The following is a 98,619-nucleotide window of genomic DNA, read 5'->3' as shown; positions in this document are numbered from 1 at the left end:
TCGCCTTGACCGGCGAGCACGATGCCGCACTCTTGCCCCTGATCGACCTCTTGACGAACATCACGGTAGATGCCCCGCCCCCGTGCGCAATTGCGCACTAGGCGGGGCATGACAGCGGTGGGGATAGCTAGACTGGAGTTCCTACGGCCGCAGGCTTCGTCGCCGAGGTCACCCCACCCTCCGCCAGATGCCGTCCCGCGATATACCCGAACGTCAGCGCCGGCCCGAGCGTGATGCCCGGCCCCGGATAATTGCCGTTCATGATCGAGCCCATGTCGTTGCCGCAGGCATAGAGCCCCGCAATCGGCGTGGCGTCATCCCGCAGCACGCGTCCTTGCGCATCCACTTTCATGCCGATCGCGGTGCCGAGGTCGGCGGGATAGATCCGCATCGCAAAGAACGGCGCACGGAGGATCGGCGCGACGCAAGGGTTCGGCTTGTGGCCGGCATCGCCGAGATGGCGCTGGTAGACGGTGCTGCCTCGGCCGAATTCGGGATCGCGGCCTTCCTTCGCAGCTTCGTTGTAGCCGGCAATCGTCGCCGCGAGCACGGAAGGCTTGATGGCAATCTTCGCCGCTAACTGCGCGATGTCAGGCGCCTCGATCAACTCGCCGCTTGCGACATAGCGCCGGACACCGTGCGTGAACGGCTTGATACGGCCGAGACCGTAAGCCCATAGGAACGCGCGGTCGCAGACGAGATAGAACGGCCGGTCCGGCTCGCCATTGCCGTCGCGCAGCATGGCGAGCACGAACTCGTGGTAGGACAGCGCCTCGTTGACGAAGCGCCGGCCGGCCGCGTTGACGGCGATCACTCCGGGCTTGGCACGGTCCGTCACCGTGTGCGGAAACACACCACGGCTGCCGTCGGCGCGCCGGAACAGCGAGGCAGGGACCCAATAGGCCGGGCTGGTCGCGTCAGTATTGAGCGCGGCACCAGCCGTCGCCGCGAGCCGCAGCCCGTCGCCCGTGCCCGACGTGTTCGTGGCCGAGACAAATCCGGCGGCTGGCGGAAAGAACCGCTTGCGCAAACTCGCGTCGTGCGAGAAGCCGCCGGTCGCCAGCACCACGCCGCGGCGCGCCGCGATCAGGCGATCGCGCGCGCCATGGCGGATCACCACGCCCGCGACGCGATCGCCCTGCATCGAGAGATCCTCGACATCCGCGCTGAAGAGGATCTCGACCTGCCGCGCCAGCAGCGAGGCGTAAAGCCGCGCGGCGAGCGCATTGCCAAGATGCAGCGTCGTGCCGCGCGGCGAGTGCAGCCGCTGCAACGCGTAGGCGGAAACCAGCCGCGCTACCCGCAAGGTCGAGCGCAGCGATTTACCGACACGCCGCAGATGCGGAATGTCGAGCCGGTTGACCATCATCCCGCCGAACAGCGTAAATTCCGGCAAGGGCGGCCGCAGCCGCGCGAAAGCCTGGCCGAGCCGCGTGCCGTCGAAAGCCACCGGCTCCAGCACGCGGCCCCCCGATGTTGCGCCCAGCCGCTCCGGATAATAATCCGGATAGACTTTTACGGGCTGGAGCCGCACCTCGGTGTTGGCCTCGAGCCAGGCGACCGCCTCCGGTCCGCGCGCGAGGAAGGCGGCACGCAAACCGGCATTGGCGGGCTCGGGGACCGTGCCCGCCAGATATTGGACGGCATCGGTGATGCTGTCGGACAGTCCCGCCTCTTTCATCTTGGTATTGGCGGGAATCCAGACCATGCCGCCGGACCACGCCGTGGTGCCGCCGACAAAGGCGGTCTTCTCGATCACCAGCACCCGCAGGCCCTCGGCCGCGGCAACGGCCGCCGCCGTCATCCCGCCGGCGCCGGCGCCGATCACGACGACGTCGTAGGTCTCGTGCGCCGGCATCATGCGGCGGGTTTCCGGAAACGGGGCATGACACCGTCATACCCCTTCCCGGGCGCGTAACGCTAGCGCGCCGGCTTGCGCTCGATCGGATCGATGTCGATCGCCCGCAGGCGGCCGAGCCGCAGCACGTTCATGGCCAGCCGCCGGCCGATCCGGTCACGGTCGAGCACCCGGATCAGATCGTCGACGCCATTGATCTCGACGCCGTCGAGCCTGATCACGACGTCGCCGGGCAACAGGCCCGCCTTGGCCGCGGGGCCGTCCGGCTCGATCTGCATCAGCAGCGCGCCCATCTTGTTCTCGACGCCGGCCAGCACCGCGTGCCGCCGCGGGACCGGCGCGGTCTGTCCGGCAACGCCGATATAGGCGCGGCGGACATAGCCGTGGCGGATGATCTCCGACAGCACGAACTGCGCGGTGTTGCTGGCGACCGCAAAGCAGATGCCCTGCGCGCCGTTGATTATGGCCGTGTTGATGCCGATCACCTCGGCATTCGACGACACCAGCGGCCCGCCGGAATTGCCGGGGTTGAGCGCAGCATCGGTCTGGATCACGTCCTCGATGGTGCGGCCGCTGACCGAACGGATCGAGCGGCCGAGCGCCGAGACCACGCCGGCGGTCACGGTCGATTCGAAGCCGAGCGGATTGCCGATCGCGATCACGAGTTGGCCACGCCGCAGGCTCTTGGAATTGCCGAGCGCGGCATAGGGCAAGTCGCGCACGCCATTGGCGCGCAGCAGCGCAAGATCGGTGTCGGGGTCGGCACCGAGCACCTGCGCATCGCCGACATGACCCTCGACGTCGCGCAGCCGGATCTCCTTCGAAGAGCCGACCACGTGGCTGTTGGTGAGGACAAGCCCGTCCGGCGAGATCACGATGCCGGAGCCGAGCCCGCCGCGCTCGCGGCCGTTCGGCACCTTGGGACCGGTCTCGACGCGCACGACGGCAGGGCCGACGCGGTCGGTGACGTCGATCACGGCATTGGAATAGGCGTCCAGCAGCGCCCGGTCGTCGGCCGGCGCAGCCACTGTCGCTCGCGATGACGCGGCGTCATCGGCGATGTCTGAGGTAAAATCCAGCATGGCAAGAGTCCTTGAGGCTCACACAGATGGTGGCCTGTTCCCTCGCACGCAAGTGCCCCGCCCGGGGCGCAAGGCTGGGCTGCCAGTGCTTGACTGACCGGATGGCTAGGTCGCCCGCCGCAGCGTGCCGGCCCTCGCCTTGACCGGATCGAGCAGCGACCAGTCGCCGTCCGGCAGCACATAGCCCTTGGGGAACGGCGCGCGCAGATCCAGCCCGAGCGAGCGCAGCACGCGGTCGTCGCGATAGTAGCATTGCAGCACGACGCGGACGAGCGTTGCTGCGGGCGCGCCGCCGGCGATGCGAAACTGCTGCGCGACATTTTCGCGCGCGGCTGGTTCGAGGTCGGAGAGCGGCATGCCGGCGAGCCGGGCCAGATGATCGAGCGCCGCCGCAACCAGCCTGGCGTCCCGGCCGAGGGTTGCGATGATGTCGGCCTGGATAATGTCGTCGTTGGCACCGGGGACGCGGTATTCCTCGCTCGGCGGAACGATCATCGCGGCGATGGTGCGCAAGTCCTGGCGCTGCCGCGGCGTGAGGGTGATCTGCTCGGACATGTCGGTCCTCTAGTCGAACAAATTGGCGAGGCGCTGCTTCATCTGGTCGGCGATGTACAGCGCGAGGGCCTGGATGGTGGAGGTCGGGTTCACACCGCCCGAGGTGACGAAAATGCTGCCGTCGACGATGAAGAGGTTCTTCACGTCGTGCGAGCGGCCCCATTCGTTGACGACGGAGCGCGAGGGGTCGGTGCCCATCCGCGCGGTGCCGAGCAGGTGCCAGCCGCCCCAGGGGATCGGCGAGTTGACGCAGATGTCGGTTGCCCCGGCCGTCTCGAGAAACTCCCGGCCGCGCGCCAGCGCATGCTCCATCATCTTCCGGCTGTTCTCGCTGATGGTGTAGTCGATCCTCGGCGCGGGAATGCCGTGGCTGTCCTTCAAGACGGGATCGAGCGTGACCTGGTTGTGCTCCTCAGGCAGATCCTCGCAGATCGCCGAGAAGCCGAGCCTATGACCGTTGAGCTTGCGGAAGACGCGGTGGTGATCCTCGCCCCAGGGCAAAATGCCCTTCTGCTCGCTGACGACGGCCTCGAACACCGGCCCCGCCCCGCGCACGAACTGGACGCCATAGCCGCGCACGAAGCCGCGCGACAGGTCGGTGTCGTACCACTCCTTGCTCCACAGGCAGGTCGGCGGCGCGCGGTTCGAGTCGGTCGGCTCCTTCACATAGCCGTAGATCTGGGCGTAGGGATGGAACATCAGGTTCTTGCCGACGAGGCCCGACGAATTCGCAAGGCCGTTGGGGAAACGCCCCGACGCGGAGTTCAGCAGCAGGCGCGGCGTGCCGACGCCGTTGCAGGCGATGATGACGACATGCGCCGGCTGGAACTGCTCGACGCCGTCCTTGTCGCAATAGACCACGCCCGAGGCCATGCCGTTCTCGTCGGTGGTGATCTCGCGCACCCGGCAATGGGTGCGCAGCTCGACGCCGGCACGGACCGCATGCGGCCAATAGGTGATGTCGGTGGAGGATTTCGCGCCTTGCGCGCAGGCCGGCGTGCAGTGGCCGAGATTGATGCAGCGCGCCCGGCCCTCATAGTCCATGGTCGCGACCGTGGTGTCCGACGGCCACCAGTGCCAGCCGCGTTCGTTCATGGCCTTGCCGATGATGGCACCGGACAATCCCATCGGCTGCTGCGGCATCGGGGGATGCGTCAGCGGCGACAGCGGATCACCCGACAGGCCTGACGTTCCCATCATGCGGTCGTTCTCTTCGAAGAACGGCGTCAGCGCGTCGTAGTCGAGCGGCCAGTCGTCGGCGACGCCGTCGAGCGTCTTCACCTTGAAATCGGAGGGATGCAGCCGCGGCCAATGCGCCGTGTACATCACGGTCGAGCCGCCCACGGCATTGTAGTTCACGACCTTGATCGGCGAATTGTCGTCGTTGATCGGATAGTCCTCGGGACGGCCCCGGACATTGGGGCTCGACGACCACTCGCCGTAGAACTTGGCCTCCCAGTCCCGGCCCGTGCTGGGATATTCCGCCGGGTTCATCCAGCCGCCCTGCTCCAGGCAGAGAATGTGCATCTTGGTCTCGGCCAGCGACCACGCCACCGCGGCGCCGGATGCGCCGGCACCGATGATCAGGACGTCCACGGGGTCTTTCATCGCAACCTTTTCCTCCCCTCGCCGCTTCCCGGGCGATTCGGCCTTTCGAGGTCCGAAAGGCTGCACAAACGATAGGATCAGAGCCGCGGCCGAGTAAAGCCGTGGGGCCGGAATGTCGCACTTCGCAGGGCGCAGACCATTGGTATCGCCACATCCGGATGCTAGGAACAGGGCGCACGAGCCATCGATAGCGAGACCTTATGTCCTTCCGAAATTTCTTTGCCGCCGCCCGCGCTTTTGCGCTCGTTTCATTTTTCGCCCTGTCCGGCTTTGCGGTCATTTCGACCCCCGCCTCCGCACTGACCGCCGCCGCGACGGTCCGCGACGGCAACTCGATCCAGCTTGGCGACGTCACCTACCGGCTCGACGGCGTCGACGCACCCGAGCTGGACCAGGTCTGCATCGACGATCACGCGGATACCTGGACCTGCGGCATCGAGGCCCGCGACCAGCTGGCGAAGCTGATCAACAAGCGCTCGGTGCGCTGCGACGACGTCGGCCCGGAAAAGAGCTTCGGCAAGCGCCACCGCGCCATCTGCACGGCCGAGGGCGAGAAGACGAGCTTGAACGAGCAACTGGTCAAGCTCGGCTATGCCATCGCCCGCGAGCCGATCAAGGCGAACGTCAAGCCGGCGGCGAACGACGCCAAGTCGGCGTCGGCCGGGATCTGGAAGGGCTGCTTTGTTGCACCGCAAGATTTCCGCAGCGGCAAGAAGGACGGCGCACTGCTGGGCGCCGCCTGCCGCTCCGACCGCGACAAGGAGATTCGCGCCGTGCTGTTTCCCGAGGAGCTGACGATGCCGCCGAGCTGCAGCATCAAGGCCAAGCTCGCGGTGCGCGCCCGCGTCACCGGCAACATCGGCATCTATCACTTGCGAGGCTGCCCCAGCTATCCCGCGACGACCAAGCCGGACCGCTGGTTCTGCTCGGAGGACGACGCCCAGGCTGCCGGCTTCCGCAAGGCCTACAACTGCCGCCGGCCAAAGTGAACAACCGGTTCACGCAGCCGTGAGTGGTAGTCCGAGACCGTATTGATCCGGAATTGAACTTCGGCGGGAGATGCCCCATCTCTATAGGTACGCTAGCGCCTTGCGCGAGCGTTCCTTGGCAGCAATCCGGTTCGGATTTTGCTCGGGCGTTTCCTCCCTAGACTTGGGCCGCTTGTCATCCACAAGCGGCTCTTCTTTTTTGTACGGACGTGAAGGCCGATTCTGCCGCGGCCGTCATGGCCGGTACAAGCCCAGGCATGACGGCGCAGCGCATCGCGGCGCATCCCCTACTGACGCATCATGATCTGGTCCATCGGCGGCATGTTGGCGTTCAGGTTCGACATGATCCAGACGGTGCCGCCGACCACCAGGAACACCACCAGCAGCCCGAAGGCCAGCGCCAGCACGTTGTTGGTGTTGTCGGGGCCCGTGGTGATGTGCAGGAAGAACACCAGGTGCACGCCCATCTGCGCGATCGCGAGCACGATCAGCGCGACGGGGATCGAAGGCTGCCAGACCAGATCGGTGCCGGCGATGAAGAACGACGTCGCGGTGAGCAGCAGCGCCAGGGCGAGACCGACGACATAACCCAGGATCCGCTCGCCGACACTGTGTTGCTCGTCCTCGCCCGGTGCGAGGTCGCGTTCGCCATGAACATGCGTCTGATCGGTCATGCGGCACTCCCGAGCAGGTAGACGACGGAAAAGACTCCGACCCAGATGATGTCGAGCGCGTGCCAGAACAGCGCAAAGCACATCATCCGGCGCAGGACGTCGGCGCGAAAGCCCTTGGCGAAGACCTGGGCCATCATGGTGAGCAGCCAGAGCACACCGGCCGACACGTGCAGGCCGTGGCAGCCGACCAGCGAGAAGAACGACGACAGGAAGGCACTGCGGGTCGGACCATAGCCGCGCGCGATGAGGTCGGCGAATTCCCTGAACTCGATGGCGAGGAAGATCAGGCCGAGCACGCAGGTCACGGTCATGCCGAGATAGAACCAGAACCGGTTGCGCACGTCGGCCGCGATGCTGGCCATGCCGCAGGTGAAGCTCGACAGCAAGAGGCAGACCGTCTCGATCGCGACGTTGCGCTGCTCGAAGATCTCCGCGCCGCTGGGGCCGCCGGCGGTCTGACCGTGCAGCACCGCATAGGCCGCAAAGAAGCAGGAGAACATCACGATGTCGGATAGCAGAAAAACCCAGAAGCCGTATGCCGTCACGATCCGCTTCGATGCAGGTCCGGGATGTTCGACGACGACGCCGATGTGATGGGGATCGGCATGCGCGCGGCCGGCGGTTGCGGTCATCGACATCAGATTGCCCCCGCCATGCTGACGAGGCTGCGCCGTTCCTCGAGATTGACGCGGTCGATCCGGGCGACCTCCTCAGCCGGAATGACGTATTCATCGTGGTCGCGCCAGGCGAACACGACGAAGGTCGCGAACGCGCCGAGGCCGCCCAGGATCACCATCCACCAGATGTGCCAGATCAGCGCGAAGCCCATGATGGTGGCGAAGAACGCGCAGACGAAGCCGGTCGGCGAGTTCCTGGGCATCTCGATGTCGTGATATTCGGGGTCCTCATGCTCCAGCGATTGCTGCTGCGCGCGGACCTTCATGTCCCAATAGGCGTCCTCGCCGCGGACATCGGGATGGAAGGCGAAGTTGAACACCGGCGGCGGCGACGAGGTCGCCCATTCCAGCGAGCGGCCGTCCCAGGGATCGCCGGTGCGGTCGCGCAATGCCTCGCGGTTGCGGATACTGACCACGAGCTGCATGATCTGGCAGATCACGCCGATCGACAGCACGGCCATGCCGATTACCGCGACGATCATCCAGGGCCGCCAGGCCGCGACGTCGTAGTGCTGCAGGCGCCTGGTCATGCCGAGCATACCGGCGATGTAGAGCGGCATGAAGGTGACCCAGAAGCCCGTGAAGGTGAACCAGAACGCGGCCTTGCCCCAGCGCTCGTCGAGGCGGAAGCCGAATGCCTTCGGGAACCAGTATTCGAAGCCGGCAAAGGCCCCGAACAGCACGCCGCCGATGATGACGTTGTGGAAATGCGCCACCAGGAACATGCTGTTGTGAAGCATGAAGTCGGCCGGCGGCACCGCGACCAGGACGCCGGTCAATCCGCCGATGATGAAGGTGACCATGAAGCCGACCGACCACAGCATCGGCGTCGCGAAGCGGATGCGGCCGCCATACATCGTGAACAGCCAGTTGTAGATCTTCACGCCGGTCGGTATCGCGATGATCATGCTGGCGATGCCGAAGATGGCGTTGACGTTCGGCCCTGCGCCCATCGTGAAGAAATGGTGCAGCCAGACCATGAAGGAGACGACGCAGATCGCCATGGTCGCGAGCACCATCGAGCGGTAGCCGAACAGCGCCTTGCCGGAGAAGGTCGACACCACCTCGGAGAAGATGCCGAACGCCGGCAGCACGAGGATGTAGACCTCGGGGTGTCCCCAGGCCCAGATCAAATTCATGAACATCATGACGTTGCCGCCGGCTTCGTTCGTGAAGAAGTGGAAGCCGAGATAGCGGTCGAGCAGCAGCATCGCGAGCGTCGCGGTGAGGATCGGAAACGCGGCGACGATCAGGAGGTTCGAGGCCAGCGTGGTCCAGCAGAACATCGGCATGCGCAGATAGTTCATGCCCCTGGTGCGCAGCTTCAGCACCGTGGTGACGAGATTGATGCCGGCCACCAGCGTGCCGACGCCGGAGATCTGCAGCGACCAGGCGTAATAGTCGACGCCGACGCCGGGCGAATAGGACAGCCCGGACAAAGGCGGAAAGGCGAGCCAGCCGGTGCGCGCGAACTCGCCGACCACCAGCGAGACATTGACCAGCAGCGCGCCGGTCGCGGTCAGCCAGAAGCCGACCGAATTGAGCGTCGGGAACGCGACGTCGCGGACGCCGAGCTGGAGCGGCACGATGAGGTTCATCAGCCCGATCACGAACGGCATCGCGACGAAGAAGATCATGATGGTGCCGTGCGCCGAAAAGATCTGGTTGTAATGTTCGGGCGGCAGATAGCCCTGCGACTGGAAGGCGACCGCCTGCTGGATCCGCATCATGATGGCATCGCTGCCGCCGCGCAGCAGCATCACCGAGGCCAGCAGGATGTACATGACGCCGATGCGCTTGTGATCGACGCTGGTGATCCATTCGTCCCAGAGATAGGGCAGATGCCCCTTCACCACGACCCAGATCAGCACCGCGAGGATCGCGACCAGCACCACCCCGCCCGCGATGAGCGGAATCGGCTGGTCGAACGGAATGGCCGACCAGTCGAGCTTACCGAGCATCGTGGCCTCCACTGTGCGGCCGGCCGGCATCCGATAGCAGCTCCGGCCCGGGCCCCGGGGGAATGTGCTGGGTCGCGATCAGGTCGAACAGGCGCGAGTCTGCAAGACGAAAGGTCAGCCGGCCGCGCTCGATGCCCTGCTGCATCAGCTTCTTGTAGCTCTCCTCGTCCAGCACGGCATCGGACTTCGCCGTCGTCGCCACCCAGTCCGGAAAGGCGAGCGGCGAGATCACGTTGACGTCGAACATCATGTCGGGAAAGCCGTCGCCCGAGAAATGCGCCGACAGCCCCTGCAGCTTGCCCACGTTGTCGGCGCGCAGGTTCAGCCGCGTCACCATGCCGTTCATGGTGTAGATCATGCTGCCGAGCTGCGGGATAAAGAACGTGTTCATCACGCTCGACGACGTCAGCTGGAAGTTCAGCTCGGCGCCGGCCGGCACCGTCAGCGTGTTGACGGTGGCGATGCGCTGGTCGGGATAGATGAAGAGCCACTTCCAGTCGAGCGAGACGGCCTGGATGCGGACCGGGCTGCCGGTGCCGGGCACGGGCGCTGCGGGATCGAGCTGGTGCGAGCCGATCCAGGCGACGCCGCCGAGCAGGATCACGGTCAGCGCGGGGATCGACCACACCACCATCTCGACCCGGCCGGAATAAACGAAGTCGGGCTGGTAGCGCGCGCGCGTGTTCGAGGCGCGAAACCAGAACGCAAAGGCCAGGATCGCGAAAATGGTCGGGACCACGATCACGAGCATGATGAAGACGGAATCGACCAAAATGGTGCTGTTGGCCGCAGCCACAGGGCCTTGTGGATCGAGCAGATTCATCGGCAAGCCACTGGCGGTTGGGAAGCCCCGGGCGCAAGCGTAAAGCAAGAAACGCCCCGCAACAAACGCAGTTGTATCAGGACGGTTCCGGAAACCGTCTTTCACAACCGCCCGATCCCGCGCGGCGGCATGCAATTCCGCGCGATATCAATGACATCCGCGCTGGGCCATCGGGCTTCTCTCCCCTCCACGGCGTTGCTATCGTCGGAAAAAACAGCGGGATGGAACGAGATGCGGGGGCCCGAGGATGATGCCGGCCTCGCCGGCAAGGTGGCGCTGATCAGTGGCGGCGGTGCTGCGGGCGATGGCATCGGCAACGGCCGCGCTGCAGCAATCCTGCTCGCCCGCGCCGGCGCGAAAGTGCTGGTGGCCGATCGCGACCTCAAGCTCGCCGAACGCACCGTGGACATGATCACCGCCGAGAGCGGGACCGCCGCAGCACATGGCGGCGACGTCACCAGCGAAGCCGATTGCAAGGCGCTCGTCGAGGCCGCGCTCGACCGCTGGGGCCGGCTCGACCTGCTCGACAACAATGTCGGCATCGGCAGCCGTGGCAGCGTGGTGGACGAGACAGCCGAGCAGTACCGCCGCGTCATGCAGGTCAACGTCGAGACCATGTTCCTGCTCTCGAAGCACGCGATCCCCGCCATGATCCGGACGGCTCGGGGCGGCGCGATCGTCAACATCTCCTCGATCTCGGCGCTGCGACCGCGCGGGCTGACGACCTACACGACCTCCAAGGCCGCGATCATCGGATTGACGCGCGCGATGGCGGTCGACCACGGCCGCGACAACATTCGCGTCAACTGCATCTGCCCGGGACCGATGTACACGCCGATGGTCTATGCACGCGGCATGAGCGAGCAAGCCCGCGCCAATCGCGCCAAGGCCTCCCTGCTCAAGACCGAAGGCACCGCCTGGGACGTCGGTCACGCCGTCAAATTCCTGCTCAGCGATTTCGCCCGCTACATCACCGGCCAGGTGCTGGTGGTCGATGGCGGCGTGACGCTGCAGGCGCCGGAACGCGAGTCACAACAACACTGACGAGGGACACACAGAAATGGCACGCCTGCCCTATCTCGAGGCCGACCAGGTCGCGCCCGAATATCGCGACATGCTCAAGCGCAACACCAATTTGCACAAGCTGCTGGTCAACTCGCCGGAGATGGCGCGCGCCTTCAACGGCATCGGCGGCTATATCCGCTTCAAGAGCAAGCTCGACCCGCGCCTGCGCGAGCTTGCGATCCTCCAGGTCGGCTGGCTGGAGAAGTCGGAATACGAGTTCACCCATCATGTGAAGATCGGCAAGGAGTTCGGCGTCACCGACGACGACATCGCCGGCCTGATGGCGGAGACCGAAGGCAAGCCCTCGAAGCTGGAGCCGCTCGCCAAGGCGATCCTGAAAGGCGCCCGCGAGATGGTGCGCGAGCTCGCGATGTCGGATGCGACCTTCGCCGAGATCAGGAAAGACCTCTCCGACGAGCACATGGTGGACCTCGTCCTCACCATCGCCTTCTATTGCGGCGTGGTCCGCGTGCTCGCCACCATGAAGATCGACAACGAACCCTATTATAAAGAGGTACTCCAGCAGTACCCGATCCCGGGAGTGAACTGACATGCGCCTGAAGGACAAGGTTGCAATCGTCGTCGGCGCCGGCCAGAGCCCCGGCGAAGGCATGGGCAATGGCCGCGCCACGGCACTCACCTTCGCGCGCGAGGGTGCCAGGGTGCTGTGCGTCGACCATCATCTGGAGTCGGCGCAAGAGACCGTCGCGATGATCGCCGCGAAGAGCGGCACCGCCGCGGCCTTCAAGGCCGACGTGACGAAGTCTGCCGACATCAAGGCGATGGTGGCGGACGCGCAATCGCGCTGGGGCCGGATCGACGTGCTGCACAACAATGTCGGCGTCAGCCTCTCCGGCGGCGACGCCGAGCTGCTAGAGATCACCGAGGAAGCGTTCGACCGCATCGTCGCCATCAATCTGAAAAGCTGCGTTCTCGCGGCAAAGGAGGTGATCCCGATCATGCGCGCGCAAGGAAGCGGCGCCATCATCAACATCTCGTCCATGGCCGCGATCACGACCTACCCTTACGTCGCCTACAAGGCGACGAAGTCGGCGATGATCGCCTTCACCGAACAACTCGCCTACCAGAACGCCGAATACGGTATCCGCGCCAACGTCATCCTGCCTGGCCTGATGAACACGCCGATGGCAGTCGATACCCGCGCGCGCGAATGGCACAAGACCCGCGCCGAGGTCGAGGCCGAGCGCGACAGCAAGGTGCCGCTGCGCAAGAAGATGGGCACCGGCTGGGACGTCGCGAACGCCGCGTTGTTCCTGGCGTCGGATGAAGCGAATTTTATCACGGGCGTGACGCTGCCGGTGGACGGCGGGGCGAGCGTGAGAAGGGGGTAGGTCCCTTTCTTCCTTCTCCCCTTGCGGGAGAAGATGGCATGGGCGGCCTTAGGCCGCCGTCTCTTAAAGACGCCGAAGCGAAGCTTCGGCTATGGCGCCGGATGAGGGGTTCTCTCCGCGCGCTGTAGTGAGCGTTGGACTCGTGGATAGAACCCCTCACCCGCTTCGCCGCTACGCGGCGAGCCACCCTCTTCCGCAAGGGGAGAGGGTGCAGCGTCACCGCGGCGTGCTTGTCACCCGCCAGATCGTGCCGTTGCCATCCTCCGACACCAGCAACGATCCATCCTTCGCCACTGCGACACCCACCGGCCTGCCCCACACCTCGATGTCGCTCACCACGAAGCCCGTGACGAAATCCTCGTACTCGCCCGTCGCCTTGCCGTCCTTCATCTTGATGCGGATCACCTTGTAGCCGGTGCGCTTCGACCGGTTCCAGGAGCCGTGCTCGGCGGCGAAGGCCTCGCCCTGATACTCGGGCGGAAACTGCGAGCCCTGGTAGAAGGTCATGCCGAGCGAGGCCGAGTGCGGCTGGATCAGCACGTCGGGCACCGTCACCTTGTCCTTGAGATCCGGCCGCGCGCCGGCATGGCGCGGATCTTCGTTGCCGCCGATATAGAACCACGGCCAGCCGTAGAACGCGCCCTCCTTCACGCTGGTGACGTAGTCGGGCACGAGGTCGTCGCCGAGACCGTCACGCTCGTTGGTCGAACACCAGGGCAGCGCGGTCTGCGGCTGGATTGCGAGACCGACGCAATTGCGGATGCCGGTGGCGTAAACCTTCCGCTCCTTGCCATCGGGCGTGAAGGCCAGCACCGCGGCGCGCTCGAGCTCGCTGGCCCAGGTCGCGCCGAGCGGCTGCGCCTTCGACCATGCCTCCAATCCGCCGGGCGGCGTGCCCATGCCCTCGGCGACGTTGCTGAGCGAGCCGACCGAGACCAGCATGCGCTTGCCATCCGGCGTGAAGACGATGTCGCGGGTGGAATGGCCGCCATCATGCGGCAGGCTGGCAACGATCGTCTCCGCCTTGCCGCGCGCCTTGAGATCGCCGGCCTGATAGGGAAAGCGGACGACGCTGTCGGTGTTGGCGACATAAACCCATTGCGGATTGTCGCCGCTCGGGAAGAAGGCGATGCCGAACGGCTGCCGCAAGCCGCTGGCATAGACCTCGCTGGTCGCGACCTTGCCGCCCTCCGCGGCGCGCAGCACGCGGATGCTGCCCGCCCGCGTCTCCGCGACGAAGACATCGCCATTCGGCGCCACGCGGATGATGCGCGGCGCGCGCAGGCCCTCGGCGAACAGCTCGATCCTGAACCCCGCCGGCACCTGCGGCGAGGCATCCGGCGGCCGCGGCACCACGCGCGCGGAGCTCGCAACCGACCGCGTGGCGCCCGGCCGCACCAGATCCTGCGGCCGGATCAATCTGACAGTGCCCGGCTTGTCGGTCTGCCAGTCGCCGTAGGCGTCCTTGCCCTGCAGCACCGGCTCGGCCTGCGCAATAGCCGCACCCGCGACCAGTACGGCGACAGACAACACAGCAGTCGACATCCTGTTTTTCACGTCGTCATCCTTTCGGCCTGCCACGTCCACGGCATCAACGCGGATCGCCCGCAATTGGTCCGCGACAGGCAAGACACCTGCCGCGTCCCACATCAGCTCATGCCCGCATGATGTGCATGAGCCGCAGCCTATCGTACTGGAAAACAGCGCCGATAGGTGCGACACATTGCAAGGGAGCGGCCGCGATTGCGGTCATGAACGTTGCGGCGTCCATGTCGCACCTGATGGGGTGATCATGTGGGGATCCATCATATCGGAATGGGCCAGCCTGCTGCTCCGCTGGTTGCATGTCGTGGCGGCGATCGCCTGGATCGGAAGTTCCTTCTATTTCATCGCCCTCGACCTCAGCCTCAAGCCGAGGCGTGACCTGCCGGACGGCGTGCAGGGCGAGGCCTGGCAGGTCCATGGCGGCGGCTTCTACCGGATCATGAAATATCTGGTCGCCCCCAGCCAGATGCCGGACGAGCTCACCTGGTTCAAATGGGAGGCCTACACCACCTGGCTCTCCGGCTTCGCGCTGATGGTGGTGGTGTATTATCTCGAGGCCGATCTGTTCCTGGTCGACAAGTCGATCCTCGACCTCACGCCGTTCCAGGCCGGGCTGTTCAGCTTCTTCAGCCTCGCGCTGGCGTGGTTGCTCTACGAGGCCGCCTGCCGCAGCGGGCTCGCGCAGCGCGAGCTTCCCTTCGCTATTGGCGGCTATCTGTTCCTGGTCGCGCTGACCTATGCCTTCACCCATGTGCTGAGCGGCCGCGGCGCCTTCAACCAGATCGGCGCGATCATCGGCACCATCATGGTCGCCAACGTCTTCACGCTGATCATCCCGAACCAGAAGAAGATCGTGGCAGCGCTGGTCGCGGGGAAGGCGCCCGATCCCAAGCTCGGCAAGGCCAGCAAGGAACGCTCGGTCCACAACAACTACCTGACGCTGCCCGTGGTCGTGCTGATGATCAGCAACCACTATCCCCTGCTCTACGCGACGCGCTTCAACTGGGTCATCGTCGCGATCATCCTGGCGCTGGGACCGGTGATCCGTCACTTCTTCAACGAGGGTCATGCCGGGCGGAGATCGCCATGGTGGGTGTGGGGCGTCGCTGCGATCGGCGTGATCGCAATCCTCTTCCTCTCCGCCGCCGGCCCGCGCGAGGCGAAGACAAGTGCGCTGCCGGCGCCGGTCACGGTCGCCAATGTCGAGGAGATCGTGATGTCCCGCTGCAGCATGTGCCATGCCGCCGAACCGGTCTGGGCCGGCATCGTCACCGCGCCGAAGGGCATTCTGCTCGACGCGCCCGAGCACATCCATCGCAACATCCGCCTGATCGGCCGCGTCGCCGCCTGGTCCAATGCGATGCCGCCCGGCAACATCACCGAAATGACCAGCGAGGAGCGCGCCATCCTTGCCGCCTATATCGAGCAGGCACGCTGATGCCATTGCGTGTCGGCACGGCTTTTCGCGGAATGAAATTTCCGCAGCTCCCGCCGATTTGAAAATGACTCGATCGATTATCCAGCGTAGATAGGGACATCGGCCACTCGTGCCGCTCAATCCATCTGCCGCGGGGAAATCACAGTGGCCCTCAAGAACGTCATCGGAATCGACCACGCCGTGGTCATGGTGAAGGACCTCGACAAGGCCGCCGAGAACTATCGGCAGCTCGGCTTCACGATCTCGCCGCGCGGCACCCATAGCGCGCATATGGGCACCGGCAACTACACCATCATGTTCGACCCCGATTACATGGAGCTGCTCGGCGTGCTCGTGGCGACCGAGCACAACGCGCCCGCGCGCGCCTTCGTCGACAGGCACGGCGAAGGCATCGAACGCATCGCCTTCACCGCGGTCGATAGCGCAGCCGGCGCCGAGGAGATCCGTGCGCGCGGCCTGACGCCGATCGGCCCCACCGATTTCGAACGTCCCGTCACCCTGCCTGACGGCACGATCTCGGCGGCCAAATTCCGTACCTTCATGTGGCCGACCGCCGAGGCGCCCGGCGGCGTGCGCATCTTCGCCTGCCAGCACAAGACCCGGGAGACCGTCTGGATCCCCGAGCTCATGAAACACGCCAACGCAGCAAGGCGCATCAAGCAGACGCTGATCGCAACGCCCGAGCCCGCGCAGGAAGCCGCGCATCTCGGCCGGCTGATCGACCGCGAGCCGAAGGCGGAGGCCGACGGCGCCGCGACCGTACCTTCCGGCGGCGAGCGCGCCGACTTCGTCTATCTGACGCTGGACCAGCTCGGAAAGCGCTATCCCGGCGTGCCGCTCGCGGGTCTCTCCGAGCGCGGCGGCGCCGCGCTGGTGCTGGTCAGCGGCGATCTCGCCGCGACCGAGAAGGCGCTGGGCTCGACCGCGGTGCGAAGCGGACCTGCGATCTGCGTGCCTCCGGCCAAGGCCAACGGCACCCTGCTCGCCTTCGTTGCCGGCTGATTTTAACTAATTCTTTAACGTGTGTTTACCCGGCGGCTCTAGGATTCCCGGCGATCCAAGCCACCGGGGCCAAACGCATGTTCAAAGAGGGATCGCCGATCGCCTATGACGCGCCGGCCGAGCTGAAGAAATGGCCATCGCTGAAGGGCGAGAGGCAGAAGGACCGCGGTCCGCCCTATATGGTCTACAACGGCACGCTCGCCGACTGCGTTCGCGAACTCATGGGCAAGCCGATCAAGGGCATCTCGCTCTACGACATCATGACCAAACCGCAGGCCGCCTTCGACCAGACCGTGCTGTCGCCGGGCGATGCCGCCGAGATCGCGATGCGCAAGGATTTTCCGAAGGCGTAGGCGCCGCCGGTTTGACCTGCAATATCGCTCATAGCGCCGCGGCCCCGTAGATCCGCGGGCCGACGCAGCTCGTTCTTGCTGCGGGAACACCGTACTAACACCGGCCCTTCCGCGGAATCGCAGCTTCGCCGCAATTACGGTTAATGAAGTCCTCGTCACCGGTCGCGCCGGTCGTTCCCCCACAGTTCGAGGACTTTTACCGAGATGCGATTTCTCGTCGCGGCTTGCGCTGCGTTTCTGATCTTGATGTGCGACGTCGGCTCGACGACGTCCCGGCACGCAGAAGACGTCGACAACTCCCTTCCGAAGGCCGATCGCGGGCCTTCCCTGGTTCCCCTCGTCGAGCTCTTCCTTGCAAGCGTGCAGGCCATTGAACTTGCGAACGCACGCGCGGCCTACGAGGAGACGATTGAGCCGCCGCGCATGGTCGAGACCATCGTGCAGGCTCCGGCTTCGCCGACCGAAAGATTCTGCTACGCGCTGCGCGAAGCCGCCGAGGCCAGCGGCATTCCCGTGCCGTTCTTCGCGCGCCTGCTCTGGCAGGAGAGTCGCTTCCGCTCCAACGAGGTCAGCCCCGCCGGCGCACAAGGCGTCGCGCAATTCATGCCGGAGACAGCCGCCGAAGTCGGCCTCGACGATCCCTTCGATCCCATGAAGGCGTTGCCGGCATCGGCAAGATTCCTGCGCAAGCTCCGCGACGATTTCGGCAATCTCGGTCTCGCCGCAGCCGCCTACAACGCAGGGCCCGGCCGCATCCAGAAATGGCTGGCCAGGGAGAGCGAGCTGCCGCGCGAGACGCGCGACTATGTCCGCATCATCACCGGCACCAAGGCCGAGGACTGGACCGAGCGTTCGGAAGCTCTCGCGATCAGGATCGACCTGCCGCGCGAAGCGCCGTGCGAAGGCATCGGAAGCCTGTCGAAGTCGAAGGACATCGCCTGGGTTCCGGTGAACCTGACGCCCTCGGTCGTCACCATCATGCGAAAGGCGGAGCAGCTTGCGGCACGGCTGTCGGCCAACCGCGCACGCAAGCGGTTCGCGTCCCTGCTGCGCAAGAGCGGTTCGGCACATGACAAGGCGCGCAGCATGATTGCGGCGCGCGCGACAAAGGGCGCGAAGATGCGCGCCATCCGCGTGGCATCGCGCGAACGATCCTCGAGCTGACTCACACCGGCTTGTCGTCGTCCGTCACCGGTGAGGTCACGACCAGGAACACGAGGTCGGTCAGACCGGAGTTCGAGATCGCATGCTCGACTCCGGGCGGCAGGAAGATCACATCGTGCTTGCGTACGACATGGTTCTTGCCCGCGATCTCCATCAGCCCCTCGCCGTCGAGCACGTGATAGACCTGCTCCTGCACCTTGTGATGATGGCGCGCGACATAGGCCATCGGCTGGTACATCGAGATGCGGTAGTCGATGCGGCGCGAGCCCGCCGTCTCCGGCATCACCAGCGGTTTCGACAGCGCACCGCCAAAATGGTTGGGGAATTCGCGCCAGGGCACCTCGGCGATGTTGCGGATGAAGGCGCCATTGCTCTCCTCGGCCATGATCGTGCTCCCTAGTTTACTAGCGCGCCGCCGTCGACATAGACGATCGAGCCCGTGGCAAATCCGTTGCTCATGAAGCTTCCGATCTGCCGGGCGATGTCCTCGGCCATGCCGACGCGGCCGACCGGCAAAGCCGCAGCCGTCTTCGCCAGCATCTCCTTGCGCGCCGCCTCCGGCATCGCGGCCCGGATCGGGGTATCGATCACGCCCGGCGACACCGCGTTGACGCGCACCGGCGCAAGCTCGAGCGCGAGCGCACGGGCGAGCGATTCGAGCGCGCCATTGGCCGCGCTGATGATCGCCGAGTTCGGCCGCGGCCTAACGCTGAGGAAGCCGGTGACCAGCGTGAGCGAGCCGCCCGGCCGGATCTCCGCTTCGCGCGCCACGCGCCAGGCGCCCCAGAACTTGCCTTCCATCGTCGCACGCACGTCCTCCATCGCAACCGTCTTGAACGGTCCGGTGCGAAGCTGCGCGGCGGTCAGCACGACGTGATCGACCGGGCCGGTGCGGCGGAACAGGTCCGCGACGCTCTGGTCGCTGGTGACGTCGGTCGGGATCGCCGTCACCTTGAGCCGCTCGGCAACGGGATCGAGCTTGGCGGCGCTGCGCGAGGCGATGATCACGTCAGCGCCTTCCGTCTTCGCAAGCTCCGCCGTGGCAAGGCCGATGCCTGAGGAGCCGCCGATCACGACGACCTTCTTGCCTGCGAGCGTCATTTCCATCTCCCGATATGTTCTTGATTGATGGGTCCGGGATCAGCCCGGCTGAAAGCGCGTGCCGATGCCGGCCTTGCTCTGGCCGAGGCCGGGCAGCTCCCAGACGCCGGCACCGGCGGGATTGACGTCGGCGGCGATATCGACGTCGATCAGGTAGGGCCTGTTGGCGGCGATGCCCTTGCGGATCGCCTCGCCGAGGTCGCCCGCGCGATCGACCCGAACTCCTTCGACGCCGCAGGAGCGCGCCATCGCCGCGAAATCGGGGTTGTAGCGCTCACCTGTTTCGGGGTGCTTGAAGTCGGTCGCAAGCTCTCGCCCTCCGAGATAGCCGCGCTGCAGCCCGCGGATCGAGGCATAGGCGTAATTGTTCCAGACAACCCACACAACGGGCAGATTATATTCGACCGCCGTACCCAGCACGTTGGCATGCATGAAGAAGGCGCCGTCGCCGCACACCGAGACGCAGGGACGATCGGGCGCGGCGAACTTCGCGCCCATCACGCCGGCGACGCCAAAGCCCATCGGGCCAAATCCCATCGAGCCAATCAGCGAGTCCGGGCGCTTCGGCTTGCAGAAGCCGAGCAGCCAGTTGTGGTGCACGCCGATGTCGGAAACCAGGATCGCATCCTCGGGCAGCGCCTTGTCGATCTCGGCGGCCGCGCGCTGCGGATTGATCGGCGTGGTGTCATCCGAGAAGCCGGGCGCGACGAACTTGTCCCACTCCTTGCGATAGCCGTCGATCTGCGCCAGCCACTTCTTGCGCGCATCGGATTTCTTGAACAGGTTGTCGCGGCGGTCGAGCTCGGCATGGACCTGTCGCAGGAAGGTGCGGACATCGGCCATCAAGCCCAGCGCAACGGGATAGTTGCGGCCGATCTCCTCGGGGTCGATGTCGACATGGATCAGCCTTGTCGGCGGGATCGTAAAGGAATAGCCGGGAATCCAGGAACTCGATGTGCGGTCGTCGAAGCGGACGCCAAGCGCGAGCAACACGTCGGCCTGACGCGTTGCATGATTGGCCTGGTAGTGCCCGGCGCGCGCCACGAGGCCGAGCGCGAGCGGATGATTGACGTCGAGTGCGCCAAGGCCGCTCGCCGATGCGGCCACAGGAATCTGAAGCCGCTCGGCGAGCCTGCGCAGCTCGTCGGCCGCGCCGCCATAGCGCACGCCCTGCCCGACCAGCATCACGGGCCGCTCGGCCGACAGCAGCATGTCGACGGCCTTCTCCACGCCATCAGGGTCGGCGCCGCATCGGCTGGAGATGTTCGCGTTCCACTCGATCGCCTTCGGCGCCTCTTCGGCCGCGGACTCCATGAACACGTCGAAGGGCACGTCGACCACGACCGGCCCCGGCCGTCCCGTCACCATCGTCTTCCAAGCCTGCCGCACCGCAAGCGGCACCATCTCACCGCGCGTCGGCTGAAACACCTTCTTGCAGATCGTGCGCACCGTGGAGGGAAAGTCGGCCTGATGATGCCGGTACATCTCCTGGAAGGCGCCGCGGTTGAACTGGCTGGTCGGCACGTTGCCGGTGATCGCCATGAACGGGACGGAATCGAGGAAGGCGTTCGCCAGCGAGATCGGCAAGTTCGCCGAGCCCGGCCCGCAGGAAGTGAAGGTCGCGGTCGGCCGGCCGGAGACGCGATAATAGACGTCAGCCATGAAGCCGGCGACGCTCTCGTGATGCACGGAGATCGTTTTGATCTCCTGGGAACGTTCGTACAGCGCGTCGATGAACTGGATGTTGCCGTGGCCGCAGAGCCCGAACACCTGCGGCACCTTCTCCTGGATCAGATAATCGACAATGACCTGCGCGCCGTTGAGCATGTTCTTCGACATCAACCCGTCTCCCACTCGGCCCACGACTTCTTGTGGACCGATGCGGAGGAACGCGGCCGGTCATCGCTGGGCCATGGGCACCGTATTTCTCATAATGCTGTACGTCAATTTATATTGTGATAGGCTGCCGGTTTGAGGAAACGCCTGGCTCCGCGCCCACGGCGGCGCCCGTTGCGTGCTAGTCTCGCAGCGACGGAGTTACGACGATTCACCAGAAGGGGGCCTTGTCCTTGAAATCGCGCACCAAGCCGACGACCGGCGAAAAGCCCGCGAGCCCGCGCAAGGCCGCGGTTGCCAAACTGGTCCCTGCTGCGCGCGCCGAGGGCGACGTCGAGGCCGACGACAAGCAGCGCGGCGGCGGCGTGCAGTCGCTTGGCCGTGCCTTCTCGATCCTCGAAGAGGTCGCGCGCCATCGCGACGGGATCGGCCTTGCCGAGCTCAGCAAGCTGGTCGGCCTGCACAACTCCACGACGTTTCATCTGGCAAAGACGCTGGTCTCGCTCGGCTACCTCCGCCAGGAGAGGGACAGCAAGCGCTACCGCATCGGCCGTCCGCTGTTCGCGCTCGCCGCAAGCGCGCTCGACGAGATCGAGATGGTCAATGTCGCAACGCCGGTGCTGGAGGAGCTGTCACGCCAGACCAGCGAAAGCAGCCATTTTGCCGTGCGAATGGGCGATGCCGTGGTCGTCATCGCGCGCACCAGCGGCCCCGGCGCGTTCCAGCTCACCGACCGCGTCGGCGTGGTGCGCCCGGCGCACTGCACCGCGCTCGGCAAGATCATTCTGGCTTCGCTTCGCCCCGAGCAGCTCAAGCGCTTCATCGATCGCGCGGAGCTGAAGCCGTCGACGCCGAAGTCGATCACCGATGCCGGCGTGCTGATGCGCGAGATCGCCGAAGTGCAGCGGACCGGCGTCGCGTTCGACGACGGCGAGTTCAATCCGGAAGTTCGCTGCGTTGCCGTGCCCGTCATCGATTTCACCGGACAGGTGATCGGCGCGCTCGGCATTTCCGGTCCGATCTGGCGGCTCTCCAACCAGGCGCTGCACGCCGGAGCGCAGGTCGTGCAGGCCGCCGCCGACCGCCTGTCGGCCGAGTTCGGCGCCAAGGACCGGGCGCACAAGGCGTTCGCGCAAAAAGTCTGAACCTCCGCACGGGTGGCGATTTTGCCGGTTGACACCGGCAACGGCGTTCGGGATTATCCTCCAGCATTAAAAGAACATCTCTCACATTATCGGATACCCGGTTCTGAAGAGAGGCACGATGCACCCGGGAGGAGACAGACATGATCCGCTACCCGCGACGGACGGTGTTACGGGCAGGCGCCGCCCTTGTCGGCGCGTCCGCATTTGGGTTTCCCGCAATCGTGAGGGCGCAGGCCGAACGGATCCGGATCGGGCACCTGACGCCGCTCACCGGCTTTCTCGGCGTGATCGGCAGCTACGCGCAGCTCGGCGTGAAGCTCGCGGCGGAAGAGATCAACACCTCGGGCGGCATTCTGGGCAAGCAGGTCGACCTGCTCTCGGAAGACTCGATCAACCCCGCGACCGCCGCGACCAAGGCGCAGCGCATGCTGGAGCAGGACGGCGCGGTGGTGCTGCTCGGCGAGATCTCCTCGGCATCCTCGCTCACCATCATGCAGGTCGCCGAGCGCAACAAGAAGGTGTTCTTCTCGACCGGCGCGCGATCGGACGCGCTGCGCGGCAAGAACTGCAACAAATACTCCTTCCACTGCGACATCCCGAACACGGTGATGGTCAACGCGGTCGGCACCGCGCTGTCGCAGAAGGGCATGGTGAAGGGCAAGAAGTTCTTCACGCTCACGGCCGACTACATCTTCGGCCATGACCTGCTGAAGGCCGCGAAGGCGTTCTTCGGCACGCATGATGCGAACCTGATCGGCGACGAGCTGATCGCGACCGACGCGACCGATTTCAGCCCGTATCTGCTCAAGGTTCGCCAGGCCAAGCCCGACGTGGTCTGCTGCAACCTCGCCGGCAACCAGGTGACCAATCTCGTCAAGCAATATGCCGAGTTCGGCCTGCCCTATCCCCTGGTTGGCTTCAATCTCAACACCGGCGATGCCTGGGCCGCGGGCGCGGGCAATCTCAGCGGCACCTGGCCGACGGTCTGGTATCACACGCTGGCCAACCCGGCGTCGCAGGCCTTCGTCGCCGCGTTCACCAAGAAGTACGGCAAGCCGCCGGAGAACCACGCCTGGATCGACTACATCACGCTGAAGCTGCTCGCCGAAGCGATCAACACGACCAAGTCGACCGATAGCAACGAGCTGATCGCCTATTTCGAGAAGCAGTCCCAATTCGACATCATGAAAGCGCGAAAGGCCTATTTCCGCGCCTGGGATCACCAGCTGGTGCAGGAGGCCTATCCGTTCACGGTCAAGCCGAAGGACCAGATGAAGGACCAGTGGGACATGCTGGTGCTGGGCGATGCGGTGCCGGTGGCCAACGATGCGCTCGAGACGATCTATCCGACCAGGGAGCAGAACCCCTGCGAGATGAAGGCCTGACGAACGGGCCCAGCCGATAGACGTCCACGGCGCCGGCCCAGCCGGCGCCGTTCTTCATCAAAGGCGATGGACGCAACATGCAGCTCGAGTTCTTGCTGGAACAGGTGGTGAATGGCCTCGTGCTCGGCGGCTATTACCTGCTCATCGCGCTCGGGCTCTCGCTGATCTTCTCGGTCGGCGGCATCGTCAACCTTGCGCATGGCGCCTTCTATGCGCTCGGCGCCTATGTCTGCGTCGAGCTGACGAAACGCCTTGGCTTCGGCGCCTCCGTGGTGATCTCGCCGTTCGCGGTCGCTCTGCTCGGCATCCTCTTTGAGCGCTTCATCCTGCGGCGCTTCTATACGGCCGATCCGATCCTGAGCCTGCTCGTGACCTTCGGTCTTGCGATGGTCGCCGAACAGGCCATCCGCATGATCTGGGGCGCGGCGCCGGTCTCGACCGAGATCCCGCAAAGCTTTCGCGGCTCGGTCATCGTCGGCGACTTCCTGTTCTCGCGCTATCGCCTGCTGATCCTCGCCGTGGTCGCGGCGATCCTGCTCGGGATCTGGCTGCTGCTGCAAAAGACTTCGTTCGGCCGCGTGGTGCGCGCCGGCATCCAGCGGCCGGACATGGTCGCGGCGCTCGGCATCCGGCTGCAGCCATACATGACCGCGATCGTCATGCTCGGCGTCGGCATGGCCGCACTCGGCGGCGCCTTCTTCGCACCGATCACGACGGTGCATCCGGCCATGGGCGCTGAGATCATGACCGTCGCCTTCGTCGTGGTCGTGATCGGAGGTCTCGGCAGCTTCTGGGGCGTGGTCATCTCGGCGCTGCTCGTCGGCGTGGTCCGCGGCATCGCCATTCACTTCGAGCCGGCGGCCGGCGAAGCCTCGGTCTACATCCTGATGTTCCTGGTGCTGCTGGTGCGCCCGCGCGGCCTGCTCGGCGAGCGCATCGAGAAGTTCGAATGAAGACCGCCTCCTCAGCCGCGAAGCTGCAGCCGCTGCTGATCGCGACGATCGCCGTTATCGCGCTGCCGTTCCTGCTGAAGGCATTCGGCCTGTCCCTGAACACCGGCACCTGGATCGTCGGCCTGGCGATCGCGACCATGGGGCTGAACCTCTGCATCGGCTATACCGGCCTCGTCTCGTTCGGCCACAGCGCCTGGTTCGGCATCGGCGCCTATGCCGCCGGCCTGATCCAGCTTCGCTTCTTTCCCGGGCAGATCTTTATGCCGCTGCTGGGGTCGATGATCGTCGTCGCCATCGCATCCACCGCGATCGGAATGCTGATCCTGCGCCGGCGCGGCGTCTATTTCTCGCTGCTGACGCTGGCGCTTGCGGCGCTGGTCTACACCACCGCCTTCCGCTGGACGAGCCTCACCGGGGGCGAGGACGGGCTCGGCGGATTGAAGCGCGGCGGCATCGGTCCCTTCAGTTTCGACAGCGCTTTGAACTACTACATCGTGGTCGCGGTGATCGGCCTCGCCGTGCTCTACGTGCTGATGCGGCTGGTGCGCTCGCCGTTCGGGCATGTGCTGGTCGCGATCCGCGAGAACCAGTTGCGCGCCGGTTTCCAGGGTTATCCGGTCGAGCGCTACAAGCTCGCGGTGTTCGTGATCTCCGCCGTCGTCACCGGCCTTGCCGGCGCGCTGATCGGCTTCCTGAACTATCTGGTTTCCGCCGAAGCGGTCTCGGTGCCGTTCGCGGGCGAGCTGCTGGCGATGGTCGTCATCGGCGGCATGCGCAGCCTTTTGGGGCCCGCGCTCGGGGCGCTGTTCTTCATCCTGTTCCGGGAGCTGTTCTCGATCTGGACGTCGGACTGGCTGTTCTGGTTCGGCCTCACCTTCGTGGCCTTCGTGATGTACTCGCCCGGCGGCCTCGTCGGCATCGGCGCGCTCGTCATGCGGCGCCTGCGTCCTCCGGCCGAAGAGCAGGCCGCGATGAGCCGGCGCAAGATCTATCACGGCCTGCCGTTGCCGGACTTCCTGCGGCCGGACGCGCTGCAAGGCACCGTGCTCGAGGTCAGCGGTGTCTCGCGCAAGTTCGGCGGCATCCGTGCCGTCGAGAACGCCAGCCTCTCTGTTGCCGCCGGCGAGATCCACGCGCTGATCGGCCCGAACGGCGCCGGCAAGACCACGCTGTTCAATCTCGTCTCCGGCCTCTATGCGCCGGACCAGGGCACGATCCGTCTGCAGGGCCGCGACATCGCGGGCGTGCCGGCGAACCTGATCTGCCATCAGGGCTTGGCGCGATCGTTTCAGATCACCAATCTGTTTCGCGGACTCTCGATCTACGAGAACCTTCGCCTGTCGCTGCAAGCCCGGCGACCGATGCGCTTCAACATCTGGAACGACATCGACGCGTACCAGGACATCCACGCCGAGACCGCGGCGCTGGTCAAATTCCTCGGCCTCGAGGGCATCGAGGAGATCGAGGGCGGCGAACTCTCCTATGGCGGGCAGCGCCTGGTCGATCTCGGCATCGCGCTCGGCTCGAAGCCGCAGGTGCTGCTGCTCGACGAGCCGCTGGCGGGCCTCGCCGCGGCCGAGCGCGAGCGGGTCTCCAACCTCGTCAAGAACATCGCGGCCAACATTCCCGTGCTGATCGTCGAGCACGACATCGATCGCGTGCTCGGCTTCTCGCAAGTGGTGACTGTGATGAACCAGGGCGAGGTGCTGATGTCCGACTGCCCCAGGGTGGTGCGGGCCGATCTGCGGGTGCAGGAGATCTACACCGGCAAGGGCATTCCGCCCGTCGAGCATCGCCGCAGCGTGGAGGACTCCGGCGCGCACGAGACCGTGCTGCGCCTCGAGGGTGTCAATACGTTCTACGGCAAAAGCCACATCCTGAGCGACGCCGCGCTCGACGTGCGCGAGGGCGAGATCGTCGCGCTGCTGGGCCGTAACGGCGCCGGCAAGTCGACGCTGCTCAAGACCATCGCCGGCCTCGTGCCGGCCGCGTCAGGCAGCATCGACTATCGCGGCGCCGACATCGCGCGCATGCCAGCCCCCGACATCGCGCGCCGCGGCGTCGGCTATGTGCCGCAGGGGCGCGGGCTGTTCGCCGGCATGACGGTGCGCGAAAACCTCGCACTCGGCCGCCTCGCCCGCAAGACCGACGGAAGCGACGGCGTCGTCTGGGACGAGGAGCAGATCCTGCACACCTTCCCGCGGCTGAAGGAGCGCATGAATGTCGCGGCCGACTATCTCTCGGGCGGCGAGCAGCAGATGGTGGCGGTCGCCCGCGCGATGTCCGGCAATGTGCGTCTGCTGCTGCTCGACGAGCCCTTCGAGGGCCTCGCGCCTGCGGTGACGCTGGAGCTGTTCGCCGTGTTCGACCAGCTCCGCAAGCACATGTCGATCGTGATCGTCGAGCACAATCTCGACCTCGTGCTCGCGCTCGCCGACCGCGTCTTCGCGCTGGAGCGCGGCGCGGTCTTCCACCAGGGGCCGGCGGCACCGCTGCTGAACGATCTTTCCTATCGCAAGCAGATCCTGTGGCTTTGAGGGACGTGTGAGTTTCACAAGAGGTCGTCATGGCCGGGACAAGCCCGGCCATGACGTCGTGGAGGCTTCGGCGGACGACAAACAGAAGTAGCGCCCGCTACTCCGCCTTGATGTTCGCCGCCGCGACGACCTCGGCTAGATCCTTCGTCTCCTTCGCGATCTTGGCGGCGTAGTCGGCCGGGGTCAGCACGCTGACGACGCCCTGCGAGCCGAGTTTGTCCGCCACGGCGGGATCCTTGGCCGCAGTGACGATCTCCTGGTGCAGCGTCTGAAGGATCGGCGCGGGCGTCGCCTTCGGCATGAAGAAGCCGACCCAGAACGAGATGTCGAAGCCGGGATAGCCGGCTTCCGCGACGGTCGGCACATCAGGCAGCGACGGCAGCCGCTCGGCCGAGGACACCGCGAGCGCGCGCAGCTTGCCGGCCTTCACCAGCGGCACCGCGGACAGCGGATCGAACACCGCCAGCACCTCTTGCGCGAGGATGCCGACCTCGGACGCCGCGCCGCCGCGATAGGGCACGTGGATCAGCTTGATCCCGGCCTTCTGGGCGAGCAGCTCCATGGCGAGATGGGCGAGGTTGCCGTTGCCGCCCGAGCCGTAGGCGAGCTCGCCCGGCTTGGCCTTCGCCGCGGCGACGAGATCGGCGACGGTCTTGATGTCGGCGGTCTTGGGGTTCTCCGGATTGACCACCAGCACCAGCGGCGCCGACACGACCGTGGTGAGCGGCGCGAAGTCGGCTTGCGGATCGTAGCGGATGTCCTTGAACAGCGTCTTGTTCAGCGTGATGGTCGAGGAGTTGCAGGCGAGCATGGTGTAGCCGTCCGCGTCGGCGCGCGCGACACCTTCGGCGGCGATCATGCCGTTGGCGCCGGCGCGGTTCTCGACCACGAAGGGCTGCCCGAGCTTGTTGCCGAGACGATCGCCGACGATGCGCGCGACAACATCGACCGGACCGCCCGCGCTGAAGCCGACCATGATCTTGACCGGACGCGTCGGATATTTCTGCGCGACGGCTTCAGTCGTCGGCGCGCAGGCGCATAACCCGGCGATGAGCGCCAGCAGGCGAGCCGTTCGTTGCATTCGTTCTCTCCCAACCTCGCGCGCCGCTTGTGCATGTTTGTTGGTGCGGTGCGTGCAGGCATGATGAGCGGGCACGCCGGATTTCGCAATCGCGTTTGCGCGCCTCCCGCGCCCCGCATTCCGCCGCGCGGCAGGCGAAGGGCGCTCTCCAAACAAAAAGTTCGAAAACAACCCCATGCACAGTAGCCGGCCCGTGAGAGGACAAGGGCTTGCGAACGCCGCAACGATGTTTGCGTTGTCGGGCAAAACAGGGGCATAATGTCACCGTCGCAACACGCGTCAGCATCCCCGCCGGCACGGCCTGGATGTCACGACCTGGTTGCGCATAACCCCTTCATCGATATTCCGAAATCCGCATCCGCGCGCGACGGGCGAACGCTCGCGCGTGCGCGCTTGCGTCAGCAAAGGACTCTGGCCCATGACGACCGCTCTCGAACGCCACATCACCACGCCGCTTGCGGCAAACCATCGCAGCGGCGACGCCGCGCCCCCGCGGGTCAGGCTCTACAAGCGCCGCATCGCGATCAGCCATCCGGACCCGCAAGCCGGTGAACGCTTGCTGGCCGAGGCGCTCGGCGCGGTCGATCGCGACGCACTGCACGGCCTGCTGAGGCAATTGGTCAAGGCGAGCGCGATCGGCCAGAAGCCCGATGAGACCAATCTCGCCTTCATGATCTCGACGATCAGGAGCATCGCGCCGAAGGATTCCATCGAGGCCCTGCTGGTGTCCCAGATGGTCTCGGTTCACATGGCGGCGATGCGCTGCGCCTGCCGGCTCGCCTGCACCGACGACCTTCCGCAGCAGGAAACGGTCACCCGCGCCTTGACCCGGCTCTCCCGCACCTTCGCCGCCCAGGTCGAGGCGCTCAGCCGCCACCGCAACAGCGACGAGCGCGCGATCACGGTGCAGAACCTGTCCGTGCAGGACGGCGGGCGCGCGATCGTCGGCAACGTCACCCAGCATGCGAACATGCTCGTCGCCGAGACAGGCCCGAGCGGCACAAGGCAAGGGGCAAACCCATGACCGGTACCCACCCCCGCAACACCGCGCCAATGCTGGCGAGTCCTCGCTGCGGCGCGAGGACCCGCGATGGCGGGACGTGCCGCGCACCGGCCATCCAGGGGAAGGAGCGATGCCGCATGCACGGCGGGGCGCGGCGCTCGGGGGCGCCGAGGGGAAACCGGAATGCACAGACGCACGGCCTGTTCACGCGCGCGGCCAAGGCCGAGGCGGGACAGGATCGACTGCTGCTCGACGAGGCGGAAAGGCTGCTCGAGGGGTTGAAGTGATGGCGTGCCGGGCGACGATGCCGCTCGGCTCCCCATCCCCAGACAATTTACGCGTGTTTGTGAATTGCTTCACACGCGCGCCGCCCCCGTTGTCGCAAGCTTGAGCGATCTCGGTGAAATAGCGGGAGGGTATCATGGGGGCATTGAACCTTGCGCAGGTCCTGTGGGAAGAGCGGCGGGCTCTCGCCGGAACTCCCCTGGCATTCCCACCAAAGAAAGAGGACGATCCGGCAGCCAAGGCAGCGCCAGTCCCGGCGACGCCAGCGCCTAAACCCTCGCCGACACCAGCCTACCTTCTAACGGGAGCAGCTCCGCAACCGTCCGCCGACGGCTCGCCAGGAACATTGTCGCCGCCGACGGCTGCCGCCCCCGACCTTCTCACCGTCTACCAAACAATCAACGCGGACGACCGGTGGGCGCTATGCCTGTCCGGCGGTGGAATCCGCAGCGCGGCGTTTGCGCTCGGAATTCTGCAGAGGATTGCCGCGCTGGATGTCACGTCGAAACGCAAGGACGAGGAGCGGGGTTCGGCTCTGCGGCAGTTCGAGTATCTTTCGACCGTGTCGGGAGGCGGATACATCGGCAGTTGGCTGTCGGCGTGGCTGTATCAGCAACGCAAGCTGCTTCCCCGCGGAGCAGCCGCGAAAACGAGCGGGACCGGTCATGGCTCCACGCCGGACTCGGTCGTTTCGGCACTCAACGAGCGAGACAGTCGCGGTCCACTCGGAGATCACGAAGAGGCAGAGCCGATTTCCAACCTTCGGCGCAACTCGCACTTCCTCTCTCCAAGCTTCTCGTCGCTTTCGCCAGACCTGTGGAGCGATGTCGCCAGCGTCCTGCGCAATCTGTTCCTGAACTGGATCCTGCTCGTCCCGCCGATGATCCTTGCGGTGCTCGTCACCAAGGCACTCTACTTCGCGCTCATCGATGCGCACGGCATCACAGCAAGGTCGGTATGGTTCCTTGTCGTGATGATCATACCTACGCTCTGCTTGCTGGTTTCCTTGTCCTTCTCCGTCGCGAACCGCCCCGCGCGCGGCTGGATCAATGTCGCGCAACTCCGCTTTCTGGTGTGCGATCTCGCTCCTTTCCTTGTCGGAGCCGCGCTGCTCGTGCTCGTGCTGCAAAGCCCGTACGGACTGCAAACGCTCACGGAACTGCTTCGCGCCAGCGGCTTCGAATTCATCGAGAGGTTCAACCGCGAGTATCCGGCCGCGGCGGTGCTGATCCGCGGAACGATCCTTGGCATGATCTTTTTTCTGGTGTCCTGGGCGCTGGCGCCGCTCTGGACCATCATCTTCGGGAGATCGTCCCGGCCACCGCCTGAGGCGCGTCCCAAGCATCCCGTGCTCGAGCCCGTTGCCTGGGTGCTCGCCGGCGCGGCTTTCGGTCTGCTGAGCGCGGTCGGACTGATTGCGCTTTGGAAGATCAACCCGTCCGACTCCGCCGCTACGGCGGCAGGCTTTGCCTGCGTACTCGGGCTGCCCTGGATCGTGCTGGCGCGCATCGTCGCGGACGTGGTCTATATTTCATTTGCCGAGTTCCTGTCGGAGGTGGATGTCGGACTGGAATTTCAGGCGCGGTCGAGCGGTCTCTTCACGCTGGCCTATCTCGGCTGGCTCCTGTGGTTCGGGATCGTGGTCGGTGCGCCACCGGCGGCAAGATGGATCGCGAGTCACCTTGGTGATGCAACCGTTCCCACGCTCGCAGCGGGAGGAGGTCTTTCCGGCCTGCTCTCCATCCTCCTCGGAGCGAGTTCGAAGACCAAGGCCGCAGCCGAACAGATTTCAGGCCTGCGCCAGTATCTCAGCCTCAACACGCTCGCAGCCATCGCGGCGGCGATCTTCGCCATTGTCCTGGTCGCTCTGCTGTCCATCGGCTGGGACGCGGCTTTCAAATCGTTTGCCTCCGGCGCGGATGGCCATATGCCCTGGACCATCATGCTGGTGGTGGGCGTCCTGCTTGGAGGGCTGATCTACGCGGCCTCGCATGTCCTCAGCATCAATCGCTATTCACTTCACGGCCTCTACCGGAACCGGCTGGTTCGTGCCTTCCTCGGTGCGTCGCGCAGCGAAAAGGAGCGTGACAAGACGAAGAACGCCTTTACGGATTTCGACGGCCGCGACAGCCCACTCCTGCAGGAGCTTTGGGATCATAATGTCAAACCGACCGGCGCCCATTGGAAGCCGCTCCATGTCATCAGCGGAGCGCTCAACCTCGTGTCGTCCAAGAACCTCGCCTGGCAGGAGCGGATGGCCGCGCCCTTCACGTTCTCGCCGCTCCATTGCGGCAGCGGCAGTGCGGTATTTTCGGACGGTGCATACCGGACGACCTACGCGACAGCCAACGAGCCGCAGCCCTATGGCGGAAACCTCACGCTCGGAACCGCCATGGCGATCTCAGGCGCGGCGGTGAGCCCGAGCATGGGCTACAACTCCTCGCCGGGCGTCGCCTTCCTGATGGCGCTGTTCAATGTGCGTCTCGGCTGGTGGCTCGCCAATCCGCGCGGCGACAATCCCTATTATTCGGCGGTCAAGCCAACCAACGCGCTCCGGCCGTTCTTCATGGAGATGTTCGGCCTGACCAGCGAGACCGAGCGCTGGGTCTACCTGACCGACGGCGGACACTTCGAAAATCTCGGTCTTTACGAGATGGTGCGCCGGCGCTGCCGCGTGATCGTGGTCAGCGACGCCGGCTGCGACCCCGATTACTCCTTCGAGGATCTCGGCAACGCGTTGCGCAAGATCTGGATCGATCTCGGCGTACGCATCGACCTGCATGGGCTTGACCTTCTGAAGAAGCGCTTCAAGGAACGCCCGACCCCGGCGGAGCAAGCGCCTTACTGGGCCATTGGCGACATTCGTTATAGCGAGGCCGATGGCGGCAAGTCGCAGGACGGGTTGCTGCTGTACTTCAAGTCGGGCCTGCACGGCACGGAGCCCATGGGCGTCTTGAGCTATGCGATCGCCCACGCGACCTTCCCGCACGAGACCACGCTGAACCAGTTCTTCTCGGAATCGCAATTCGAGAGCTACCGGGCACTCGGCTATGAGATCGCACAACGCGCCTTCGAATCCGGCGGAGGCCTTTCGGCCGACGCAAAGACTGGAGCCCCGCCGACTTTCCTCTCGATCGTCGAGAAGCTGAAAGGCCAACTGCCCGGACGTACCGACAGCGTTCCGGCGCCTGGCGTGCAAGCATGAACTGGCGGGCTTGCGCGCCCTGTAACAAGCTGTAGCCAGCCGACGCCGGCTACGCAGCGTTGGTCACGCATTCACTCCCACGTGAGAGAAAGGGCAAATCCGGGGGAACCATATTCACCCCCGGAACGGATTCGGCATCTACGCACTTAACAAATGATAAGAACAGCGAGGTGCAACCATGGGCCAGTCAAAGCCGATCCGCCCGACCGCGATCGTCGTCGAGGACGACGACATTCAACGCGAAATGCTCGCGCTGTTGCTCGAAGAGAGCAATTTCGATGTGTTGCAGTGTGAGGACGCAGAAACCGCCGCGCTGGCGCTGAAAGTCAAGCATCCTGCCCTGATCGTCACCGACATCAACCTGGTCGGCAAGATGGATGGCGTGGATCTGGCTCACCTTGCCAGTCAGCAGCACTCCGCCGTGCGGATCATCGTGATATCCGGTCGCCCGCTTCCGCGCCCCCTGCCGGATGGCGCCAAGTTCTTCATCAAGCCGGTCTACCCGACCGCCTTGCTCGCGGAAGCGGGCCGATAGGAATAGTCGAACGAGCCATCGCGTCCAAAGCAGAACGTCGCTGGCAGCTTGCCTGCGACGCATCCTTCGAGACGCCCGCCTTCGGCGAGCCCTCAGGATGAGGTCGGTGGTTGCGGCGAGATGAGGTTGCGGTTTGTGACGCTATGCTCTCAGCGGAAGCGCGCGAGATAATAGGCGAGATCGCCGATCTGGTCCTTGCCGACGGTCTGCATCACGTCGGCCATGGTGGCATCGTAGCCGTGGCGGGTGTTGTCCTTGTATTCGGCGAGCGTCTTGGCGAGATAGTCCTCGCGCTGCCCCGCGACGCGCGGGACGTTCTCCTTTCCGGAATAGTCGGGATTGTGGCAGGTATTGCAGCGGTTCTGGTTCGCCAGCGCCTGCCCGCGCGCCATCCGCGCAGCATCTGCGGCATCCGCCGTCGGCGCGGGCTTCGGCAGCGCCGCGATGAAATCGGAGAAGGTGCGCAGATCGTCATCGGTCAGCGATTTCGCCATCTCGTTCATGGGCTCGAACACGCGCAGCTTCTCGCGGAACATGAAGAGCTGGATCAACGCGTACGGCGCCTGCTGGTCGCCGAGCGAGGGCGTGTTCTCGGTCTCGGAGGTGCCGCGCTCGCCGTGACAGGCAAGGCACGGTGCGGCGCGCTCCTGGATGGTTTCGGCGCCGGCGGAGAAACTGAGGGAGGCCAGCGCCACCGTGATCGCGAGCTTGCGCATCGATGATCCTCGCATGTCAAAATAAAATCGGGGGCAGCGGGCGCTGCCCCCGATCGGCGTCGGCAATGCCTACTTCGCCGCGACCTTCTGCTTGCCGTAGGTGATGCGGTAGACCGCACCGTTCCAGTCGTCGGAGACGAGCAGCGAGCCGTCCTTGAGCTGCATCACGTCGACGGGGCGGCCGACATATTTGTTGTCCTCGAGGAAGCCGGTCAGGAACGGCTCCATCGACTTCACAGTGCCGTCCTTGTTCAGCTTGACGACGACGACGTCACCGCCCTGCTTCTGCGACTTGTTCCAGGAGCCGTGGCGCGCGACGAAGATCGCGTTCTTGTACTGCTTCGGAAACATGCTGCCGGTGTAGAAGCGCATACCGAGCGCGGCGGTGTGCGGGCCCATCAGGCCGACCGGCGCGGTGTAGTTCTTGCAGTCCTTGCCCCAGCCGAGCTCCTGGTCGATGATGTTGCCCTGGTAGCAGAACGGCGCGCCGAAATCCTCGCCCGCCTTGGTGACTCGGTTGAGCTCGTCCTCCGGCACCGTCTCCGACAGCCAGTCGCGGCCGTTGTCGGTGAAGTAGAGCTGCTTGGTCTCGGGATTCCAGTCGAAGCCGACGGTGTTGCGCACGCCGACCGCGTAGACTTCCGCGCCGGAGCCGTCGAGATTCATGCGGCGGATCTGGCCGTGATCGGCATCATGCAGCACGTTGTTGCCGGGCTGGCCGACCGGGACATAGAGCTTGTTGTCGGGGCCGATGGCGATGAACTTCCAGCCGTGCGCCTCGTCCTTCGGCAGCTTGTCGTAGATCATCGTCGGCTTCGGCGGGTTGTCGAGGTTCTCGTCGATCTTCTCGATCTTGGAGACCTTCGACAGTTCGGCGATGTAGAGCGTGCCGTCCTTGAAGGCGACGCCGTTCGGACGATAGAGACCGGAGGCGATCACCTTGACCGCCTTCTTGCCGTCCTTGTCGGCGATCGCATAGACCTTGTCGACGAGGCGGCTGCCGACGAACACCGTGCCCTTGTCGCTCTGCGCGAGCGAGCGCGCATTCGCCATGCCCGATGCATAGACCTCGATGTTGAAGCCCGCGGGCACTTTGAGCTTGGCGAGCGGCAGCTTGTCGGCCTGCGCCGGGATCGGCGGCGGCGCGACGGGAGCGAGCTTCGCGGCGGCCTCGCCGTCCGGACGGCCGATCAGCGGCGACCCCGGCGGAAGCGGCTGCGCGGCAGGTGCGGCGCCCGCGGCGGGCGGGCTCGCGGGCTGCTGCGCCGAAGCGGCAACCGTGAACGCAGTGAAGACCACGCCAGCCAGCAACAGGCTGCGCGAGGCAGATGATAGACCCATCATGATGTTTTCTCCCCAAGGCGGAAGCCGTCTTCCAGACGCTGGCGCGCCCGCGGCGTTTCCAGGCCGCACTCTCTGAATTTGCAGGCGCCAATGCAACCGGAAACCAAGCAGAGCACCTCTGCGTGTGTTCATCGCGATAGATGATCGAGCCGCGGCGATCGATGTTGCTTTGCAACATCGCAGGCGCCGCCCTTCGCCGCATCGCAACGCACGTGGTGCGAGGCCCACCGAATCTTAACGCAGGTTAGTGGAACTCGACGAAAGTGCCCCGGATTCCGGCCAGGTCGGGCATAGCGTCGTATTTTGGTCCAAGATTATTTTGTCTCTGCGGCGGGGCGGGCTTCCTGAACGTGGAGACCTGCGATGCGTTGCCATGTTGCGTTAGGTGTTGCTTTCATTATCGCGATTTCATCCACCGCCGCCGGGGCACGTCCCTTCCGACCCCACCTCGCGGTGCCGCGCGAATGCAACGTCACCATGCCCTGCGACTTCTCCGGCTCGAATGTGCGCGCGACCGTATTGCGCGTTCACGCCGCGCATGAGGTGACGGGACGCGCCACCACGATCCAGATCGCGAGTGCGGCAGACAGGGGCCGCATCGTCGGCGGCCGCCCTGCCGGCTGCCCGCACTCCTTCTGCGGCTGCGCGGCATCGATCCGCGTGTTCGGCCGCATCGTGCCGGGATTGAACCTGGCGTCCAACTGGCTGCGCTTTCCAAGGACGCAGCCCGCACCGGGCATGGTCGCCGCGCGGCACGGACATGTCTTCGTGCTCGAGCAGCATGTCAGCGGCGATGTCTGGATGGCCTATGACGGCAATTCAGGCGGCCGGGCCACCCGCATCCATGCGCGATCATTGCGGGGCTATTCCGTAGTCAATCCCCGAGTCGGCTAACCAGGGCGTTACGCCAGCGCGCGACATGACCCGACTGCGCCCGCGCATCGGTGCCATGTCGCGACGCCCTTGCCTTCGTATTCCCTTGGCATTGCCTTGGCACGGTCGCCCCGATCGTGTAACGCCGACACGAAAATTGCCGGGACGCTACGCTGATGGGGACTACTGCCGACGACGCGGGCGAGGCCACCCGCGCGCTGATCTTCGCTCTGGTTGCGCTTGCCTGCGGCCACATGCTCTCGACATTGCTGCGCACGATACCGGCCGTGAGCCTGGATCTGATGGCGGCGGATTTTCACATCGAGCCGCAGGCGCTGGCGAGCCTCACCGCCGTCTATCATTTCGCCTTCGCGGCGGCGCAGATCCCGGTCGGCGCGGCGATGGACCGGTTCGGCGTGCGCCCGGTGTCGCTGAGCCTGCTGGCGGGAACCGTGCTCGGCGCGGTGGCGTCGGGGTTTGCGACGGGACCGCAGAGCTTTGCAGTCGGACAGCTGATGCTGGGCGTCGCCACGTCGGGCATGTTGATGTGCCCGATGACGCTCGCAGCCAAGCAATTGTCGGCCGCGCGGTTCGGCTTGTGGTCGGGCGCCATCCTCTCCATCGGCAATATCGGCATGCTGCTGTCGTCGAGCCCGCTCGCCTTCGTGATCGACACCTACGGCTGGCGCGCCGGATTCTGGATCTCCGCGATCGGCGGCATCCTGGTCGCGCTCGCGGTGTTCGTGCTGGTGCCGAGCCAGCCGGCCGACCACAAGGACGATTCCTCGGCGCTGTCGCAGATGATCGAGGTGGTGAGGCTCGGCCTGTCGCGGCCCTTGCGCGGCCTGATCGCGCTGGCGCTGGTGTCGCTGGCAAGCTCGCTGGTGCTGCGCGGACTGTGGGGCGGCCCGTGGCTGATGGAGATCAAGGGACTGACGCGGATCGAGGCCGGCAACCAGCTCGGCGCGTTCACGCTGGCGATGATCGCAGGACCGCTGCTGGTCGGCATGATCGACCGCAGGCTCGGCCGCAGGCGCGCGCTGGTCGCAGGCACGCACGGATTCGCCGCGGTGCTGCTCGCGCTGATGGCGCTGGGCGCGCCGCACCTCGCCGTCGCATGGCTGTTCGGCGTGACCGTCATGCCGCCGAGCTATGATCTGGCACTGTTCGTGCTCATCGGCCTCTTCACTTCGGCGCAGCCGTTGCTGTTCGGCATGTCCCGGCAACTCGTCGACGCGCAGGTCGCGGGCAAGGCGCTCGCGGCGGTCAATCTCGCCTTCTTCCTCGGCACGGCGCTGATGCAGTCCGTCACCGGCGCTGTGGCCGCGTTCGCAGGATTGCCCGCGGTGCTGCTGTTCATGGCGGCCGCGCTGGCGCTCGGCGTCGTGATCTTCCTGATCTACACGCGGCCGGTCTGAGCCCCTTGCGCAAAGCGGAGCCGCAGGAGATGCTGCGCCGCCATCTGCATCAGGGGAATTCGAGTCCATGCCCGTCGACACCAAAGCCGCCACCGATCGTCTCATGCGCTTCCTCGCGATCGAGGGCGTCACCGGACAGGAGGCGGCGATCGGGCGCGAGCTCACCGCCGCGCTGAAGGAGGCCGGCGTGCCGGCCAAGGCGATCCGGCTCGACGATGCCAACACGCGTATTCCGGTGCCGACGGAAACCGGCAACCTCATCGTCGACCTGCCCGGCCGCGGCGCGCTGCACAACCAGCCGCGCATCATGTTCATGACCCATATGGACACCGTGCCGCTCTGCGCCGGTGCCAAGCCGAAGAAGTCCGGACGCAAGATCGTCAACGAAGCCAAGACCGCGCTCGGCGGCGACAATCGCTGCGGCTGCGGCGTGCTGGTGACGCTGGCCGCCGAGCTCGAGAAGCAGAAGCTCGACCATCCGCCGATCACGCTGCTGTTCTGCGTGCGCGAGGAGAGCGGCCTCTATGGCGCGCGCCACGTCAAGCTCGACGAGCTCGGCGCGCCCGTGATGGCATTCAACTATGACGGTGGCTCGGCCTCCAACGTCATCATCGGCGCGGTCGGCGCCGACCGCTGGACCGTCGAGATCATGGGCCGCGCCTCGCATGCCGGCGTGGCACCGGAGCGCGGCATCTCGTCGACCATGATTATGGCGCTCGCGCTTGCCGACGTGAAGGCCGGCGGCTGGTTCGGCAAGGTGGTGAAGGGCAAGGGCGCGAGCGCGAAGATGGGCACCAGCAATGTCGGCCCCGTCACCGGCGGCGAGGGCCGCCCCGCGGGCGATGCCACCAACGTCGTCACCGACTACGTACATGTACGCGGCGAGAGCCGCAGCCATGACGGGAAGTTCTTCAAGGAGATCACCAAAGCCTACAAGGCCGCGTTCGAGAAAGCCGCCAAGAAGGTGACGAACGCGCAGGGCAAGTCCGGCAAGGTCAAGTTCAAGGCCGAGACCGACTATTACCCATTCCGCATGAAGGACAGCCAGCCCGTCATCAAGCGCGCGGTCGAGGCGGTGTCGGCGGTCGGAGGCACCCCGAACGTCCGCACCGCCAACGGCGGTCTCGATGCCAACTGGATGGTCCGTCACGGCGTTCCCACGGTGACGTTCGGCGCCGGCCAGAACGAGGCGCACACGATCGACGAGTGGATCAATCTCGACGAATACGACCGCGCCTGCGCGCTGGCGGTGCAGCTCGCGACGATGCGGTGATCTGCGTGGTCCGGTTCGCGCTCGCGGGATTTGCGCTGCTGGCGCTTGCGGGCGCGGCCGGCGCGGAAGAGGATAACAGCGCCTTGCTGGTCGATCTCTTCGCGAAGGTCTGCGCGCCGAAGCCGGCGAGACCAAGCCAGGTCGAGCGCATCGCGGCGGGTCTCGGCTTTGTCAGCGACGGCGGCCCGATCACGGCCGAGATGGAGCGCGGGCCCAAGATCGACCTGCTCTACTCGGCCAAGCTGATCAGGCGGGGCGAGAGGATCGGCAGCATGACGGCCTATTTCGCCGGACCCGACGATGCTCCGAGCGTGACCTGCTCGGTGTCGGCCGTCGGCGTCTCGGCCGAGACGCTGCCCGGGCTGATCGAAACGTCGTTGAAGGCCCGTGAGCGGACCGACAAGCCGTCCAGCGACGACAATCATCGCCTGGCGAGCTGGCGTGTCGGCGCCGGCAGCGGCGATGCGCTCGACATGTCGGCGTGGCGAACCTCGCCGCACCGGGCCTCGATCAGCATCAACTATTTTGCTTACAAGCGGTGAGCGGGATGGCTAGAGCGTAGGATGGGTAGAGCGTTAGCGAAACCCATCGCGACTTGCCAAGTTGATGATGATGGGTTTCGCCGCGCTCTACCCATCCTACGAAACCGCGAACCAAAAAGAAAAATCGGGAGGCCACATGCCGCGCATCGCAAACATCGAATCCGCCCTCTACCGGATCCCCCTGCCCGTCACGCTGTCCGACTCCACGCATGGCGAGATCGCGGCGTTCGAGCTGATCACCTGCCGCATCCGCGATGCCGATGGCGCCGAAGGCGTGGGCTACACTTATACGGTCGGGCGCAATGGCGGGGCGACCGCCGACATTCTCAAGCGCGAGATCCCACCGCTGGTCGAGGGCCGCGAGGCCGAGGACACCGAGGCGATCTGGCACCACGTCTGGTGGGGCCTGCATTATGGCGGGCGCGGCGGACCGGCCGTGCTGGCGCTCTCCGCGCTCGACATCGCGCTGTGGGATCTGAAGGCGCGGCGCGCGAAGCTGCCGCTGTACCAGTTGCTGGGCGGTTTCGATGCGCGCGTGCCCTGCTATGCCGGCGGCATCGACCTCGATCTCTCCGTCGAAGCCCTGCTCGCGCAGACCGACGGCAATCTCGCAAAGGGCTTTCGCGCCATCAAGATGAAGGTCGGCCGGCCCGACCTGAAATCCGACGTGGCGCGCGTCGCGGCGATGCGCAAACATCTCGGCGACGGCTTTCCGCTCATGGCGGATGCCAACATGAAATGGACGGTGGAGGAAGCGATCCGCGCTGCCCGCGCCTTCGTTCCCTACGACCTGACGTGGCTGGAGGAACCGATCATCCCCGACGACGTCGCGGGCCACACTCGAATCATGCAGGCCGGCGGCGTGCCGATCGCGGCGGGTGAGAATCTGCGCTCGCTGTGGGACTTCAAGAATTACATCGTCGCGGGCGCGGTGTCCTATCCCGAGCCCGACGTCACCAATTGCGGCGGCGTGTCCGCCTTCATGAAGATCGCGCGGCTCGCGGAAGCGTTCAACCTGCCCGTCACCAGCCATGGCGCGCACGACATCACCGTGCATCTGCTCGCGGCCTGCCCGAACCGCTCGTATCTCGAGGCACACGGTTTCGGCCTCGACACATATATCGAGCATCCCCTGGTGCTCGAAGATGGCAAGGCGCTGGCGCCGGATCGTCCGGGCCACGGCATCGGCTTCGACTGGAAAGGGCTGGCGAAGCTGGCGGCGTAGGGCGCGCCGTCATGCCCGGGCTTGTCCCGGGCATCCACGGTCTTTTCTGCTGCAAAGTAAGACGTGGATGGCCGGGTCAAGCCCGGCCATGACGATGGAGCCGCACGCGAGGCATTCCAAGGTGCTTGATGCAGTCGCCCGATATTCGGCTATGCTCGCCGTAGCCGGCCCTCCCAACGAAAGTCCCACCTTGACCCCCGAACTGCACCAGAAACTGACCGCGTGGCGCCGGCATCTGCATGCCCATCCCGAACTGTCCCTTCAGGAGAAGGCCACAGCCGCCTTCGTGCAGGAGAAGCTCACCGAGCTCGGCATTCCCTTCGAGGCCGGCATCGGCGGCCACGGCATCGTCGCAACGTTGACGCGCGGGTCGGCACAGGGCCGCGTCGGCCTGCGCGCCGACATGGATGCGCTGCCGATCACCGAGGATACCGGCCTGCCCTATGCCTCCAACAATCCCGGCGTGATGCATGCCTGCGGCCATGACGGGCACACCGCCTCGCTGCTCGGCGCCGCCGCGCTGCTCGCCGCGGACAACAGCTGGAGCGGCACGGTCGATTTCATCTTCCAGCCGGCCGAGGAAGGCTATGGCGGCTCGCGCGCGATGGTCGCGGCCGGGCTGTTCGAGCGCTTTCCGATGGACCAGGTGTTCGGCTTCCACAACTGGCCGGGCCTGCAGGCCGGCACCATTGCGGTCCATGACGGCGTGGTCATGGCCTCCGGCGGGCGCATCACCATCACCATCGAGGGCCATGCGGGCCACGCCGGCATGCCGCATTTGACGCGCGATCCCGTGATGGCGGCCGGCCATCTCATCGTGGCGCTGCAATCGATCGTCTCGCGCAGCGTCGATCCGCTCGACACCGCCGTGGTCTCATTGTGCACGATCGAGGGCGGCACCGCACCGAACCAGATCGCAGGCCGAGTCACGATCCGCGGCACGCTGCGTTTTCATCGCGAGGGCACCAAGGACATCATCCTCGGCGGGATCGAACGGACCTGCGCGGGGATCGCGACGAGCTTCGGCGTCAAGGTCACGCCAGAGATCGTCATGGGCGTCGGCGTGGTGATCAACACCCCGGCGGAAGCCGAGCTTGCACGCATCGCCGCGGAGAAGGTGCGGGCCGACGTGCGCCGCGACCTCGCGCCGAGCATGGCCGGCGAGGATTTTGCCCACTACCTCCAGCAGCGGCCCGGCGCCTTCGTCTGGATCGGCAACGGCGAATTGCGCGACGGCGCCGAGCTGCACGGCCCGCGCTATGATTTCAACGACGCGATCCTTCCCGTCGCCTCGAGCTGGATGGCCGAGGTCGCCAGGACGGCACTAAGCGCGAACTAGCACCGCCCCGTGGCTCCGCCGGACCGGTTGCGCTAGGATGGACGCTGGCTCGAGCCGGCGGGATCCCATGAATCGGCGCGAATTCGTTTCGGGATTGACGGCTGCAGCCGCGTTCGCCGGCTTGGCGTCGGCGGCCGCAGCGGCGGAAGGCCGGCGGGTCGCGCTGGTCATCGGCAACGGCGCCTACAGGAACGTTCCCGTCCTGCTCAATCCGCCGAATGACGCGAACGACATCGCCGCGGCCCTGAAGCGGCTCGGTTTCACCGTCTCGCTCGCCACGAACGCCAGCTTCGACGAGATGCGCCGCGGCCTGATCGCATTGGGGCGCGACGCCGCCGGCGCCGACATGGCGGCCGTGTACTTCGCCGGCCATGGCATGGAGATCAGCGGAGAGAACTGGCTGATCCCTGTCGACGCCGAGCTGAAGCGCGACACGGACGCGGCGAACGAAGCCATCAACCTGCACAGCGTGATGTCGCAGGTGTCCAACACCACGAGCCTCGGCCTCGTCATCCTGGACGCCTGCCGCGACAATCCGTTTGCCGCCAGGATGAAACGCTCGATCGCCACGCGGGCGGCCGCGACGGGCGGGCTGGGCCGCATCGAGCCCGTCGGTAACGTTCTGGTTGCCTATGCCGCGCGCGACGGCACCACGGCGCTCGAGGGCGATGCGCGCAACAGCCCGTTTGCAGCGGCGCTGCTGCGCAACATCGAGGCGCCCGGCGTCGAGGTGACGTTCATGTTCCGCAATGTCCGCGACGACGTGATGGAGGCGACCCGCAACGAGCAGCAGCCGTTCGTTTACGGTTCGCTGTCGCGCAAGGCGATCTACCTCGCCGGCCCGCCGCCTGCCGGTGCCGATAGTGCGGCACCGCTTGCTCCGCTTCCCGCCGTCGTCGCTCCTGCGCCGCCGCGCAGGCCTGTCACGTCGACGATCGATCCCGCGCTGGTCGGCACGTGGGAAATCATGGTGCCGAATGGCCGCGGCCAGTCGCGCTGGATCTGGGAGATCATGGGCGACGGCACCTACAGATTCCACGCCGAGCCGCTGCGCTCGGCCCGTGCGCACGAAGGCACGGTCACGGCCGCGAACGGCCGCTGGACGTTGCGTGCCCTCAAGGGCCTGTCAGGCTACAGCGATGGCGGCGCATACGAAATCCACGATGCGACGGCGGTGATCACCGGCAAGCTCGGCACCGGCGCCTGGAAACGCAGCGCCGAATAGGGCGCGCAGCCCTGCCACCCATCCTCCAGGGAACCCTTTGAACGCGCTGCGGCAATAGCGGCCGCCCGCCGCGCCCTGTCGCGCGACCGGAACGGGTGCGCTTGACGCAGCGCGCCCGCGCGGGTCTAATGAGATTAAAGAACAATTGTTCGCATTCCGAACATTATAGAACTGCGCGAGATGAACGGACAATTCCGCATCCGCGCCACCGGAGGAAACATCACCGATGCAAGCCATCCTCAATGGCGAGAGCACGCTCATCGTCGCGATGATCGTCGCCTACATCGCCTTCACCTCGTGGCTCACGCTCAAGCTGCGCAGCCGGACCAGCGAGCAGTTCATGACCGCCGCCCGCGCCATGCCGGCGGTGGTGGTCGGCGTGCTGATGATGTCCGAGTTCGTCGGCGCCAAGTCGACCGTCGGCACGGCGCAGGAAGCGTTCCAGTCGGGCATGGCCGCGGGATGGGCCGTGCTCGGCGCCTCGATCGGCTTTCTGCTGTTCGGCCTGCTGATGGTGAAGAAGCTCTACAATTCCGGCGAATACACTATCTCCGCCGCGATCGCGCAGAAATACGGCAAGTCGACCATGCTCACCGTGTCCGTGATCATGATCTACGCGCTGCTGCTGGTGAACGTCGGCAATTACGTCAGCGGCGCCGCCGCGATCGCCACCGCGCTGCATGTCAGCATGCCGGTCGCGATGTGCATCATCGCAGTGGTCTCGACCTTCTACTACGTGTTCGGCGGATTGAAGGGCGTCGCCTGGGTGACGATCCTGCACAGCGCCTTCAAGGTGGTCGGCATCGTCATCATCTTCGCGGTCGCGATGTCGCTGACCGGCGGCATTGCGCCGATCAAGGCCAAGCTTCCGGACTATTACTTCACCTGGGACGGCAAGATCGGCTTCACGACCATCTTCGCCTGGACCTTCGGCACGGTCGGCGCGATCTTCTCGACGCAGTTCATCGTGCAGGCGATCTCCTCGACCCCGAGCGCAGACGACGCCCGCAAGGCGACCTTCTATGCGGCGGCGTTCTGCCTGCCGCTGGGCTTCCTGCTCGCGCTGATCGGGGTTGCCGCCAAATATCTCTACCCCGACATGAACAGCCTCTACGCGCTGCCGGTGTTCCTGGAGAAGATGCCGCCGCTCGCCTCTGCCTTCGTGACGACCTCGCTGGTCGCCTCGATCTTCGTCAGCGTCTGCACCGTCGCGCTCGCCATCGCCTCGCTGGTGGTGCGCGACTTCTACGTGCCCTACTGGCAACCGACGCCGGAGCGCGAGCTGAAGATGACCCGCGTGTTCTCGATCGTAATCGCCATCGTGCCGCTGGTGTTCGTGTTCTTCATTCCGGAGATCCTCAAGCTGTCGTTCTTCACGCGGGCGCTGCGGCTGTCGATCACGATCGTAGCGATGATGGGCTTCTATTTGCCGCTGTTTGCCAGCAATCGGGGCGCCACCGCCGGCCTGATCGGCGCGGCGGTCTCGACCACCGCCTGGTACATGCTCGGCAACCCCTTCGGCATCGACAACATGTATGTCGCGGCCGCAACGCCGCTGGTGGTGATGGCGATCGAGCGCATCGCGCTGGGGCGCGCTCCGGCTGGTCCCGCGACGCCGCAGCCGGCCCAACCCAACGCATTCGTGGAAAGGACTTCGACATGATCGCCGAACCCGAGATCGTGAGCCCCGACATCGAGATCGCCGCCGACGGCATCGTCCGCCAGGCGGCCGGCGACCCTGATAGGTTCGACGCCTTCATCCCTTCGCCCTGCGTGCAGAACCACGCCGCCAATCTGATGCCGCTCGCCAATGGCGACCTCGCCTGCGTCTGGTTCGGCGGCACGCAGGAGGGCATGTCGGACATCTCGGTGTATTTTTCGCGCCTGCCGCGCGGCGCGACGCAATGGTCGCCGGCCGAAAAACTGTCCGACGACAAGGGACGTTCGGAGCAGAACCCGGTGCTGTTCCCCGCCCCCGACGGCACACTGTGGCTGATTTGGACGGCGCAGCTCGCCGGCAACCAGGACACCGCCCTGATCCGCCGCCGCCTCTCCCGCGACAACGGCAAGAGCTGGGGCCCGATCGAGACGCTGTTTCCCGAGCACCGCGGCCGCGGCACCTTCATCCGGCAGCCGATCGTCGTGCTCGACAACGGCGACTGGCTGCTGCCCGTGTTCTACTGTCACAGCACACCGGGCCGGAAATGGAACGGCGACGAGGACACCAGCGCGGTGAAGATCTCGTCCGATGCCGGCGCAACCTGGCGCGACGTCGACGTCCCCGGCAGCCGCGGCTGCGTGCACATGAGCATCGCGCGTCTCGACGACGGCTCGCTGGTTGCGATGTATCGCAGCCGCTGGGCCGACAACATCTATCAAAGCCGCTCCACCGATCACGGCCGCAGCTGGTCGGCACCGGTCGCGACCGCACTTCCCAACAACAATTCCTCGATCCAGCTGACGCGGCTCGGCAACGGACATCTGGCGCTCATCTTCAACGATTCCAGCGCCAGGGACGCCACCGGCCGCCGCCTCTCGCTCTATGACGAGATCGAGGACGACCTGCCGCCCGTGCTCGCGGGCGACGGCAGCACGGCCGATGGACGCACCGCGTTCTGGGGCGCGCCGCGGGCGCCGATGACGCTGGCCGTTTCCACCGACGGCGGACGGAGCTGGACCAAGCGTAACGTCGAAACCGGCGACGGCTATTGCATGACCAACAATTCACGCGACCAAACCAATCGCGAGCTGTCCTACCCCTCCGTCAAGCAGACCTCCGACGGCGCACTCCACACCGCGTTCACCTTCCACCGCCGCGCCATCAAATATGTCCGCGTGACCGAACCATGGGTGACGCGCGCGCTGCGGAGCTGAGGTCATGGACAAGCGGCCACACGCGCTGGTGACGGGCGCGAGTTCGGGGATCGGTGCGGCGATCGTCGAGCGCCTGCTGCGCGAGGACTGGCGGGTCACCGGGATCAGCCGCCGCCCCGCGACGTTCGACCATCCGGCCTTCGATCATTTGTCGCTCGACCTCAACGATATCGGGGGCATCGCAGACGCCGTTGCCGGCCTCGCGCCGACCGCGCTCGTTCATGCCGCGGGGCTGCTCAAGGTCGGCACGCTCGGATCGCTCGACCATGACGACAGCGCCACGATGTGGCGGCTGCATGTCGACGTCGCCGAGCGCCTCGCCGATGCGCTGGCACCGCGCCTGCCCAAGGGCGGGCGCATCGTCTTCATCGGCAGCCGCACCGCATCGGGCGCCGCCGGCCGCGGCCAATATGCCGCGACCAAGGCGGCGCTGGTCGCGCTGGCGCGATCCTGGGCGATCGAGCTCGCACCGCGCGGCATCACGGTCAACGTCGTCGCGCCCGCCGCAACCGAGACGCCGATGTTGAGGGATCCCGCGCGCGCCGGTGTCACGCCGAAACTGCCGCCGATCGGCCGCTTCGTCCAACCGGAGGAAGTCGCAGGCGCCGTGGCCTTCCTGCTTTCGACGGAAGCTTCCGCCATTACCGGACAACAGCTCGTCATCTGCGGCGGCAGCTCGCTCTGAACGCACCGCGCGGCGATTGCCGCGATCAACCCGCGGCCGCGATCCTGGCGCGGAAGCTCGCCTGCCCCTGCATGATCTTGTCCAGCAGTGCATCGAGCGCCCAGAACCGCTCACGGATGTCGAAGTCGACGGCGCGGCTACGGATGGACGAGAACGTGCCGAGCCTCTGGTGGTACAGTTTCGCCAGTTTTGGATAGCCCATCGGCTCGGCCATCGCGGCGAGCGCGAGGTAGACCGAGAGCTCATCGGCCAGCGCCGGATGCCGCGAATGGCTCGTCAGCAGCCATTTGTAGAGATCGGGATGGAAGTTCGTGAACACGCCGGTGAAGCCGGACGATCCGGACTTGATGGCGTCGAAGGCGATCGCCGCATTGGCGTTGACGATGGCGAGCGAGGTGTTCTTCGTCAAGGCCACGCGGCGCCTCACGGTCGCAAGGTCGCACGACACGTCCTTGAGGATCGCAAAGCGGCCGCTGTCGGCACAGAATGCCAGCTCGTCGTCGGACATCAGCCGGCGGAACGGCGCGGGACATTCGTAGAGACCGAGCGGAAGGCCTGCGGGCAGCGCAGCGAGCAGGCCGCGCAGATTGTCCATGAAGACGCTGCCGCCCTGCCCCTTCGGGTCGAACCTGTTCGTCACCAGCACCAGTCCGTCGACGCCGGTCCGGGCGATCGAGGTCAGCTCGGCAATCTGATCCTCACGCGATTCACTGACATGGCCGGAGGCGATCACGGGCACCCTGCCGGCTGCTTGCTTTGCGACGAAACGCGCCAGCGCGACGCGCTCATCGAGGCTCAGGAACTGCATCTCGCTCGATTGGGCGACGGCAAACAGCGCATCGGCGCCGTTGGCGATGTACCATTCGATCAGCTTCTCAAGGCCCGCATAGTCGATCGCATTCGCTTCGGTGAACGGCGTCAGCATCACGGGAATGATGCCTTTGATGGTTGCAGTCACAAGTCAGCTCCAAGAACGTTGAATTCGGTGGCGTTGAATTCGGTGATTAGTCTGTCCGGTCAGCGGCACATGCACAAATCCGCCGGCTGCGCTCACGACAGCTGCTCGGCGGTGGGCATGCCGCGCTGCGCGCCGTGGGCGAGGCAGGCCAGCGAGGCGCCGCGGCAGGCGCGCGCGAGCACCTCCTGCCAGCCGCGCCCCTCGTCCAGCCCCGCCGCGAGAATGCCGACAAACGTGTCGCCAGCCCCGGTCGTGTCGATCGGGAGAATTCGTTCGGCCGCAACAGTCTGGCGCGACCCGTCGGGATGGAACGCGCGCGCGCCCAGCGGTCCCGCGGTCACGATGCAGGTCACGCCGCCGTCCGCCGCGAGAACGGCGGCGGCCGCCTCGAAGTCGGTGCCGGTCCAGCCCACGCGCTGCGCCGCGGTGAGAGCCTCGTGCTCGTTCATGACGAGAACACTGGTGGCCTCCAGCAGCGCGCGCAGTTCGGCTTCGCTCAGGCGTTCGGGCACGGGCGCGAGATTCCAGATCACGCGTCCACCCGTTGCGCGGACGCGCTGGGCGGCCAGCAGCGAGGCCGCAAACGGGACCTCCATCTGAAGCACGAGGGTCGTTGTCGCGGACAGCTCGGCGGTTGCGTCGGCTGCAAGGCAGCCATTGGCCCCGCTCGCAACCGTGATGGCATTCTCGCCGTCAGCGCTGACGCTGATGAAGGCGCATCCCGTCGGCTCCGCGCCAACGGTGACGCGATCGACGTTGACGCCGTTGGCCGCGAGGTTGTCGATGCAGCGCTGGCCGAACGCGTCGCGTCCGACCCGGCCCACCATGGCGACCCGCCCCTGCGGCGACACGCGCGCGGCGGCGACCGCCTGGTTCGCGCCCTTGCCGCCGCAGAGCGTCGCGTAACCGCTCGCCAGCACCGTCTCGCCGGGCCTGGCGATCGTGTCGACACCGGCGACGAGGTCGACATTGATCGAACCGAAGATGGTGATCTCAGACATGGAACGACGATCTCCCGGAAGCTTCGCCTGCAAGGTGATCTCGGACCGCTCACGCGCCTTGCGGCGCGTGAGCGTAACGATTGCGGCCGGCGGTCAGTCGCCCGCGACGTCCTTGATGCGCGCGATCATGTCGTCGACGGCCTTGTCGACCGGCACCTTGTTGGTGACGATGGCGTTCACCGCCTTCATCCAGACGTTCTCGTTGTTGAGCGTGGTGAACTTGTAGTTCTTGCTCATCTCGTAGCCGCCGACGCCGGCGAAGAACTGGTCGCGCACGGCGCGGCGATGCACGTCGCCGTCCCAGAACGCGGATTTCTGCGCCGCGGTCTTGACCGGGAACCAGCGGCCGAGCGCGCCCTCGATATAGGGCTGCAGGTTTTCGTCGCGCAGCAGGAACGAGACGAACTCCTTGGCGCGCTCCTTGTTCTTGGCCTGCTCGAAGATCAGGCCGACCACCACGGAGGCGCGGGTGTGGACCGGCGAGCCATCCGGCTTGTTGGGCCAGACCATGGTGCGGATGCGGTCGTAGTAGTTCTTCTTCGCCTCGTCGCGCTGCTCGGCGGTGAGCGTCTCGTTGCTGGAATCGTCCAGCCATTTGCCGGGCAGCGAGACCGTCGAATTGTGCGTCATGATCGTCGTCTTGTTGTGGAAGGCGACGTTGTTGTCGGGGTCCTTCCAGCTCGTCGCCGATTGCGGCGTGCAGCCCTTGGCGGCGATCTCGACATAGTCCGTCATGGCGGCGATGAGGCCCGCTCGCACCTTGGGATCGTCGACCAGCAGCTTGCCGTTGTCGTCAACGAGCACGACGTTGTAGGCATCCATGAACACGAGGAAGGAGATGAAGCTGTCGGTGGCGTCGACGCCCATGGGATGGCCGATGCCGTAGATGCGCTTGCCGGAGGCCTTGCGCACGGCCGGCTGCGCCTTGTCGCACCAGAACGACCAGAAGCCCTTCCAGTCCTTCGGGATGTCGGTGTCCTTGAGACCGCCCTCTTCGAGCATGTCCTTCCAGTAATGCAGATGCAGCGTCGCCTGCTTCAGCGGGAAGGCGTAATAGGCTTTCGCCTTGGTCTTTTCGTTGTAGAGCATGACCGTGTCGAGCGACTGCGGGGAGAACTCGCCCTTGATCGGCGCGAGCACCGAGGTCAGATCGACCAGCTTGCCTTCGGAGGCCCACTTGCCGGCGGCCTGGAAATGGTAGGTGTCCGCATAGGTGACGTCGGGCGGGCTGCCGGCATCGAGCGCCGCCACCAGCTTCGGCATCATGTCCTGCGTCGCGTATTGCGACAGCTCGACCTTGACGCCGGTCTTGGCCTCGAACTTCCTGATGACGTCGAGCAGCGCGTCTTCCTCGGCCTTGTAGTAGCCCTTGTTCCACCAGAGGACGAGCTTCTCCTCGGCGGCTGCGGGGCTCGCCGCTCCCATCACCGGCAAGAGCAGTGAAACCGCCATCGAGCAGTTTCTGGCCCATCGCAAAAGGCTGTCGCGCATTATCGTTTCCTCTCCGTCCCGTCCCGGCGAGGCACCCGCCGGTTGCTCTCATGGCATTTCAAAACGCGGCCATGTAAGCGCTTACATACTGGGAGTCAAGAGCCCCCTTTCGGGGCATTTGCGCGGACTGTCGAGGAGATGATTGTTGCCCCGCGGGCGTGCCTCAGCGGGCTTGCGCCCTGCCCGCACTCTCGCGGACTTTCATGACAGGGACGATCTCCCGGGACTGGGCCCGCGCCTGCTCGCCCACGATCACGGCGAGCAGCTCGTTGGCGGCCAGCACGCCGATCTGTTGATTGTCGACCTTCATGGTCGTGAGCCCGGGCGAGAAGCGCGACGAGATCGCAAGGTCGTCGAAGCCGGTGATCGAAAAATCCCGGGGCGCCTCGAGGCCGCTCTCCCGCGCGGCCATCAGCGCGCCGAGCGCCAGATTGTCGTTGCCGCAGACGATCGCGGTCGCGCGGCTTCCCACCGTGCGCGTCATCAAGGCCGCAAAACTTTCCGCGCCGAACTCCAGCGTCGAAGGACCCATCATCAGGTCCTGCGCGGCGATTTCCAGACCGGCCGCCGCGAGCGCGTCACGGATGCCGCGAAGCCTTTCCTTGACGCGGTCGTTGTTGGTGTCGGGCTGAAAGATCGCGGCAAAGCGGCGGTGACCGAGCGACAGCAAATGATCCGTCATGCGGTGGAAGGCGGCACGGTTGTCGAAGCCGATGCACGGATGCGGCGAGGCCTTGTTGTAGGAGTAGGTCACGACATAGGGAATGCCGCGCGAATTGAGCGCCTCGAACAGCTCGGGCGGATGGCTCTCGCCGACCACGGCAAGCGCCTCGACGCCGCGCGCCAGCATGGCGTCGGCCTGCCTCAGGCCTTCGTCCGGATCGTAGTTCGAGCACCCCAGGAACAGCGTGAAGCCGCGTTCCGAGAACACGCTCTGCATGCCGCTGATCTGGTGGGCGAAGATCTCGTTGTCGAGCGTCGGGATGATGGCGCCGGCGATATGCGTCCGGCGCGAGGCCAGCGCCCGTCCGGCGGCGTTCGGAATCCAGTTCAGCGCGCGCGCGGCGTCCTTGACCCGCTGCCTGACCTCTTCAGACACCTTGTCGGGCTCGTTGAAGGCGCGCGAGACCGTCGCGGTCGAGACATTGGCCTTGCGGGCGACCTCCTCGAGCTTGACGCGGCCGCTTCCCCCGCGCGCTCTCTTTGAACCAGCTGCCATCCCCGCCACGGCCGAATGCGATTTGATCAGTGAGACGCCATGGTATGCGAGCGCAGGCCGTCTGTGTGAAAAAATCTGGCTGGGGCGGGAGGGATCGAACCTCCGAATGGCGGAATCAAAATCCGCTGCCTTACCGCTTGGCTACGCCCCAATGCGCAGGTCGGATGTTCTTGCGACCGAACGCCTCGCGCAGATGAGCCTCAAGGAGAGGATGCCATTAGCGAATCTTCGTGCCCGACACGCAACAATCAAGTGCAGGGAGGAAGAGCAGTGCGTCGCCTGGACTTATGTCAAGCCGGGGATTAGCCGGACAAACGCCGTTTGGTCATTTGAAACCCGCGTTGCCTGAGGGCGTGCTTCGACGATCACGCGACCACAGCGGGTGACGCACTGAAACCGGACTGGACTTCGAGGAGCCACCGCTGGCTGGGGCGGGAGGGATCGAACCTCCGAATGGCGGAATCAAAATCCGCTGCCTTACCGCTTGGCTACGCCCCAACAGCGGGGAACGACGGAAGACCGGGCTACCGCAGATTCCCTCGAGTGCTGCCGGTCTATAGGGTGCGGCGCGGCATTTCAACCGCCTGCAGGGGCAAAATACCACAGCAGCCGAGATCGGCCGCACCACACCTTATTATAATTATGGGCTCCGTTTTATAGGCCCCGGCAAAATCCCGATGCGGTACCGTATCGCGGCCATTGAGACCTTGCCCATTTCATGGGAATACGGCGCCAATATCTGTCCACGGGAGTGAGCCATGACCTACCGCGCGCCGATCTCTGACATGCTGCTGTCTCTCAACCATGGCGCCGGCCTCAAGGCGGCCCTGGACGCCGGCCATTACGGCGATTTCGACGCCGACCTCACCGCCGCCGTGCTGGAGGAAGCCGCCAAGTTCGCAACCGACGTGCTGGCGCCGCTCAACAAGGTCGGCGACGAGCACGGCATCAAGCTTAGCGACGGCAAGGTCACGACCGCGCCGGGCTGGCCCGATGCCTACAAGCGCTGGACCGAGGGCGGCTGGAACGCGGTGTCGGGACCGGAGGATTTCGGCGGCCAGGGCCTGCCGCTCGCCATCAACGCGGCCTGCACCGAGATCTGGAGCGCGGCCAACGTCGCCTTCGGCCTCTGCCCGCTGCTGACGGCCTCGGCAATCGAGGCGCTCGATGCGCATGGCAGCGACGAGCTGAAGACAATCTATCTCGAAAAGCTCGTCTCCGGCGCCTGGACCGGCACGATGCAGCTCACCGAGCCGCAGGCCGGGTCCGACGTCGGCGCGCTGCGCACCCGCGCCGAAAAGCAGGCCGACAGCACCTATCGCATCAAGGGGACGAAGATCTTCATCACCTATGGCGAGCACGACATGACCGACAACATCGTTCATTTCGTGCTGGCGCGCCTGCCGGACGCGCCCGCGGGCACCAAGGGGATCTCGCTGTTCCTCGTGCCGAAATTCATGGTCAACGCCGACGGCTCGCTGGGCGCACGCAACGACATCTTTGCCTCTGGCGTCGAGCACAAGCTCGGCATGCATGCTTCGCCCACCTGCACCATGACCATGGGCGACCATGGCGGCGCGATCGGCTTTCTGATCGGCGAAGAGAACCAGGGCATGCGCTGCATGTTCACGATGATGAACCAGGCCCGCCTCGGCGTCGGCCTCGAAGGCGTCGGCGTCGCCGACCGCGCCTATCAGCAGGCGCTGTCCTATGCGCAGGAGCGCAAGCAGGGCCGCGCCGTCGGCAAGAAGGGCGAGGGCTCGGACGCGATCTTCGTGCATCCCGACGTCAAGCGCATGCTGATGCGGATGCGGGCGCAGACCGCCGCCGCACGCACCATCTGCTACGCCACCGCGGTGGCGATCGACGTCTCCACGCGCGCCAAGGACCCGAAGGTGCGTGCGGACGCTGCCGCACGCGCCGCGCTGCTGACGCCGATGGCAAAGGGCTATTCCACCGACATCGGCAACGAGGTCGCCTATCTCGGCGTGCAGGTGCATGGCGGCATGGGCTTCATCGAGGAGACCGGCGCCGCGCAGCATTATCGCGACGCGCGCATCACCGCGATCTACGAGGGCACCAACGGCATCCAGGCGATCGACCTCGTCACGCGCAAGCTCGCGGCCAATGGGGGCGCTGCGGTGTGGGCGCTGATCGACGAGCTCGCGGCAACCGTCAAGCAGGTGGAGGCCTCGAACGATCCGGCCTTCGGCACCACGGGCGCAAAACTGCGCGAGGCGCTGGAGGCGTTGACGCGCACCAGCAAATGGCTGCTGGAGCGCGTGACCTCCGCGCCGAACGAGGCGCTGGCCGGCGCGACGCCTTACCTGCAGCAGTTCGGATCGACGCTCGGCGGCTGCATGCTGGCCTCCGAAGCGCTCGCCGCCAAGGCCGAAGGCACTGCAGATGCCGCGCGCTACGTCTCGCTGGCGCGTTTCTTTGCCGAGAACATCAGTGTGCAGGCCGGCGCGCTGGAACGCACCGTGACCGAGAGTGCGGAGTCGGTTGCCGCGGCGGATGCGGTGTTGTTGGGATGACTGGCCCGCTGTTGATCCCGTCATCCTGAGGTGCTCGCAGAGCGAGCCTCGAAGGATGCACGGCCGAGATGCAGCAGCCGGGCCGTCGCCCTTCGAGGGCCGCTGAAGAAGTAGCCATCTCAGGGTGACGGTGAGAGATTGCGCGACTGTTCGGCCTTTCTCCCCGGCCGCCACAGCACCACGCCCGCGGCCACCAGATCCAGCGCCACGCACATCGCAAACGCCGTCGTGTAATTGCCGGTGAAGCTGCGCACGAGGCCGACGATGCCGGGGCCGAATGCGCTGACGATGCCGCTGATCGAGGTGCCCAATCCCATCGCGGCGGCGAAGGCGGCGGATCCGATCTCGCGCTGGATGATCAAGGGCGGGAACGTGATCATGTTGCCGATCGAGAAGCCGTAGACGGCGCAGCACACCAGCAGCACCGTCGGGTTGGTGCTTTGCAGCAGCACGAAGAGAGCGGCGGCCTGGCTCGTCATCGACGCCGCGCAGGCGAGCCTGGGATCAAGCCGGTCGACGAACAGGCCGAGCGACAGGCGCCCGACCACCGCCATCGCCGCCATGAGGGTCACGGCCAGACCGGCGCTGGCGCGCCCGATCAGCGGCTCGAGAAACGAGACCTGGTGGATGATGAATCCCATCTGCGCCAGCAGCGCGATCGCGATCGGCAGCACCATGGTCCAGAACGCGGCATTGGCGAGCAGCGCGCGGCGCGAATGCGCAGGACGGGCCATCGCGCCGCCGGACTGACGTTTCCCTGAAGCCAGTGATGTCCCCGCGGGCCAGCCGATGAAGCCGACGACCACCGGCAACACCAGCACCACCATCGCGATGGTGGCCGCCAGCATCGCCGAGCGAAAGCCGATGCTGCCGGTCAGCGACAGCAGCAGCGGAACGAGGACGATGCCGCCGCAGGTCGCCCCGTTGAAAGCGAGGCTGAGCGCGAGGCCGCGGCGCCGGTCGAACCAGGAATTGAGCACGGTCGCGATCACCACGGTGCCCATGCCGGTCCAGCCGACCGACATCAGCGCGTAGGCGAGATAGAGCTGCCAGGGCGTCTGCATCAGGGCCAGCAGCACGGTCGAGGCGCCCAGCGCGGAAAGCCCGCACAGGATCAGCGACCGCAACCCGATGCGGTCGAGCAGATCGTCGGTGAAGATGACGAGGACGGAGGTGAGGAGAAACGAGAAGGTGCTGGCCGCGGAGACCAGCGTGCCGGGCCAGCCATGGGCGCGCTGCAGCTCGGCGAGATAGACGCCCTGGCCGTAGAGGCCGAAGCCGAACATGAAGAAAGCCATCAGAAAGCAGGCCAGCACGACGCGCCAGCCGCGATAGGACAGCGAAGATTCGTCAACGCCAGTTGCGGCGATCATCAATCGAGCCGTCGCCAGATGGAACCGGGCAGGATCGTGCCCTACAACCACTGGTTTTTCAAATGAAACATTGTAGCCATTTGTTGCGACGCGCAACAGCGCGTGACGGGCAATGTGACGCGCCATGGGCGCCGTCACGCAGAGTTCAGGCTGGAAAAGGTCGAGCGGACGCATTGGCACGTCAACAAGATGATGTAGGCTGAGGCGCGCGAGACCCGCAGCGACGCAGGGGGAATTTCATGCCGAACGGCAATATCGTGGTCACCGAAGAGCGGGGAACGCGTGTGATCACCCTGCGCCGCCCCGGCAAGAAGAACGCGATCACCCAGGACATGTACCGGGAGATGAGCCACGCGATCGACACTGCGCAGAACAATCCCGATATCCGCTGCATGATCATCACCGGCGGCTCCGGCGTGTTCACGGCGGGCGATGACATCGACGATTTCCTTCACGCCGACACGGCGCGCCCTGAGACGCTGTCGAACGGCGCCAAGTTTCTCTATTCGCTCGCCCTCAACACCAAGCCGATCATTGCCGCCGTGGACGGCGCGTCGATCGGCATGGGCACGGTGATGCTGTTTCATTGCGACTACGTGCTCGCCTCGAACGCGGCGACCTTCTCCGCACCTTACATTCATCTCGGGCTGGTGCCGGTCGGCGCGTCCAGCCTCCTAATGCCGAACACGATGGGCTATCAGCGCGCCTTCGCGATGCTGATCATGGGGCGGACCTTCAGCGCGGCGGAGGCGCACGCTTCCGGCTTCGTCAACACCGTGGTCTCGCCGGGACATACCGAGGTCGAGGCGCGCAAGGTCGCGCGCGAGATCTGCCGGCTGCCCGCCGAGGCCGTCGCGACCTCGCGCAAGCTCTTGCGCACGCCGCCGGAGGAATTGACCCGCCGCATCGACCAGGAGGCCCATCTGTTCGGCGAGCGGTTGAAATCGGACGACGCGGTGGCCGCGTTCAACGCGTTTGCGAACCGGAAGAAGCGGTAGGGATGAGACAGTGAGAGCCGCCTCCGCGAGTCCGGTATCGTAGGGTGGGCAAAGGCGCTCTGGCGCCGTGCCCACGACTTTCTTCGATCACAGTCCGATGGTGGGCACGCTTCCGCCTTCGCTCTTCGAGCTACGGCGGACAAGCCGCTTTGCCCACCCTACGATACTGTGGCCGGGGGGCAGCGTTCACGACAATGCTTCGTGAAATCTTCGCGCGGAACGTCTAGTCTGGTTCCATGCCATACCGATCCATCCTTGCCGCGCTCGCGCTGATCTGCGCCCTGCCCGCCTCCGCCCAGACCGCCGCGCCGGTCGAGCTGCGCATTCTCGCGATCAACGATTTCCACGGCAATCTGCGGCCGCCGCCGGGCGGCATCCGCATCAATGACCCCGAGGATAGAGCCAAGAAGGTGATGGTCGCCGCCGGCGGAGCCGAATACATGGCGACGCTGGTCAAGCAGCTGCGCGAAGGACACAGGAACACGATCTTCGTTGCCGCCGGCGATCTGATCGGAGCAAGCCCGTTCCTGTCGGCGATGTTCCACGAAGAGCCCTCCGTCGAGGCGCTCTCGATGATGGGACTTGCGATCACCTCGGTCGGCAATCACGAGTTCGACGAAGGCAAGACCGAGCTGTTGCGCATGCAGAACGGCGGCTGCCATCCGGTGGACGGCTGCCAGGGACCGCATCCCTTCACCGGCGCCAAATTCCACTATCTCGCGGCCTCCACGATCGAGACCGCGACCGGCAAGAGCGTGCTGCCGCCCTACGAGATCCGCGAGTTCGACGGCATCCCCGTCGCCTTCATCGGGCTGACCTTGAAGGAGACTGCCGGCATCGTCTCGCCATCGGGCATTGCCGGGCTCGAATTCCGCGACGAGGCCGAGACGGTAAACGCGCTCGTGCCGCAGCTGAAGGCGCGCGGCGTCGAGGCAATCGTGGTGCTGATCCACCAGGGCGGCGAGCCCGCGGGCGACTACAACGAATGCCCTGCCATCACCGGGCCCATCGTCGACATCGTCAAGAAGTTCGATCGTGCCGTGGACGTCGTCGTCAGCGGTCACACGCATCGCGCCTACATTTGCCAGATCGACGGGCGGCTCGTCACCAGCGGCGACAAATACGGCACGCTGGTCACCGCGATCGACCTCAAGCTCGATCCGACGAGCCGCGACATCGTCAGCGCAAAGGCCGAGAACGTCATCGTCGCCAACGCATCGCTCGCCAGGGATCCCGAGCAGACCGCGCTGATCGAGGCCTATGACAAGGTCTCTGCGCCGATCGCCAACCGGCCGGCGGGATCGGTGACGCAGACGCTGTCGCGCGTGCCGAACGAGGCCGGCGAGAGCGCGCTCGGCGACATCATCGCGGACGCGCAGCTCGCCGCGACCAGAGACGCCAAGGATGGCAGCGCTGTCATCGCGCTCACCAATCCCGGCGGCATCCGCACCGACATCGTTCCCAAGGAGAACGGCGCGATCACGTTCGGCGATGTGTTCGCCAGTCAGCCGTTTCGCAACCGCCTCGTCACCATGACGCTCACGGGCAGCCAGCTCAAGGATCTCCTGGAGCAGCAATGGCTCGATCCGAAGCGGCCGCGGATCCTCCAGGTGTCGAACGGGTTCAGCTACAGCTGGGATGCGTCGAAGCCGAGCGGCGAACGTGTCAGCCTTGAGAAGATGACGCTGAGCGGCAGGCCGATCGAGGCCGGGACCGGCTATCGCGTCACCCTCAACGACTATCTCGCCGTCGGCGGCGACGGCTTCACGGTCGCAAAGCAAGGGGCGGCGCCGCAATATGGCGGCTACGACGCCGATGCGCTGTTCGCGTTCTTCCGGGCGCACGGGCCGATCGGCCCGCTGCCGCTGAGCCGCATCCTGCGCGTGAATTGATCCGGATCAAACCGGCCGGAACGGGACAACCCTTTGCCAATTGTACCCAAGCGCATAGATTGCGTTTGGCATTGCGTTTTGGCGCCGGATGCGCCAAGCGACGTCAAGAGCCCGCATCCCATGAGGCCGACCTGATGAGCACGCTTCTTCTTTCCCACAAGGCCTGCCTCGACCACGTCACGCCGCCGGGACACCCTGAACGGCCCGATCGGCTGCGCGCGGTGGAGGAAGCGCTGTCGCACGAGCGTTTCCAGTTTCTCGTGCGCGACCAGGCGCCGGAAGGCGATCTCGACCTCGTCACGCTCTGCCACAACGAGCATTACGTCACCGAGCTGCGCCACATCGCACCGACCAGCGGCCAGGTCTATATCGACGGCGACACCTCGATGTCCCCGGGCACGTGGGAAGCGGTGATGCGCGGCGTCGGCGGCGCGGTGGCGGCGACCGAAGCGGTGATGAACGGCGAGCACCGCAACGCCTTCGTCGCGGTGCGCCCGCCCGGCCACCACGCCGAGATCGGCAAGCCGATGGGCTTCTGCTTCTTCGACAATGTCGCGATCGCCGCACGCCATGCGCAGCGCAAATACGGCATCAAGCGCGCGGCCATCGTCGATTTCGACGTGCATCACGGCAACGGCACGCAGGACATCTTCTGGTCCGACCCGACGGTGATGTATTGCTCGACGCATCAGATGCCGCTGTTTCCGGGCACCGGCGCCAAGAGCGAGCGCGGCGACCACGACACCATCGTCAACGCGCCGCTGGCGTCCGAAGACGGCGGACCGGAATTCCGCTCGGCGTTCGAGAATCTGATCCTGCCGCAACTCGAAAAATTCAGCCCGGAGCTGCTCATCATCTCCGCCGGCTTCGATGCGCATTACCGCGACCCGCTGGCCTCGCTGAACCTGCGCGCGGAAGACTACGCCTGGGTGACGCGCAAGCTGATGGACCTCGCCGACAAGTCCGCCGGGGGCCGCGTTGTCTCGGTGCTCGAAGGCGGCTATGACCTGCAAGGATTGAAAGAATCTGTTACGGCGCATGTCGGCGCCCTGATGGGCGCCTGAAGTACTCGCCACATTAAGCCCGCAAAACCCGCCTTCACTCCAGGGAAAGCGAATCGGGCAATCGGAAGCGGATATGGCCGAAAACACTCAAGTCGACGTCTCCAGGCTCACCTTCGAGCGCGCGATCGAGGAACTCGAAACGATCGTGAAGCGGCTCGAGGACGGCAAGGTGCCGCTCGAGGAATCCGTGACGATCTACGAGCGCGGCGAGGCGCTGAAGCGCCGCTGCGAGGAACTGCTGCGCCAAGCCGAGGCGCGGGTCGACAAGATCACCACCGATGCCAGCGGCCAGGCCGCCGGAACGGCGCCGCTCGACGTCCAGTAGGGCCGGTCCAAGCCGCCCGTTCCAAGCATCGGCCGGCTGCATTTTTTCATGATCGCACGCCGCTGATTCCGTTGCCGCGGCCCTGCATTCCCCACGAGGCCCAAGGGAACCCGTCGGGAGGCCTCCGGGCCTGCCGAATCCATCCAAAAAAGCCTCACTCCCGCCCAAAATCCTGCTAGGGAACCGGGCAAGACTGGAACGCCTCCGCCCGCCCCGCAGTTAACCACTCTGGCCCGCGGGTTGCACTGGTATGCCTGTAATCGGTCCAGCGGGTTGGCTTTGGGCCAAGGTTTGGTGTAAAGCTGCGCGCAGTGTGGCTTTTTGTTAGCCTTGACGTGGGGACCGATTACCAACGACAAGCGCTTCAAACTGCTAATGAAATTGGCTGGGACGGACGAAGCCGATCTAAGTGACAGGGATCACAGAGACTGAACCGGAGCGCACTTAGGCTCACCTAAGCTTGAAGACGGGGCCTTGCCCCAGGCAGGTGGCTCCGACGGTTTTAGGACTCGCGCTGCGCCGATATTGTGCAAACCCATCGCGCACCGGAACGATCTTCCGGCGCTGACAAATTGGAAATCGCCGTGAACGCATACAGTAAGACGCCGCTTCTCGACACCATCCGGACGCCGGAAGACCTGCGCAAGCTCAAGGTCGAGCAGGTTCGCCAGGTCGCCGACGAGCTGCGGCAGGAAACCATCGATGCCGTTTCGGTGACCGGTGGCCACTTCGGCGCGGGCCTCGGCGTGGTCGAGCTCACCACCGCGATCCATTACGTCTTCGACACCCCGCGCGACCGGCTGATCTGGGACGTCGGCCACCAGGCCTATCCCCACAAGATCCTCACCGGACGCCGCGACCGCATCCGCACCCTGCGCACCGGCGGCGGCCTGTCCGGCTTCACCAAGCGCAGCGAGAGCGATTACGATCCGTTCGGCGCGGCGCATTCCTCGACCTCGATCTCCGCCGGCCTCGGCATGGCCGTGGCGCGCGACCTCTCCGGCGGCAAGAACAACGTTATCGCCGTGATCGGTGACGGTGCGATGTCGGCGGGCATGGCCTATGAAGCCATGAACAACGCCGGTGCAATGAACTCGCGCCTGATCGTCATCCTCAACGACAACGACATGTCGATCGCGCCGCCGGTCGGCGCCATGAGCGCCTATCTGTCGCGCCTCTACTCGGGCAAGACCTATCGCACGCTCCGCGATGCGGCCAAGCAGATCAACAAGCGGCTGCCCAAGATCATCGCCAACCGCGCCAACCGCGTCGAGGAATATTCGCGCGGCTTCATGATGGACGGCGGCACGCTGTTCGAAGAGCTCGGCTTCTATTACGTCGGTCCGATCGACGGCCATAACCTCGACCACCTCCTGCCCGTGCTGAAGAACGTGCGCGACATGGAGGAAGGCCCGATCCTGGTCCACGTCGTGACCCAGAAGGGCAAGGGCTACGGCCCGGCGGAAGCTTCCGCCGACAAATACCATGCCGTCGTCAAGTTCGACGTCGCGACCGGCACGCAGGCCAAGGCCAAGCCGAACGCGCCGGCCTACCAGAACGTGTTCGGTGCGAGCCTCGTCAAGGAAGCGCAGAAGGACGACAAGATCGTCGCCATCACCGCGGCGATGCCGTCGGGCACCGGCGTCGACATCTTCAACAAGGCGTTCCCGGATCGCACCTTCGACGTCGGCATCGCCGAGCAGCATGCGGTGACGTTTGCCGCCGGTCTCGCCAGCGAGGGCTACAAGCCGTTCTGCGCGATCTACTCGACCTTCCTGCAGCGCGGTTACGACCAGATCGTGCATGACGTCGCGATCCAGAACCTCCCCGTCCGCTTCGCCATCGACCGCGCCGGCCTCGTCGGCGCCGACGGCGCGACGCATGCCGGCTCGTTCGACAACGCCTATCTCGGCTGCCTGCCCAACATGGTGATCATGGCGGCGGCGGACGAAGCCGAGCTGGTGCACATGGTGGCGACGCAGGTCGCGATCGACGATCGTCCGAGCTCGCTGCGCTATCCGCGCGGCGAAGGCCGCGGCATCGAGATGCCCGAAGTCGGCATTCCGCTGGAAGTCGGCAAGGGCCGCATGATCCGCCAGGGCAACAAGATCGCCCTGCTCTCGTTCGGCACGCGCCTCGCCGAGTGCGAGAAGGCGGCCGACGAGCTCGCCGCGCACGGCCTCTCCACCTCGATCGCCGACGCGCGCTTCATGAAGCCGCTCGACACCGAGCTGGTGCTCAAGCTTGCCCGCGACCACGACGTGCTGATCACGGTCGAGGAAGGCTCGATCGGCGGCTTCGGCTCGCATGTCGCGCAGTTCCTGACCGACCAGGGCGTGCTCGACACCGGCATGGTCAAGTTCCGCACGATGGTGCTGCCCGACGTGTTCCAGGACCACGACACGCCGGCCGCGATGTACGCCCGCGCCGGTCTCGACGCCAAGGGCATCGTCGCCAAGGTGTTCGAAGCGCTCGGCAAGGACGTGAAGGCCGAGACGGTCAAGCTCGCCTGATGGTGAGTTACCTCTCCCGCTTGCGGGAGAGGTCGGATCGCGAAGCGATCCGGGTGAGGGCTTTCGCCTCTTGGGGGTTCTCCCTGGTGGAGAGACCCTCTCCCCAGCCCTCCCCCGCAGGCGGGGGGAGGGAGCGCAGCTTTCGCCGCGGCCAATAGCTCGCCAGATTTCTTCAGAGCATTCACATCATGAAAATCTATCTGGCAGGTCCCGATGTGTTCCTGCCGGATGCCGTTGAGATCGGCCGGCGCAAGGTCGAGATCTGCGCCGCCCATGGCCTCACCGGCCTCTATCCCCTCGACAACGTCATCGACCTCGCCGCACCCGACGCCTCCAGGCAGATCTTCTGCGGCAACGAGGCGATGATGGACGCGGCCGACGCCATCATTGCCAACCTCACCCCGTTCCGCGGCGCCGGTGCCGATCCAGGCACCGTCTACGAGCTCGGCTACATGGCCGGCCGCCGCAAGTTTTGTCTCGCCTACTCCAACGACGGCGCCGCCTATGCCGACCGGGTCGGTCGCTTCATGGAGGTCACGTCCGAGGACGGGCGGTTGGTCGATGCGCAGGGCCTGACGGTCGAAGACTTCGGTCTCGTCGACAATCTCATGATGATCCATGCGCTGGAGCTGCACGGCTGCCCGCTGGTGACGCCGGCGCAAATGCCAATCGATGTCTGGCACGATCTTGCCGCGTTCGAGACTTGCGTCCGGATGGCGGCCGCGCGATTGATCGCTAGATAAGCGCTCAGTCGCCTTCCGGAGAAATCGATGTCCCCTGCCCGCAAGCGCGCGGATGTTCTGCTGGTCGAGCGCGGCCTGTTCGAGAGCCGGGCACGGGCGCGCGCGGCCATCGAGGCCGGCCTCGTCACGGCCGACGACAAGCAGGTTGCAAAGCCGTCGGAGACCATCGCCGAGGACGCGGTGATCCGGGCCGAGCCTGCACACCCCTATGTCTCGCGCGGCGGCGTCAAGCTCGCCGGCGCGCTGGAGCGCTACCCGATCGAGATCGAGGATCATGTCTGCCTCGACGTCGGCGCCTCCACCGGCGGCTTCACCGAGGTGCTGCTGGCGAACGGGGCCAGTCTCGTCTTCGCCATCGATGTTGGCACCAGCCAGCTGCATCCCTCGCTGCGCGGCCATCCCAAGATCGTGTCGATGGAGGAGACCGACATCCGCAGCTATGAGGGCAAGCGGTTGCCGGCGCGGCCCGACGTCGTCGTCATCGACGTCAGCTTCATCTCGCTGAAGATCGTATTGCCGGTGGCGCTGTCGCTGGCCGCCGCGCCGATGAGCCTGCTGGCGCTGATCAAGCCGCAATTCGAGGCCGACAGGAAGCACAACAAGAAAGGCATCATCCGCGACGCCGCCGTGCACCGGGAGATCTGCGACGACATCGCAAGCTTTGCGGCCTCGCTCGGCTGCACCGACATCGAGGTGTTCCCCTCCTCGATCACGGGCGGCGACGGCAATGTCGAATTCTTCCTGGGCGCGCGACGTGGTTGAACGCCTGACCATCGATCACGTCGGCCATCGCGGCGACGGCGTCTCGCTCACCGCGGGCGATGCGGTCTACGTGCCCTACACGCTGGGCGGCGAGACCGTCGAGGTCGATCACGTCGCGGGCCATCATCCCGACCGTCGCAAGCTGCTGGCGGTGGAGATCGCAAGCCCCGAACGCATCGAGCCGTTCTGTCCGCATTTCGGCGTCTGCGGCGGCTGCGCGATCCAGCACTGGGCCGCCGATCCCTATCACGCCTGGAAGCGCGGCATCGTGGTCGAGACACTCGCGCAGGCCGGCATCGAATGCGAGGTCGCGCCGCTGGTCGATGCCCATGGCGCGGGGCGCCGGCGCGTCACGCTGCATGGTCGCTTCGGCACACATGACATCCTCAAGGTCGGCTTCTCGGCGACCAGCTCGCACGACGTCATCCCGATTCATCGCTGCCCGATCCTCGATCCCGCGCTGGAGGGCGCGCTCGATGCCGCCTGGGCCATCGCCGAGCCGCTGACATCGAAGATGCCGGTGACCAAGCCGCTCGACATCCAGGTCACCGCCACCGTCAACGGTCTCGACGTCGACGTGCGCGGCTCCGGCCCGCTGCCGACGCCGCTGGTGACCGCACTGTCCCGCGTTGCCGAGCAGCATCGCCTGGCCCGGTTGACGCGACATGGCGAACTGGTGCTGCAGCGCCTCGCGCCGATCGTGAAGATGGGCCGTGCGGACGTGACGCTGCCGCCGGGCTCGTTCCTGCAGGCCACCGTCGCGGGCGAAGAGACGCTCGCTGCGCTGGTGGCCGAGCGCGTCGGCAAGGCCAAGGAGGTGCTCGACCTCTTCTGCGGCGTCGGACCGTTTGCGCTGCGGCTCGCCGAGAAGGCGCGCGTCACCGCCTACGACAGCGATGCCGGTGCGATCGCCGCGCTGGCGAAAGCCGCGCGCACGCCGGGGCTCAAGCCGATCAAGGCCGAGCCCCGCGACCTGTTCCGCCGCCCCCTGGTGCCGCCGGAGCTGCGCGATTTCGATGCGGTCGTGTTCGATCCGCCGCGCCAGGGCGCGCAGGCTCAGGCGCTGAAGCTCGCCGCGAGCAAGGTGCCCGTCATTGTCGCGGTCTCCTGCAACGTCGCGACCTTCGCCCGCGACGCACGGCTCCTGATCGACGGCGGCTACAAGATCACGAGCGTGGTGCCGGTCGACCAGTTCCGCCACACGCCGCATGTCGAGCTGGTGGCGAAGTTCACGCGGTAATTTTCTTAGCGCCGCAGCCCGCCAAGCGCCGGCGATTCACCGGGCAGCATGTTCGACCTGATATCGCTGTCCATGCGGCCGGAGTCCTGCTGGGTGAAACCGGCGCCGAAGGACAGGCTGAGGTTGGAGGTCGGCTTGAATTCGACGCCGGCGAATGCGCTGTATCCCGGTGCGGCGCCGGAGGTCAGCGGCGCAATCGAGCTGCCGATGCCGTTGCCGAACTTCAGCGTGTCGAAACCGGCAAAGAACGTGACGGGCAAGCCACCCGCCGTCTTGGTGTTGTAGCCGAACTGCGTGCTGTCATAGGAGAGCGCGCTGAAATTGCCCGCAAGGCCAGTCTGGCTGAGGCCGCTCCAATTGAGATCGCCGCGCTGGCTTCCGACGAAGAAGCCGTTCGCAAAGCTGGTGCGCGAGCTTGCGTCGCCGGCATTGAAGCCCGCAAAATTGCCGTAAGTGTCGGCGCTCTGGCCGTCGCTGCCGCCAAGACCGAAAGGCCCGCCCGGGATCCAATATCTCAGAGGCGCGACTTGTGCCTGAGCGGGGGCACCGCAGCAGCAAAGCAGGGCAAAGAGGGTCGCGAGCGCGCGTGAAGAAGCAAAGCCTGGCATTCGTGTAACCGTCAGAACTCCGGAGATCATAGCCGCAGGACCGCAGGATTGCCAGCCACGCGGTCCCCACCCAGTTCCAATCACCTTTTCCTGACGCGTTGAACCTGCCCGGGGGCGGACGGACCCATTTAAGGGGACGTGCAAGCTACGCGCTTGCCTTGCTCCGAACACCTTTGAAAATGCCATCGCATGGAGGCTGTCATGGAGGTCAATGCCGACAGGTTGAATGCCTTTATGGGCAAGATGATCACCGAGGTCGGGGCGGCGATGAACGCATCGCTGGTCCTGCTGGGCGACAAGCTCGGCCTGTACCGCGCCCTCGCCGCCAAGGGGCCGATGAATTCCGCCGAGCTCGCGAGCGCGACCGGAACGACCGAGCGCTATGTCCGCGAATGGCTCTCGAGCCAGGCGGCGTCCGGTTACGTCGAATATGATACCGCTTCAGGAAAATTCTCGATGCTGCCGGAGCAGGCGATGGCGCTGGCCGACCCGGACAGCCCGGTGTTCCTCGGCGCGGTCGGCAATGTCATTGCAGCGGCGTTTCTCGACGAGCCCAAGATCACGGAGGCGTTCAAGTCCGGCAAGGGCGTCGGCTGGAACCGGCGCAGCGAGTGCCTGTTCTGCGGCACCGCGCGGTTCTTCCGTACCGGCTATATGCACCATCTGGTGCAGGAATGGCTGCCCGCGCTCGACGGCGTCGTGGACAAGCTCAAGCGTGGCGCCAAGGTCGCCGATGTCGGTTGCGGCCATGGCGTCTCGACGCGGCTGATGGCGGAAGCGTTTCCGAACTCGCGCTTCTACGGCTTCGACTATCACGAGGGCTCGATCGAGGCCGCGCGCAAGGCAGCCAGCGAGGCGAAGCTCGGCGACCGCGTCTCCTTCGCCGTTCACTCGGCCAAGACCTATCCGGCCGAGGGCTACGATCTCGTCTGCTTCTTCGATTGCCTGCACGACATGGGCGATCCCGTCGGCGCCATCAGCCATGTGCGGCAGACCATGGCCAAGGACGGCACCTGCATGCTGGTCGAGCCGTTCGCGGGCGATCGTCTCGAGGATAATCTCAATCCGGTCGGCCGCGTCTACTATGCAGCCTCGACCATGATCTGCACGCCCGCTTCGCTCGACCAGGAGGTCGGCCTCGCGCTCGGCGCCCAGGCCGGCGAAGCAAGGCTGCGCAAGGTCGCGGCCGAAGGCGGCCTGTCGCGCTTCCGCCGCGCCGCGGAGACGCCCTTCAACCTGATCCTGGAGGCGCGGATCTGACCCGGCACGGACGCCACGGCGGCGACGTCAGGCCGCGGCGTCCGTCCCCATGCCGAAGGTGATCTGATTGCCGTCGGCATCGACGGCGTCGAAATCGCGCATGCCGTAGTCGCGGTCCTCCGGCCGGTTCAGCAGCCTGGCGCCGCGCGCCGACAACTCGGCGTAAAGCCGGTCCACATCCCGAACGAAGACGCAGAGACCGCCCTGCCCGGGCAATCGCTTCGTGCGGCTTGCTGCCAGCAGGTGCAGGTTCACCTCCTCGCGGCAGAGACAGACATAGCCCGGGGGCGAGCCGTCTTCGAAGGCGACCTCGAAGCCGAATACGTCGCGGTAGTAGGCGAGGCTCGCGGCGATGTCGGAGACGACGAAGACGGTGGCGGTGCCGGCCATCATCGGGGGGTCATCGGTCATCAGCCTCTCCATGTCGCGAGCAATCTCCACCGCGCAGCCTCGCATGCGCGCGCAAGGTATTGCACGGGCCGGGCCGCAACGTAAGCTGCCGGCGAACAAGGCGGCGCGAGTCCGCCGTAACGGGAGGATGACGATGCGATATGTTGGCCTGGCGCTGGTCGCGCTGTTCGCCGTGACGATCTCGAACGCCGGCCGCGCCGCCGAGCCGACCCGCTTCACGCCGCTCAAGGCGGAGGAGCTCACGCCGCCGCAGAAGGAATGGGCGGACGCGATCGCGGTGCCGCCGCGCAATGCCAAATTCATCAATCCGCCCTATCGCGCCTATATCCGCAATCCCGAGCTCGCGCCGAAGCTCTCGGCGATGTCGGACTATCTGCGCTGGAATTCGTCGCTGCCGGCGCGTCTCAGCGAATTCGCCATCCTGATCACCGCAAGGCAGTGGACGGCGCAGTATGAATGGTTCGCGCATTATCCGCTCGCGATGAAGGCCGGACTCGATCCGCAAGTCGCCAATGGTGTGCGGCCGCAGACGATGAAGGACGACGAGGCCGCGCTCTACGATCTTGCAATGGCGCTCTATCGCGACAAGAAGGTGTCCGACGAGGTCTACCGCGCCGCGCAGCAGAAGTTCGGCGAGCGCGGCATCATGGATATCATCGGCCTGATCGGCTACTACGACCTGGTCTCGATGACGCTGATCACGATGCAGGCCGAAGCCCCGAACGACAGCGTGCCCCCGCTGCCCCCGCTGGCGGCGAAGTAGAGGCACCACGTCGGGCCGTCGAGCGCAGTTCTATCCCCGTCACCCCCGCGCAACGGCGAAGCCGTTGTCGCTGGAGGTGCTCGCCTCTTCGGCGAGCCTCGAAGGGCGACGGCCCGGCTGCATCGGGGCCGTGCATCCTTCGAGGCTCCCGGCGCGCTGCTATTGCATCGCGCCACTCGCACCTCGGGATGACGGAAAGCAACCGCCACGGCTGAGTGTTGAAATAAGGAGACCCCAGTGACTTCAGACAATCCCGTCACCTACGAGCGCGTCGGCAATATCGCCCGCATCACGCTATCCCGTCCGCCGGTCAACGCGCTGAGCCTCGAGGTCATCCGCGCGGTGGTGGCCGCGCTCCGGCGGGCTGCCGACGACACCGATGCACGCGCGGTCGTGCTGGCGAGCGCGATCGCAAAGCGCTTTTCGGCGGGGCTCGATCTCGACATCCTGCTCGGCAAGCCCGGCGCCCAGATCCGCGAATTCCTCCAGGCGCTCTATATCGATCTTTATGACGCCCAATACGGGCTCGAAAAGCCGTCGATCGCCGCGGTCGGCGGCGCGGCGCGCGGCGGCGGCATGACCATGGCGGTGTCGTGCGACGTGGTGCTGGCTTCCGAGAGCGCGACGTTCGGCTATCCCGAGATCGACGTCGGCGTCATTCCCGCCATCCACTATGCGCATCTGCCGCGCATCGTCGGGCGCCACCGCGCTTTCGAGCTGCTGTTCACCGGCCGCGTGTTCAGCGCCGCGGAGGCGCGCGAGCTCGGCGTGGTGAACCGTGTCGTCGCCGATGCCGAGCTCGAGGCGGAGACCGACAAGCTCGCAGCGCAGTTCGCCGCCAAATCGGCCGCCGTGCTGCGGATGGGCCGCGCCGCCTTCATGCGGCAGATCGATCTCGACTACCGGCGCAGCATTGCCAGCGCCGTGGACGATTTCTGCAACGTCGCGACGTCGGACGAGGCTCAGGAAGGCTTGCGGGCGTTCGTGGAGAAGCGGGCGCCGAATTGGTGAGGAGCGCCGGGCGCGCGACGCCCTCAGGCGGTCTTGTCGACCGAAGAGGATGAATCCGCCGGCGGATATTTCGTCACGGGCACCAGGAAGGACTTGGTGCCGACCTGGTAGATGATCTTGCCGTTCTGTCCGTCGTCGGTCGAGATCTGCGCCTGGCCGAACATGATGACGTTCTTGTAGACGTATCCGGTGCCCTGCCGGGTGACGCCGTCGGTGGTGACGCTGACCTGCGCCTCCTTGCCGTCGACGGAGAGCACCTTGAAGCTCGCGCTCTTGCCGTTGTCGCTGGAATAGCCGCCCCAGCTTCCCATCAGGCGGCTGTCGGACGCCGGCGGGTCCTGCTTCTCGAGGTTCGCGGTCTGCCTGCCGGCACCGCCCACCGAGAACAGCAGCACCATGTTCTTGCCGTCCTTGGTGCCGACCGTGACCCCACCGAACGTGATCAGCGAGCCCTGGACCTCGCCGAAGCCGCGCTCGGTGTGGCCGTTATGGGTGTACTCGACCTGCGCCCGCGCCCCCCGGATGTTCACGACCTTGAAGCTGACATCCTGGTTGTTGCCGACCCAATTGCCCTTCCACTCACCGACCAGCCGGCTCTGGTGGAACACCCGCTCGTTGGCGGGCGATATCTGGCTGGTGCTCGAGGTGACGATGGCCATTGGGTTGCTCGGACACGGGCTGACACGCCCGCCTTCGGCTCGCGGAAACGAGCAGAAACAATCCGATTAGGCCCGCAGGCCGGTTAACGAGCGGTTAAATTCAACCACCGGACGTGACGGGCAAAAGGTCTCACCGGGGCGCGCGCTGCTAGCGTCCCCAACGGTCCGACCAGATCTTCTCGCCGATCATGCAGTTGACGCGCGGCTCCTTGTCCTTGTCGGCTACGCGCACCACGGGGCGCTCGGGCATGCGGCCTGCGACTTCCATCAGCAGCTTGGTGCGGATCGCTTCCTTGAACTTCTCGCGGTCCTTGATCGAGATGACGAAGGAGCCGGGACCACCGATGACGCAGTCCTCGTAATAGTAGTCGAGATTGTCGATATCCATGGTCGAGTAGGAGGGCTCCTTGACCATGATCGGCAGGCCGTTGATGACGATGCCCTTCTCGAGCGCGGCATCGCGCGCCACCGTGACCGGGCTGCCATTGTTGTTGGGGCCGTCGCCCGAGATGTCGATGACGCGGCGCAGGCCCCGATAGGGATCCTCATCGAACAGCGGCATCGCGAACGTGATCGCACCGGAGATCGACGTGCGCGAGGCGCGGCGGATCGGCGTCTTCATGATCTCGGCGGCGACCGCGTCCGCAGTCTCCGGTCCATCGATCAGCCGCCAGGGAATGATGATCTTCTGGTCGGTCGAGGCGGCCCACTCGAAATAGGTCACCGCGATCCGGCCGTTCGGCCCGAGCTTCAGCGCCTGCAGGAACTCCTTCGACTGGATCGCCTGCGCATAGCCTTCGCGCTGGATCGCGAGCTCGTCCATGTCCATGGAGTAGGATACGTCGACGGCCAGGATCAGCTCGACATCGACCGTCTGCGCATCCCTGTCGGCCGCCAGCCGCTGCGGCTGATGTCCCGGCGGTTCAAACTTCGGCCCTGGTGCCGCGATGCCCGCGACGTCCCCCCCGGCAAGCACGCCGGCCACCAGCACAGCCCCGATCGAGAACAGCAATCGCATCGCAGTCTCCCGTCGTATGACGCGATGGTGACATGCAATCGCCTTGCCGCAAAGCGCGAAGATCGCTTGTGCTTCACATTCGAGTTAGGAATTTACGTACCTCGCGCAAAGCTGCCGCCTTGTTGCCGCGCTTGCGTCACCCGGAACATGCGCGCTCACAGGCACCGTCATTCCGAGGCAGCTCGAAGAGCCGAACCCGGATGCTCGAGATTCTCAGGCGCGCAAGGGCGCGCCAGAGTTCTCGCTTCGCGAGCCCGGGCATGACGGCGTTGGTGGGCACGCTCCCCCCGCCCACTTGTCCGGGGCGATTTCCATGCTAGGCTGGCCGTACAGATGGGGATGGAGTCCCCCGACAACCGCCCGGCGGCTTGACCGTAGTGGGCTGATGACTCCTGCTTGAGGTGGGGCAATCACGAGCCTCCGCCTTTGGCGGGAGCATGGACAAACCCGCCGATGGCGGGTTTTTTGTTGCCTGAAGGAAGGAGAAGGCGTGACGACGACATCGGATGCTGCGCGTAGCCGGCTGCCCAGGGGGATCTGGGTGCTCGGCTTCGTCTCGATGCTGATGGACATCTCCTCCGAGATGATCCACGCGCTGCTGCCGGTCTATCTCGTCACCGTGCTCGGCGCGTCCACGCTCACGGTCGGCTTCATCGAGGGCATTGCGGAGGCCACCGCCTCGATCACCAAGATCTTCTCCGGAGCGCTGTCGGACTGGCTCGGCCGCCGCAAGCTGCTCGCCGCGCTCGGCTATGGACTTGCGGCGCTGACCAAGCCGTTGTTCCCGCTCGCGCCGAGCGTCGCCTGGCTGGTGGCGGCGCGCTTCATCGACCGCGTCGGCAAGGGCATCCGCGGCGCGCCGCGCGATGCGCTGATCGCCGACATCGCCCCGGTGGGTTTGCGCGGCGCGAGCTTTGGCCTGCGCCAGTCGCTCGACACCGTCGGCGCCTTCCTCGGCCCGCTGGTCGCGATCGGCCTGATGTGGTGGACGGCGGACAACTTTACGCTGGTGTTCTGGTTCGCCGTGCTGCCGGCCTTCCTCTCGTTCGGCCTGATCGCCTTTGCCGTGCACGAGCCGGCACCGGACCCGAGCCGGCCGCCTGCGAAAAATCCGCTCAACACCGCCGCGATGCGGCGGCTAGGACCGGTGTACTGGCGCGTCGTCGCGGTCGGCGTCGTGTTCACGCTCGCCCGTTTCAGTGAGGCCTTCCTGATCCTGCGCGCGCAGAACATCGGCCTCAATGCGATGTGGGTGCCGGCGGTGCTGGTGCTGATGAACATCGCCTACGCGCTCTCGGCCTATCCGGCCGGCGTGCTGTCGGACCGCATCAACCGCACCGGCCTGCTCGCGCTCGGTCTCGCCTTCCTCGCCGCCGCCGACCTCGCGCTCGCGCTGCTGCCGAGCCTCGGCGGCCTCGCGATCGGCGTCGTGATGTGGGGCCTGCATATGGGACTGACGCAGGGCCTGCTCTCGGCACTTGTCGCCGATGCGGCGCCGCCGAGCCTGCGCGGCACCGCGTTCGGCTATTTCAACCTGTTCACCGGCCTGGCGCTGCTGGCCGCGAGCGTAATCGCCGGCGCGCTGTGGGACGCCTATGGTCCGGCAGGCACGTTCCTGGCCGGGCTAGGCTTCGCGCTGGTGTCGCTGGTGGGACTGCTCGCGATCGGCAACGGGCTGGCAGCGGAGGGCAAATGAGAGCGGGGGATTCTTCATCGTGTTGAGCGGAGTGATCGCAATCGTGGTTGGCAGCGTGCTCGGCGGCTGCGCGCGCTATTTCGTCTCCGGCGCCATCGCGCGGCGGCTGGGCGAGACGTTTCCGTGGGGCACCATGACGATCAACGTCACCGGCGCCTTCCTGATCGGCATTTTCGGCGCGCTGGCGACCCACCCGGGCTCGCTGTTCGCCGCGCCCAATCCCTGGCTGTTCGCGGTGACCGGGTTCCTCGGCTGCTACACCACGGTGTCTTCCTTCAGCCTGCAGACGCTGACGCTCGCCCGCAACGGCGAGCCCCTGCATGCGCTCGGCAATATCGTGTTCTCGGTCGGCCTGTGCCTCACGGCCGTGACCTGCGGCTTCCTGCTTGCCGACAGGATTGGAGGGTAATCGCATATGAACGTCCCCTCCTCCGCCGAACGCTGGCGCAGCGCGGTTCTCTATGCCTGGGTTGCCGCGGGCAGCATCGTCGGCGGGTTGACGCGCTATCTGGTCGGGCTCGCGCTCGATACCGGGCCCGGTTTTCCCACCGCGACGCTGTTCATCAACGCCACCGGCTCGCTGATCATCGGCTTCTACGCGACGCTGACCGGCCCCGACGGCCGCCTGCTGGCGCGGCCCGAGCACCGGCAATTCGTCATGACCGGGTTCTGCGGCGGCTACACCACCTTCTCCACCTTCAGCCTGGAAACCTTCCGCCTGTTCCACGGCGGCATGAAATACACCGCGCTCGCCTATGTCGCGGCCTCCGTCGTCTGCTGGCTGGTGTCCGTATGGGCCGGGCATATGCTGGCGAGCCGCTACAACCGCTTGAAAAGGAGCTGACCATGCAAATTCCCAATCAGGCTGTTTCGCTCCGCATCTTCATCGGCGAGAGCGACCATTTCCAGGGCAAGCCGCTCTATGAAGCGATCGTGATGAGGGCGCGCGAGCTGCACCTCGCCGGCGCGACCGTGCTGCGCGGCCCCATGGGCTTCGGCAAGTCGAGCCGGCTGCACACCTCGAAGATCCTGCGGCTCTCCGAGGATTTGCCGCTGCTGATCGAGATCGTCGACAGCGAGGACAACATCAATGCATTCCTGCCCATCCTTGACGGCATGATGTCGAGCGGGCTGATCACCTTGGAGAAGGTGCAGGTCCTGCAATATGGTGAGAAGGCCGCGGGCTGATCGCCCCGGCCGGAAACCAGAGCCCGCCGTATCCAGGAGGCGGAATGAACGATACCGTCACCAAGCCGAAAACCAGGACGAAGACCAAGGTCGAGCGGCCGCGGCTGCACAAGGTCATCCTGATCAACGACGACTTCACGCCGCGCGAATTCGTCACCATGGTGCTGAAGGCCGAATTCCGCATGACCGAGGATCAGGCCTACAAGGTGATGATCACCGCGCACAAGCTGGGCGCCTGCGTGGTTGCCGTGTTCACCAGGGACGTCGCCGAGACCAAGGCGACGCGCGCCACCGATGCCGGCCGCGCCAAGGGCTATCCGCTGCTGTTCACGACCGAGCCGGAGGAGTGAGGCGCTCGAACGCGGCCGCGACGCGGGCGCACCGGCTTGGGCGTGTCGGCGGCGCCATCGTGATCGCGACGCTGGCGATGAAGGTCGCTTAGTGAGCCATGCTCTCGCGTGCGGCGCGCTGATCGCAAAAATGTTGCGCAGCTCTTGACGTCGTCCGCGCTTTTCCGACTTTGCATTCCTGCCTGATATCGCCGACAATGCCGCAAAAGCGGCGTGCGCCGGACAATAAGCAAGCGGGGAAACGACGGAAGTGGGCCTATCAGGAAGAAGCTTCGTGACGGCAGGCCGTCTGGTTCTGACGCTGGCGGCGATCACTTTCCTCGCTGGCGGCATGGCGCAAGCGGCCGAACGGGTCCGCATCGGGCTGTTGAAGCTCTCCTCCGCCGCCCCGTTGTTCCTCGCCAAGGAGCGCGGCTATTTCGAGCAGGAAGGCATCGAGGCCGATCTGAAATTCTTCGACGCCGCCGTGCCGATCGCGGTGGCCAGCGTTTCCGGCGATATCGACATCGGTTTCACCGGCTTCACCGCCGCATTCTACAACCTCGCCGGCAAGGGCGGACTGAAGGTGATTGCCGGCACGGCGCGCGAGGCACAAGGCTTCCAGAACACCGCCTACGTTGCCTCCAAGCGCGCATATGAATCCGGCCTGAAGACGCTCAAGGATTTGCCCGGCCATTCCGTCGGCATCACGCAGATCGGCTCGACTTTCCATTATTCGCTCGGCCTGATCGCCGACAGGCTGAAATTCGACTTGACCTCTGTCCGGGTCGTTCCGCTGCAATCCCTGCCGAATGTCGCCGCTGCCATCAAGGGCGGCCAGCTCGATGCAGCACTCACCGCCACGACCACGATCAGCCCGGTGGTCGCCTCCGGTGACGCAATCGTTCTCGGCTTCGTCGGCGACGAGACGCCCTGGATGCTCGGCTGCGTCGTGGCTTCGACCGCGACGATCGAGAAGGACCGCAAGCTGGTCGAGAAGGTGCTGGCCGCCTATCGCCGCGGCGCCGACGATTACGCGCGCGTGCTGTTGAAGCGCGATGCAGACGGGAAATTCGTCCGCAGCGAGGAAGGCGACGCGATGCTTGCGATCATCTCCAAATACACGGAGCAGAAGGTCGAGCAGCTACGCATCGGGCTCTCGGTCGTCGATCCCGCGCTCGACAGCGCCGACATCGCTCGTCAGATTGCCTGGTTCAAGCGCCAGAAGATGGTCGAACCCGACGTCGACGCCGAGAAGATCATCGACAAATCCTTCGTCCCGGACCGGCCAACGACGCCGAAATGACCGACGACGACAACAACAAGAACACGGAGCGACCCATGAGCGCGAGCGAAGTCACGGCAGGCACCAGGATCGTCCGGCGTGCCCCGAACCAGAAGCCGTCGCGCGTTGTCGCCGACATCTGCGTGGTCGGGTCGGGCGCGGCCGGCATGTCGGCGGCGATCGAGGGCGCGCGCGCCGGACGCAAGGTGGTGCTGGTCGACAGCTTGCCCGCGCTCGGCGGCCAAGCGGTCAACTCCATCATCGGCACCTTCTGCGGCCTGTTCTCGAACGGCAGCGACGGTTACCAGTTCACCCACGGCATCGCCGACGATCTCCTCGGCGACCTCGGCGCGCAGGAAAACGCGCTGTTCTACCGCCGCGGACCGCACACCACCGTGGTCTATTACGACGAGGTCGCGCTCGGACGCTGGGTCGAGAAGGCGATGCTTGCGGCCGGCGTCACCGTGATCGTCGGCGCCGTCATGCGCAACGTCCGCGTCGCCGGCCGGCGCGTGACCGGGATCGATCTCTCGACCCGCTACGGCGACGTCGAGGTCGAGGCGAACGGCTTCGTCGACGCTTCCGGAGACGCCGCGCTGGTGTGGCAGGCGGGCTTTGCCTGCCGCGAGCCGGACGACGGCCCGATCTACGGCACGCAAATGCTGATCGTGGAGAATATCGACGAGAGCAAGGTGCCGAGCCGCGAGGAGCTGCCGGCGCGGATGCGAGAGAAAGCGGGCGACTACGGCCTGTTGCGGCGCGAGGGCCTGTCCTTCGTCATTCCCGGCCGCGGCGTTGCCGCCATGAACATGACCCATGTCGAGACGCCGCTGGAGCCGCTGGAGGCAAGCCGCAAGGGCATCGAGGGGAAGGACCAGGCCGACCGCGCCTTCGCCTTTCTCAGGAACGAATTCCCCGCCTGCTTCGGCAACGCCCGCATCCGCGCCTATGGCTTTCCGGGGATCCGCCAAACGCGCTGGATCGTCGGCCGCCAGCAATTGTCGGTCGACGATGTCCGCGCCGGCACCAAGTTCGAAGACGCAATCGGCCGCACCGCGTGGCCGATCGAACTGCACGACCACGGCTCCGGCCATCACTGGCATGTCTTCGACAAGGACCACGTCCACTATGTGCCGTTCGGCAGCCTGACGCCGCAGGAGGCCGATAACATCGTCGCTGCCGGCCGCTGCATCGATGCCGACAAGGCCGCGCTCTCCAGCGTTCGAGTGATGGGCCCCTGCATGGCGATGGGCGCAGCGGCTGCGCACGCGCTGGACCTCGCCGGCAGCGGCAGCGTGCATCAGATCGACATCGATGCACTGAAGCGGCGCGTGCGCGACAATCTGGAACGAACGGACTGAACGCCCTCAGGCCATCACCAGCGGCGTCTCCTCGCCGAGCCCGTACACGCGCTGCGCCTTGGAAAATCCCGCGATCGGAAATTCGCCGAGCGCGCGCCAATCGTGACGGCAGGCGTTGGCGAAGACTTCCGAGACCACGACGGTGCGGCCGAGCCTCCCTGCGATCTTCTCCAGCCGCGCGGCGAGATTGACGGCGGGGCCGATGCAAGTGAAGTCGAGCCGGTTGCCGCCGCCGATATTACCGTAGAGGATGTTGCCGACGTGCAGCGCAACGCCGAAGCGGAAGCGCTCGATGATCTCGCCGACCGGAAAGGCGAGCGTCTCGACGCTGGCACGGGATTCGCGCGCGGCCTCCAGCACGCGTCCGCAGACATGGGCGGCATCGCCGACATATTCGTCGATCGGGAACACAGCGAGCAGGCCGTCGCCCATGAATTTCAGCACCTCGCCGCCATGGCCGCGGATCGCGGTGACCTGGCAGTCGAAATACTGGTTGAGGATCTCGACCACGGTCTCGGCCGGCAGTCGGTCCGACAGCGCGGTGAAGCCGCGCAGATCCGAGAGCCAGATCGCGGCCTGCATGGTGTCGTTGTGGCCGCGGCGGATCTGGCCGCCGAGGATGCGCGCGCCGGCGCGATTGCCGACATAGGTGTCGAGCAGCATCTCGGCGGTGCGGCGCAGGCTGATGATCTCGGCCACGCGCGCGAGCGGCGTTACGATGGAGCGGATCGCCGCGATGTCGTCGTCGCTGAAGCCGCCGGGATCGCGCGTGACCCAGCTCGTCGCATGCACTGAACCGTCGAGAAAGGGCATCGGCACGGCGATGTAATCGGTCACGCCTTCGGCACGCATGTCGTCGAGGAACGGAAACCGCCTGCTGGCGGGATCATCCATGCGGCCCCTGACCTCGATCCCCTGCTCGAACACGATCCGTAAGGGACTCCTGGCGAACTCGGGCGTCTCCAGGATCTCGAAATCGACCGTGCCGATCTCGACCTCCTGGCCCCTCCGCCAGATGAAGTTGCGGCCGAAGATTTCAGGATGCAGCGTGCGGATGAAGATGCCGAAGCGCGCCAGCGGCAGGCCGGCCTCGACCAGACGCTCGCAGACGTCGGCGATCATCTCGGTCGGGGTTCCCGACGACCTCGCGCCGTCGATCAGCCAGTTGGTGATGCGCTGGAGCTCGGAGCTTTCCATGCGCGCATTTGCGGACGAAGTTGTGCGGACGTCAAGCCGCGCGGTGGGCTAGTACCGCGGCACGACGCCCTACCCGGCGCTAGCGCCCGACCTGCCCGCGGTCGCGCAGGAAATGGTCGGCCAGCACGCAGGCCATCATGGCTTCGCCGACGGGGACGGCGCGGATGCCGACGCAGGGATCGTGGCGGCCCTTGGTGAAGATCTCGGTGTCGGCGCCCTTGCGGTCGACGGTGAGGCGCGGCTGCAGGATCGAGGAGGTCGGCTTCACAGCGAAACGCACCACGATCGGCTGGCCCGTGGAGATGCCGCCCAGAACGCCGCCGGCATGGTTGGACAGGAAGCGCGTGCCGTCATTGCCGGTGCGCATCTCGTCGGCGTTCTCTTCGCCGGTGAGCTCGGCCGCGCCAAAACCGGCGCCGATCTCGACGCCCTTCACCGCGTTGATGGTCATCATCGCGCCCGCCAGATCGGAATCGAGCTTGGCGTAGATCGGTGCACCGAGGCCGGCCGGCACGCCCTCGGCGACGATCTCGAGCACCGCACCGATCGAGGAACCGCTCTTGCGGATGCCGTCGAGATAGGTCTCGAAAAACGCGGCCTTGTCCCTGTCCGGACAGAAGAACGGATTCTTCGCAATCTCGTCCCAGTCCCATTTCTCGCGGTCGATCTTGTGCGGTCCGATCTGCACCAGCGCGCCGCGCACCTTGACGTCGGGCAAGACCTTTCGCGCGATGGCACCGGCGGCAACGCGCATCGCGGTCTCGCGCGCCGAGGAGCGGCCGCCGCCGCGATAGTCGCGCAGGCCGTACTTCGCCTCATAGGTGAAGTCGGCATGGCCGGGGCGAAACTTGTCCTTGATCTCGGAATAGTCCTTCGAGCGCTGGTCGGTGTTCTCGATCAGCAGCCCGATCGGGGTACCCGTCGTCACCTGCACGCCGGTTTCGGGATGCGCCATCACGCCGGACAGGATTTTCACCTGGTCCGGCTCCTGGCGCTGGGTGGTGAAGCGCGACTGCCCGGGACGGCGCCGGTCGAGGTCCTGCTGGATGTCGGCCTCGGTGAGCGGGATCATCGGCGGGCAGCCGTCAACCACGCAGCCGATCGCCACCCCGTGGCTCTCGCCGAAGGTGGTGACGCGGAACATATGGCCGAAGGTGTTGAAGGACATGCGTCTCTAGCTCGTCAGTCAGTTCTGACTTGTGGTAGCGCCCGGGAACACTGCGTTCAACCCCGTTCCGTCATTCCGGGGCGATGCGCAGCATCGAACCCGGAATCTCGAGATTCTCAGGTGCGCACGGGGCGCACCGGGGTTCGCCCTGCGGGCGCCCCCGGAATGACGGCGTGTGGGGCTTAACTGAACTTCTCCAGCCGGCCGTCGCGGAACACGTAGACGGCGCCCTGCTCGATATAGAGCTCGGCGGCGCTGGCGGGGGTCTCAAGGCCCAGGGACACCATCAGGGCCCGGCAGGTGCCGCCATGGGCCACCGCGACGGTATCGGCCTTGAGCTGGTCGTACCAGGCGCGCACGCGAACCTGCACGTCGGCGTAGGTCTCCCCGCCCGCGGGACCCACCGTCCATTTATCGGCAAGGCGCCTCGCATAGACGTCGGGATCGGCGGCCTCGCTCTCCGCCAGCGTCAGCCCTTCCCATTTGCCGTAGCCGATCTCGCGCAGGCGGTCGTCGAGCGCGTAATCGGCAGGCGGCAGTTCGAGCTTGCCGCGGGCGAGCTCCATGGTCTGGCGCGCACGGCCGAGCGGACTCGACACATAGGGCAGCGCGGCCTTGTCGCGGCCGTCGCGCCTGAACAGATCGGCCAGCACGAGGCCTGCCTGCGCGGCCTGGCCGCGCCCGCGCGCGTTCAGCGGAACGTCCTGGGTGCCCTGAAGCCTGCCGAGCGCATTCCACTCGGTCTCGCCGTGGCGAAGGTAATAGATCGTAGGCACGGGCATTCCGGGTGAGATGTCAGTCCTTGCTGCCGAACGAGATGTCCGGCGCGTCCGGCCGCTTCATGCCGAGCACGTGATAGCCGGAATCGACGTGGTGCACCTCGCCGGTGACGCCGCGCGAGAGATCGGAGAGGAAATACAGCGCGCTACCGCCGACGTCCTCGATCGAGACGTTGCGCCGCATCGGCGCGTTGTTCTCGTTCCACTTCAGGATATAGCGGAAGTCGCCGATGCCGGATGCGGCGAGCGTCTTGATGGGACCTGCCGAGATGGCGTTGACGCGGATATTCTTCTCGCCGAGATCGGCGGCGAGATAGCGCACGCTGGCTTCCAGCGCGGCCTTGGCGACGCCCATCACGTTGTAATGCGGCATCCACTTCTCGGCGCCGTAGTAAGAGAGCGTGATCAGCGAGCCGCCGTCGGTCATCAGCTTCTCGGCGCGCTGCGCCACGGCCGTGAACGAATAGCAGGAGATCAGCATCGACTTGGAGAAGTTCTCCGGCGTGGTGTCGACGTAGCGGCCGTCGAGCTGCTCGCCATAGGCGATCGCGTGCACCAGGAAGTCGATCTTGCCCCACTTCTCCTTCAGCACCGCGAAGGCGGCGTCGATGGTGGCGGCATCGGTGACGTCGCAATGGCCGAGCACGAGGCCGCCGATCTCGGCGGCGAGCGGCTCGACGCGCTTCTTCAGCGCATCGCCCTGATAGGTGAAGGCGAGCTCGGCGCCCGCGGCGTGGCATGCCTTGGCAATGCCCCAGGCGATCGAACGGTTGTTGGCGAGGCCGAGGATCACCCCGCGCTTGCCTTGCATCAGTCCTTGCATCAGACCTGAATTCTGCGCCATTTTTGAACGTCCCGTCGAGCTCTCGTTGAGGTCTGGAGGTACACCAGCCCTCCCCTGCGGTACAGCCCTAATACGCGGCGTTAACGCTGTTTCGAGCGCCGGAATAGCCGTTCCATTCGGGTGTTATGATCGTAGAGGCGCATGCGCCGAACGCGAGGGACGTCAAGACGGCAATGAGTGCGTTTCGCCAGAGTGTGGAAGCCATGATCCCGGCGTTGCGCCGCTACGCCCGCGCTCTGACGCGCGATCCGGATGCGGCCGACGATCTGGTGCAGGACACCTTGGTGCGTGCGCTCCGTTCGGAGCGATTGTTTCTCGGAGGCGACGTCAGGAGCTGGCTGTACACGATCCTGACCAACCTCAACAAGAACCGGCGGCGCTCGCTGGCGCGGCGCCCGCAATTCACGCAACTGACGGAGAACAATCCCGACGCCAGCGGGACCGAGGCCGAGGGGCGCGACATCGAGAAGGCGCTGGCGACGCTGGTCGAGGAGCAACGCTCGGTGCTGCTGCTGGTGATGCTGGAGGGCATGAGCTACCGCGAGGTCGCCGACATCCAGGGCGTGCCGATCGGCACCGTAATGTCCCGACTGGCGCGCGCCCGCGCACACGTTAAAGCGTCCCTGGAGGGTGAGCGCCCGGCGCTCAGACGGGTGAAATGATGGCAGGGTTGATGCATCGCGCAAGCCGCGTCCCCTGCACTGAGAGAGAAGCAGCGCAGTTGAACCGCGTAAGATTTTTTGGGCCGCAGAGCCAGAGACGACCGATATGAACGACCGCAATATTCCCGTGACCGAAGACGAACTGCACGCCTATGTCGACGGCGAATTGCCGGCCGAGCGACGCGCCGACGTCGAGGCCTGGCTTGCCGCCCATCCCGAGGACGCCGAGCGGGTGCAGTCCTGGCGGACCATGGCGGAGATGCTGCACGCCCGCTACGATTCGGTTGTCCAGGAGCCGGTACCGGCGCGGCTCGAGCTCGAACGGCTGGAGCGCCGCCCCCGGCAATGGCTCTATGGGGCGGCCGCGGCCGTGCTCGTGGCCTTCGTCGCCGGCGGCACCGCCGGCTGGGTGGCGCATGGCGCCGCCAACGCGCCCTCGGCCTTCCAGAGCTTCACGGCGGATGCGCTCGACGCCCACCGCCTCTACGTCGTCGAGGTTCGCCATCCCGTCGAGGTCGGCGGCAACGAGCGCGACCATTTGCAGGCCTGGCTGACCAGGCGCTGCGGCTGGACCGTGTTCGCGCCGAATTTGGAGGCGAGCGGGCTGAAGCTGGTCGGCGGCCGGCTGCTGCCGGGACCGAGCGGGCCGGCGTCGTTCCTGATGTATGAGGGCGCCTCTGGCGAGCGATACACGATCTACTCCGCCAAGACCGAGAATGGTGCGACGCAAATGCGTTACGCCAGGACGGACAAGGATGGCGCGTTGTTCTGGGCCGAGCGCGGCGTCGGCTACGTCGTCAGCGGCGGCGGCAGCGATCGCGATCGGCTGACCAAGGTCGCGCAGGCGGTCTACGACCAGGCAGAGAAAAACGGCGGCTAAACAACCGCGCAAACGCCGTGCCCTGATTCCGTCATTGAAAATTTGGAATCAAGACATGCATGCGTCTCATTATCGCACCGGGTGTTCACGCGATTATGAGGTGCGTTCGATCCGCCGATCGACGCGGGCGGCCTCGATTGGGGTTTTTGGTACCGCGCTGGTCCCCCTCTCGAGGCCGCACCTTTTTATCGGCTGCCCCGCCGGACAGCCGACACGTCGAGTCGAAGCGCTACCACGCCTCGCGTGTATGATGAGCATCATCTCCTCGAAGATGCCCTACGCCTTCAGGAAAAACCCCTTCAGTTCTCGCCGCCCTAACCAAGCCCGCTACGTGGATTGTAGGGGTGTTGGTCCCGCCACTTCTCCATCAATGCTTCAAGCTCGGCGTCGTTCCCGTCCGGTAGCATAATCCTGATAGTGACGAAGAGATCCCCGGTTCCGCCGGATTTCGGCAAGCCCTTACCTTTGAGACGGAAGGTCCGGCCGCTGGAGGTGTTTTTGGGGACCGAGAGTTCCACGGCATTGCCGAGGGTGGGGACGCGGACCTTGGCGCCGAGCACGGCCTCGTAGAGCGTGACCGGAAGATCGATCCGCAAGTCCGCGCCCTCGACCTTGAAGTGCGGATGCGGCGCGATGCTGATGGTGATCAGGAGATCGCCGGGCGGATGGCCCTGGGCACTCTCGCCCTGCCCCCGCAGCCGGATCTGCTGGCCCTCGGTGACGCCGGCCGGAATCTTGACGTTGAGCTCCTTGCCGTTCGGCAGCCGGACCCGCTTCTCGCCGCCTTTGACCGACTCTTCCAGCGAGACCGACATGGCGACATTGACGTCGAGATCGAGCCCGATCCCGCCGGTGTCGAATTCAAACTGGGCACCGCCGCCGGCCCCGGGCCGCGCACCGCGCACCCCGCCGCCGAACATGCTGTTGAGGATGTCCTCGAACGCGCCTCCGCCCTGGCCGGGCCCGCCCGTGCCACCGCTCCGGAACGTGTAGTTCTCGAACCCGCCGGGACCCCCGCGACCGCGAGGCCCGCCGCCGCCCGGAAAGCCCTGGAAGCGCGGCTTGCCGTCGGCGTCGATCTCGCCGCGGTCGAACTGCTTGCGCTTGTCCTCGTCGCCGATGATCTCGTTCGCCGAGTTGATCTCGGAGAAGCGCTCGGCAGCCTTCGGGTCGTCCTTGTTGCTGTCGGGATGGTGCTTCTTGGCAAGCTTGCGATAGGCGCTCTTGATCGCGGCAGCGTTGGCGCTCCGCGGCACCCCCAAGACCTCATAGGGGTCGCGCATCCGTCACGTCTCCTTCAGGAATTCGAATTGTTCAAAGGGCTCCCCGCCCCCATCTGCGATCCATGTGGGGTGGGAGTGGCATTTTTGCAACTAGTCAGGCTAGCCGAATCCTAGCTCCGCCACGGCTTTAGCGTATGAATCTCCCAACGGCCACGGCTGCTTTGACAGCCGGCGCCCTGGAGCCAGCTCTCGGTGCTGCCGTTGACGTAGCTCGCCAGGAAATCGCGGCACTTGCGGCCGTCCTCGGCGGCATAGGATTGCGCGATCGGCGTCACCGAGCCGCGGGCGCCGGTCTCCGGATTCTCCCAGTGCTGGCTGGAATCCTTGTCGCCCTTGCTCAGCACGTCGGTGGCGGCGTTGCGGGCGAAGGCGAGATCGGTCTCCGTCGGCGCGGCGTCCTTCGCCGGCCGCGCGATCGAGCCGGTGAGGTCGCTGTCCTCGGCCTTGGCATAGGCGCTCTTGTCGCCACGGGAAAAGCTGCAGCCGCCGGCGCCGAGCCCGATCAAAATGATCGTCGTGACAAGGCTGGACGGCCGGATCGCCGATAGGCCAACGCGTCCCCATGCCCTATATAGGGCGGTAGCGGACAACAACGCGTTTTGGGCCGCGGGACGCAACTCGGACTCCGGACATGACCGACACGACCTCGATGAAACACCAGACACCCTTAACATCCGGTGATTTCACCGCCGCCGACGAGCCTTTTGCGCTGTTCGAGGCCTGGTTGAACGAGGCGATCAAGAGCGAGCCGAACGATCCGAACGCCATGGCGCTCGCAACCGTCGATCCCGATGGGCTTCCCGACGTGCGCATGGTGCTGATGAAGGGCTTCGATACCGAGGGTTTTGTCTTCTACAGCCACATCGCGAGCCAGAAGGGCCGCGAACTCGCCGCAAATCCTAAGGCAGCGTTACTTTTTCACTGGAAGTCGCTGCGCCGTCAGGTCCGCATCCGCGGCAACGTGACGCCGGTGACCGACGCCGAGGCCGACGCCTATTTCGCGACGCGGCCGAAGCAGGCGCAGATCGGCGCCTGGGCGAGCAAGCAGTCGCAGGAGTTGGAGAGCCGCTTCGCCTTCGAGCAGGCGATCGCAAAGGTCGCGGCCAAACACGTCATCGGCGAGGTGCCGCGGCCGCCGGGCTGGAGCGGCTGGCGCATCACGCCCACCCGCATCGAGTTCTGGCACGACCGCCCATTCCGCCTGCACGACCGCATCGAATTTCGTCGTGACGCCGCCGGCCAGAAGTGGTCCAAGACGCGGATGTATCCTTGAGCCCTGTCCCGAACCTGGTCTCGCGCTTCGGATCGACCTGAAAGATGTCCATGCCGCATTCGTCCAACCTGCCGCGTCGTACGCTGCTTCTGACCGGCGCGAGCCGCGGCATTGGCCACGCCACCGTGATCCGCTTCTCCTCCGCGGGCTGGCGCGTCATCACCTGCTCGCGGCATGCCTTCCCCGAGGACTGTCCGTGGGATGCAGGCCCCGAGGACCACATCCAGGTCGACCTCGGCGATCCCGAGGACACCGCGCGCGCCATCTCCGAGATCCGCAACCGGCTCGAAGGCGGCGTGCTGCATGCGCTGGTCAACAACGCCGCGATCTCGCCGAAGGGCCCCGGCGGCTCCCGGCTCGGATCGGTCGACACTGACCTGGAGACCTGGACGCATGTCTTCCACGTCAACTTCTTCGCGCCGATCATGATCGCGCGCGGGCTGATCGAGGAACTGAAGGCGGCCAAGGGTTCGGTCGTGAACGTCACCTCGATCGCGGGCTCGCGCGTGCATCCCTTCGCGGGCGCCGCCTATGCGACCTCGAAGGCCGCGCTTGCCGCGCTGACGCGCGAGATGGCCTCCGACTTCGGACGCGTCGGCGTGCGCGTCAACGCGATCGCGCCGGGCGAGATCGACACCTCGATCCTGTCGCCGGGCACCGAGAAGATCGTCGACCAGCAGATCCCGATGCACCGCCTCGGCACGCCCGACGAGGTCGCCAAGATCATCTACGTGCTGTGCACGGACACCAGCTCCTACGTCAACGGCGCCGAGATCCACATCAACGGCGGCCAGCACGTCTAGGCCAGAACGACGCAAGCATGGGCCGTTTCGCGAGCACGGCGTCACTTTATGAGTATTTGCGGCCGCCCTACCCGGCGGAATTTTTCCGCAGCGTGGCGCATCGGCTCGGTCTCACCAGACAGAGCAGCCTGATTGATCTCGGTACGGGACCCGGGCTGCTGGCGCTGGGCTTCGGCCCTTATGTCGGCCGTGTCGTCGGCGTAGATCCGGAGCCTGCGATGCTCGACTCCGCGCGGCTTGCCGCTTCGCGCGCGGGTCGACATGTCACGCTGATCGATGGCAAGGCCGAGACGCTCGCTGCCGATATCGGCAGCTTCGACATCGTGACGATCGGGCGCGCCCTGCACTGGATGGATCGCGAGCCGACGCTTGCGCGGCTCGACCAGCTGGTCGCGCACGACGGTGCAATTGCGATCTGCGCCTCGTTCTCGGCCGCCGACGGCAGCAACCCCTGGCTCGACGGCTACAACGAGATCCGGCGCCGATGGTCGCCGGCGAAGCTGTGGGAGGAGGCCGGCCGGGGCACGCGGACACACCGCGATCTCCCCACCTTCTTTCGCGGCAGCTCGTTTCAGCCCACCGAACTGGTCACGGTCGAGACCAGCCACCTGGTCGGCCTGCATGATCTGGCGAAACGCACGCTCACCTATTCGTCGTCATCGCCGGAAGCGCTGGGCGAAAATGTCGATGAGATGCTGCGCGATGTCGGGCAGCATCTCGCGCCCTTCAGCCGCGACGGTGGCATCGCCGAGACCATCGTCTCGACGGCGCAGATCGTGAAGCGCTATTGAAATTGCCGAACAAGGGAAGCAAGGCGATCCAGACAACGCCGCCGCAAGACCTGGATCGCCCGCCCTTCCTTCCGTTCCTCAATCGACTCGAATCCGACGCGACCGGTCGCGCAGCCTCGACGTCGCAGCATTTGGAGCTGCGGCATTGAATGCAGTCGAGCAGTCGTCGTCATTCTCGCCATCGAGCAGCGGAGCACCACAGTGCCGGCACATGCGCGCCGACATCGACGACGCCTTGCCGCTCGCCAGGACCTGACGATAGTTCGCCAGATCGATGACGTTGCGGGGCGACGTTATGTGTTTTTCAACCATGGCTGTTCCTCGCGGCTACGCACTGCTTATCGCAGACAAGTTTCGCGCAAACGTTCAGCCCACCGCTCAAATTTTACCGGAGGAATTGGGGCGGCGCGCACACATCACCGCGACGCCGCAATCCCGCTCTATTCTGCGACACGATGCGCCCTGTCTCTGCGACCGGCGTAAGGTCTCGGTCACTATTTTCCGAGAGCGGCCGGGATCACAGCCACTTCTTCCATTTGAAGATCCAGTACGGAACAATGGCGGCGGCCAGCATCATCACGAGCGCCATCGGATAGCCGTGCGCCCATTCGAGCTCGGGCATCGCCTTGAAGTTCATGCCGTAGATCGAGGCGATCAGCGTCGGCGGCATCAGGACAACGGCCATGACCGAAAACAGCTTGATGATGTTGTTCTGCTCGAGATTGACGACGCCGAGCATGGCATCGAGCACGAAAGTGATCTTGTTGGAGAGATAAGAAGCGTGGTCGGTCAGCGACGCCACGTCGCGCTGCATGGTCTTGAGCTGCTCGCGCATGTCCTTCGACCACTTCACGCCCTCCACCACGGCGGAGAGGAAGGTGACGACGCGGCCGATCGAGACCAGGCTCTCGCGAACCTTCGAGGTCAGGTCGCCCTTGCGGCCAATCGAGATCAGGATCTGGGAGTATTGCTTGGCGTGGCCGTGGCGCTCGCTCTCGGGCTCGAAGATGTCGTGGCTGACCTGGTCGATTTCGGCGCCGCAGCGCTCCAGGATGTCGGCGCAGCGGTCGATCACGGCGTCCAGCAGCTCCATCAGCACCATCTCGCCGGTGATGGAGGGCGTGCAGGAACGGGCCAGCTTGGCCTCCACCAGCGCGAAGGGCTTCGGCAGGTCGTAGCGGACCGTCACCAGGCGGTGGTCGCCCAGGATGAAGGTCACCGCCGTGGTCCTGGGCATGTCGGTATCGGAGTGGCACATCAGCGTCGCGGTCATGTAGCGCGCGCCGTTCTCGATATAGAGCCGGCTGGAGATCTCGATCTCCTGCATGTCTTCCCGGGTCGGGATGGCGATGCCCGCCAGCCGCTCCACGGCCTTGTCCTCGACGGCCGAGGGATTGACGAGGTCAATCCAGACCGCGTTCTCCGGCAGCGCCGCAAGATCGTCGATGACCGCCTTTTTGAGGGAGCCCTCGGAGGGAACAAACACCGAAAACATGAACGACTCCAGAGGACCTGCGTCAGAATGACAGCCCTTAGCGCGATTCTGACAGGATCACGATGACAACTGCATTAACGGAGAGTTTGCATTTGTGGCGCCGCGATGGCCCAACTGTGGCACGGAATCGACAGTCCCGGCCATCCCTGCCCTAAAACCCCCACAGCAACGCAAAACTTGCGGCAGAAAAGCCACAGCTTGGGTCTCGCAGCGCGGGATAAGGCCTTCAGTGCTGGAATTGTGGCAGATTTCAACGATAATGGGATTAACGGAGTCGAGGAACTTGGGCGCTAGGCTCGGGCCTTCCGCACGGTATTTGTTTGATTGGAACCAAACCATGTCGTCGCTGAAAGTTAAGTTGGGAATTTTGGCCGCTGGCCTGATGCTGTCGGGCTGCATGCAGGCCACGCATTTCGAGGCGACGGACACCAAGGCATTCAAGCCGAAGGACAAGGAACTCCTTGCCAAGGTTCGGTACGAGAACACCCCGGTCGCCGAGCCGTTCCGCCGCGCCATCGTCGACTACCACCGCAAGGAGTCCCCCGGCTCGATCGTGGTCGATTCCGACAACCATTACCTCTATTACGTGCAGGATGGCGGCAAGGCGATCCGTTACGGCATCACCGTTGGCGAAGAAGCCATGGCCTGGTCGGGCATCGCCAAGGTCGGCAGCAAGACCGAGTGGCCGGCTTGGCACCCCACCCCCGGCGAAATTTCGCGCCTTGGCGTGCCGACCTATGTCGCACCCGGCCCGGACAATCCGATGGGCTCTCGCGCGATTTACCTCTATTCGGGCGGGAAAGACACGCTGTTCCGCATCCACGGCACCAACCAGCCGGAATATATCGGCGCCTCGATCTCGTCGGGCTGCATCCGCCTGACCAACGAGGACGCGATCGATCTCTATGATCGCGTCAAGGTCGGCACGATCGTGGTCGTGCTCGAGCCCAAGCATGGCGACTCGCCGTACAATTCGCGCCTCGCGCTCGGCGGCAGCCAGACCGGCCAGGCCGGCAGCTACTGATCAGTTCCTGATCGCAAAGATCCAAAAGCGCCGGTTTCACCGGCGCTTTTTTGTTGCCGGCTTGTGCGGCTGATCCTTCTTCCCGGACACCGGCTTGTCCTCGGGCGGAGAAGACTTCTCCGCCGCCTCGTCGTCGGCGCCTTCCTTGGCATCGGGCTTTGCCGCGACCTCGCGCGGCGGCGCCTCCTCGGGGCGCTCCGCCGGCAAGAGCGGCGCAACCTGCGGCAGGGGATCCCAGACGTTCCACTGGCAAATCCGGTAGTCGTTGCGCCGCTGGGCGAGATCGAGATGGATGTGGTCCTCGTGGTACCAGTCCGAGCCCGGGCCGAGCACCGTGGAGAAGCGCGCGCAGACCGAATGCAGCACGCGCTCGCGCACCTCGCGCGACAGCGTGCGGTCGGTGAGCCCGATCGACTGCCCGTTGGCGAGCTTGATGGCGCGGACGTCAAGGGCGTTGGCCTTGCCGTGCTCGGACAGCATCGCGCCGGCGATGCGGTTGCGGCCCCGGCACTCGAAACTGTCGAAATTGTCGAGATCGCTGACGGTCGTGCCGAGGCTTGTGGCCAGCGGCACCATGTCCTTGCGTACCCAATCGGCGATCGCGGAGGCCATGGTGCAGCGGAGGATCGCCGCCGGCTTCACCGCCACCTTGCGCTTGTCCGGCAGCACGATGGCCTCGAGCCGCACCAGATCCTCGCCGCCGCAGGCGCCGGGGCCGCGGATGTCGGGAATGGAGGGCGCGACCGCGATCTCCTCGGTCAGCGCGAGGCGGCAGGCCGAGAGCTGCTTCTCGGGCGGCGGCGCGGCCTCGGCGGGCTTGCCGCTCGGCTTGTCGGGAGCAGGCTTGCCTTCGGTCTCGGGCGCGGCCTCGTCGGTTGCTTTGGGGGCTTCCTCCGGACGGGGCTTTGGTAGCGGTATCTTGCTGGAATGAACTGCTGTGCGCGGCCTCGGCGGTGCTCCAAGACCAAAGATATCGAGCGGCGCAGCATATTTCCGCGCCTCTGCCTTCTCGGCGAGCACAAGCGACAGCCCCAGCGCGACGGTAACCATTGCCGCGCGGGCGGACATATAGCCGCGACAAGACCATTTGCGGCGAAAGTCCGGCAGGCTAAAACTCATGACAATTCTTTGGCCCAACGCTGAGAGCGATAACGCGCCCAGCGACTTCTCGGAGGAACGTCGGAATGCTTGGTTTGATGCAAGATTGGCCCCTGCTCTGCCACCGGATCATCGAACACGCCGCCAGGATTCATGGCAAGCAGGAGGTCGTCACCCGATCGGTCGAGGGACCGATCCATCGCACCACCTATGCCGAGATCCACAAGCGCTCGCTCAAGGTCTCCCAGATGCTGGAGCGCGACGGCATCAAGCTCGGCGACCGTGTCGCCACGATCGCCTGGAACACCTGGCGCCATCTCGAGGTGTGGTACGGCATCATGGGCATCGGCGCCATCTGCCATACCGTCAATCCCCGCCTTTTCCCCGAGCAGATCGCCTGGATCATCAACCATGCGCAGGACCGCATCGTGATGACCGACATCACCTTCGTTCCGATCCTGGAGAAGATCGCCGACAAGCTGCCGAGCGTGGAGCGCTTCATCGTGCTCACCGACAAGGCGCATATGCCGCAGACCACGCTGAAGAATGCGATGGCCTACGAGGATTGGATCGCGCAGGCCGACGGCAATTTCAAATGGAAGGACTTTGACGAGAACACGGCAGCCGCGATGTGCTACACCTCCGGCACCACGGGCGATCCGAAGGGTGTGCTGTACTCGCATCGCTCCAACGTGCTGCACGCGCTGATGGCCAACAATGTCGACGCGCTCGGCACCAGCGCCTCCGAGACAATGCTGCCGGTGGTGCCGCTGTTCCACGCCAACAGCTGGGGCATCGCCTTCTCCGCGCCCTCGCAGGGCACCAAGCTGGTCATGCCCGGCGCCAAGCTCGACGGCGCCTCGGTCTACGAGCTGCTCTCGACCGAGAAGGTGACGCATACCGCCGGCGTGCCCACGGTGTGGCTGATGCTGCTGCAGCACATGACCGCCAACAATCTGAAGCTGCCGGACCTGAAGATGGTGATCTGCGGCGGCTCGGCGATGCCGCGCTCGATGATCAAGGCCTTCCTCGACATGGGCGCGAACGTCCGCCACGCCTGGGGCATGACCGAGATGAGCCCGATCGGCAGCGTCGCGGCGCTGAAGCCGCCGTTCCAGAACGCGACCGGCGACGCCAGGCTCGACGTGCTGCAGATGCAGGGCTATGCGCCCTTCGCGGTGGAGATGAAGATCACCGACGATGCCGGCAAGGAACTGCCCTGGGACGGCAAGACCTTCGGCCGCCTCAAGGTTTCGGGGCCCGCCGTCGCCAAGGCCTATTACCGCGTGGATGCCAACATCCTCGACGAAGAAGGCTTCTTCGACACCGGCGACGTCTCGACCATCGACGAGGACGGCTACATGCGGATTACCGACCGCTCCAAGGACGTGATCAAGTCCGGCGGCGAGTGGATCTCCTCGATCGACCTCGAAAACCTCGCGGTCGGTCACCCTGCCGTGGCGGAAGCCGCCGTGATCGGCGTGTTCCACCCCAAATGGGACGAGCGGCCGCTGCTGATCGTGCAGCTCAAGCAGGGCCAGCAGGCCAGCCGCGAGGACATCCTGAAATACATGGACGGCAAGATCGCCAAATGGTGGATGCCCGACGACGTGGCTTTCGTCGACGGCATCCCGCATACCGCCACCGGCAAGATCCTGAAGACGGCGCTGCGCGACCAGTTCAAGGATTACCGCTTCCCGAACGCGGCGGCTTGAGCCCCACACCGCAACGACATCGGCAATGCGGCCCCTCGCGGGGCCGCATTGTTTTTGGGGCCGCTTACAATTGCGAGCAGCGAAAGCCGATCTCGGGGCGGCTGAAGAACAGGCGCTGCTCCTTCACCACAAGCACGAGCTGGTTGCGATCGCCCAGGGCGTGGCACAGATCTCCGGCAATGGTCTTGAACACGCGCGTCTCCGCATAGGGCGTCACGTTGAGATCCGCGATCGCCCAGCGCTGCAGATTGAGCACGTTGGTATTCTCCGAAGTATGGACCAGATACCGGCGGACGCCGTCCGGCGTCGAGGCCGCACCGAGGTCGCTGAGATAGATCTGCGCCTCGGTGAGATTGCCGGAATAGAGCGCCGAGGACAGATAGGAATCCCAGAGATTGAAGAAACTCAGCGCCGGCAGCACGACGAACAGCGCCATCGCCGCACCATGGCGAAGGTCGCGCACGTTCCAGACGATGTCGCGCCAGGTGAAGTCATCGCGACCCGAAAACAGCAGCACGTCGAACAGCGCCATGGCCGCGGTCCAGGGCCAGACGATGTCGTTCCAGTTCAAGCCCAACGGACCGAACATCGCCAGGATGAAGATGTGCATGCCAACCGCGGCCGCGAGCGAGGCGCGACGGAAGCGCCGGGTCAGCAGGCCGAGACCAAACGCCACCTGAACGAAGGGGACCAGAAAGCCGAGGGCATCGAGAGGGGTGGCCATCGACGGAAGCAGGCTGGTGATGGGCGTGATGATCCAGGAGAACTCATTCTCCATGAAGTTGAGGTTGGCTTTCTGCAGCCCGGAGAAGACGTAGGTGAAGGCGATGACCAGGCGGGCCATGTTCAGCGTCTGGAGATCGTCGGCCGACGCCACGCGACGACCGCGCGCGAGCCCGACGACCGCGAGCAGGAAGCTGTATTGAAACACCCAGGGCTGCCACCGCGTCTGGTCGGCAAGACAGAACGCGACGATGACGGCGAGGAAGCCCGCAACCGGCCAGCGCGCGCGTGGAACGATCGCGGCAATCCCGGCCAGCACGAACAGTGCGCCATAGAGCGCCGCCGCCACGGTACCCTCGATCGGCGGCAGCAGCGACCAGACCGGCACCTCGGGATAGGACCGGGGCCCTATCCATAGTCCCGGGGACATCGCGAGCCCGATCGAAAACGCGACAAGGATCGTCAACCGGAGCAGAAACAGCCGTCGCGACAGGGCCGCGCCGGCATCCTTCGCACGACCTTCCTTGCCGGTCCTCCCTGGCTTCTCCATGGCCTTCCCCGCGAACCGCAATACACACCTATGTGGCGCGTCGCGGGCGGTTGGTTCGACCGCCATGTCCCCGGACTTTCACCGGCTCAGAACCGGGATAAACCGCTTCACAGCGCTGCGGAAAATGCGCTAGGTCAGCTTGCTCCCGTCGCCCGTCCCCTCGCCCGGCGACTCACACCGGTGATGGAACAGCATGGCCCGCAGGTTTTCCGCTCCCTACCAGACGGAGCCCGTGTCCAGCCTCGCCAGCTGGGCGCGCAATCTCGCCGTGTTCGCGGTGGTGGCCGTCCTGGTGTCGATCCTCGTCGTTCGTTTCGGCTTCCTTGAGCCGAAGCCTGCCCTCGTCACCTTCTTCGGCGGCCTTGCGATCGCGGGGCTCTCAATCCTGTTCGGCCTCGCCGGCTTCGCCGCGATCTGGCAGAACGGCTCGCGCGGCATGGCGCGCATCCTGCTCGCCTTCCTGATCGACGGCGCGATCCTCGCCTACCCCGCCTATCTCGCCCTGCAATACCGCAAGCTGCCGGCGATCCACGACATCACCACCGACCCGATCGACCCGCCGCGCTTCGACGCCCTCGCCCGCCTGCGCACCGGCGACGGCGCCAATAGCGCCGTCTATGCCGGCCTCTATTCGGCCGAGCAGCAGCGCCACTTCTATCCCGACATCGAGCCGATCGAGCTCGAGATCCCGGTCGATCGCGCCTATGCGATCGCGCTTCAGCTGGTCAACAAGCGCAAATGGCTCGTCATCGACGAGCGCGCACCGCAGCCGCCGCGCCGCATCGGCCGCATCGAGGCGGTGGCCCGCACGCCGATCATGGGTCTGCGCGAGGACATTTCCATCAGGGTCGTGCCCGACGGCGAGGATTCCCGCGTCGATATCCGCTCCGCCTCGCGCTATTTCGACAGCGACCTCGGCAGCAATGCCGCGCGCGTGACGAAATTCATCGACGACCTCAACACCGCCGCAGATGCCGATGCACTCAAGCCGGTGAAGAAGACCCCGGTGGCGCCGCCGAAGGCACCTGCGAAGACGGTGAAGAAGTGACGCGCTGGCGTCATCGCGGGGGCGCCACAGCGCGGCGAACTCTGGTGCGAAATTGCGCACCTGGGGATCTCGATATTGTAGCGCGAGATTCGGGGGTCTCGCTTCGCGAGCCCCGGAATGACGACAGGGCCTAGCCCGCCATCCTGTAGGTGCCCGTGATCACGGGATCGCCATCCGTCGCCACCACGCCGCGCGCAACGAGGTCCTCCAGATGCGCCAGCACGGAATAGCCTGCGGCCGTCGTCAGGCGCGGGTCGATGCCGATATAGATCGCGCGCACCATGGTCGGGATGTCGGTCTCGCCCTTGGCGAGGCGATGCAGGATCGAGGCCTCGCGCGCCTTGCGGTGCCGGATCAGGAAACGCACGAAGCGCGGGCCATCCGGGATCTCGGGGCCGTGGCCGGAGAAGTAGAGATCCTCCTCGCGTCCGGCCAGACGGTCCAGCGACTCCATGTAGTCGATCATCGAGCCGTCGGGCGGCGCCACGATCGAGGTCGACCAGCCCATGACGTGGTCGCCGACGAAGTTGAACTTCCGCTCCGGCCAGGCGAAGGCGAGATGGTTGGCGGTGTGGCCGGGCGTCGCCACCGCCTCCAGACGCCAGCCGTCGCCCTCGACGACGTCGCCATGGGCAATCCGGATGTCGGGCGCGAAATCGCGGTCGACGCCGGATTCCGGATCGTGCTTCTCGCTCTCGAAGCGCGGCCGCGAGGCGCGGTGCGGGCCTTCGGCGTAAACCGGCGCGCCGGTCGCCTGCTTGATCCGCGCCGTGTTCGGCGAATGGTCGCGGTGGGTGTGGGTGACGAAGATATGCGTCACGGTCTCGCCGCGCGCGGCCTCGAGCAGCGCGGCCGCATGCGCCGCATCGTCAGGACCGGGATCGATGATCGCGACGTTGCCTCGGCCTACGATGTAGCTGACGGTGCCGGTGAAGGTGAACGGGCTCGGATTGTTACAGAGCACGCGCCGCACGCCGGGACGGACTTCCTCGACGATTCCAGGCTTGAGCGGAAAGTTGCGGTTGAACGGGACGTCGTCGTTGTCGGACATGGCTTGCTCGTACCTTGCTGACTTCGTCATGCCCGGCCTTGCGCCGGGCATCCACGTTCTTCGCGTCGCCTAAGACGTGGATGGCCGGGACATCTAGCGCGAAGACGCGCTTCGCGCTTTTGCCCGGCCATGACGTAGGAGAGTTCTCCTGCCTCTTATTCTCGAGCACTCAGAAAAATGCCTGGATGCCCGTGATGGCGCGGCCGAGGATCAGGGCGTGGACGTCGTGGGTGCCCTCGTAGGTGTTGACCGTCTCGAGGTTATGGACGTGGCGCATCACGTGGTACTCGGCCGAGATGCCGTTGCCGCCGTGCATGTCGCGGGCGACGCGGGCGATGTCGAGCGCCTTGCCGCAATTGTTGCGCTTCATGATCGAGATCATCTCGGGCGCGAACTTGCCCTCGTCCATCAGGCGGCCGACTCGAAGCGAGCCCTGCAGACCGAGCGCGATCTCGGTCTCCATGTCGGCGAGCTTCTTCTGCACCAGCTGGGTCGCGGCAAGCGGCTTGCCGAACTGCTTGCGGTCGAGCGTGTACTGGCGGGCGCGATGCATGCAGTCCTCGGCAGCCCCGAGCGCGCCCCAGGAGATGCCGTAGCGGGCGCGGTTGAGGCAGCCGAACGGGCCCTTGAGGCCGGAGACATTGGGCAGCAGCGCACTCTCGGGGACCACGACGCCGTCCATCACGACCTCGCCGGTGATCGAGGCGCGGAGCGACAGCTTGCCGCCGATCTTCGGCGCGGACAGCCCCTTCATGCCCTTCTCCAGCACGAAACCGCGGATCTGGTTGTCGTGCTCGGCCGATTTGGCCCAGACCACGAACACGTCGGCGATCGGCGCATTCGAGATCCACATCTTGCTGCCGGTGAGGCGATAGCCGTCCGAGACCTTCTCGGCGCGGGTCTTCATGCCGGCCGGGTCGGAGCCGGCGTCGGGCTCGGTCAGGCCGAAGCAGCCGACCCACTCGCCGCTGGCGAGCTTCGGCAGGTACTTCTTGCGCTGGTTCTCGTCGCCATAGGCGTAGATCGGATACATCACCAGCGAGGACTGCACCGAGTTCATCGAGCGATAGCCGGAATCGACCCGCTCGATCTCACGCGCGACGAGGCCATAGGCGACGTAGCTCGCATTGGCGCAGCCATATTCCTCGGGCAGCGTGATGCCGATCAGGCCGAGCTCGCCCATCTCGTTGAAGATCTCGCGGTCGGTCTTCTCTTCCAGATAGGCCTTGGTGACGCGCGGCAGCAGCTTGTCCTGGGCATAGGCGCGCGCGGTGTCGCGCACCATGCGCTCGTCTTCGGTCAGCTGCTCGTCGAGCAGGAACGGATCGTCCCACTGGAAGGAAGCCGCAGCCGGCTTGTCCTTGGTCTGAGGGCGCACGCTCATGAAACGTCCTTTCGCGTCTGGTTCCGTCTAAAAATTGCCCGACAAATTAAAGCGCCGCGGCAACAAGTGCAATTGCATCCTGGTTTCGGTCGTTCCGGATCGCGCACCCGGCGCGCCCCCGGAATTTCTGGGTCCACAACCTCGAGCTTCCGGGTCTGGCGCTTTCGGCGCCATCCCGGAACGACAATGCGGTCAGATCTCGAGTTGCTCGTTGGCGACGATCTCGATGCCGAAGCCTGACAGGCCCTTGTAGTCGTGCACCGAGGAGGTGAGGTGCCGGATCGAGGTGACGCCGAGATCGCGCAGGATCTGCGCGCCGACGCCGATCTCGCGCCACTGGCGGTTGCGGTCGGCTTCCGTGGACGACTCGTCCGGAAGCGGGGACACGGGCACGCCGGCGGCGCCGTCGCGCAGATAGACCAGCACGCCACGGCCGGTCTTCCTGAAATGCTCGAGCACGGCGGCCATGCGCTTGTGGCCGGTGAAGGTGTCCTTGACGATGTTCGGCTTGTGGAAGCGCGTCAGCACGTTCTTGCCGTCGCCGACACCGTTGTAGACGAAGGCGACGTGGGCGATGGAATCGAACGGCGAGCGGTAGGCATAGCCCTGCAGGGGTCCGATCGGGCTCTCGGTAACGAAGGTCGAGACCCGCTCGATCAGCTTCTCGCGCGCCTGGCGGTAGGCGATCATGTCCGCGATGGTCACGTGCTTGAGCTTGTGCCTGGCAGCGAACTGCGCGACCTGCTCGCCCTTCATCACGCTGCCGTCGTCGTTCATCAGCTCGCTGATGACGCCGACCGGCGGCAGGCCGGAGAGCTTGCAGAGATCGACGGCGGCTTCCGTATGGCCGGAGCGCAGCAGCACGCCGCCGTCCTTGGCGATCAGCGGGAAGATGTGGCCGGGCCGGGCGAAATCGTTGGCGCCGACATTGGGATTGGCGAGCGCGCGGCAGCACGAGGCGCGCTCCTCGGCGGAAATGCCGGTGCCGCCGTCGGGCTTGTAGTCGATCGAGACCGTGAACGCGGTGGTGTGCGCGGAGTCGTTGTGGGCCACCATCGGATCGAGCCGCAGCCGGCGCGCATCCTCGGTGGTCACGGGGGCGCAGACGATGCCGGAGGTATGGCGGATGATGAATGCCATCTTCTCGGCGGTGCAGAGCGAGGCGGCGACGATCAGATCGCCCTCGCCCTCGCGGTCGTCGTCGTCGGTCACGACGACGAGCTCGCCCCTGGCAAAGGCCTGCAAGACTTCCTGGACGGTATCGGGCATGTCCCAATCTCTATCGGTTAGGGGCCGGAGGCTTGCCGGACGCCTTAGCCGGACTTGGGCCCAAGCGCTAGTGTCCTGGACGCAACCGCATATGCCTGACGGCGGGCCGGCCCGCGCGCCTCAGGCTTGCACCGAAGATACCAGGGATATAGGCGCGAAGGCCCCGGACGGAAGACGGCCGGCCGCGTCAGGGCAGCACTTCGCGCCGCTCGCCGAGCCGCTGGTCGAGCTCGGCGCGCTTGTCGGCGAGCAGACCGGCCTGGGCGGCTTCGATCACGGTAAACAGCTCATGAGCATCGCTGAGCCGGGTCACCGTGACGTAGCTGGCGCCCGCCGCATAGAGCTCGCCCACATCCGACAGGAGATCGGCCGTGGCAACGATCATGGCGGTCGGATTGAGGGTGCGGACGTGGCGGACCAGCTTCTCGTTGCTGGCGCCCTTCAGGAGCGAATCCGGCACGCTGAGGATGATCATCTCGGACTTGCCGACGCCGGCATGGAGCAGCGTATCGGCGCTGCTGATGTCGCCATAGATCACGTGCAGACCGCGTGAAACCAGTGTCTGGTACACATTGGGGTTGAAATCGACCACCGTGATCTGCTCCAGCAGCACCGGGGCCTGCCGCTCGATTTCCGCCAGCAGCGCGCTCGCCGCACGGAAAAAGCCGAGGATGACGATGCGGCGGGCCTCGCCATGGCCGGCCTCGTGGCCCTCCTCGGCATGGCCGTTGCCATGGTCGAGATCGCGCAGGCCGATCCGCTTCAACGGGCCGATCGCCCAGCGGGTGATCTCGTCGCTGCGGCTCATGGCGAAGGTCGAGAGCACGGCGAGCACGACGAAGGCGAAGGAGGCCGCGTTCGCCGTCTCGGCCGCGATGTGGTGGTCGGAGACGCCGGTCTGGATCACCACCAGCGAGAATTCCGAGATCTGCGCCAGGTTGAGGGCCGGCAGCAGGCTGGCGCGCAGCCCCTGCCTCATCAAATAGAGCGGCGTGAAGGTGGTGACGAGGCGGCTCACCACCGTGAACGCCGCGATCATCAGGGCAAGCCCGATCACGGAGAGGCCGGGCACCGGGATGGTCATGCCGAGCGCGACGAAGAACAGGGTGATGAAGAAGTCGCGGAGCGTGGTGACCTTGGCGGTGACGTCG

Annotated in this window: 91 protein-coding genes, 2 tRNA genes and 1 riboswitch (1 of these 94 running past the window's edge); of the genes, 53 read left to right on the top strand and 40 right to left on the bottom strand. The window is 65.7% G+C overall.

Translation table 11 applies throughout. The annotated features are described in order from the left end of the window. Positions 1-127: 127 nt before the first annotated feature. The 4 genes from JQ617_RS36495 to JQ617_RS36480 form a co-directional block, all read right to left on the bottom strand. On the bottom strand, positions 128-1,861 hold the full coding sequence (locus JQ617_RS36495) for an FAD-dependent oxidoreductase (protein WP_212030573.1): 1,734 nt from the start codon (positions 1,859-1,861) through the stop codon (positions 128-130). A 59-nt stretch (positions 1,862-1,920) separates the two neighbouring features. After that, positions 1,921-2,940, bottom strand: coding sequence for a S1C family serine protease (locus JQ617_RS36490; RefSeq protein ID WP_212030572.1), 1,020 nt, complete (start codon positions 2,938-2,940; stop codon positions 1,921-1,923). Between the two features lie 105 nt (positions 2,941-3,045). After that, entirely contained in the window at positions 3,046-3,495 is a 450-nt protein-coding gene (locus JQ617_RS36485; RefSeq protein WP_212030571.1) for a hypothetical protein, read from the bottom strand. Positions 3,496-3,504: 9 nt separating this feature from the next. Then, a complete protein-coding gene (locus tag JQ617_RS36480) occupies positions 3,505-5,103 on the bottom strand; it encodes a GMC family oxidoreductase (protein ID WP_212030570.1) in 1,599 nt (532 codons plus the stop codon). Positions 5,104-5,303: 200 nt separating this feature from the next. Between JQ617_RS36480 and JQ617_RS36475 the strand changes: the two genes are divergently transcribed. After that, positions 5,304-6,092, top strand: coding sequence for a thermonuclease family protein (locus JQ617_RS36475; protein WP_212030569.1), 789 nt, complete (start codon positions 5,304-5,306; stop codon positions 6,090-6,092). A gap of 287 nt (positions 6,093-6,379) precedes the next feature. Here JQ617_RS36475 and cyoD read toward each other — a convergent pair whose 3' ends face one another. Genes cyoD through JQ617_RS36455 form a run of 4 tightly spaced genes read right to left on the bottom strand, consistent with a single transcriptional unit; the run spans position 6,380 to position 10,227 of the window. After that, positions 6,380-6,766, bottom strand: a complete 387-nt coding sequence (cyoD, locus tag JQ617_RS36470) for a cytochrome o ubiquinol oxidase subunit IV (protein ID WP_212030568.1) — start codon at positions 6,764-6,766, stop codon at positions 6,380-6,382. Then, the gene (locus JQ617_RS36465; RefSeq protein ID WP_063691552.1) at positions 6,763-7,404 is read right to left on the bottom strand and encodes a cytochrome (ubi)quinol oxidase subunit III; all 642 of its coding nucleotides are present in this window, start codon (positions 7,402-7,404) and stop codon (positions 6,763-6,765) included. The genes cyoD and JQ617_RS36465 overlap by 4 nt, the downstream gene beginning before the upstream one ends. Next, entirely contained in the window at positions 7,404-9,404 is a 2,001-nt protein-coding gene (gene cyoB, locus JQ617_RS36460; protein ID WP_212030567.1) for a cytochrome o ubiquinol oxidase subunit I, read from the bottom strand. The genes JQ617_RS36465 and cyoB overlap by 1 nt, the downstream gene beginning before the upstream one ends. Further along, the gene (locus JQ617_RS36455) at positions 9,394-10,227 is read right to left on the bottom strand and encodes a cytochrome ubiquinol oxidase subunit II family protein (RefSeq protein ID WP_212030566.1); all 834 of its coding nucleotides are present in this window, start codon (positions 10,225-10,227) and stop codon (positions 9,394-9,396) included. The genes cyoB and JQ617_RS36455 overlap by 11 nt, the downstream gene beginning before the upstream one ends. A gap of 231 nt (positions 10,228-10,458) precedes the next feature. On the opposite strand from JQ617_RS36455, the gene JQ617_RS36450 reads away from it, so the two are divergent. Genes JQ617_RS36450 through JQ617_RS36440 form a run of 3 tightly spaced genes read left to right on the top strand, consistent with a single transcriptional unit; the run spans position 10,459 to position 12,644 of the window. Beyond that, a complete protein-coding gene (locus JQ617_RS36450; protein WP_212030565.1) occupies positions 10,459-11,271 on the top strand; it encodes an SDR family NAD(P)-dependent oxidoreductase in 813 nt (270 codons plus the stop codon). Positions 11,272-11,287: 16 nt separating this feature from the next. After that, a complete protein-coding gene (locus JQ617_RS36445; RefSeq protein WP_212030564.1) occupies positions 11,288-11,842 on the top strand; it encodes a carboxymuconolactone decarboxylase family protein in 555 nt (184 codons plus the stop codon). 1 nt (position 11,843) lies between these two features. Continuing rightward, complete coding sequence (locus tag JQ617_RS36440; RefSeq protein WP_212030563.1) at positions 11,844-12,644, top strand: SDR family NAD(P)-dependent oxidoreductase; 801 nt, start codon at positions 11,844-11,846, stop codon at positions 12,642-12,644. A gap of 216 nt (positions 12,645-12,860) precedes the next feature. On the opposite strand, the gene JQ617_RS36435 is transcribed toward JQ617_RS36440, so the two are convergent. Further along, a complete protein-coding gene (locus tag JQ617_RS36435) occupies positions 12,861-14,189 on the bottom strand; it encodes a PQQ-dependent sugar dehydrogenase (RefSeq protein WP_249157808.1) in 1,329 nt (442 codons plus the stop codon). 247 nt (positions 14,190-14,436) lie between these two features. On the opposite strand from JQ617_RS36435, the gene JQ617_RS36430 reads away from it, so the two are divergent. The 4 genes from JQ617_RS36430 to JQ617_RS36415 all read left to right on the top strand — a co-directional run bounded on the left by JQ617_RS36430 (position 14,437) and on the right by JQ617_RS36415 (position 18,146). Next, positions 14,437-15,627, top strand: a complete 1,191-nt coding sequence (locus JQ617_RS36430) for a urate hydroxylase PuuD (protein ID WP_212030561.1) — start codon at positions 14,437-14,439, stop codon at positions 15,625-15,627. Positions 15,628-15,771: 144 nt separating this feature from the next. Next, the gene (locus JQ617_RS36425) at positions 15,772-16,629 is read left to right on the top strand and encodes a VOC family protein (RefSeq protein WP_212030560.1); all 858 of its coding nucleotides are present in this window, start codon (positions 15,772-15,774) and stop codon (positions 16,627-16,629) included. 77 nt (positions 16,630-16,706) lie between these two features. Next, positions 16,707-16,982: a hypothetical protein gene (locus JQ617_RS36420; protein WP_063691562.1), complete on the top strand. Its 276-nt coding sequence runs from the start codon at positions 16,707-16,709 to the stop codon at positions 16,980-16,982. A gap of 204 nt (positions 16,983-17,186) precedes the next feature. Then, positions 17,187-18,146 (top strand): lytic transglycosylase domain-containing protein, encoded by a 960-nt coding sequence (locus JQ617_RS36415; protein WP_212030559.1) that lies wholly within the window; start codon positions 17,187-17,189, stop codon positions 18,144-18,146. Position 18,147: 1 nt separating this feature from the next. On the opposite strand, the gene JQ617_RS36410 is transcribed toward JQ617_RS36415, so the two are convergent. From JQ617_RS36410 to JQ617_RS36400, 3 genes are read right to left on the bottom strand one after another with little or no spacing between them, the layout of a single operon-like run. After that, complete coding sequence (locus JQ617_RS36410) at positions 18,148-18,531, bottom strand: cupin domain-containing protein (protein ID WP_145664098.1); 384 nt, start codon at positions 18,529-18,531, stop codon at positions 18,148-18,150. Between the two features lie 11 nt (positions 18,532-18,542). After that, the gene (locus JQ617_RS36405; RefSeq protein WP_212030558.1) at positions 18,543-19,247 is read right to left on the bottom strand and encodes an SDR family oxidoreductase; all 705 of its coding nucleotides are present in this window, start codon (positions 19,245-19,247) and stop codon (positions 18,543-18,545) included. Positions 19,248-19,286: 39 nt separating this feature from the next. Continuing rightward, a complete protein-coding gene (locus JQ617_RS36400) occupies positions 19,287-21,086 on the bottom strand; it encodes a thiamine pyrophosphate-binding protein (RefSeq protein ID WP_212030557.1) in 1,800 nt (599 codons plus the stop codon). A 224-nt stretch (positions 21,087-21,310) separates the two neighbouring features. On the opposite strand from JQ617_RS36400, the gene JQ617_RS36395 reads away from it, so the two are divergent. The 4 genes from JQ617_RS36395 to JQ617_RS36380 all read left to right on the top strand — a co-directional run bounded on the left by JQ617_RS36395 (position 21,311) and on the right by JQ617_RS36380 (position 27,103). Continuing rightward, entirely contained in the window at positions 21,311-22,228 is a 918-nt protein-coding gene (locus JQ617_RS36395; RefSeq protein ID WP_212030556.1) for an IclR family transcriptional regulator, read from the top strand. Between the two features lie 140 nt (positions 22,229-22,368). Then, on the top strand, positions 22,369-23,613 hold the full coding sequence (locus JQ617_RS36390; RefSeq protein ID WP_212030555.1) for an ABC transporter substrate-binding protein: 1,245 nt from the start codon (positions 22,369-22,371) through the stop codon (positions 23,611-23,613). A 77-nt stretch (positions 23,614-23,690) separates the two neighbouring features. Beyond that, entirely contained in the window at positions 23,691-24,566 is an 876-nt protein-coding gene (locus JQ617_RS36385; RefSeq protein WP_212030554.1) for a branched-chain amino acid ABC transporter permease, read from the top strand. After that, positions 24,563-27,103: a branched-chain amino acid ABC transporter ATP-binding protein/permease gene (locus tag JQ617_RS36380; RefSeq protein WP_212030553.1), complete on the top strand. Its 2,541-nt coding sequence runs from the start codon at positions 24,563-24,565 to the stop codon at positions 27,101-27,103. Before JQ617_RS36385 ends, JQ617_RS36380 begins: the two co-directional genes overlap by 4 nt. Before the next feature lie 97 nt (positions 27,104-27,200). Here JQ617_RS36380 and JQ617_RS36375 read toward each other — a convergent pair whose 3' ends face one another. Beyond that, positions 27,201-28,184, bottom strand: a complete 984-nt coding sequence (locus JQ617_RS36375) for a Bug family tripartite tricarboxylate transporter substrate binding protein (protein WP_212030552.1) — start codon at positions 28,182-28,184, stop codon at positions 27,201-27,203. Positions 28,185-28,602: 418 nt separating this feature from the next. On the opposite strand from JQ617_RS36375, the gene JQ617_RS36370 reads away from it, so the two are divergent. From JQ617_RS36370 to JQ617_RS36355, 4 genes are all read left to right on the top strand, one after another. Then, the gene (locus JQ617_RS36370; RefSeq protein WP_212030551.1) at positions 28,603-29,208 is read left to right on the top strand and encodes a hypothetical protein; all 606 of its coding nucleotides are present in this window, start codon (positions 28,603-28,605) and stop codon (positions 29,206-29,208) included. Further along, positions 29,205-29,474, top strand: a complete 270-nt coding sequence (locus tag JQ617_RS40310; protein WP_212030550.1) for an HGGxSTG domain-containing protein — start codon at positions 29,205-29,207, stop codon at positions 29,472-29,474. The genes JQ617_RS36370 and JQ617_RS40310 overlap by 4 nt, the downstream gene beginning before the upstream one ends. A 344-nt stretch (positions 29,475-29,818) precedes the next feature. After that, complete coding sequence (locus JQ617_RS36360; protein ID WP_249157806.1) at positions 29,819-32,677, top strand: patatin-like phospholipase family protein; 2,859 nt, start codon at positions 29,819-29,821, stop codon at positions 32,675-32,677. A gap of 178 nt (positions 32,678-32,855) precedes the next feature. Beyond that, complete coding sequence (locus JQ617_RS36355) at positions 32,856-33,212, top strand: response regulator (RefSeq protein WP_212030548.1); 357 nt, start codon at positions 32,856-32,858, stop codon at positions 33,210-33,212. 149 nt (positions 33,213-33,361) lie between these two features. On the opposite strand, the gene JQ617_RS36350 is transcribed toward JQ617_RS36355, so the two are convergent. Then, the gene (locus tag JQ617_RS36350; RefSeq protein ID WP_212030547.1) at positions 33,362-33,928 is read right to left on the bottom strand and encodes a c-type cytochrome; all 567 of its coding nucleotides are present in this window, start codon (positions 33,926-33,928) and stop codon (positions 33,362-33,364) included. 69 nt (positions 33,929-33,997) lie between these two features. Continuing rightward, complete coding sequence (locus JQ617_RS36345; protein WP_212030546.1) at positions 33,998-35,272, bottom strand: PQQ-dependent sugar dehydrogenase; 1,275 nt, start codon at positions 35,270-35,272, stop codon at positions 33,998-34,000. Positions 35,273-35,749: 477 nt separating this feature from the next. Here JQ617_RS36345 and JQ617_RS36340 point away from each other — a divergent pair, with 477 nt between their 5' ends. The 10 genes from JQ617_RS36340 (at position 35,750) to JQ617_RS36295 (ending at position 46,726) form a co-directional block, all read left to right on the top strand. Further along, on the top strand, positions 35,750-36,166 hold the full coding sequence (locus JQ617_RS36340) for a hypothetical protein (RefSeq protein WP_349630675.1): 417 nt from the start codon (positions 35,750-35,752) through the stop codon (positions 36,164-36,166). A 155-nt stretch (positions 36,167-36,321) separates the two neighbouring features. Next, positions 36,322-37,563: an MFS transporter gene (locus JQ617_RS36335; RefSeq protein WP_212030544.1), complete on the top strand. Its 1,242-nt coding sequence runs from the start codon at positions 36,322-36,324 to the stop codon at positions 37,561-37,563. 67 nt (positions 37,564-37,630) lie between these two features. After that, on the top strand, positions 37,631-38,836 hold the full coding sequence (locus JQ617_RS36330; protein WP_063691592.1) for a M20/M25/M40 family metallo-hydrolase: 1,206 nt from the start codon (positions 37,631-37,633) through the stop codon (positions 38,834-38,836). 5 nt (positions 38,837-38,841) lie between these two features. Next, on the top strand, positions 38,842-39,378 hold the full coding sequence (locus JQ617_RS36325) for a hypothetical protein (RefSeq protein ID WP_212030543.1): 537 nt from the start codon (positions 38,842-38,844) through the stop codon (positions 39,376-39,378). Positions 39,379-39,514: 136 nt separating this feature from the next. After that, complete coding sequence (locus JQ617_RS36320; RefSeq protein ID WP_212030542.1) at positions 39,515-40,603, top strand: mandelate racemase/muconate lactonizing enzyme family protein; 1,089 nt, start codon at positions 39,515-39,517, stop codon at positions 40,601-40,603. A 190-nt stretch (positions 40,604-40,793) separates the two neighbouring features. Further along, on the top strand, positions 40,794-41,942 hold the full coding sequence (locus tag JQ617_RS36315) for an amidohydrolase (protein ID WP_212030541.1): 1,149 nt from the start codon (positions 40,794-40,796) through the stop codon (positions 41,940-41,942). 67 nt (positions 41,943-42,009) lie between these two features. After that, complete coding sequence (locus JQ617_RS36310) at positions 42,010-43,167, top strand: caspase family protein (RefSeq protein ID WP_212030540.1); 1,158 nt, start codon at positions 42,010-42,012, stop codon at positions 43,165-43,167. Between the two features lie 226 nt (positions 43,168-43,393). Further along, positions 43,394-44,830: a sodium:solute symporter family protein gene (locus JQ617_RS36305; protein ID WP_212030539.1), complete on the top strand. Its 1,437-nt coding sequence runs from the start codon at positions 43,394-43,396 to the stop codon at positions 44,828-44,830. Then, the gene (locus JQ617_RS36300) at positions 44,827-46,041 is read left to right on the top strand and encodes a sialidase family protein (RefSeq protein WP_212030538.1); all 1,215 of its coding nucleotides are present in this window, start codon (positions 44,827-44,829) and stop codon (positions 46,039-46,041) included. Before JQ617_RS36305 ends, JQ617_RS36300 begins: the two co-directional genes overlap by 4 nt. 4 nt (positions 46,042-46,045) lie before the next feature. After that, positions 46,046-46,726 carry an SDR family NAD(P)-dependent oxidoreductase gene (locus JQ617_RS36295; protein WP_145664139.1) on the top strand — a complete coding sequence of 227 codons (681 nt, stop codon included), beginning with the start codon at positions 46,046-46,048 and terminating at the stop codon, positions 46,724-46,726. Positions 46,727-46,751: 25 nt separating this feature from the next. On the opposite strand, the gene JQ617_RS36290 is transcribed toward JQ617_RS36295, so the two are convergent. The 6 genes from JQ617_RS36290 to JQ617_RS36265 form a co-directional block, all read right to left on the bottom strand. After that, entirely contained in the window at positions 46,752-47,684 is a 933-nt protein-coding gene (locus JQ617_RS36290) for a dihydrodipicolinate synthase family protein (protein WP_212030537.1), read from the bottom strand. A gap of 92 nt (positions 47,685-47,776) precedes the next feature. Further along, entirely contained in the window at positions 47,777-48,685 is a 909-nt protein-coding gene (locus JQ617_RS36285) for a ribokinase (protein ID WP_212030536.1), read from the bottom strand. A gap of 93 nt (positions 48,686-48,778) precedes the next feature. Beyond that, a complete protein-coding gene (locus JQ617_RS36280; RefSeq protein WP_212030535.1) occupies positions 48,779-50,137 on the bottom strand; it encodes an ABC transporter substrate-binding protein in 1,359 nt (452 codons plus the stop codon). A 202-nt stretch (positions 50,138-50,339) separates the two neighbouring features. After that, a complete protein-coding gene (locus tag JQ617_RS36275; protein WP_212030534.1) occupies positions 50,340-51,395 on the bottom strand; it encodes a LacI family DNA-binding transcriptional regulator in 1,056 nt (351 codons plus the stop codon). 76 nt (positions 51,396-51,471) lie between these two features. Next, a tRNA-Gln gene (locus JQ617_RS36270) sits at positions 51,472-51,546 on the bottom strand. A 272-nt stretch (positions 51,547-51,818) separates the two neighbouring features. Then, a tRNA-Gln gene (locus JQ617_RS36265) sits at positions 51,819-51,893 on the bottom strand. Positions 51,894-52,153: 260 nt separating this feature from the next. Between JQ617_RS36265 and JQ617_RS36260 the strand changes: the two genes are divergently transcribed. Then, positions 52,154-53,932 (top strand): acyl-CoA dehydrogenase family protein, encoded by a 1,779-nt coding sequence (locus JQ617_RS36260; RefSeq protein ID WP_212030533.1) that lies wholly within the window; start codon positions 52,154-52,156, stop codon positions 53,930-53,932. A gap of 119 nt (positions 53,933-54,051) precedes the next feature. Here JQ617_RS36260 and JQ617_RS36255 read toward each other — a convergent pair whose 3' ends face one another. Continuing rightward, positions 54,052-55,305 (bottom strand): MFS transporter, encoded by a 1,254-nt coding sequence (locus JQ617_RS36255; RefSeq protein WP_212030532.1) that lies wholly within the window; start codon positions 55,303-55,305, stop codon positions 54,052-54,054. A 239-nt stretch (positions 55,306-55,544) separates the two neighbouring features. Between JQ617_RS36255 and JQ617_RS36250 the strand changes: the two genes are divergently transcribed. From JQ617_RS36250 to JQ617_RS36215, 8 genes are all read left to right on the top strand, one after another. Beyond that, positions 55,545-56,303, top strand: coding sequence for an enoyl-CoA hydratase-related protein (locus tag JQ617_RS36250; RefSeq protein ID WP_063691620.1), 759 nt, complete (start codon positions 55,545-55,547; stop codon positions 56,301-56,303). A 236-nt stretch (positions 56,304-56,539) separates the two neighbouring features. Then, positions 56,540-58,195 (top strand): bifunctional metallophosphatase/5'-nucleotidase, encoded by a 1,656-nt coding sequence (locus tag JQ617_RS36245; protein ID WP_212030531.1) that lies wholly within the window; start codon positions 56,540-56,542, stop codon positions 58,193-58,195. Between the two features lie 134 nt (positions 58,196-58,329). Next, the gene (locus tag JQ617_RS36240) at positions 58,330-59,259 is read left to right on the top strand and encodes a histone deacetylase family protein (RefSeq protein WP_018648645.1); all 930 of its coding nucleotides are present in this window, start codon (positions 58,330-58,332) and stop codon (positions 59,257-59,259) included. A 73-nt stretch (positions 59,260-59,332) separates the two neighbouring features. Further along, a complete protein-coding gene (locus tag JQ617_RS36235; RefSeq protein WP_014497196.1) occupies positions 59,333-59,584 on the top strand; it encodes an exodeoxyribonuclease VII small subunit in 252 nt (83 codons plus the stop codon). A gap of 584 nt (positions 59,585-60,168) precedes the next feature. After that, positions 60,169-62,097 (top strand): 1-deoxy-D-xylulose-5-phosphate synthase, encoded by a 1,929-nt coding sequence (gene dxs, locus JQ617_RS36230; RefSeq protein WP_063692577.1) that lies wholly within the window; start codon positions 60,169-60,171, stop codon positions 62,095-62,097. A 188-nt stretch (positions 62,098-62,285) separates the two neighbouring features. Continuing rightward, positions 62,286-62,840, top strand: a complete 555-nt coding sequence (locus JQ617_RS36225; RefSeq protein ID WP_212030530.1) for a nucleoside 2-deoxyribosyltransferase — start codon at positions 62,286-62,288, stop codon at positions 62,838-62,840. 27 nt (positions 62,841-62,867) lie between these two features. Then, positions 62,868-63,602, top strand: coding sequence for a TlyA family RNA methyltransferase (locus JQ617_RS36220; RefSeq protein ID WP_212030529.1), 735 nt, complete (start codon positions 62,868-62,870; stop codon positions 63,600-63,602). Next, positions 63,595-64,842 carry a class I SAM-dependent RNA methyltransferase gene (locus JQ617_RS36215; protein ID WP_212030578.1) on the top strand — a complete coding sequence of 416 codons (1,248 nt, stop codon included), beginning with the start codon at positions 63,595-63,597 and terminating at the stop codon, positions 64,840-64,842. Before JQ617_RS36220 ends, JQ617_RS36215 begins: the two co-directional genes overlap by 8 nt. 5 nt (positions 64,843-64,847) lie before the next feature. On the opposite strand, the gene JQ617_RS36210 is transcribed toward JQ617_RS36215, so the two are convergent. Next, positions 64,848-65,450, bottom strand: a complete 603-nt coding sequence (locus tag JQ617_RS36210; RefSeq protein ID WP_212030528.1) for a hypothetical protein — start codon at positions 65,448-65,450, stop codon at positions 64,848-64,850. A 201-nt stretch (positions 65,451-65,651) separates the two neighbouring features. On the opposite strand from JQ617_RS36210, the gene JQ617_RS36205 reads away from it, so the two are divergent. Beyond that, positions 65,652-66,710, top strand: a complete 1,059-nt coding sequence (locus JQ617_RS36205) for a class I SAM-dependent methyltransferase (protein ID WP_212030527.1) — start codon at positions 65,652-65,654, stop codon at positions 66,708-66,710. 27 nt (positions 66,711-66,737) lie between these two features. On the opposite strand, the gene JQ617_RS36200 is transcribed toward JQ617_RS36205, so the two are convergent. Beyond that, on the bottom strand, positions 66,738-67,121 hold the full coding sequence (locus tag JQ617_RS36200; protein WP_212030526.1) for a bleomycin resistance protein: 384 nt from the start codon (positions 67,119-67,121) through the stop codon (positions 66,738-66,740). Between the two features lie 133 nt (positions 67,122-67,254). Between JQ617_RS36200 and JQ617_RS36195 the strand changes: the two genes are divergently transcribed. Together JQ617_RS36195 and JQ617_RS36190 are read left to right on the top strand one after the other, a co-directional pair. Next, positions 67,255-67,884: a carboxymuconolactone decarboxylase family protein gene (locus JQ617_RS36195; RefSeq protein WP_249157803.1), complete on the top strand. Its 630-nt coding sequence runs from the start codon at positions 67,255-67,257 to the stop codon at positions 67,882-67,884. A gap of 237 nt (positions 67,885-68,121) precedes the next feature. After that, entirely contained in the window at positions 68,122-68,895 is a 774-nt protein-coding gene (locus JQ617_RS36190; RefSeq protein ID WP_212030524.1) for an enoyl-CoA hydratase/isomerase family protein, read from the top strand. A gap of 23 nt (positions 68,896-68,918) precedes the next feature. Here JQ617_RS36190 and JQ617_RS36185 read toward each other — a convergent pair whose 3' ends face one another. Beyond that, positions 68,919-69,554, bottom strand: coding sequence for a hypothetical protein (locus JQ617_RS36185; protein WP_212030523.1), 636 nt, complete (start codon positions 69,552-69,554; stop codon positions 68,919-68,921). Positions 69,555-69,702: 148 nt separating this feature from the next. Then, on the bottom strand, positions 69,703-70,572 hold the full coding sequence (locus JQ617_RS36180; RefSeq protein WP_145668122.1) for a DUF1194 domain-containing protein: 870 nt from the start codon (positions 70,570-70,572) through the stop codon (positions 69,703-69,705). A gap of 326 nt (positions 70,573-70,898) precedes the next feature. Continuing rightward, positions 70,899-70,974, top strand: a riboswitch (Fluoride riboswitch). Positions 70,975-71,062: 88 nt separating this feature from the next. Here JQ617_RS36180 and JQ617_RS36175 point away from each other — a divergent pair. From JQ617_RS36175 to JQ617_RS36145, 7 genes are all read left to right on the top strand, one after another. Further along, positions 71,063-72,268: an MFS transporter gene (locus tag JQ617_RS36175; RefSeq protein WP_349630674.1), complete on the top strand. Its 1,206-nt coding sequence runs from the start codon at positions 71,063-71,065 to the stop codon at positions 72,266-72,268. A gap of 19 nt (positions 72,269-72,287) precedes the next feature. Further along, on the top strand, positions 72,288-72,677 hold the full coding sequence (gene crcB, locus JQ617_RS36170; RefSeq protein WP_186467694.1) for a fluoride efflux transporter CrcB: 390 nt from the start codon (positions 72,288-72,290) through the stop codon (positions 72,675-72,677). Between the two features lie 6 nt (positions 72,678-72,683). Then, positions 72,684-73,112, top strand: a complete 429-nt coding sequence (crcB, locus tag JQ617_RS36165; RefSeq protein WP_145668117.1) for a fluoride efflux transporter CrcB — start codon at positions 72,684-72,686, stop codon at positions 73,110-73,112. Positions 73,113-73,114: 2 nt separating this feature from the next. Further along, positions 73,115-73,456: a DUF190 domain-containing protein gene (locus JQ617_RS36160; protein WP_063691659.1), complete on the top strand. Its 342-nt coding sequence runs from the start codon at positions 73,115-73,117 to the stop codon at positions 73,454-73,456. A 44-nt stretch (positions 73,457-73,500) separates the two neighbouring features. Continuing rightward, complete coding sequence (gene clpS / locus JQ617_RS36155; protein WP_063691661.1) at positions 73,501-73,806, top strand: ATP-dependent Clp protease adapter ClpS; 306 nt, start codon at positions 73,501-73,503, stop codon at positions 73,804-73,806. Between the two features lie 274 nt (positions 73,807-74,080). Next, on the top strand, positions 74,081-75,091 hold the full coding sequence (locus JQ617_RS36150) for an ABC transporter substrate-binding protein (protein WP_212030522.1): 1,011 nt from the start codon (positions 74,081-74,083) through the stop codon (positions 75,089-75,091). Beyond that, positions 75,088-76,431: an FAD-dependent oxidoreductase gene (locus JQ617_RS36145; RefSeq protein ID WP_212030521.1), complete on the top strand. Its 1,344-nt coding sequence runs from the start codon at positions 75,088-75,090 to the stop codon at positions 76,429-76,431. The genes JQ617_RS36150 and JQ617_RS36145 overlap by 4 nt, the downstream gene beginning before the upstream one ends. A 6-nt stretch (positions 76,432-76,437) precedes the next feature. On the opposite strand, the gene JQ617_RS36140 is transcribed toward JQ617_RS36145, so the two are convergent. The 4 genes from JQ617_RS36140 to fabI all read right to left on the bottom strand — a co-directional run bounded on the left by JQ617_RS36140 (position 76,438) and on the right by fabI (position 80,419). Next, entirely contained in the window at positions 76,438-77,628 is a 1,191-nt protein-coding gene (locus JQ617_RS36140) for an adenylate/guanylate cyclase domain-containing protein (RefSeq protein ID WP_212030520.1), read from the bottom strand. A gap of 79 nt (positions 77,629-77,707) precedes the next feature. Then, positions 77,708-78,796: a chorismate synthase gene (gene aroC / locus JQ617_RS36135; protein ID WP_063691669.1), complete on the bottom strand. Its 1,089-nt coding sequence runs from the start codon at positions 78,794-78,796 to the stop codon at positions 77,708-77,710. 182 nt (positions 78,797-78,978) lie between these two features. Beyond that, on the bottom strand, positions 78,979-79,578 hold the full coding sequence (locus tag JQ617_RS36130) for a histidine phosphatase family protein (RefSeq protein ID WP_212030519.1): 600 nt from the start codon (positions 79,576-79,578) through the stop codon (positions 78,979-78,981). Between the two features lie 13 nt (positions 79,579-79,591). Then, complete coding sequence (gene fabI / locus JQ617_RS36125; protein ID WP_212030518.1) at positions 79,592-80,419, bottom strand: enoyl-ACP reductase FabI; 828 nt, start codon at positions 80,417-80,419, stop codon at positions 79,592-79,594. Positions 80,420-80,592: 173 nt separating this feature from the next. Here fabI and JQ617_RS36120 point away from each other — a divergent pair, with 173 nt between their 5' ends. Beyond that, a complete protein-coding gene (locus tag JQ617_RS36120) occupies positions 80,593-81,081 on the top strand; it encodes a sigma-70 family RNA polymerase sigma factor (protein ID WP_212030517.1) in 489 nt (162 codons plus the stop codon). Between the two features lie 106 nt (positions 81,082-81,187). After that, positions 81,188-81,961, top strand: a complete 774-nt coding sequence (locus JQ617_RS36115) for an anti-sigma factor family protein (RefSeq protein WP_212030516.1) — start codon at positions 81,188-81,190, stop codon at positions 81,959-81,961. Between the two features lie 314 nt (positions 81,962-82,275). Here the strand turns inward: JQ617_RS36115 and JQ617_RS36110 are convergent, their stop codons facing one another. Further along, positions 82,276-83,244 (bottom strand): DnaJ C-terminal domain-containing protein, encoded by a 969-nt coding sequence (locus tag JQ617_RS36110; RefSeq protein ID WP_212030515.1) that lies wholly within the window; start codon positions 83,242-83,244, stop codon positions 82,276-82,278. Positions 83,245-83,354: 110 nt separating this feature from the next. After that, positions 83,355-83,750, bottom strand: coding sequence for an RT0821/Lpp0805 family surface protein (locus JQ617_RS36105; protein ID WP_347336396.1), 396 nt, complete (start codon positions 83,748-83,750; stop codon positions 83,355-83,357). A 125-nt stretch (positions 83,751-83,875) separates the two neighbouring features. Here JQ617_RS36105 and pdxH point away from each other — a divergent pair, with 125 nt between their 5' ends. From pdxH to JQ617_RS36090, 3 genes are read left to right on the top strand one after another with little or no spacing between them, the layout of a single operon-like run. Further along, positions 83,876-84,517 carry a pyridoxamine 5'-phosphate oxidase gene (gene pdxH, locus JQ617_RS36100; RefSeq protein WP_145668101.1) on the top strand — a complete coding sequence of 214 codons (642 nt, stop codon included), beginning with the start codon at positions 83,876-83,878 and terminating at the stop codon, positions 84,515-84,517. Between the two features lie 50 nt (positions 84,518-84,567). Then, entirely contained in the window at positions 84,568-85,320 is a 753-nt protein-coding gene (locus JQ617_RS36095; RefSeq protein WP_063691688.1) for an SDR family NAD(P)-dependent oxidoreductase, read from the top strand. Positions 85,321-85,337: 17 nt separating this feature from the next. Next, the gene (locus tag JQ617_RS36090; protein WP_212030514.1) at positions 85,338-86,111 is read left to right on the top strand and encodes a class I SAM-dependent methyltransferase; all 774 of its coding nucleotides are present in this window, start codon (positions 85,338-85,340) and stop codon (positions 86,109-86,111) included. Positions 86,112-86,189: 78 nt separating this feature from the next. Here the strand turns inward: JQ617_RS36090 and JQ617_RS36085 are convergent, their stop codons facing one another. After that, entirely contained in the window at positions 86,190-86,423 is a 234-nt protein-coding gene (locus JQ617_RS36085; protein ID WP_082885098.1) for a hypothetical protein, read from the bottom strand. Positions 86,424-86,628: 205 nt separating this feature from the next. Then, a complete protein-coding gene (locus JQ617_RS36080; RefSeq protein ID WP_063691694.1) occupies positions 86,629-87,606 on the bottom strand; it encodes a magnesium transporter CorA family protein in 978 nt (325 codons plus the stop codon). A gap of 337 nt (positions 87,607-87,943) precedes the next feature. On the opposite strand from JQ617_RS36080, the gene JQ617_RS36075 reads away from it, so the two are divergent. Then, entirely contained in the window at positions 87,944-88,630 is a 687-nt protein-coding gene (locus tag JQ617_RS36075) for a L,D-transpeptidase (protein WP_063691696.1), read from the top strand. 36 nt (positions 88,631-88,666) lie between these two features. On the opposite strand, the gene JQ617_RS36070 is transcribed toward JQ617_RS36075, so the two are convergent. Further along, positions 88,667-89,749, bottom strand: coding sequence for an extensin family protein (locus JQ617_RS36070; protein WP_212030513.1), 1,083 nt, complete (start codon positions 89,747-89,749; stop codon positions 88,667-88,669). A 65-nt stretch (positions 89,750-89,814) separates the two neighbouring features. Between JQ617_RS36070 and JQ617_RS36065 the strand changes: the two genes are divergently transcribed. Continuing rightward, positions 89,815-91,443: a fatty-acid--CoA ligase gene (locus JQ617_RS36065; protein ID WP_063691702.1), complete on the top strand. Its 1,629-nt coding sequence runs from the start codon at positions 89,815-89,817 to the stop codon at positions 91,441-91,443. Between the two features lie 64 nt (positions 91,444-91,507). Here JQ617_RS36065 and JQ617_RS36060 read toward each other — a convergent pair whose 3' ends face one another. After that, positions 91,508-92,716 carry an HTTM domain-containing protein gene (locus tag JQ617_RS36060; RefSeq protein ID WP_212030512.1) on the bottom strand — a complete coding sequence of 403 codons (1,209 nt, stop codon included), beginning with the start codon at positions 92,714-92,716 and terminating at the stop codon, positions 91,508-91,510. Positions 92,717-92,909: 193 nt separating this feature from the next. Between JQ617_RS36060 and JQ617_RS36055 the strand changes: the two genes are divergently transcribed. Further along, positions 92,910-93,764: a DUF1499 domain-containing protein gene (locus JQ617_RS36055; protein ID WP_063691708.1), complete on the top strand. Its 855-nt coding sequence runs from the start codon at positions 92,910-92,912 to the stop codon at positions 93,762-93,764. Positions 93,765-93,894: 130 nt separating this feature from the next. Here JQ617_RS36055 and JQ617_RS36050 read toward each other — a convergent pair whose 3' ends face one another. From JQ617_RS36050 to JQ617_RS36035, 4 genes are all read right to left on the bottom strand, one after another. After that, complete coding sequence (locus JQ617_RS36050) at positions 93,895-94,815, bottom strand: MBL fold metallo-hydrolase (RefSeq protein ID WP_212030511.1); 921 nt, start codon at positions 94,813-94,815, stop codon at positions 93,895-93,897. Between the two features lie 169 nt (positions 94,816-94,984). Further along, a complete protein-coding gene (locus JQ617_RS36045; protein WP_063691712.1) occupies positions 94,985-96,199 on the bottom strand; it encodes an acyl-CoA dehydrogenase in 1,215 nt (404 codons plus the stop codon). Between the two features lie 192 nt (positions 96,200-96,391). Beyond that, complete coding sequence (gene ribB / locus JQ617_RS36040; RefSeq protein ID WP_063691715.1) at positions 96,392-97,468, bottom strand: 3,4-dihydroxy-2-butanone-4-phosphate synthase; 1,077 nt, start codon at positions 97,466-97,468, stop codon at positions 96,392-96,394. Positions 97,469-97,655: 187 nt separating this feature from the next. After that, positions 97,656-98,619, bottom strand: the 3' portion of a protein-coding gene (locus JQ617_RS36035; RefSeq protein WP_212030510.1) for a cation:proton antiporter domain-containing protein. Its footprint extends 767 nt past the window's final position; only the last 964 of its 1,731 coding nucleotides appear in the window; its start codon lies off the right edge, out of view — the gene reads right to left on this strand; its stop codon occupies positions 97,656-97,658.

The sequence above is a fragment of the Bradyrhizobium sp. KB893862 SZCCT0404 genome, from assembly GCF_018130885.1.
Lineage (GTDB): Bacteria > Pseudomonadota > Alphaproteobacteria > Rhizobiales > Xanthobacteraceae > Bradyrhizobium > Bradyrhizobium stylosanthis.
The sequence above is the reverse complement of the archived record's forward strand: the minus strand, read 5'-3'. Positions and strand labels throughout refer to the sequence as shown.

Bases quoted from the DNA above. Each gene is read 5' to 3' on its own strand.
- JQ617_RS36495 (WP_212030573.1), bottom strand. From the start codon at position 1,861: ATGATGCCGGCGCACGAGACCTACGACGTCGTCGTGATCGGCGCCGGC.
- JQ617_RS36490 (WP_212030572.1), bottom strand. From the start codon at position 2,940: ATGCTGGATTTTACCTCAGACATCGCCGATGACGCCGCGTCATCGCGA.
- JQ617_RS36485 (WP_212030571.1), bottom strand. From the start codon at position 3,495: ATGTCCGAGCAGATCACCCTCACGCCGCGGCAGCGCCAGGACTTGCGC.
- JQ617_RS36480 (WP_212030570.1), bottom strand. From the start codon at position 5,103: ATGAAAGACCCCGTGGACGTCCTGATCATCGGTGCCGGCGCATCCGGC.
- JQ617_RS36475 (WP_212030569.1), top strand. From the start codon at position 5,304: ATGTCCTTCCGAAATTTCTTTGCCGCCGCCCGCGCTTTTGCGCTCGTT.
- cyoD (WP_212030568.1), bottom strand. From the start codon at position 6,766: ATGACCGATCAGACGCATGTTCATGGCGAACGCGACCTCGCACCGGGC.
- JQ617_RS36465 (WP_063691552.1), bottom strand. From the start codon at position 7,404: ATGTCGATGACCGCAACCGCCGGCCGCGCGCATGCCGATCCCCATCAC.
- cyoB (WP_212030567.1), bottom strand. From the start codon at position 9,404: ATGCTCGGTAAGCTCGACTGGTCGGCCATTCCGTTCGACCAGCCGATT.
- JQ617_RS36455 (WP_212030566.1), bottom strand. From the start codon at position 10,227: ATGAATCTGCTCGATCCACAAGGCCCTGTGGCTGCGGCCAACAGCACC.
- JQ617_RS36450 (WP_212030565.1), top strand. From the start codon at position 10,459: ATGCGGGGGCCCGAGGATGATGCCGGCCTCGCCGGCAAGGTGGCGCTG.
- JQ617_RS36445 (WP_212030564.1), top strand. From the start codon at position 11,288: ATGGCACGCCTGCCCTATCTCGAGGCCGACCAGGTCGCGCCCGAATAT.
- JQ617_RS36440 (WP_212030563.1), top strand. From the start codon at position 11,844: ATGCGCCTGAAGGACAAGGTTGCAATCGTCGTCGGCGCCGGCCAGAGC.
- JQ617_RS36435 (WP_249157808.1), bottom strand. From the start codon at position 14,189: ATGTCGACTGCTGTGTTGTCTGTCGCCGTACTGGTCGCGGGTGCGGCT.
- JQ617_RS36430 (WP_212030561.1), top strand. From the start codon at position 14,437: ATGTGGGGATCCATCATATCGGAATGGGCCAGCCTGCTGCTCCGCTGG.
- JQ617_RS36420 (WP_063691562.1), top strand. From the start codon at position 16,707: ATGTTCAAAGAGGGATCGCCGATCGCCTATGACGCGCCGGCCGAGCTG.
- JQ617_RS36415 (WP_212030559.1), top strand. From the start codon at position 17,187: ATGCGATTTCTCGTCGCGGCTTGCGCTGCGTTTCTGATCTTGATGTGC.
- JQ617_RS36410 (WP_145664098.1), bottom strand. From the start codon at position 18,531: ATGGCCGAGGAGAGCAATGGCGCCTTCATCCGCAACATCGCCGAGGTG.
- JQ617_RS36405 (WP_212030558.1), bottom strand. From the start codon at position 19,247: ATGACGCTCGCAGGCAAGAAGGTCGTCGTGATCGGCGGCTCCTCAGGC.
- JQ617_RS36400 (WP_212030557.1), bottom strand. From the start codon at position 21,086: ATGTCGAAGAACATGCTCAACGGCGCGCAGGTCATTGTCGATTATCTG.
- JQ617_RS36390 (WP_212030555.1), top strand. From the start codon at position 22,369: ATGATCCGCTACCCGCGACGGACGGTGTTACGGGCAGGCGCCGCCCTT.
- JQ617_RS36385 (WP_212030554.1), top strand. From the start codon at position 23,691: ATGCAGCTCGAGTTCTTGCTGGAACAGGTGGTGAATGGCCTCGTGCTC.
- JQ617_RS36380 (WP_212030553.1), top strand. From the start codon at position 24,563: ATGAAGACCGCCTCCTCAGCCGCGAAGCTGCAGCCGCTGCTGATCGCG.
- JQ617_RS36375 (WP_212030552.1), bottom strand. From the start codon at position 28,184: ATGCAACGAACGGCTCGCCTGCTGGCGCTCATCGCCGGGTTATGCGCC.
- JQ617_RS36370 (WP_212030551.1), top strand. From the start codon at position 28,603: ATGACGACCGCTCTCGAACGCCACATCACCACGCCGCTTGCGGCAAAC.
- JQ617_RS40310 (WP_212030550.1), top strand. From the start codon at position 29,205: ATGACCGGTACCCACCCCCGCAACACCGCGCCAATGCTGGCGAGTCCT.
- JQ617_RS36355 (WP_212030548.1), top strand. From the start codon at position 32,856: ATGGGCCAGTCAAAGCCGATCCGCCCGACCGCGATCGTCGTCGAGGAC.
- JQ617_RS36350 (WP_212030547.1), bottom strand. From the start codon at position 33,928: ATGCGCAAGCTCGCGATCACGGTGGCGCTGGCCTCCCTCAGTTTCTCC.
- JQ617_RS36345 (WP_212030546.1), bottom strand. From the start codon at position 35,272: ATGATGGGTCTATCATCTGCCTCGCGCAGCCTGTTGCTGGCTGGCGTG.
- JQ617_RS36340 (WP_349630675.1), top strand. From the start codon at position 35,750: ATGCCCTGCGACTTCTCCGGCTCGAATGTGCGCGCGACCGTATTGCGC.
- JQ617_RS36335 (WP_212030544.1), top strand. From the start codon at position 36,322: ATGGGGACTACTGCCGACGACGCGGGCGAGGCCACCCGCGCGCTGATC.
- JQ617_RS36330 (WP_063691592.1), top strand. From the start codon at position 37,631: ATGCCCGTCGACACCAAAGCCGCCACCGATCGTCTCATGCGCTTCCTC.
- JQ617_RS36320 (WP_212030542.1), top strand. From the start codon at position 39,515: ATGCCGCGCATCGCAAACATCGAATCCGCCCTCTACCGGATCCCCCTG.
- JQ617_RS36310 (WP_212030540.1), top strand. From the start codon at position 42,010: ATGAATCGGCGCGAATTCGTTTCGGGATTGACGGCTGCAGCCGCGTTC.
- JQ617_RS36305 (WP_212030539.1), top strand. From the start codon at position 43,394: ATGCAAGCCATCCTCAATGGCGAGAGCACGCTCATCGTCGCGATGATC.
- JQ617_RS36300 (WP_212030538.1), top strand. From the start codon at position 44,827: ATGATCGCCGAACCCGAGATCGTGAGCCCCGACATCGAGATCGCCGCC.
- JQ617_RS36295 (WP_145664139.1), top strand. From the start codon at position 46,046: ATGGACAAGCGGCCACACGCGCTGGTGACGGGCGCGAGTTCGGGGATC.
- JQ617_RS36285 (WP_212030536.1), bottom strand. From the start codon at position 48,685: ATGTCTGAGATCACCATCTTCGGTTCGATCAATGTCGACCTCGTCGCC.
- JQ617_RS36280 (WP_212030535.1), bottom strand. From the start codon at position 50,137: ATGGCGGTTTCACTGCTCTTGCCGGTGATGGGAGCGGCGAGCCCCGCA.
- JQ617_RS36275 (WP_212030534.1), bottom strand. From the start codon at position 51,395: ATGGCAGCTGGTTCAAAGAGAGCGCGCGGGGGAAGCGGCCGCGTCAAG.
- JQ617_RS36260 (WP_212030533.1), top strand. From the start codon at position 52,154: ATGACCTACCGCGCGCCGATCTCTGACATGCTGCTGTCTCTCAACCAT.
- JQ617_RS36255 (WP_212030532.1), bottom strand. From the start codon at position 55,305: ATGATCGCCGCAACTGGCGTTGACGAATCTTCGCTGTCCTATCGCGGC.
- JQ617_RS36250 (WP_063691620.1), top strand. From the start codon at position 55,545: ATGCCGAACGGCAATATCGTGGTCACCGAAGAGCGGGGAACGCGTGTG.
- JQ617_RS36245 (WP_212030531.1), top strand. From the start codon at position 56,540: ATGCCATACCGATCCATCCTTGCCGCGCTCGCGCTGATCTGCGCCCTG.
- JQ617_RS36240 (WP_018648645.1), top strand. From the start codon at position 58,330: ATGAGCACGCTTCTTCTTTCCCACAAGGCCTGCCTCGACCACGTCACG.
- JQ617_RS36235 (WP_014497196.1), top strand. From the start codon at position 59,333: ATGGCCGAAAACACTCAAGTCGACGTCTCCAGGCTCACCTTCGAGCGC.
- JQ617_RS36225 (WP_212030530.1), top strand. From the start codon at position 62,286: ATGAAAATCTATCTGGCAGGTCCCGATGTGTTCCTGCCGGATGCCGTT.
- JQ617_RS36220 (WP_212030529.1), top strand. From the start codon at position 62,868: ATGTCCCCTGCCCGCAAGCGCGCGGATGTTCTGCTGGTCGAGCGCGGC.
- JQ617_RS36210 (WP_212030528.1), bottom strand. From the start codon at position 65,450: ATGCCAGGCTTTGCTTCTTCACGCGCGCTCGCGACCCTCTTTGCCCTG.
- JQ617_RS36205 (WP_212030527.1), top strand. From the start codon at position 65,652: ATGGAGGTCAATGCCGACAGGTTGAATGCCTTTATGGGCAAGATGATC.
- JQ617_RS36200 (WP_212030526.1), bottom strand. From the start codon at position 67,121: ATGACCGATGACCCCCCGATGATGGCCGGCACCGCCACCGTCTTCGTC.
- JQ617_RS36195 (WP_249157803.1), top strand. From the start codon at position 67,255: ATGCGATATGTTGGCCTGGCGCTGGTCGCGCTGTTCGCCGTGACGATC.
- JQ617_RS36185 (WP_212030523.1), bottom strand. From the start codon at position 69,554: ATGGCCATCGTCACCTCGAGCACCAGCCAGATATCGCCCGCCAACGAG.
- JQ617_RS36180 (WP_145668122.1), bottom strand. From the start codon at position 70,572: ATGCGATTGCTGTTCTCGATCGGGGCTGTGCTGGTGGCCGGCGTGCTT.
- crcB (WP_145668117.1), top strand. From the start codon at position 72,684: ATGAACGTCCCCTCCTCCGCCGAACGCTGGCGCAGCGCGGTTCTCTAT.
- JQ617_RS36160 (WP_063691659.1), top strand. From the start codon at position 73,115: ATGCAAATTCCCAATCAGGCTGTTTCGCTCCGCATCTTCATCGGCGAG.
- clpS (WP_063691661.1), top strand. From the start codon at position 73,501: ATGAACGATACCGTCACCAAGCCGAAAACCAGGACGAAGACCAAGGTC.
- JQ617_RS36145 (WP_212030521.1), top strand. From the start codon at position 75,088: ATGACCGACGACGACAACAACAAGAACACGGAGCGACCCATGAGCGCG.
- JQ617_RS36140 (WP_212030520.1), bottom strand. From the start codon at position 77,628: ATGGAAAGCTCCGAGCTCCAGCGCATCACCAACTGGCTGATCGACGGC.
- aroC (WP_063691669.1), bottom strand. From the start codon at position 78,796: ATGTCCTTCAACACCTTCGGCCATATGTTCCGCGTCACCACCTTCGGC.
- JQ617_RS36130 (WP_212030519.1), bottom strand. From the start codon at position 79,578: ATGCCCGTGCCTACGATCTATTACCTTCGCCACGGCGAGACCGAGTGG.
- fabI (WP_212030518.1), bottom strand. From the start codon at position 80,419: ATGGCGCAGAATTCAGGTCTGATGCAAGGACTGATGCAAGGCAAGCGC.
- JQ617_RS36120 (WP_212030517.1), top strand. From the start codon at position 80,593: ATGAGTGCGTTTCGCCAGAGTGTGGAAGCCATGATCCCGGCGTTGCGC.
- JQ617_RS36115 (WP_212030516.1), top strand. From the start codon at position 81,188: ATGAACGACCGCAATATTCCCGTGACCGAAGACGAACTGCACGCCTAT.
- JQ617_RS36110 (WP_212030515.1), bottom strand. From the start codon at position 83,244: ATGCGCGACCCCTATGAGGTCTTGGGGGTGCCGCGGAGCGCCAACGCT.
- pdxH (WP_145668101.1), top strand. From the start codon at position 83,876: ATGACCGACACGACCTCGATGAAACACCAGACACCCTTAACATCCGGT.
- JQ617_RS36095 (WP_063691688.1), top strand. From the start codon at position 84,568: ATGCCGCATTCGTCCAACCTGCCGCGTCGTACGCTGCTTCTGACCGGC.
- JQ617_RS36090 (WP_212030514.1), top strand. From the start codon at position 85,338: ATGGGCCGTTTCGCGAGCACGGCGTCACTTTATGAGTATTTGCGGCCG.
- JQ617_RS36085 (WP_082885098.1), bottom strand. From the start codon at position 86,423: ATGGTTGAAAAACACATAACGTCGCCCCGCAACGTCATCGATCTGGCG.
- JQ617_RS36080 (WP_063691694.1), bottom strand. From the start codon at position 87,606: ATGTTTTCGGTGTTTGTTCCCTCCGAGGGCTCCCTCAAAAAGGCGGTC.
- JQ617_RS36075 (WP_063691696.1), top strand. From the start codon at position 87,944: ATGTCGTCGCTGAAAGTTAAGTTGGGAATTTTGGCCGCTGGCCTGATG.
- JQ617_RS36070 (WP_212030513.1), bottom strand. From the start codon at position 89,749: ATGAGTTTTAGCCTGCCGGACTTTCGCCGCAAATGGTCTTGTCGCGGC.
- JQ617_RS36065 (WP_063691702.1), top strand. From the start codon at position 89,815: ATGCTTGGTTTGATGCAAGATTGGCCCCTGCTCTGCCACCGGATCATC.
- JQ617_RS36060 (WP_212030512.1), bottom strand. From the start codon at position 92,716: ATGGAGAAGCCAGGGAGGACCGGCAAGGAAGGTCGTGCGAAGGATGCC.
- JQ617_RS36055 (WP_063691708.1), top strand. From the start codon at position 92,910: ATGGCCCGCAGGTTTTCCGCTCCCTACCAGACGGAGCCCGTGTCCAGC.
- JQ617_RS36050 (WP_212030511.1), bottom strand. From the start codon at position 94,815: ATGTCCGACAACGACGACGTCCCGTTCAACCGCAACTTTCCGCTCAAG.
- JQ617_RS36045 (WP_063691712.1), bottom strand. From the start codon at position 96,199: ATGAGCGTGCGCCCTCAGACCAAGGACAAGCCGGCTGCGGCTTCCTTC.
- ribB (WP_063691715.1), bottom strand. From the start codon at position 97,468: ATGCCCGATACCGTCCAGGAAGTCTTGCAGGCCTTTGCCAGGGGCGAG.